At 64.9% G+C, this 114,278-nt stretch carries 104 protein-coding genes and 1 tRNA gene (2 of these 105 only partly in view); 59 read left to right on the forward strand and 46 right to left on the reverse strand.

The window, feature by feature from the left end:
* Window positions 1-1,027, reverse strand: the 5' portion of a protein-coding gene (locus BLW40_RS07690; protein ID WP_074767167.1) for a methyl-accepting chemotaxis protein. 644 nt of this gene lie to the left of the window's left edge; only the first 1,027 of its 1,671 coding nucleotides appear in the window; it begins with the start codon at window positions 1,025-1,027; the stop codon falls past the left edge of the window.
* 608 nt (window positions 1,028-1,635) lie between these two features.
* On the opposite strand from BLW40_RS07690, the gene BLW40_RS07695 reads away from it, so the two are divergent.
* The 3 genes from BLW40_RS07695 to BLW40_RS07705 all read left to right on the forward strand — a co-directional run bounded on the left by BLW40_RS07695 (window position 1,636) and on the right by BLW40_RS07705 (window position 7,364).
* On the forward strand, window positions 1,636-3,312 hold the full coding sequence (locus BLW40_RS07695; RefSeq protein WP_074767168.1) for a methyl-accepting chemotaxis protein: 1,677 nt from the start codon (window positions 1,636-1,638) through the stop codon (window positions 3,310-3,312).
* 198 nt (window positions 3,313-3,510) lie between these two features.
* Window positions 3,511-6,282, forward strand: a complete 2,772-nt coding sequence (locus BLW40_RS07700; RefSeq protein WP_074767169.1) for a hybrid sensor histidine kinase/response regulator — start codon at window positions 3,511-3,513, stop codon at window positions 6,280-6,282.
* A gap of 20 nt (window positions 6,283-6,302) precedes the next feature.
* Window positions 6,303-7,364 (forward strand): HD domain-containing phosphohydrolase, encoded by a 1,062-nt coding sequence (locus BLW40_RS07705; protein WP_074767170.1) that lies wholly within the window; start codon window positions 6,303-6,305, stop codon window positions 7,362-7,364.
* A gap of 5 nt (window positions 7,365-7,369) precedes the next feature.
* Here BLW40_RS07705 and BLW40_RS07710 read toward each other — a convergent pair whose 3' ends face one another.
* A complete protein-coding gene (locus BLW40_RS07710) occupies window positions 7,370-8,131 on the reverse strand; it encodes a substrate-binding periplasmic protein (protein ID WP_074767173.1) in 762 nt (253 codons plus the stop codon).
* A gap of 113 nt (window positions 8,132-8,244) precedes the next feature.
* On the opposite strand from BLW40_RS07710, the gene BLW40_RS07715 reads away from it, so the two are divergent.
* Window positions 8,245-10,851 carry a response regulator gene (locus tag BLW40_RS07715; protein ID WP_074767176.1) on the forward strand — a complete coding sequence of 869 codons (2,607 nt, stop codon included), beginning with the start codon at window positions 8,245-8,247 and terminating at the stop codon, window positions 10,849-10,851.
* A 7-nt stretch (window positions 10,852-10,858) separates the two neighbouring features.
* Here the strand turns inward: BLW40_RS07715 and BLW40_RS07720 are convergent, their stop codons facing one another.
* The gene (locus tag BLW40_RS07720; RefSeq protein WP_074767178.1) at window positions 10,859-12,622 is read right to left on the reverse strand and encodes a FecR family protein; all 1,764 of its coding nucleotides are present in this window, start codon (window positions 12,620-12,622) and stop codon (window positions 10,859-10,861) included.
* A 2-nt stretch (window positions 12,623-12,624) separates the two neighbouring features.
* Window positions 12,625-14,049 (reverse strand): surface lipoprotein assembly modifier, encoded by a 1,425-nt coding sequence (locus BLW40_RS07725; protein ID WP_139305534.1) that lies wholly within the window; start codon window positions 14,047-14,049, stop codon window positions 12,625-12,627.
* 610 nt (window positions 14,050-14,659) lie between these two features.
* On the opposite strand from BLW40_RS07725, the gene BLW40_RS07730 reads away from it, so the two are divergent.
* From BLW40_RS07730 to BLW40_RS07740, 3 genes are all read left to right on the forward strand, one after another.
* A complete protein-coding gene (locus BLW40_RS07730) occupies window positions 14,660-16,726 on the forward strand; it encodes a methyl-accepting chemotaxis protein (RefSeq protein WP_074767184.1) in 2,067 nt (688 codons plus the stop codon).
* Between the two features lie 184 nt (window positions 16,727-16,910).
* Entirely contained in the window at window positions 16,911-17,078 is a 168-nt protein-coding gene (rpmG, locus tag BLW40_RS07735; RefSeq protein WP_002725389.1) for a 50S ribosomal protein L33, read from the forward strand.
* A 204-nt stretch (window positions 17,079-17,282) separates the two neighbouring features.
* On the forward strand, window positions 17,283-19,013 hold the full coding sequence (locus tag BLW40_RS07740; protein ID WP_244511103.1) for a sensor histidine kinase: 1,731 nt from the start codon (window positions 17,283-17,285) through the stop codon (window positions 19,011-19,013).
* Here the strand turns inward: BLW40_RS07740 and BLW40_RS07745 are convergent.
* Both BLW40_RS07745 and BLW40_RS07750 read right to left on the reverse strand, forming a co-directional pair.
* Window positions 18,988-19,845 (reverse strand): LysR family transcriptional regulator, encoded by an 858-nt coding sequence (locus tag BLW40_RS07745; protein ID WP_074767189.1) that lies wholly within the window; start codon window positions 19,843-19,845, stop codon window positions 18,988-18,990. The two genes, BLW40_RS07740 and BLW40_RS07745, sit on opposite strands and share 26 nt — an antisense overlap.
* A gap of 181 nt (window positions 19,846-20,026) precedes the next feature.
* On the reverse strand, window positions 20,027-20,407 hold the full coding sequence (locus BLW40_RS07750; protein WP_074767473.1) for an HPF/RaiA family ribosome-associated protein: 381 nt from the start codon (window positions 20,405-20,407) through the stop codon (window positions 20,027-20,029).
* A 211-nt stretch (window positions 20,408-20,618) separates the two neighbouring features.
* On the opposite strand from BLW40_RS07750, the gene htpG reads away from it, so the two are divergent.
* Window positions 20,619-22,493 (forward strand): molecular chaperone HtpG, encoded by a 1,875-nt coding sequence (gene htpG, locus BLW40_RS07755; RefSeq protein ID WP_074767192.1) that lies wholly within the window; start codon window positions 20,619-20,621, stop codon window positions 22,491-22,493.
* Window positions 22,494-22,689: 196 nt separating this feature from the next.
* Complete coding sequence (locus BLW40_RS17370) at window positions 22,690-23,049, forward strand: hypothetical protein (RefSeq protein ID WP_139305536.1); 360 nt, start codon at window positions 22,690-22,692, stop codon at window positions 23,047-23,049.
* 69 nt (window positions 23,050-23,118) lie between these two features.
* On the opposite strand, the gene queC is transcribed toward BLW40_RS17370, so the two are convergent.
* Both queC and BLW40_RS07770 read right to left on the reverse strand, forming a co-directional pair.
* Entirely contained in the window at window positions 23,119-23,808 is a 690-nt protein-coding gene (gene queC, locus BLW40_RS07765) for a 7-cyano-7-deazaguanine synthase QueC (protein WP_074767197.1), read from the reverse strand.
* An 11-nt stretch (window positions 23,809-23,819) separates the two neighbouring features.
* On the reverse strand, window positions 23,820-24,362 hold the full coding sequence (locus tag BLW40_RS07770; RefSeq protein WP_074767200.1) for an aspartate 1-decarboxylase: 543 nt from the start codon (window positions 24,360-24,362) through the stop codon (window positions 23,820-23,822).
* A 164-nt stretch (window positions 24,363-24,526) separates the two neighbouring features.
* Here BLW40_RS07770 and BLW40_RS07775 point away from each other — a divergent pair, with 164 nt between their 5' ends.
* From BLW40_RS07775 to BLW40_RS07790, 4 genes are all read left to right on the forward strand, one after another.
* Window positions 24,527-25,894: a glutamate--cysteine ligase gene (locus tag BLW40_RS07775; RefSeq protein WP_074767202.1), complete on the forward strand. Its 1,368-nt coding sequence runs from the start codon at window positions 24,527-24,529 to the stop codon at window positions 25,892-25,894.
* A gap of 13 nt (window positions 25,895-25,907) precedes the next feature.
* Entirely contained in the window at window positions 25,908-26,207 is a 300-nt protein-coding gene (locus BLW40_RS07780) for a chorismate mutase (RefSeq protein ID WP_074767204.1), read from the forward strand.
* Window positions 26,208-26,323: 116 nt separating this feature from the next.
* Window positions 26,324-26,734: a chorismate mutase gene (locus BLW40_RS07785; RefSeq protein WP_083386690.1), complete on the forward strand. Its 411-nt coding sequence runs from the start codon at window positions 26,324-26,326 to the stop codon at window positions 26,732-26,734.
* 362 nt (window positions 26,735-27,096) lie between these two features.
* Window positions 27,097-28,344, forward strand: coding sequence for a dicarboxylate/amino acid:cation symporter (locus BLW40_RS07790; protein WP_074767207.1), 1,248 nt, complete (start codon window positions 27,097-27,099; stop codon window positions 28,342-28,344).
* A 175-nt stretch (window positions 28,345-28,519) separates the two neighbouring features.
* Here BLW40_RS07790 and ubiV read toward each other — a convergent pair whose 3' ends face one another.
* Genes ubiV through ubiT form a run of 3 tightly spaced genes read right to left on the reverse strand, consistent with a single transcriptional unit; the run spans window position 28,520 to window position 31,124 of the window.
* Window positions 28,520-29,419, reverse strand: coding sequence for a ubiquinone anaerobic biosynthesis protein UbiV (gene ubiV / locus BLW40_RS07795; RefSeq protein WP_074767477.1), 900 nt, complete (start codon window positions 29,417-29,419; stop codon window positions 28,520-28,522).
* Window positions 29,420-29,421: 2 nt separating this feature from the next.
* Window positions 29,422-30,441 carry a ubiquinone anaerobic biosynthesis protein UbiU gene (ubiU, locus tag BLW40_RS07800; protein ID WP_074767209.1) on the reverse strand — a complete coding sequence of 340 codons (1,020 nt, stop codon included), beginning with the start codon at window positions 30,439-30,441 and terminating at the stop codon, window positions 29,422-29,424.
* A gap of 2 nt (window positions 30,442-30,443) precedes the next feature.
* On the reverse strand, window positions 30,444-31,124 hold the full coding sequence (ubiT, locus tag BLW40_RS07805; protein ID WP_074767212.1) for a ubiquinone anaerobic biosynthesis accessory factor UbiT: 681 nt from the start codon (window positions 31,122-31,124) through the stop codon (window positions 30,444-30,446).
* 221 nt (window positions 31,125-31,345) lie between these two features.
* Here ubiT and secA point away from each other — a divergent pair, with 221 nt between their 5' ends.
* From secA to cbiB, 5 genes are all read left to right on the forward strand, one after another.
* Window positions 31,346-34,033 carry a preprotein translocase subunit SecA gene (gene secA / locus BLW40_RS07810; protein ID WP_074767215.1) on the forward strand — a complete coding sequence of 896 codons (2,688 nt, stop codon included), beginning with the start codon at window positions 31,346-31,348 and terminating at the stop codon, window positions 34,031-34,033.
* A gap of 10 nt (window positions 34,034-34,043) precedes the next feature.
* Window positions 34,044-34,376 (forward strand): DMT family transporter, encoded by a 333-nt coding sequence (locus BLW40_RS07815; protein ID WP_074767218.1) that lies wholly within the window; start codon window positions 34,044-34,046, stop codon window positions 34,374-34,376.
* Window positions 34,377-34,518: 142 nt separating this feature from the next.
* Window positions 34,519-34,833 (forward strand): thioredoxin, encoded by a 315-nt coding sequence (trxA, locus tag BLW40_RS07820; RefSeq protein WP_074767221.1) that lies wholly within the window; start codon window positions 34,519-34,521, stop codon window positions 34,831-34,833.
* A 108-nt stretch (window positions 34,834-34,941) separates the two neighbouring features.
* On the forward strand, window positions 34,942-35,319 hold the full coding sequence (locus BLW40_RS07825) for a c-type cytochrome domain-containing protein (protein WP_074767223.1): 378 nt from the start codon (window positions 34,942-34,944) through the stop codon (window positions 35,317-35,319).
* Between the two features lie 102 nt (window positions 35,320-35,421).
* Window positions 35,422-36,423, forward strand: coding sequence for an adenosylcobinamide-phosphate synthase CbiB (gene cbiB / locus BLW40_RS07830; protein WP_083386697.1), 1,002 nt, complete (start codon window positions 35,422-35,424; stop codon window positions 36,421-36,423).
* A 71-nt stretch (window positions 36,424-36,494) separates the two neighbouring features.
* Here the strand turns inward: cbiB and BLW40_RS07835 are convergent.
* Window positions 36,495-36,571: transfer RNA gene (locus BLW40_RS07835), tRNA-Met, on the reverse strand.
* A gap of 156 nt (window positions 36,572-36,727) precedes the next feature.
* Here BLW40_RS07835 and purE point away from each other — a divergent pair.
* The 3 genes from purE (at window position 36,728) to BLW40_RS07850 (ending at window position 39,080) form a co-directional block, all read left to right on the forward strand.
* Window positions 36,728-37,249 carry a 5-(carboxyamino)imidazole ribonucleotide mutase gene (gene purE / locus BLW40_RS07840; RefSeq protein ID WP_074767228.1) on the forward strand — a complete coding sequence of 174 codons (522 nt, stop codon included), beginning with the start codon at window positions 36,728-36,730 and terminating at the stop codon, window positions 37,247-37,249.
* Window positions 37,246-38,367, forward strand: coding sequence for a 5-(carboxyamino)imidazole ribonucleotide synthase (locus BLW40_RS07845; RefSeq protein WP_074767231.1), 1,122 nt, complete (start codon window positions 37,246-37,248; stop codon window positions 38,365-38,367). Before purE ends, BLW40_RS07845 begins: the two co-directional genes overlap by 4 nt.
* 98 nt (window positions 38,368-38,465) lie before the next feature.
* Complete coding sequence (locus BLW40_RS07850; protein WP_074767479.1) at window positions 38,466-39,080, forward strand: DedA family protein; 615 nt, start codon at window positions 38,466-38,468, stop codon at window positions 39,078-39,080.
* Between the two features lie 55 nt (window positions 39,081-39,135).
* On the opposite strand, the gene BLW40_RS07855 is transcribed toward BLW40_RS07850, so the two are convergent.
* Window positions 39,136-39,945, reverse strand: coding sequence for a lysozyme family protein (locus BLW40_RS07855; RefSeq protein WP_074767234.1), 810 nt, complete (start codon window positions 39,943-39,945; stop codon window positions 39,136-39,138).
* A gap of 214 nt (window positions 39,946-40,159) precedes the next feature.
* Here BLW40_RS07855 and nifA point away from each other — a divergent pair, with 214 nt between their 5' ends.
* The 13 genes from nifA (at window position 40,160) to ppdK (ending at window position 55,187) form a co-directional block, all read left to right on the forward strand.
* Window positions 40,160-41,863 carry a nif-specific transcriptional activator NifA gene (gene nifA / locus BLW40_RS07860; RefSeq protein WP_083386691.1) on the forward strand — a complete coding sequence of 568 codons (1,704 nt, stop codon included), beginning with the start codon at window positions 40,160-40,162 and terminating at the stop codon, window positions 41,861-41,863.
* A 77-nt stretch (window positions 41,864-41,940) separates the two neighbouring features.
* Entirely contained in the window at window positions 41,941-42,771 is an 831-nt protein-coding gene (locus BLW40_RS07865) for a hypothetical protein (protein ID WP_074767239.1), read from the forward strand.
* A 197-nt stretch (window positions 42,772-42,968) separates the two neighbouring features.
* Entirely contained in the window at window positions 42,969-44,399 is a 1,431-nt protein-coding gene (nifB, locus tag BLW40_RS07870) for a nitrogenase cofactor biosynthesis protein NifB (protein WP_244511095.1), read from the forward strand.
* 31 nt (window positions 44,400-44,430) lie between these two features.
* Window positions 44,431-44,616: a 4Fe-4S binding protein gene (locus tag BLW40_RS07875; RefSeq protein WP_074767244.1), complete on the forward strand. Its 186-nt coding sequence runs from the start codon at window positions 44,431-44,433 to the stop codon at window positions 44,614-44,616.
* Window positions 44,617-44,653: 37 nt separating this feature from the next.
* Window positions 44,654-44,938 carry a nitrogen fixation protein NifZ gene (locus tag BLW40_RS07880; RefSeq protein WP_074767247.1) on the forward strand — a complete coding sequence of 95 codons (285 nt, stop codon included), beginning with the start codon at window positions 44,654-44,656 and terminating at the stop codon, window positions 44,936-44,938.
* Between the two features lie 37 nt (window positions 44,939-44,975).
* Window positions 44,976-45,188 (forward strand): putative nitrogen fixation protein NifT, encoded by a 213-nt coding sequence (gene nifT, locus BLW40_RS07885; RefSeq protein WP_074767249.1) that lies wholly within the window; start codon window positions 44,976-44,978, stop codon window positions 45,186-45,188.
* Between the two features lie 25 nt (window positions 45,189-45,213).
* On the forward strand, window positions 45,214-46,083 hold the full coding sequence (locus tag BLW40_RS07890) for an SIR2 family NAD-dependent protein deacylase (protein ID WP_074767252.1): 870 nt from the start codon (window positions 45,214-45,216) through the stop codon (window positions 46,081-46,083).
* A 61-nt stretch (window positions 46,084-46,144) separates the two neighbouring features.
* Window positions 46,145-46,528, forward strand: coding sequence for a 2Fe-2S iron-sulfur cluster-binding protein (locus tag BLW40_RS07895; RefSeq protein WP_074767255.1), 384 nt, complete (start codon window positions 46,145-46,147; stop codon window positions 46,526-46,528).
* Window positions 46,529-46,789: 261 nt separating this feature from the next.
* A complete protein-coding gene (locus tag BLW40_RS07900; RefSeq protein WP_074767258.1) occupies window positions 46,790-48,166 on the forward strand; it encodes a ribulose-bisphosphate carboxylase in 1,377 nt (458 codons plus the stop codon).
* 78 nt (window positions 48,167-48,244) lie between these two features.
* Window positions 48,245-49,150, forward strand: a complete 906-nt coding sequence (locus BLW40_RS07905) for a phosphoribulokinase (protein ID WP_074767261.1) — start codon at window positions 48,245-48,247, stop codon at window positions 49,148-49,150.
* Between the two features lie 90 nt (window positions 49,151-49,240).
* On the forward strand, window positions 49,241-50,128 hold the full coding sequence (locus tag BLW40_RS07910) for a glycine--tRNA ligase subunit alpha (RefSeq protein ID WP_074767263.1): 888 nt from the start codon (window positions 49,241-49,243) through the stop codon (window positions 50,126-50,128).
* A gap of 5 nt (window positions 50,129-50,133) precedes the next feature.
* Window positions 50,134-52,359 (forward strand): glycine--tRNA ligase subunit beta, encoded by a 2,226-nt coding sequence (gene glyS / locus BLW40_RS07915; protein WP_074767266.1) that lies wholly within the window; start codon window positions 50,134-50,136, stop codon window positions 52,357-52,359.
* 143 nt (window positions 52,360-52,502) lie between these two features.
* Entirely contained in the window at window positions 52,503-55,187 is a 2,685-nt protein-coding gene (gene ppdK / locus BLW40_RS07920; RefSeq protein WP_074767268.1) for a pyruvate, phosphate dikinase, read from the forward strand.
* 354 nt (window positions 55,188-55,541) lie between these two features.
* Here ppdK and puhE read toward each other — a convergent pair whose 3' ends face one another.
* From puhE to bchF, 11 genes are all read right to left on the reverse strand, one after another.
* Window positions 55,542-56,402 carry a putative photosynthetic complex assembly protein PuhE gene (gene puhE / locus BLW40_RS07925; protein ID WP_074767270.1) on the reverse strand — a complete coding sequence of 287 codons (861 nt, stop codon included), beginning with the start codon at window positions 56,400-56,402 and terminating at the stop codon, window positions 55,542-55,544.
* A 65-nt stretch (window positions 56,403-56,467) separates the two neighbouring features.
* The gene (puhC, locus tag BLW40_RS07930; RefSeq protein WP_074767272.1) at window positions 56,468-56,929 is read right to left on the reverse strand and encodes a photosynthetic complex assembly protein PuhC; all 462 of its coding nucleotides are present in this window, start codon (window positions 56,927-56,929) and stop codon (window positions 56,468-56,470) included.
* Between the two features lie 13 nt (window positions 56,930-56,942).
* On the reverse strand, window positions 56,943-57,578 hold the full coding sequence (gene puhB / locus BLW40_RS07935; protein ID WP_083386692.1) for a photosynthetic complex putative assembly protein PuhB: 636 nt from the start codon (window positions 57,576-57,578) through the stop codon (window positions 56,943-56,945).
* Window positions 57,575-58,342, reverse strand: coding sequence for a photosynthetic reaction center subunit H (gene puhA / locus BLW40_RS07940; RefSeq protein WP_074767278.1), 768 nt, complete (start codon window positions 58,340-58,342; stop codon window positions 57,575-57,577). The genes puhB and puhA overlap by 4 nt, the downstream gene beginning before the upstream one ends.
* Before the next feature lie 55 nt (window positions 58,343-58,397).
* A complete protein-coding gene (locus tag BLW40_RS07945) occupies window positions 58,398-59,813 on the reverse strand; it encodes a BCD family MFS transporter (RefSeq protein WP_074767281.1) in 1,416 nt (471 codons plus the stop codon).
* The gene (bchM, locus tag BLW40_RS07950) at window positions 59,810-60,511 is read right to left on the reverse strand and encodes a magnesium protoporphyrin IX methyltransferase (protein ID WP_074767283.1); all 702 of its coding nucleotides are present in this window, start codon (window positions 60,509-60,511) and stop codon (window positions 59,810-59,812) included. The genes BLW40_RS07945 and bchM overlap by 4 nt, the downstream gene beginning before the upstream one ends.
* Window positions 60,511-61,422 (reverse strand): ferredoxin:protochlorophyllide reductase (ATP-dependent) iron-sulfur ATP-binding protein, encoded by a 912-nt coding sequence (bchL, locus tag BLW40_RS07955; RefSeq protein WP_074767286.1) that lies wholly within the window; start codon window positions 61,420-61,422, stop codon window positions 60,511-60,513. Before bchL ends, bchM begins: the two co-directional genes overlap by 1 nt.
* A complete protein-coding gene (locus tag BLW40_RS07960) occupies window positions 61,419-65,015 on the reverse strand; it encodes a magnesium chelatase subunit H (protein WP_425283701.1) in 3,597 nt (1,198 codons plus the stop codon). The genes bchL and BLW40_RS07960 overlap by 4 nt, the downstream gene beginning before the upstream one ends.
* Window positions 65,002-66,621 (reverse strand): ferredoxin:protochlorophyllide reductase (ATP-dependent) subunit B, encoded by a 1,620-nt coding sequence (gene bchB / locus BLW40_RS07965; protein WP_074767292.1) that lies wholly within the window; start codon window positions 66,619-66,621, stop codon window positions 65,002-65,004. The genes BLW40_RS07960 and bchB overlap by 14 nt, the downstream gene beginning before the upstream one ends.
* Window positions 66,612-67,922 carry a ferredoxin:protochlorophyllide reductase (ATP-dependent) subunit N gene (locus BLW40_RS07970; protein WP_425283702.1) on the reverse strand — a complete coding sequence of 437 codons (1,311 nt, stop codon included), beginning with the start codon at window positions 67,920-67,922 and terminating at the stop codon, window positions 66,612-66,614. Before BLW40_RS07970 ends, bchB begins: the two co-directional genes overlap by 10 nt.
* A complete protein-coding gene (bchF, locus tag BLW40_RS07975) occupies window positions 67,919-68,392 on the reverse strand; it encodes a 2-vinyl bacteriochlorophyllide hydratase (RefSeq protein ID WP_425283703.1) in 474 nt (157 codons plus the stop codon). The genes BLW40_RS07970 and bchF overlap by 4 nt, the downstream gene beginning before the upstream one ends.
* A 409-nt stretch (window positions 68,393-68,801) precedes the next feature.
* On the opposite strand from bchF, the gene chlG reads away from it, so the two are divergent.
* The 5 genes from chlG to BLW40_RS08000 are packed head-to-tail and all read left to right on the forward strand — an operon-like array spanning window position 68,802 to window position 74,834.
* Window positions 68,802-69,692: a chlorophyll synthase ChlG gene (gene chlG / locus BLW40_RS07980; protein ID WP_074767300.1), complete on the forward strand. Its 891-nt coding sequence runs from the start codon at window positions 68,802-68,804 to the stop codon at window positions 69,690-69,692.
* Window positions 69,689-71,020, forward strand: a complete 1,332-nt coding sequence (locus BLW40_RS07985; protein WP_074767303.1) for a BCD family MFS transporter — start codon at window positions 69,689-69,691, stop codon at window positions 71,018-71,020. The genes chlG and BLW40_RS07985 overlap by 4 nt, the downstream gene beginning before the upstream one ends.
* 28 nt (window positions 71,021-71,048) lie before the next feature.
* Complete coding sequence (locus BLW40_RS07990) at window positions 71,049-72,236, forward strand: geranylgeranyl diphosphate reductase (RefSeq protein ID WP_074767305.1); 1,188 nt, start codon at window positions 71,049-71,051, stop codon at window positions 72,234-72,236.
* A 20-nt stretch (window positions 72,237-72,256) separates the two neighbouring features.
* Window positions 72,257-73,783 carry a phytoene desaturase gene (locus BLW40_RS07995; RefSeq protein WP_074767308.1) on the forward strand — a complete coding sequence of 509 codons (1,527 nt, stop codon included), beginning with the start codon at window positions 72,257-72,259 and terminating at the stop codon, window positions 73,781-73,783.
* Window positions 73,764-74,834, forward strand: coding sequence for a phytoene/squalene synthase family protein (locus BLW40_RS08000; protein WP_074767311.1), 1,071 nt, complete (start codon window positions 73,764-73,766; stop codon window positions 74,832-74,834). Before BLW40_RS07995 ends, BLW40_RS08000 begins: the two co-directional genes overlap by 20 nt.
* 53 nt (window positions 74,835-74,887) lie before the next feature.
* On the opposite strand, the gene dctP is transcribed toward BLW40_RS08000, so the two are convergent.
* Both dctP and BLW40_RS08010 read right to left on the reverse strand, forming a co-directional pair.
* Window positions 74,888-75,862: a TRAP transporter substrate-binding protein DctP gene (dctP, locus tag BLW40_RS08005; RefSeq protein WP_083386693.1), complete on the reverse strand. Its 975-nt coding sequence runs from the start codon at window positions 75,860-75,862 to the stop codon at window positions 74,888-74,890.
* A 47-nt stretch (window positions 75,863-75,909) separates the two neighbouring features.
* A complete protein-coding gene (locus BLW40_RS08010) occupies window positions 75,910-76,191 on the reverse strand; it encodes a hypothetical protein (protein ID WP_074767316.1) in 282 nt (93 codons plus the stop codon).
* Between the two features lie 161 nt (window positions 76,192-76,352).
* On the opposite strand from BLW40_RS08010, the gene BLW40_RS17625 reads away from it, so the two are divergent.
* From BLW40_RS17625 to BLW40_RS08020, 3 genes are read left to right on the forward strand one after another with little or no spacing between them, the layout of a single operon-like run.
* Window positions 76,353-76,490: a hypothetical protein gene (locus BLW40_RS17625; RefSeq protein WP_170834546.1), complete on the forward strand. Its 138-nt coding sequence runs from the start codon at window positions 76,353-76,355 to the stop codon at window positions 76,488-76,490.
* A complete protein-coding gene (locus BLW40_RS08015) occupies window positions 76,487-77,233 on the forward strand; it encodes a metal ABC transporter ATP-binding protein (protein ID WP_074767481.1) in 747 nt (248 codons plus the stop codon). The genes BLW40_RS17625 and BLW40_RS08015 overlap by 4 nt, the downstream gene beginning before the upstream one ends.
* Window positions 77,223-78,092 carry a metal ABC transporter permease gene (locus BLW40_RS08020; protein WP_074767318.1) on the forward strand — a complete coding sequence of 290 codons (870 nt, stop codon included), beginning with the start codon at window positions 77,223-77,225 and terminating at the stop codon, window positions 78,090-78,092. The genes BLW40_RS08015 and BLW40_RS08020 overlap by 11 nt, the downstream gene beginning before the upstream one ends.
* A gap of 338 nt (window positions 78,093-78,430) precedes the next feature.
* On the opposite strand, the gene BLW40_RS08025 is transcribed toward BLW40_RS08020, so the two are convergent.
* Entirely contained in the window at window positions 78,431-80,458 is a 2,028-nt protein-coding gene (locus BLW40_RS08025; protein WP_244511099.1) for a methyl-accepting chemotaxis protein, read from the reverse strand.
* 329 nt (window positions 80,459-80,787) lie between these two features.
* On the opposite strand from BLW40_RS08025, the gene BLW40_RS08030 reads away from it, so the two are divergent.
* From BLW40_RS08030 to BLW40_RS08055, 6 genes are all read left to right on the forward strand, one after another.
* Window positions 80,788-81,918 (forward strand): Re/Si-specific NAD(P)(+) transhydrogenase subunit alpha, encoded by a 1,131-nt coding sequence (locus tag BLW40_RS08030; RefSeq protein ID WP_074767324.1) that lies wholly within the window; start codon window positions 80,788-80,790, stop codon window positions 81,916-81,918.
* Window positions 81,919-81,932: 14 nt separating this feature from the next.
* Window positions 81,933-82,334, forward strand: a complete 402-nt coding sequence (locus tag BLW40_RS08035; RefSeq protein ID WP_074767326.1) for a proton-translocating transhydrogenase family protein — start codon at window positions 81,933-81,935, stop codon at window positions 82,332-82,334.
* A gap of 67 nt (window positions 82,335-82,401) precedes the next feature.
* Window positions 82,402-83,754: an NAD(P)(+) transhydrogenase (Re/Si-specific) subunit beta gene (locus tag BLW40_RS08040; RefSeq protein ID WP_425283705.1), complete on the forward strand. Its 1,353-nt coding sequence runs from the start codon at window positions 82,402-82,404 to the stop codon at window positions 83,752-83,754.
* A 201-nt stretch (window positions 83,755-83,955) separates the two neighbouring features.
* A complete protein-coding gene (rd, locus tag BLW40_RS08045; protein ID WP_074767332.1) occupies window positions 83,956-84,120 on the forward strand; it encodes a rubredoxin in 165 nt (54 codons plus the stop codon).
* A gap of 4 nt (window positions 84,121-84,124) precedes the next feature.
* Window positions 84,125-85,294, forward strand: a complete 1,170-nt coding sequence (locus tag BLW40_RS08050) for an NAD(P)/FAD-dependent oxidoreductase (RefSeq protein WP_074767337.1) — start codon at window positions 84,125-84,127, stop codon at window positions 85,292-85,294.
* A gap of 559 nt (window positions 85,295-85,853) precedes the next feature.
* Window positions 85,854-86,984, forward strand: coding sequence for a type III PLP-dependent enzyme (locus BLW40_RS08055; protein WP_074767340.1), 1,131 nt, complete (start codon window positions 85,854-85,856; stop codon window positions 86,982-86,984).
* Between the two features lie 7 nt (window positions 86,985-86,991).
* Here the strand turns inward: BLW40_RS08055 and BLW40_RS08060 are convergent, their stop codons facing one another.
* The gene (locus BLW40_RS08060) at window positions 86,992-87,366 is read right to left on the reverse strand and encodes an Mth938-like domain-containing protein (protein ID WP_074767343.1); all 375 of its coding nucleotides are present in this window, start codon (window positions 87,364-87,366) and stop codon (window positions 86,992-86,994) included.
* 191 nt (window positions 87,367-87,557) lie between these two features.
* Between BLW40_RS08060 and BLW40_RS08065 the strand changes: the two genes are divergently transcribed.
* Window positions 87,558-88,025, forward strand: coding sequence for a methyltransferase family protein (locus BLW40_RS08065; RefSeq protein ID WP_074767345.1), 468 nt, complete (start codon window positions 87,558-87,560; stop codon window positions 88,023-88,025).
* Window positions 88,026-88,074: 49 nt separating this feature from the next.
* On the opposite strand, the gene BLW40_RS08070 is transcribed toward BLW40_RS08065, so the two are convergent.
* From BLW40_RS08070 to bluB, 6 genes are all read right to left on the reverse strand, one after another.
* Window positions 88,075-88,872, reverse strand: a complete 798-nt coding sequence (locus BLW40_RS08070) for an ABC transporter permease (RefSeq protein WP_074767348.1) — start codon at window positions 88,870-88,872, stop codon at window positions 88,075-88,077.
* Window positions 88,869-89,624, reverse strand: a complete 756-nt coding sequence (locus tag BLW40_RS08075; protein WP_074767351.1) for an ABC transporter ATP-binding protein — start codon at window positions 89,622-89,624, stop codon at window positions 88,869-88,871. Before BLW40_RS08075 ends, BLW40_RS08070 begins: the two co-directional genes overlap by 4 nt.
* Complete coding sequence (locus tag BLW40_RS08080; RefSeq protein ID WP_074767354.1) at window positions 89,621-90,880, reverse strand: hypothetical protein; 1,260 nt, start codon at window positions 90,878-90,880, stop codon at window positions 89,621-89,623. Before BLW40_RS08080 ends, BLW40_RS08075 begins: the two co-directional genes overlap by 4 nt.
* Before the next feature lie 17 nt (window positions 90,881-90,897).
* A complete protein-coding gene (locus tag BLW40_RS08085) occupies window positions 90,898-92,229 on the reverse strand; it encodes an EAL domain-containing protein (RefSeq protein WP_074767357.1) in 1,332 nt (443 codons plus the stop codon).
* Between the two features lie 179 nt (window positions 92,230-92,408).
* Complete coding sequence (purB, locus tag BLW40_RS08090; RefSeq protein ID WP_074767360.1) at window positions 92,409-93,722, reverse strand: adenylosuccinate lyase; 1,314 nt, start codon at window positions 93,720-93,722, stop codon at window positions 92,409-92,411.
* A 58-nt stretch (window positions 93,723-93,780) separates the two neighbouring features.
* Window positions 93,781-94,536 carry a 5,6-dimethylbenzimidazole synthase gene (bluB, locus tag BLW40_RS08095; RefSeq protein WP_074767362.1) on the reverse strand — a complete coding sequence of 252 codons (756 nt, stop codon included), beginning with the start codon at window positions 94,534-94,536 and terminating at the stop codon, window positions 93,781-93,783.
* A 460-nt stretch (window positions 94,537-94,996) separates the two neighbouring features.
* Here bluB and BLW40_RS08100 point away from each other — a divergent pair, with 460 nt between their 5' ends.
* Window positions 94,997-98,257 carry a hybrid sensor histidine kinase/response regulator gene (locus tag BLW40_RS08100; RefSeq protein WP_074767365.1) on the forward strand — a complete coding sequence of 1,087 codons (3,261 nt, stop codon included), beginning with the start codon at window positions 94,997-94,999 and terminating at the stop codon, window positions 98,255-98,257.
* A 22-nt stretch (window positions 98,258-98,279) separates the two neighbouring features.
* Here BLW40_RS08100 and BLW40_RS08105 read toward each other — a convergent pair whose 3' ends face one another.
* Window positions 98,280-98,870 carry a malonic semialdehyde reductase gene (locus BLW40_RS08105; protein ID WP_074767368.1) on the reverse strand — a complete coding sequence of 197 codons (591 nt, stop codon included), beginning with the start codon at window positions 98,868-98,870 and terminating at the stop codon, window positions 98,280-98,282.
* A gap of 98 nt (window positions 98,871-98,968) precedes the next feature.
* On the opposite strand from BLW40_RS08105, the gene BLW40_RS08110 reads away from it, so the two are divergent.
* Window positions 98,969-99,985, forward strand: coding sequence for a polysaccharide deacetylase family protein (locus BLW40_RS08110; protein ID WP_074767371.1), 1,017 nt, complete (start codon window positions 98,969-98,971; stop codon window positions 99,983-99,985).
* A 129-nt stretch (window positions 99,986-100,114) separates the two neighbouring features.
* On the opposite strand, the gene fliP is transcribed toward BLW40_RS08110, so the two are convergent.
* Genes fliP through BLW40_RS08130 form a run of 4 tightly spaced genes read right to left on the reverse strand, consistent with a single transcriptional unit; the run spans window position 100,115 to window position 101,803 of the window.
* Window positions 100,115-100,870, reverse strand: coding sequence for a flagellar type III secretion system pore protein FliP (gene fliP, locus BLW40_RS08115; RefSeq protein WP_244511101.1), 756 nt, complete (start codon window positions 100,868-100,870; stop codon window positions 100,115-100,117).
* Window positions 100,867-101,178 (reverse strand): flagellar biosynthetic protein FliO, encoded by a 312-nt coding sequence (locus tag BLW40_RS08120; RefSeq protein ID WP_074767374.1) that lies wholly within the window; start codon window positions 101,176-101,178, stop codon window positions 100,867-100,869. Before BLW40_RS08120 ends, fliP begins: the two co-directional genes overlap by 4 nt.
* Complete coding sequence (locus tag BLW40_RS08125; protein ID WP_074767377.1) at window positions 101,178-101,483, reverse strand: hypothetical protein; 306 nt, start codon at window positions 101,481-101,483, stop codon at window positions 101,178-101,180. Before BLW40_RS08125 ends, BLW40_RS08120 begins: the two co-directional genes overlap by 1 nt.
* The gene (locus BLW40_RS08130; protein WP_074767485.1) at window positions 101,480-101,803 is read right to left on the reverse strand and encodes an EscU/YscU/HrcU family type III secretion system export apparatus switch protein; all 324 of its coding nucleotides are present in this window, start codon (window positions 101,801-101,803) and stop codon (window positions 101,480-101,482) included. The genes BLW40_RS08125 and BLW40_RS08130 overlap by 4 nt, the downstream gene beginning before the upstream one ends.
* Window positions 101,804-101,981: 178 nt before the next feature.
* On the opposite strand from BLW40_RS08130, the gene BLW40_RS08135 reads away from it, so the two are divergent.
* Complete coding sequence (locus tag BLW40_RS08135; RefSeq protein ID WP_074767380.1) at window positions 101,982-102,179, forward strand: CCE_0567 family metalloprotein; 198 nt, start codon at window positions 101,982-101,984, stop codon at window positions 102,177-102,179.
* Here BLW40_RS08135 and lipB read toward each other — a convergent pair.
* A complete protein-coding gene (lipB, locus tag BLW40_RS08140) occupies window positions 102,160-102,807 on the reverse strand; it encodes a lipoyl(octanoyl) transferase LipB (protein ID WP_074767383.1) in 648 nt (215 codons plus the stop codon). The genes BLW40_RS08135 and lipB overlap by 20 nt on opposite strands.
* A 6-nt stretch (window positions 102,808-102,813) precedes the next feature.
* Window positions 102,814-103,467 carry an outer membrane protein gene (locus BLW40_RS08145; RefSeq protein ID WP_074767386.1) on the reverse strand — a complete coding sequence of 218 codons (654 nt, stop codon included), beginning with the start codon at window positions 103,465-103,467 and terminating at the stop codon, window positions 102,814-102,816.
* A gap of 111 nt (window positions 103,468-103,578) precedes the next feature.
* Here BLW40_RS08145 and queA point away from each other — a divergent pair, with 111 nt between their 5' ends.
* Window positions 103,579-104,622 carry a tRNA preQ1(34) S-adenosylmethionine ribosyltransferase-isomerase QueA gene (gene queA, locus BLW40_RS08150; protein WP_074767389.1) on the forward strand — a complete coding sequence of 348 codons (1,044 nt, stop codon included), beginning with the start codon at window positions 103,579-103,581 and terminating at the stop codon, window positions 104,620-104,622.
* The gene (tgt, locus tag BLW40_RS08155; protein WP_074767392.1) at window positions 104,609-105,736 is read left to right on the forward strand and encodes a tRNA guanosine(34) transglycosylase Tgt; all 1,128 of its coding nucleotides are present in this window, start codon (window positions 104,609-104,611) and stop codon (window positions 105,734-105,736) included. Before queA ends, tgt begins: the two co-directional genes overlap by 14 nt.
* Window positions 105,737-106,013: 277 nt before the next feature.
* On the opposite strand, the gene BLW40_RS08160 is transcribed toward tgt, so the two are convergent.
* Together BLW40_RS08160 and BLW40_RS08165 are read right to left on the reverse strand one after the other, a co-directional pair.
* Window positions 106,014-106,343: a PilZ domain-containing protein gene (locus tag BLW40_RS08160; RefSeq protein ID WP_074767395.1), complete on the reverse strand. Its 330-nt coding sequence runs from the start codon at window positions 106,341-106,343 to the stop codon at window positions 106,014-106,016.
* 227 nt (window positions 106,344-106,570) lie between these two features.
* Window positions 106,571-107,278, reverse strand: a complete 708-nt coding sequence (locus tag BLW40_RS08165) for an EF-hand domain-containing protein (RefSeq protein ID WP_074767398.1) — start codon at window positions 107,276-107,278, stop codon at window positions 106,571-106,573.
* 232 nt (window positions 107,279-107,510) lie between these two features.
* Between BLW40_RS08165 and BLW40_RS08170 the strand changes: the two genes are divergently transcribed.
* Complete coding sequence (locus BLW40_RS08170; protein ID WP_074767401.1) at window positions 107,511-107,861, forward strand: acyl carrier protein; 351 nt, start codon at window positions 107,511-107,513, stop codon at window positions 107,859-107,861.
* Between the two features lie 4 nt (window positions 107,862-107,865).
* On the opposite strand, the gene BLW40_RS08175 is transcribed toward BLW40_RS08170, so the two are convergent.
* On the reverse strand, window positions 107,866-108,168 hold the full coding sequence (locus BLW40_RS08175) for a flagellar basal body rod C-terminal domain-containing protein (RefSeq protein ID WP_074767404.1): 303 nt from the start codon (window positions 108,166-108,168) through the stop codon (window positions 107,866-107,868).
* A gap of 115 nt (window positions 108,169-108,283) precedes the next feature.
* Here BLW40_RS08175 and BLW40_RS08180 point away from each other — a divergent pair, with 115 nt between their 5' ends.
* The 4 genes from BLW40_RS08180 (at window position 108,284) to BLW40_RS08195 (ending at window position 113,442) form a co-directional block, all read left to right on the forward strand.
* Window positions 108,284-109,906: a tetratricopeptide repeat protein gene (locus BLW40_RS08180; protein WP_083386694.1), complete on the forward strand. Its 1,623-nt coding sequence runs from the start codon at window positions 108,284-108,286 to the stop codon at window positions 109,904-109,906.
* A gap of 28 nt (window positions 109,907-109,934) precedes the next feature.
* The gene (locus BLW40_RS08185) at window positions 109,935-111,368 is read left to right on the forward strand and encodes an alpha/beta hydrolase (RefSeq protein WP_074767410.1); all 1,434 of its coding nucleotides are present in this window, start codon (window positions 109,935-109,937) and stop codon (window positions 111,366-111,368) included.
* Window positions 111,369-111,927: 559 nt separating this feature from the next.
* Complete coding sequence (locus BLW40_RS08190) at window positions 111,928-112,440, forward strand: helix-turn-helix domain-containing protein (protein WP_074767413.1); 513 nt, start codon at window positions 111,928-111,930, stop codon at window positions 112,438-112,440.
* Between the two features lie 126 nt (window positions 112,441-112,566).
* Window positions 112,567-113,442 (forward strand): radical SAM protein, encoded by an 876-nt coding sequence (locus tag BLW40_RS08195; RefSeq protein WP_074767416.1) that lies wholly within the window; start codon window positions 112,567-112,569, stop codon window positions 113,440-113,442.
* A gap of 150 nt (window positions 113,443-113,592) precedes the next feature.
* Here BLW40_RS08195 and BLW40_RS08200 read toward each other — a convergent pair whose 3' ends face one another.
* Window positions 113,593-114,099: a disulfide bond formation protein B gene (locus BLW40_RS08200; RefSeq protein WP_074767419.1), complete on the reverse strand. Its 507-nt coding sequence runs from the start codon at window positions 114,097-114,099 to the stop codon at window positions 113,593-113,595.
* A gap of 70 nt (window positions 114,100-114,169) precedes the next feature.
* Window positions 114,170-114,278: the final stretch of a MetQ/NlpA family ABC transporter substrate-binding protein gene (locus BLW40_RS08205; protein ID WP_074767422.1), read on the reverse strand. It continues 677 nt past the right edge of the window; the window shows 109 of its 786 coding nt (coding positions 678-786); the start codon falls outside the window, past its right edge — the gene reads right to left on this strand; it ends in the stop codon at window positions 114,170-114,172.

Consider the following 114,278-nt stretch of genomic DNA (forward strand, 5'->3'; position numbering starts at 1 on the left):
AGGCCGCCACAGCCCCCACCGACACCGATGAATCCTCGGCCGCCTGGGCGACGTCGGCGGCGCGGCTGGCGCTTTTCTGCGCGGTGACCGCCAGCGCCTCGGCAGTGGTTTCCATCTCGCCGGCCTGACCGGATAGCCGCCCGATCACCCCCCCGACCGCAGATTCGAGATCGTCGGCGATGCCGAGCACGGCAGCACGGCGGGCGGATTGAGCATCGTGAGCCGCGCGGTCATTGTCGTCCCGCAACCGGCTCATTTCGGCCAGGGAATCGCGGAACGAGGCCAAAGCGCGGGCGAGATGGCCGATTTCGCTACGGTCGCGCTCGTGACCGATCACGATCTGATGGTCGCCCGCAGCAACACTCTCCATCCCGCTGGCCAAGTGGCGCAAGGGGCGGATGATGCCGCGGGCAACGACGATGGCCCCCAGCGCGATCAGCAGCACGACGCCCCCGACCAGCCCGCCGACGACCAGCGAGCGGGCGCGGAATTCCGCCTCGACATCGTCGATATAGATGCCGGTGCCGATCACCCAGCCCCACGGCTTGAAGGTCTGGACATAAGACAGCTTGGCGGCATTGATGTCGGTGCCGGGGCGGCGTCCGAGATATTCGACAAAGCCGCCGCCGTTGCGGCGGGCGACGTCAAGAAACGAGACATACATCAACTGCCCCGCCGCGTCCTTCAGCCCCAGCACCGAGGTGCCGATCGCCTTGGCCCGGTGCGGGTGCATCAACAGCACGCCGTCGAGATCGTTGATCCAAAAATAATTGTCCCCGGCATAGCGCATCTCGCGAATGCGGTCCAACGCCTGGGTCTTGGCCGCCTCGGCGGTCAGTTCGCCCGAACGAACCCGAGCCTCGGCGGCGGCGGCGATGCTTGTCGCCAGTTCGACCACCTCGCGGGTCTTGATCCGGCGCTCTTCCATCAGACTGTCGCGGGCATTGACCAGCCCCAGAGCGGCAATGACAACCATTCCGACCACCGTCGCGACAACGATCATCGTCAGACGGACACCAATTCCCATAATGCTCTCCCTTCCTGCCCGCCTTAGAGCAGGCTTCGGAGTGAAGCTTCTATGAAATGCATCTCGATATAATACTAAACTCGTGTCAAGCTTTGACGGATACCCCAGCGGTTGCATAAGGGGGATTATCCCGATTGTTGCCATAAGGTCAGGATTAATCGCGGCAGCGGACAGATCAGACCAGATAAATGGAATTTTATTGAAGTTTGTTCGCAAACAAACTGGCTGGAATAAATGAGGAATGGTGGACGCCCCCGGCCCCGCCCCAAACGCTTGGAGCGCGGATAACAACCGGCCCAAAGCCGCTCCCTCGCCGCCGCCGACCCAAACATCTATGTCTTTAGAGTTAAACACTTTGGCTAAAAAGTAAAGAGCATCATCCCCGCCCTTTGCCGCGATCCCCCGCTGCCTTTTGTTTATATTCTGTTTACAGCGCCCTCGCCCGACGCCACGCCATGGCAACGGCGTGGCGTCGCCTGTCCGTACTGCTTGCACTTATAGGCGATATTGCCTATACCTTTGGGGTGCGGCAATTGAACCTGGGCGCCCAACCAACAACAATACTGATGCGGCGCGCAACAGCGGTTTTTCTCTCGGGGAGACCTCACATGCTGGAGAACTTTCGGGTATTCCATAAGATACTCGTGATCGTCGCCGTTCTCGGCCTTGCCATCGTCGGGCTGTCGGCCTTCTCCATCCTCTCGTTCCGAAGCCTCGGCGACGAAATGGACCTCGTCGCCCAAAGCGGACAATCGACGTTGCTGGCCGCCCGTCTCAACACCAATGTCCAGGCGATGAACGCGATTCTGGCCCTGGCCGTGATCGACCCCACCCCGACCTCGATCCGGGATGCCGAGGCGGCGCTGAAGACCGAACGCGACCTGTTCCACCAGCGTCTGGCCAAGATCCGGGAAACCAACCGCGAGGCCGACAGTCGGGCTATGATCGACGCGATCGACGCCAAGGAAGAAGCGTTCGAACGCTCGGCCGCAACAGTGCTGACCGCTGCCCGTAGCGGCGCACCGAATCTGGCGGCGGTGGCCCAGGCCAGCGCCCGCGACGCCGCCGAGGCGCGCGAGGCGGTTCGCGTCGTCTTCCGCCGCGAGGAGGAACGACAGGCCCAGACGACCCGCCAGGCCGAGGAGATGGCCCAGGTCCGTACCGTTTTGCTGATGGGCTCGTCGGCGGTCGTCCTGATCCTCGGGATCGCCCTGTGCGCGCTGATCGCCCAACGCGGGGTGTCGCGGCCGTTGCGCCGCTGCGTCGATGAAGTCGATGCTCTGGCCCGGGGCGATCTCGACATTTCCATCGCCGGAACCGGGCGCAAGGACGAACTGGGCGAGGTCGCCGTCGCCCTGCTGACCCTGCGCGACCGGTTGCGGACCAATCGCGAGTTGGAGGCAGCCGCCGCGCGCGCGGCCGAGGAAAAAATTCGCCGCGCCGCGCTGATGGGCGATCTGGTCGCCGCGTTCGACCGCACCGCCAAGGCCACGCTTCAAGACGTGTCCTCCGCCTCGGGCGAACTGGGCCAGACCTCGACCGCGCTGGAACGCGACGCTCAGGACACCGGATCGCGGGCGGCAACCGTCGCCGCCGCCGCCAACGAAGCGGCAGTCAACGTCGATACCGTCGCCGCCGCCGTCGAGGAATTGTCCTCCTCGATCTCGGAAATCTCGCGCCAAGTCACCCATTCGATCGAATCCTCGGCCCAGGCGGTCCAGGCCGCCGACCGCGCCTCGGCGTCGGTGCGGGTGTTGTCGAAAGCCGCCACCGACATTTCGGCGGTTGTCGGCCTGATTACCGACATCGCCTCGCAAACCAACCTGCTGGCGCTGAACGCCACCATCGAAGCGGCCAGGGCCGGTGAGGCGGGCAAGGGCTTTGCCGTTGTCGCGGGCGAGGTCAAGACCCTGGCCAACCAGACCGGGCGCGCCACCGAGGACATCACCCGTCAGGTCGAGGCGGTCCAGTCCCAGACCGGCGACGTCGTCGCAGCGCTCGACGACGTCATCGCCAGCATTCGCGGCATGGAGCATGTCGCCAGCCAGATCGCCGCCGCCGTCGAGGAGCAGAACGCCGCGACCCACGAAATCGCCCGCAACATCGAACAGGCCGCCGTCGGCACCGGAGAAGTGTCGGCCAACATCAACGGAATCCAAGACGCCGCCAGCCGCAACGGGGCGGGCGCGACCCAGGTCCGCCAATCCTCCCAACGCCTGACCCAGGTGTCGGAATCCCTGGGCCACGCCGTCGAAGGCTTTCTCGCTTCGATTCAACGGGCATGAGCGAGGGTGGCGGACCCTGTCGGTCGGCGGGGAAGAGACGAGGAGACGGATTCGCAACCCGGCCGCCCCCCGTCGCTCCGGTCGGGTTCGCCTTAGAAGAGAAGTCCCCGCCGCGATTTCCATGGCTTGCGGCGAGGACGGGCCGTATCGTCATCGGATCGGTTCGGACCGAGGGGAAAACGGCGCGATGGGGATGACATGCACCCTGTTCTGCTGACACAAATGCAAACGGCGTTTGGGGTCGAGTCCGAAGCGGAAGCGCTGGCCGTTTTAGAGACGGCGCGCGCGGTCGATCCCGCGACCCTGCCTCCGGCGGTGGCAACCCTGCTGGGCGGGCTCGAACCGTTATTGGCCAGCACCCAGGAAACCTATCGCCATTCCGAGGCCGCCCTGGCCCGGCGCGACCGCGACGTCCGCAACGGCTGCGAAGACTTGGGGAGAGCCTCCGCGAAGCTTGCGGACGAATCCGCCGCCAAGCTGCGGGTGATCGCCCAATTGCGCCAAAGCGCGGGAGAAATCCTCGAATCGCAGGGGCAGCCTCGCTTTGCCGCCGAGAATCTCGACCTCGAAGAGATGAGCGCCCTGATCGCCCGGTTGGTGCGCGACCGTACCGCGGTCCAGCGCGAATTGGTCCAGCAGAAATTCGCGCTGGACCAGCACGCAATCGTCAGCATCACGGATTCGCGAGGCAACATCCTTTATGCCAACGACCGATTTTGCGAGATCAGCGGCTACACCTCCGACGAACTGATCGGACAGACTCACCGGGTCGTCAAATCCGGCCTGCACAGTTGCGACTTCTACGCCGAGATGTGGCGGACGATCAATGCGGGCCGGGTCTGGCACGGCGAATTCTGCAACCGCTCGAAAAGCGGCGCGGCTTATTGGGTGGCGGCGACGATCGTCCCGATCCTCGACGAAGGCGGCCGTCCGTTCCAGTTCATCGCGATCCGCACCGACATCACCCCCTTGAAACAGATGGAAAAGGCGATGGAGATGGCGGTCGAGCGGGCCGAGGCCGCCAACCGCGCCAAATCGGAATTCCTGGCGACGATGAGCCACGAAATCCGCACCCCGATGAACGGCATCATCGGGATGACCAGCCTGTTGCTCGACACCAACCTCACCCTCGATCAGCAGCATTTCGCCAACACCGTGCGGGCATCGGCCGAGGCGCTGCTCCACATCATCAACGATATCCTCGACGTTTCGAAGATGGAGGCCGGACGGCTGGAGCTGGAACAAAGCTCGTTCGAAATCCGCCCGCTGATCGAAGGGGTCGTCGATATCCTGTCGCCACGACTGCGCGGCCGCGACATCGAACTCAGCTATCTGGTGCCGGTCGAAACGCGCGGGGTGTTCCGAGGCGACACCGGACGATTGCGCCAGATCCTGCTGAACCTCGTCGGCAACGCGATCAAATTCACCGAACGCGGCACGGTGGCGATTCTGGTCGCCGTGACCGAGGACGGGCCGGACCGGGTGACCCTGCGCGTGTCGGTCCAAGATACCGGCATCGGCATCCCCGCCGCCGCCCGCGACCGCCTGTTCGAAATGTTCTCGCAGGCCGATGCCTCGACGGCGCGGCGCTTTGGCGGCAGCGGCCTGGGGCTGGCGATCTGCCACCGCCTGCTCGCCCTGATGGGCGGTCGAATCGGCTTTGACAGCATCGAAGGAAGCGGCAGCACCTTCTGGTTCACCCTCCCGCTCGACCGCACCGACGAAACCCCGTCCGAGGATTTTCCCGACAACCCGCTGCGCGACGCCCGCATCCTGGTGGTCGATGACAACCTCACCAACCGCGAGATCTTCACCCACCAATTGCGTGCCTGGGGCGCGGCGGTGACCCTGGCCGACAGCGCCGCCGCCGGGCTGACCGACATCCGTGCCGCGACGGCACGCGGCCAGCCGTTCCAGACCGTGATCCTCGACCATCAGATGCCGGGGATGACCGGGCTTGATCTGGCGGCGGTGCTCCGGGCCGATCCGACCACGGTTGGGCTGCCGATCATGCTGGCCTCGTCGGCCGATCTCGGCACGCTCCAAGACAAAGCCGCGCCGCTGGCCCTCGACCAGATTCTGGTGAAGCCGATCCGCCAAAGCGCGCTGCTCGACAGCCTGATGACTCTGCTGGGACGCGGCCGGGCCGGACCGGACCCGATCAGCGCCGCCGTGACCGAACCGCCCCGTCCGCTCCGCTCGCTCAAGGTGCTGGTGGCCGAGGATAACGCGATCAACCAGCAGGTTGCGGTCGGGCTGCTGGCCAAGCTGGGCCACCGTGCCGACGTCGCCGACGACGGGGGCGAAGCGATCGAGCGGGTGAGCCGGGGCGATTACGATCTGGTCTTGATGGACATGCAGATGCCCCAGGTCGATGGGTTGGAGGCGACCCGGCTGATCCGGGCGCTGCCCCCGCCGAAATCCGACATCGTCATCATCGCGATGACCGCCAATGCGATGAGCGGCGACCGCGATCTGTGCCTGACCGGGGGGATGGACGATTACATCTCAAAGCCGATCGACCGCCGTCGGCTGGAACAATGCCTCGACCGCTGGATGGCCCGGCTGGCGGGGGAGCGCGACCGTCGCCACACCCAGATCCCGCCCCAGTCCCTCCACTCCCGTTCCCACCCCGCCGCCGCCAATACCCCCCCGCTGATCGACAGCGCGGCCCAGGCCGATCTGGCCGAGGCGCTGGGGGCGGATTCGTTCGCCTCGCTGCTTGCCACGTTCCGGGCCGGGATCGAAGCCCGGCTGCACGATATCGACCTCGCCGTGGCGTCGGGTGACCGCGAGGCGATCGTCAACACCACCCATTCCCTGAAAGGGGCTGCTGCCAACCTGGGCTATCTCCGCCTTGCCGAGGCCTCGGGCCGTCTCGAACACGCCGCCCGCGACGATGGCGAAACCGGAGACCTGTTGGCGATGCTGGCCCGCGCGGCGACCGAAACCGTCCAACACGCCCCTTAAGAGCCTAGAAGGTCGCCGCAATGCTGGTCCATATCGTTGACGACAATGATACCAACCTGATGCTGTTCGAGCAGATCGTGCGCCGCGTCGATGCCGAGGTCACGATCGCCTGCTATCCCGATCCGCTGACGGCTCTGGTCGATTGTTCGCGGCAGATGGCCGACCTCGTCCTGCTCGATTACATGATGCCGGGAATCGACGGACACGAATATGTCCGGCGGATGCGGGCGATGCCGGGGGCGCGCGACGTGCCGATCGTGATGATCACCGCCGCCGCCGACCGCTTCGTCCGCCAGACCGCGCTGGAACTGGGGGTGACCGATTTCCTGACCAAGCCGGTCGATCCCAGCGAGATGCGGGTGAGGGTCACCAACCTGCTGGCGCTCCGCCGCAACCACCTGCGGCTGCGCGACCAGAACCGCTGGCTGGCCGAGGAGGTCCGCCACGCCACCCGCGCGGTACTGGAGCGCGAAGAGGAATTGATCGTCCGCCTTGCCAAAGCCGCCGAATTCCGCGATCCCGAGACCGGCAGCCACATCGTCCGGATGGCGCATTATTCCCGGCTGATCGCCTGCGGATTAGGGCTGCCCGACGATCTGTGCCAACTGATCTTCAAGGCCGCGCCGATGCACGATGTCGGCAAGCTGGGAACCCCCGACATGATCTTGCTGAAACCGGGGCGGCTTGACGATGCCGAAATGGAGGTGATGCGCCGCCACCCGGTGATCGGCCACGCCATCTTGTCGGGCAGTTCGTCGCACTTGATCCAATTGGGGGCCGAGATCGCGATCACCCATCACGAAAAGTACGATGGAACCGGCTATCCCTATGGCATCGCGGGGGAAAACATCCCGATTTCCGGCCGGATCGTCGCCGTCGCCGACGTGTTCGACGCCCTGACCTCGCGCCGCCCCTACAAACCGGCCTGGGAGATGGAGCGGGCCAGACTCTATGTCAGCGACAATATCGGACTCCATTTCGATCCGCGCTGTGTCGAGGTGTTCCTGGCGGCGTGGCCCGAGATCCTCGACATCAGAAGCCGCTTCGCCGATCCGGTCGAGCCGGAGCGATCCCTCGTTTGACCGTGTCAGCGCCCCCGGTCGCGCAGCCCGTACCACGCCAGAATTCGATCCAGTTCCCCCGTGGCGCGCAGGGTGCGGACCCCGGAATCGAACAGACGGGCCAAGTCCTTGCCCCGCCCGTTGCGCCGCGAGAAGGCGATATAGAGGGCACCGCTCTCGATTCGCCCCGCCACCCGGATTCGGTTGGCGTCGGGCCAGGTCTTCAGCCGGTACAGCAGCACGATTTCGTCCTCGATCACGGTATCGATCCGCCCCGCCACCAGCTTGCGCAGGTTGCGGTCGAGCGCGCTTTCCCCACCCAGCGCCTGAATCTGATCGCGATGAGTGGCCATCCAGGGATCGAGCGCGGGCGAGTAGCTGTAGCCCTGGACCGCGCCGATGGTCCGCTCTTCCAGCGAATCGAGCCCGCCCAGGGTCCACGGATCGTCGTGACGAACCGCAAAGGCATAATAATTGCGGCCAAATCCTTCCTGGGGCAGGTCCAACGCGGCGGCACGGCTGGCCAGAGTGCCGACGATTCCGTCGAGGCGGCCCTCAAGGGTGTCGGACATCGCCCGGGTCCACGACATCCCGCGATAGGTCACGGTCAGCCCCGACAGGGCAAAGGCGCGGCGGGCGACCTCGACCATATAGCCGGGATGCACTGGATCGCCGGGGCAGGTATGGGGGCACCAGGGATCGGAGGCCAGTTCGACCGTCCGGGATTCCGCCATCGTCTGGACGGGCAGCGACGCCAGGATCAGCGCGGCAAGCAGCAAGCCCTTCATGGCGGTTCCTCCCTGTCCCGGTCGGTGGCATTCTATCCTAAATCGGCTCCGATAATCGCCAGGCGAGTCACATGACGCAGTCACCGTCTTCCACTCCGCCAGACAGAACCGGGATGCGCCTTCTTCCGCTGGGCAGCATCGCGCTGCTTGCCGTTCTCGGCGGGGCCTTTCTGGCGATCACCGTCCTCGGCCTGACCGGGTTGTGGGAGATGCGCGAAGCCGGGTTGAAGACCCTGGCGACCGAGATCAACCGTACCGCTTTGTTCACCGCGCGCTCGCTGTCGCGGCCGATTTACGATTTCGATTACGATCTGGTGACGGCCCAGCTCGACGCCTTGCGCTCCGATCCCGAGATCGTCGCCGTCATTGTCTACGATACCGAAGGCGACCAGATCGGCTTTGTCGATAACGGCCGCCCCGTCGATCCCGAATTGGTGGTCAGCCTGCCGGTGATCCACCAATCCAGCGAAGGACCGATGCCGGTCGGGCGGATGAAGATCTTTTATTCGCGCGATACGCTCGACGCCACGATCCAGCAGGCCACGCTGGAGGGCGCCGTGGCGCTGTTCGGCGCATTCCTGTTCCTCGCCAGCTTCATCGTCATCACCTTCCGCAGCCTGACCTATCCGATCTGCGACGTCAGCACGGCGATGCTGCGGCTGGCACGGGGCGAGGATGTCGCCGAACTCCCCGCGCTGACCCGCAAGGACGAAATCGGCGACATGGCCCGCTCGCTCGACGTGTTCCGCCGCCACGCCCGCGAAATCCTTCGGCTTCAGGAAGAAAAAGCCGCCGAACAGATCGTCCGCGAAGGCGAACAACACCTGCGCCTGATCCTCGAATCGATGCCGGTGATGATCGTGCTGCTGTCGCGCCGCGACGGAACGGTGATCTATGCCAACCCGCTGATGCAGGACGCGGTGCTGGGAGCCGGGTCCGACCCGCGCGGCATTCCCGCCACCACCTTTCTCGACGCCGCCTCGTGGAACGAGGTCGAAGCCGTCGCGCTCGACCACGCGCTCGACCGCGAAATCCTGTTCCGCCGCCATGACGGCGCGACCTTCTGGGGGATGGTGTCGGGACGGACGATCGAGATCGGCGGAGACGAGGCACTGTTGCTCGGCATCAATGACGTCACCGACCTGCGCCGCGCCCGCGACGCCCTGATCGCCGCCAAGGACGAGGCGGAATCGGCAACCCGGGTCAAATCGGAATTCCTGGCGACGATGAGCCACGAAATCCGCACCCCGATGAACGGCATCGTCGGAATGACCGACCTGATACTCGACACCCCCCTGACCGAGACGCAGCGGCGGATGGCCGACACGATCTACGCCTCGGCGGAATCCCTGCTGACGATCATCAACGATATTCTCGATTACTCGAAGATCGAGGCCGGGCATTTCGACATCGACGAACAGCCGTTCCGCTTGCGCGCGATGGTCGAAGGTGCGATCGACATCGTCAGCCCGCGCCTGAAGGACAAGCCGGTCGATCTGCTGTTCTCGATCGCCCCCGAAGCCGACGCCACCTTTGTCGGCGATGAGGTCCGCATCCGCCAGATCGTGCTGAACCTGCTTGGTAACGCGGTCAAATTCACCGAGACCGGCACGGTGCGGCTGCACGCCGATTTCGTCGATGAGGCCCTTGTTCTCGCGATCGAGGATACCGGCATCGGCATCCCGGCGGCGGCGCAGGACCGGCTGTTCGACAAATTCATCCAGGCGGATTCCTCGACCTCGCGCCGGTTCGGCGGCACCGGCCTGGGGTTGGCGATCTCGCGCCGTCTGGTCGAGGCGATGGGGGGCGATGTCGGCTTTTCCAGCACCGAGGGCAAGGGGAGCACCTTCCGCATCCGTCTCCCCCTGGTGCGGTCGGAACCGCCCGCCCCGCTCGAACGGAAGCTGGCCGGGCTGTCCTTGCTGTTGGTCGATGACGGCATCCTGGCCGCCGCCCTGCTGGCCGACGAGCTGACCGCGCAAGGGGCCACCGTCTCCCGCGCCGCCTCGGCCCCCGAAGCCCTCGCCGCGGCACGGGCCGCCCATAGCGGAGGAAAGCCGTTCGATGCGCTGGTGGTCGATCACGACATGCCGTTCGTCACCGGAACCGATCTGCTGGTGATGCTGAAGGCCGACCCGGCCTTTGCCGCCACCCGCTGCGTTCTGTTGCTTCCCGTGTCGGATTCGCCGACCCGCGCCATCGCCGAAACGCTGGGCAATGTCGTCGTCACGGCAAAGCCGGTCCACGTCCAGCGGCTGGTCCGTGACCTGACCGCGACCACCGTGACGGCCGATGCGGGGCCAGCAACGACAGCGGCGGCACGCCCGGCGGCGGGGCCGTCCTTGCGGATTCTGCTGATCGAGGACAACCGGATCAATCAGGAGGTGGCGCGCGGCTTTCTCACCTCGCTCGGTCACCGCGTCGAGATCGCCGCGGACGCGGTCGAGGGAGTCGCGATGGTGGTCCGCGGCGGCTTCGATCTGGTGCTGATGGATGTCCAATTGCCCGACATGGACGGCTATCAGGCGACGAAACTGATTCGCTCGCTCGACGGCCCGCAGGCGCGGGTGCCGGTGATCGCGATGACCGCCAACGCGATGGAGGGCGACCGCGAGCGCTGCCTTGCCGCCGGGATGGACGATTACCTGTCCAAGCCGATCCGCCGCCCGGTGCTGGCCGCCACCCTGGCCCGGTGGAGCGGCAACGCGAAAGCGGTCTGAGTGCGGCCTATTTCTTCGCCCCGAACGATCCGACCAGACTGACCGGCATACTGCCATGGTACGAATCGGCTGAATTGTTCATCGCGTAAGTTCCGGCCACTTCGGCGGCATTGGCCCCGTTGAAGCCGCCGGCAAAGCTGCCGGTCGAGGTGGTGGTGACCGCCGACCGGGTGATCGACCCGGTCGCGGTGCCACCGCTGAACGCGGTGCCACTGATGCTGCCGTTACTCAGGCTGATATTGCCCATCGTGACGCCCGAAAGCGAGGTGGTCAGCCCGCTCAAGGTACCGCTGATCGAGCCCGCGGAGAAATTGGCGGTCAGGCTGGCGCTGCCTGCGAAGCTCCCCGCCACCGCACTCGTTCCAGTCCCGATCGCGACATAGCCGACGGTGCCGCCGGAATAGGTCGCCGATCCCGAACTCGGCATCTGCACCGACGGTGTCGGGATGCCCGTTCCGATCGCGGTATAGGCGTAGGTCGTATTGAAGTCAGAGCTGTGCGAATCGACGAAATACCCATAAGCGGAATAGATCAGACCGGCGACGCTGCGATAATCGTAAAATCTGCGATCTCCGCTGCCATAATACGTTCTGATATTCGTCCCGAAATCGTGAAAGACCGACGATAGAGAAACCGGATTTGAATCGAAGCTGGTCAAACGGACGCCCGAGCTCGTGTAGGCGAACGACTTGGCTCCGGGATCCGACGTGAGCAGGCTATAGCTATGAGCCGTATCCGTCCCCGTTGCGTAGGCGACGTCCCGCAGGGTCTGGTAATTGGTCCCGAACGTATAGGGCAACGCCGTCCCAACCGAGTCGTCCAGAGTCCGGGCCGCGACCTGGTTGACCTGGGCGACCGCCGAGGTTCCGACCAGATTCATCGTCATAAACGGGGCCAGGGAATTCTCGCTGCTGGAAACGACGTTGGCGAACAGCAAGCCCACCGCCCCCGCCTGCCCGCTGAGTTCCCCGGCCGAAAACTCCCCCCCTCCGGTCGTCAGCGGGGTCTCAGGCGTGCCCCAGACCACCGAACCACCGCCGGACGACGGGGGCGCGGGAGTGGGGGGCAGCGCCGTACTGAGCGCGGGCGGCGCGGTCAGCAGCTGAATCTGCGCGGGCGTCAGCACCGTCGGCGGCGACGGCGGCTGACCGAGAAGCAGAGTCGTCCCATAGCCGGTCCGGGTGATATCGACCGTCCCGAGCGGCGTGCTGACGGCGATCGCGCCGTGGGCGGAGGCGCTGTTGGTCTGACTGCCCGGCCCGAGCAGGGCGACCAGGATCGCCCCCGGGCTGACGATTCCGCCGACGATGGTGCCGCGAATGCCGATATTGCCCATCGGAACGCGGATATTGACGTTTTCAGGCCTAGCCTGGGCAACCTGCCCGCTGATGAAGCGGAACGCGCCCTGCTCGACGCCAACCGAAATTTTTCCATCCGCGGCGGTAGGGCCAAACGAAATTTCGTCCACCGTCATCCGGGCGTTTTCGCCCAGGGTGATGATGGTCTGGTCGAGCAGCATCAATTGGACCCGCCCGCCCGGGCCGGTCACGATCTGGTCGCCCTGATAGATCGGATCGCCGCTGCCGATCTGGCGGCCGACAGCCCGGCGATCGGGGGCGACCGCGGCGGAGGCCAGCAGCACCGAGCCGGTCAGCCCGCCCGCGTTGCCGATCAGGGCCCCCTCGCTCTCGGGCTCCGCCGCCGCGACCGGGCCGGACAGGGCCAGCACCGACGCCAGCGCCGCCGTGACACTGTAAGAGGCTTGGCGCATGCTCAGAACTCCCACCGCTTGGACACCAGCATCTGGCTCCGCAGATTGGCATAGGTATAGTTGGGCAGGTTCGACAGCGCGCGATAATACTCGCCGGTTACCGAGAAGACGACGTCGCGCATCTCTTCGGGGGCGTCGAAGCCGACCAACTCAGTCACCGTCCCCGCCGGGATGCCATAGGTCAGAGTGACGCGCCCGTCGCGGTCGCGCCTCGTCTGCGCGCTGAAGGTCGGATTGTTCTGGTCATAGACCGCGACGCCGACTTCGCCGATTGCGGAAACGAACTGCCCCCGGCCCAGCAGCCACGTATCGCCCAGCCGCGCCGCCCAGCGGTCGTTCGACATATAATTGGCGGCGGCGTTGCGATGGCCATAGCCCAGCGACATCGTCACGTTGTGGGCTTCGTGAGGACGCCACACCCCGCCCACCCACGAGGTGAAGAGAACGCCGCTGCTGTCGGTCGCGACCCGGTCGGACGAAATGTTGTGGAAGACCTGGCGGTCGAGCCGCAGCGTGGTGAACGCTTCCCACGCCGGGGCGAGCCGGTAGGTGAACCGCCCATCCAGCCCGTAATCGCTGAGATAATAATCGTCGGTCATCGCCATGCTGTTCCAGAACGCGCCGATCTGAGCCCCGACCGGCCCGTCGGCATAGCGCATCCCGGCATTCGCCCCACCGGCGACGGTGTCGTAGGTCTTCAGGGTCGATTGGCGGTCGCCCAGCAGGTTCAGCCCGCCGAACAGCGACAGGCGCGGATCGGTACCGAGATCGTAATCGAAGTCATAGCCCAATACCCCGACCCGGCCCCAATCGGCCCGCTTCTCGGCGCTCCCCTCCAGGGTGAAGGGCAGATCGTTGATCAGGATCATTCCCGAACTGGTCGAGGAATTGCGGTTGGAATCGAAATGGCTGCCCAACGCGACGGAAATCGACTGACGCAGCCGCTTGGTCCGTTGCTCGATCAGGGCCAGCACCTGATCGCGCTCGGCCCGCTGGGATGCCGTCAATTGGGCCGGGTCGGTCGCGTCCAGTTCCCGTTTCGCCGTCGTGGTGTCGTCAAGCCGGAACAGCACCAGACCCAGCACCAGCCGCGCCTCGGCCGCGTCGGGATAGCGCATCAAGATCCGTTCCAGCGTCGCCGAGGCCCCCAACAGATCGCCCCGCTTGATCTGGGTCCGTGCCCAGGCGGCGTTCAATCCGGGATCGTCGGGATTGCGCCGCACCTGGTCCCAGGTGACTTCGGGACCGGCGGTCAGGCCCTGCTCCATCGCGGCACGGGCGGCCGCGTCGGTTCCGCGCACGCTCTCGGACAGCCGACGCTGGTCGTCCAGGGCATGTTCCGAACTGGCCGGCTGTGCCCAGGCCGAAGAGGAAACCAGGGCCGTCACCGCCACCGGCACGGCCAACATCACGCTGCGCGCTATCACCTTAAGAGCCCCCTGCCCCAGCCAGACATCGAACACCTGATATCGTCAGTACCACAGACAATTAGAAGAAACGATTGACCTTAAATCAATTATTTCGCTTCCAACATGCCACTCCGCCCGACGAAAACAGCACCGCGACACAAAAGGGTAATGTGCGGCTCCCATACACCCCGAGTTTTATACCGACATCCAATCGGATCGAAAAGAGGAACAGTAGCCCCCGACCGCCCGGTCGCTTGCCAGAACTCGCTCGCCGCCCCGGGAGTGCCCCAGTTTCAAATCGGGAGGGTGCCGGTGATCATGCCCCGCCACCCCGATAGGCCGAGCCCCGTCCATCACTTTAGATATGGACAAAACCTAGCCACAAGTAATAAATTCATCGGGCGCGGACGTGTTTCGGCGACGGTCGCGCAGGGATTTGGCGTGACAGGGCTCATCGGAGTGAGACCCACGCCACAGCCGGCCCCGTGCCTGAATGGGCATTATCTGTATGCGCATTTTCGGGCTCGGACATAGAGCGGTACCATGCCCGATGTATGGGGAGCAGGCCTCCTGATAACCCGGGAAGATCTGCCGCATTTGGACGCAATCTGGGATCTGGGGGTTTCGAATGTCGATCAAGGGTTTTGTCTCTGCGTGTCTGACGGCGATCAGCGCCTTTCTGATTATCATGGCCGTCCTGTTGTTCATCGACAATTGGCGCGACTTGCGCTCCTCGGACGATGCGGCCGATCTGGTCAATCTGCTGCACGCGACGACCCAGGTTTCCGAAGCCCTCGCGCCCGAGCGCGGCGCGACCAGCGTCGCCCTGGACGGAGACGAGGCCACCCGCAAGACCCTGTCCGACAGCCGCGCCCGGGTCGACAAGGCCTTCGATCGCATCACTCAAATCGCCGACACCTCGTCGTCCGCAGACTATCGCGATGCCATCGCCAAGCTGAAGGCGATCCGCACCGATCTGGCCGCGTGGCGGACCAAGGCCGATGCCGAAATGGGCGGCGACCGCCAGAAGACCGAGGCGTTCCGCAAGGAATTCTTCACCGCGATGTTCGGGATGCTGAACACGGTCGGGCGGATCAACGCCAGGATCGAGCGGCGCCTGAGCAGTCTCGACGCCGAAGTCGCCTATCCGGCCGCGCTGGCCACCGCCACCTGGACCCTGCGCGATCAGGCCGGACGGCTTTCGACGATGCATATCAGCGCCATCACTTCGGGCAAGCCGTTCACTCCGGAGAACCTGCGCGAGATCGACACCACCCTGGGCCGCATCCGCCAATTGTGGGATCGCCTCCGCGAACAGGCCGACGGGGACGACAGTCCGGCGATCCTGCGCAATGGCATCGCCAAGGTCGAAGACGGGTTCTTCACCCCGTTCAAGCCGTTGCGCGAGCGGGTCGCCAAGGCGGGGATGAGCGACGGGGTCTATGACCTCGATCAGGTCGAATGGCGGCGTCTGAGCGGACCGATGCTGCAATCAATCATGCTGATGCGCGACGCCGCGATCGAAGAAGCCTCGCGAGTCGCGGCCGAGAACCACGCCCATGCTGGCCGCAACCTGCTGCTGATCGGGCTGCTGCTGGCGGCGGCGACGGCGACACTGGTGGCGGCGATCATCGGCATCAACCGCCGTGTCGTCCTTCCGCTGGCCCGCCTGACCGGGATCATCGACGAATTCGCCTCGGGCTCGCGCAGTTTCACCGTCCCCTATACCGACCGCAACGACGAAACCGGCCGGATGGCCAAGGCGATCGAGATCCTGCGCGACAAAGCGTTGGAAGCCGACGACCGGGCCAAGGCCGAAGCCGCCGCCGCCCGTGCCCGCGACGAACGCCGCTTGCGGGTCGAAACCGTCACCAACGGCTTTGTCGAATCGATCGACACCGTGGTCGGCGGGGTCTCGACCGCGATCGACGGACTTCGTACCGCGACCGAGACGCTGTCGGCGACCTCGGCCACCACCACCGAACAATCGAGCGTCGTCGCCGCCGCTGCCGACAATGCCAGCGCCAACGTCCAGACCGTCGCCGCCGCCGCCGAGGAATTGTCGAACAGCATCCAGGAAATCTCGCGCCGGGTCAGCGAAACCGCCTCGGCGATGAGCGGCGCGGTCAACGAGGCCGAAAGCACCAGCGCCACCGTCCGCGGTCTGGCCGAGGCGGCGCGTCGGATCGGCGACGTCGTCAGCCTGATCACCGACATTGCCGCCCAGACCAACCTGCTGGCGCTCAACGCCACCATCGAGGCGGCCCGTGCCGGCGATGCGGGCAAGGGGTTCGCCGTCGTCGCGGGCGAGGTCAAGACCCTGGCCAACCAGACCGCGCGGGCCACCGACGACATCCAGGCCCAGGTCGCCGCGATTCAGGCGGAAACCGACCGGGCGGTGACCGCAATCGTGGGCATCAGCAGCACGATCGCCACCGTCAACCAATACACCATCAGCATTGCCTCGGCGGTCGAGGAGCAGGGCGCGGCGACCCAGGAAATCGCCCGCAACGTCCAGCAGGCCGCCCAGGGCACCGCCGAGGTGTCGAACTCGATCGCCCGGGTGCTGGAGGCCGAGCGGGCCACCGTCAACGCCGCCGGGCAATTATCGACCCTGGCTGACCGGCTGAACGGTGAAAGCAGCCGGTTGCGCAGCAATGTCGGCGAGTTCGTCGCCGAGGTGAAACGGGGCTGATCGGCCCGCGGTCCCGCCGCACCGCCTTATCGACGGAGGCGACGGGACCGAAAAAGGCGAGGGGGCGCACGCCGACAGGGGGCGGATGCGCCGGTCAGGGCGGTTTATCCTTGACTCCCCGCCGATCATCAGTATTGTGCGCCCCCTGACGTCCAAATCGGTAACTTCGTTCGGGATTATCGCCATGGCTAAGCCTGCCACCATCCTCATCAAGCTGTTGAGCACCGCCGGGACGGGCTTCTTCTATGTGGCGAAGAAGAACCCGCGTAAGACGACCGAAAAGCTTGAATTCCGCAAGTACGACCCCGTCGTGCGCAAGCATGTCCAGTTCAAGGAAGCCAAGATTAAGTAGCTTCCGTCGAATTGGGACGCTTTCAGAAGGGCGCTGCGTAAGCGCCCTTTTTGCTGTCCGAACGACACACCCCGGAACCGAGCCGATTGAACCCCCTCAGAGGAAAGTGGTACCCTTTCCGAGACTTAACGGAATTGGGGGCGGACTTTCTTGCCGACACATAGGTCGTCATGGCATGTGGTCGTTGCAACCTCCTTGGCCGCAGTGACCCTGGTTTGGCTTGGCGGTGCGCTCTGGCTTTGGAACGACCGCGCCGCAACGGTGCGGGTGGCCCACGAAGAACTCGCCCGGATGAGCCTCAGCGCCGCCGAACACGCCCATCGCCTGCTCTCCCTGTGCGATCTGTTCCTCGCCTCGATCGAGCCGATCGCCACCCGGACCGAACCCGAACCGGGCGATCTCGATTTGATCGCCCGGCTCAACACTCTGGTCGGCCAGGATACCGCGCTGCTCGGCCTCGCGATGGTCGATCACCAGGGGATGTTGAACAACATCGACCCCAGCCGCTCCAACAAACCGGTCTTTGTCGGCGACCGGGCCTTCGTGACCGAGGCGCGGGTCGGCCGGATCATCGTCGCCCCCCCGGTCAAAAGCCGAATTTCCGGCCGCTGGGTGCTGCCCCTGGTCCGCCAGGTCGCCGACAGCCAAAGCCCGGTCGCCGTCCTGATGGCCGCCATCGACGTCGCCGCGCTCGAACGCCATTACGACACCATCCGCCACAGCGTCGGCGGCGCGATCACCTTGATGCGCGACGACGGGACCGTGCTGATCCGTTCGCCCTCCCCTCCGGACAGCGAGCGGGTTCGCACTCTGACCGACGCCCCTCTCTTCAGCAACGCCAACGCTCAAGGCGTGGACGAGGGTCAGTTCGACGGGCTTTCTCCCTTCGACGGAATCGACCGCCTGGGCTCTTTCAAACGGATCCGCTCCTTCAATATCGGCGTCTCGGTCTCGCTCACCCGCGATGCGGTGCTGGAACCGTGGTGGCGACGGGTCTGGCTGGTGCTGACCGGAGCGGTCCTGATCTCGCTGGCGATCGCCATCGCCGCCACTCTGATCCTGCGCCATCTGGCCTCGCTCCGGGCCGAAGCGGTCACCCTGGAGAACCGGGTCGAGGACCGCACCCGCGCCCTCAAACAATTGCTCGACCGGCGCCAACAGTTCCTGGCCGGGGTGTCGCATGAACTGCGCTCGCCCTTAAACGCGATCCTGGGTTTTTCCGACGCCCTGCTGCTGGGGATACGCGGTCCGGTCCCGCCCGAACAGACCGAGTATCTGAAGGACATCCACCGCTCGGGCCAGCATCTGCTGTCGCTGGTCAACGATCTGCTCGACAGCGCCGCGATTGATGCGGGCAGTCTGCAACTGGACCAAACCACCTTCCCCGCCACCGAGATCGTCGGCGAGACGACGCGGCTGATCGCGCACGCGGCCACCCAGCGCGGCATCGACATCGCCACTCGGATCGAACCGCCCGATCTGACGCTGTTTGGCGACCGCCGACGCCTGCTTCAGGCCGTGCTCAATCTATCGGTCAACGCGGTCAAATACGGCCGCGAGGGGGGAAAGGTCGAGATCAGCGTCGCCCTCGACCCGACGGGAGGGTGTCTGATCGGTATCGCCGATGACGGGGCCGGGATCAGTGCCGAGAATTTGCGCCTTGCCCTCGCCCCTTATGGCCGGGTCGCCCCCCACGGCGCAAGTGGGGCCGGATACCCAAACGAAGGGACCGGGCTTGGCCTGCCCCTCTCGATCGGCATTGTCGAATTGCATGGCGGCGCGCTGACCCTGCACAGCGAACCGGGTCGCGGCACCCGCGCCACGATCCGTCTCCCGCCGAACCGAGTGCGGACGGGGCCGTCCCGCGCGGGCGGCATGGCGGACGCGGGTCCGTCCATCCCAGCCGGGATCAATCTTCCTGTTCAAGCGAGGTGACGTAGCGCAGCCCGTCCAACGCGGTCGAAAACCAATCTTCGCGGGTTTCGTCCTCGGCGCAGACCAGATAGGCCGGGCGGCGGAATTCCGGCACGCCGCCGACTTCGAACAGCCGACCGGCAGCGAGATGGGGCCGGGCCACCCGCATCGGGAAATAGCCGGTGCCGCCATGGGCCAGGATGTGCTGCAACCCCATCGCCCCCAGCCCGACCGAAACGGCGGGAGTCTTGAGATCGGGGAAGGCCTGACTGTGGGCGGCGCGGAAATCCGGCCCCCAATCGACCAGGACGTAATCGTCATCCCATTCCTGGGCGGTGCGCCGCCGGGTCGAGACCAGCACTAGCCGCTCATCGACCAGTTTTTCGATATGCAGACCGGGGCGGCTGGTCGGCGAATACATCACGCAGACGTCGAGCAGGCCTTCGATCAGCTTGCGCATCAGCCCGTCGGACAGCCCGACCTCGACCCGGAGCGCGACATCGGGCATCGCGGTCCGCATCCAGGGAATCCACTGCACCAGCAGCCGGTCCCACAGCGACACCTCGCCTCCCACCGTCAGCACGGTGCGGAAGCCGGGCGGCAGCGCCAATTCCTGGCGCGCCTGCTCCCACACCCGGACCATAGTGGTGGCATAGCGGCGGAACTGCATTCCGGCGGCGGTGAGCTGGGTTCCCGATTTCGAGCGGACGAACAGCGGACGCCCCAACTCATCCTCCAGCGCCTTGATCCGCATGCTGACGGTCGATTGAGTCACCGACAGACGCTCGGCCGCCCGGTTGAAATTCCCGGTATCGACGATTTCAAGAAAGGTGCGGGCGAGATCGATATTCATGGCGGTTCCGTTCGGCGACGGCGGATGCCGCGCTGCAAAATCGCCTGTGTTCTACCTGAAGCGGCGGGCGGCATCAACCGCCCTACCGTGTCACATCAATTTTCTTGATGGATGGGCCGAACTCCCATCCGCCCTCCTCCCCGCCGGGGCGGACAGGGGGGCGGAGCATCGGCTGGATTGGTCAGACTTCGGCGATAGCGCCAGAGTTGGCGCGCGTCTTGACGTCGCCACGCTGGCGAGCGGCGTAATCCTTCAGCTGACGTTCGATCGAATCGAACGCCTCGCGCAGGGCGACGAAGATGTCCTCGTTCTCGTGAATGTCCTTGGGGTCGCGCTTGACCACCAGATCGGCACCGGGCACCGCCAGACTGACGCGAATATGGAAGGGCTCTCCCTTGCGGTGGAGATTCGACGTATTGCGATGGTGAACCTCAATCACCACCCGACACGAGGTGATCCGGTCAAAAATGACCTGCAACTTGCTTATCTTCTCGCGGATACGGGTCTCGACGGCGTCGGAATGATCAATACCGTGGAAGGTGATCTGGAGGGGAATCTGCATCAACGTCTCCATTCTAATCGGTAACATACCCGTCTTACCGCAATCGGCTCGCGGACCCGTGAGCGGGAACGGGAGCCCCCCGGTACGGAACGTCGGAACGTCCTCTCGGGTGGAACCATTGTTTCGGAGAATCGATACACTTGCAACCTTCGCCCGCTCGCCGCATATCAGGTCGCCTCGAGTTTCATCACTTTTACGGAGACGTTCCCCCATGGCCGAAGAGACGCGGCAATTTCAGGCGGAAGTCGGCAAGCTGCTCGACATCGTCGTTCACTCGCTTTATTCGAACAAAGAGATTTTCCTGCGCGAATTAATCTCAAACGCTTCGGATTCCTGCGACCGGCTGCGCTATGCCGCGCTGACGCGCCCCGAGCTGCTGGGCGACGACGGAACCGGCTTTCGCATCCGTCTGATCCCCGATACCGAGGCGGGCACCCTGACCATCGCCGATAACGGCCTGGGCATGGATCATGACGAGCTGATCGCCAATCTGGGCACCATCGCCAAGTCGGGCACCTCGGAATTCCTCAACCGCCTGACCGGCGACGCCCGCAACGATGTCAGCCTGATCGGCCAGTTCGGCGTCGGCTTCTATTCCGCCTTCATGGTCGCCGACCGCGTCACCGTCACCTCGCGCAAGGCGGGCGACGCCAGCGGCTGGTGCTGGAGTTCGGACGGCAAGGGCGAGTTCACCGTCGCCCCCGCGCCCGAGGCCGAGCGCGGCGCCGCGATCACCTTGCATCTGCGCGAGGATTCCCGCGAATTCCTCGAAGCGTTCCGGCTGAAAGCGGTGGTAAAGCGCTATTCCGACCACATCGCGATCCCGGTTCTGCTGAAAGAGGCCGACAAGGACGAGGAGCCGATCAACTCGGCCAGCGCCCTGTGGACCCGGCCGAAATCCGAGATCACGCCCGAGCAGTACAAGGAATTCTATCACCACGTCGCGCACGCCTTCGACGAGCCGTGGGCGACGCTGCATTACAAGGCGGAAGGCGCGATCGAATATACCGGTCTTTTGTTCCTGCCTTCGACCAAGCCGTTCGACATCTTCAACCCCGAGCGCAAGCAGCATGTGAAGCTCTATGTCCGCCGGGTGTTCATCACCGACGATTGCGAAGAGCTGCTGCCGCCTTACTTGCGTTTCGTCCGTGGCATCGTCGATAGCCAGGATCTGCCGCTGAACGTCAGCCGCGAGATGCTCCAGCACAACCCGATCCTGGCCAAGATCCGCACCGGTCTGGTCAAGCGCATCCTGGGCGAACTGAAGCGCAAGGCCGAAGCCGAAGACGGCGATTACCTCACCTTCTGGGACACCTTCGGCGCGGTGCTGAAGGAAGGTCTGTACGAGGATTTCGAGCGCCGCGACGACATCCTCGACCTCTGCCGCTTCCGCTCCACCGCCTCTGACGGCTGGGTGTCGCTGGCCGACTATCTCGGCCGGATGAAAGAGGGGCAGGAGGCGATCTACACCATCGCCGGTGACGACCTCGCCGCCCTCAAGAAAAGCCCGCAATTGGAAGGCTTCGCCGCCAAGGGCGTCGAGGTGCTGCTGCTGACCGACCCGATCGACGAATTCTGGGTCTCCTCGGTCGGCGAGTATAAGGACAAGCAATTCCGCTCGGTCGCCGCCGCCGGGGGCGATCTGTCGAAGGTCAAGGCCGACGAAAACGCCGAGACCCCCAAGGAAGACGAGGCTCCCAGCGACGAAATCGCCACCCTGATCGAAGCGGTCAAGCTGGCGCTGGGCGATAAGGTCAAGGACGTCCGCGCCTCGGAACGTCTGACCGAATCCGCCGTCTGCCTCGTCGCCGCCGAGGGCGAGATGAGCATGCATCTCGAAAAGCTGCTGCGGGCGCACCGTCAGGTCGAGGCCGAGCGGCCCCGCATCCTCGAACTCAACCCCCGCCATGCCCTGATCAAGGGGCTGGCCCACCGGGTCAAGACCGGCGGCACCGGGCCTTTGGTCGAGGATATCGCCGCTCTGCTGTTCGATCAGGCCCGCATCGTCGAGGGCGAGCCCCCGGCCGACCCCGCCGCCTTTGCCCGCCGTCTCGTCGCGGTGATGGAAAAGGGCCTGGGTGCCTGACCATAAAAAAGGGGCGGAGGAAACTCCGCCCTTTCTCCTTTTAGATCGCCTCCCCCTGCCCACCAGAGCGACACAACATCGCGCTACCCCTGCGAAAGGGTTTGATTTATCGTGATAAAATCACGGTCGTGCAAGGCTCTGGGGTAATAGCCGGAATCGAAAAAGCCTGGCAGGGTTAATTTGGGAGGGGTATTTAATGAAGCTAATAGCTGCTGCTGCGCTCACCATAGGATTGGCATTGGCTGGGTGCTCTCCTCCCAGCACCGGCGTTCAGATCAGAGCAGAACAACTGTCTGATTTTCAGAAGGGGAAGACGACATACCAGGAAGTCATTTCCCGACTTGGGCCGCCATCCAACACGATGATTTCAAGCGACGGAAAGAAAACTATTAGTTACTTTTACAGTAAGACAAATGTCGATCCGAAGGCTTTTATCCCGATCGTCGGAACGCTGATGGCTGGCGGAGAAACGCATTCTAATTCGGTCGAACTTGAATTCTCGAAGGAGGGAATTCTGACCGATTACACGGCCAGCGAAGGCCATCAGAAATTCTAAAGTCCAGCCTGATATCTGCTCGGGTTTGTCACCCTTTCCCCTCTGACCTCGTCAGAGGGGAAAGGCCACCTACACGTAAGGGGCCGGGTCGGACAGACCGGCATCGGCGAAGCCCTTCAGCCGCAGCCGACAGGAATCGCACTGACCGCAGGCGCGGCCCTGGGGATCGGGGTCGTAGCAGGTCGAGGTGATCGCGTAATCGACCCCCAATTCGAGCCCCCGGCGGATGATGTCGGCCTTGGTCAGGTCGATCAGCGGGGTGTGCAGGGTCAGCCGCCGCCCCTCGACCGCCGCCTTGGTCGCCAGATTGGCCATCGTCTCGAACGCCTGGATGTAATCCGGACGGCAATCGGGATAGCCGGAATAATCGACGGCATTGACACCGACGAAGATGTCGGCGGCGTCAATCACCTCGGCAAAGGCCAGGGCGAACGACAGCATGATGGTGTTGCGGGCCGGGACATAGGTGACCGGGATATGGCCGTCGGCCATCTCGGCCTCGGCCCGGCCCTTGGGCACGGCAATATCGGCGGTCAGGGCCGAGCCGCCGAACACCCGCAGATCAATATCGGCGATGCGGTGGTCGGCAACCCCCTGGGCGGCGGCGACGCGGCGGGCGGCCTCGATCTCGACGGCGTGGCGCTGACCATAGCGGAAGGTCAGCGCCGCCGGACGAAAGCCCTGGGCGCGGGCGATGGCAAGCACCGTGGAGGAATCGAGCCCGCCGGACAGCAGGACGATGGCGGGACGCTCGCTCAAGCGCGGTCTCCTTACAAAATGAAATGCTGGGAGAGGAAGGTCTCGATCTCGTCCTCGGGCCAGCCTTTGCCCGCGAGCGCCTGACGCACCCCGGAGATATCGACATTGGGCCAGGTGTGGCAGCTTTCAACGGTCTGACGCCCGGCATCGACGATGCGGAAATCATAGGGCCGCTGCTCGCTCTGGAACACGTCGTAGGCCAGCACCTGATCGATCTGATTGTCGGGCAGGAAGGTGAGGATGCGCGGCTTGATCTCGTACAGCCGCTCGGGGCGGTCGATCAGTTCGGCCCCGGCGATGATCAGTTCATCGCCCTTCTGGCAGGTGCGGGCGGCAGCGCCGTTCAGCACGCAGCAGCGCGACCCCGGCTCGCCATAAATGACGTAGGTCGAAATCCGGGCGGCCGAGTTCTTGTTCCAGATCTCGACGAATTCCATCGGATAAAGGCCGGCCAGTTCGCACTGTTCGGGGTCCAGGGTGATTGAACCATGGTAGTTCAAATCGGCATTGGTGACGCGAATGCCGTGCAGCTTCGCGCGGATGACCTTCATCATGGGACACCATGGATAACGGGGAATGACAAAGCGCAGACGTAAACGCACACGCTCGGGTTTCGCAACATCTTAATTACGCTCGGGGGCGGATCGATTCGCCGCTTGACGCCCCCGCCACCGCTGTCGTTTGCTACCCACATCATTTCCTGGCAGGAGCCCGCCTTATGTCCGCCCCAGCCGTGCCCAGCGCGGAGCCGGTGACCGGAACGCGCCAATTGGTAGAGGCCCTGGAAGCTGGATGCAAGCCTAAGGATGCTTGGCGCATCGGCACAGAGCATGAAAAGTTTGGATTCACCCTCGAAGACCTCAAACCGTTGTCCTACGACGGACCGCGCGGCATCAAGACGATGCTGAACGGACTGGCCGCTTTGGGCTGGCAACCGATCATCGAGGACGGCAACGTCATCGCACTCACCGATACGCAGGGCGCGTCGGTGACGCTGGAACCGGGCGGGCAGTTGGAACTGTCGGGCGGGCTGATGGAAACGCTGCACCAGACCGCAGCGGAGGTCACCACCCATCTGGAGCAGGTCAAGTCAGTGGCCGAGCCGCTGGGAATCGGCTTCCTCGGCGTCGGCTTCCAGCCCAAATGGCGACAAGACGAGATCCCGTGGATGCCCAAGGGCCGCTACGACATCATGGGACGCCACATGCCCCGGGTCGGCTCGAAGGGGCTCGACATGATGCTGCGGACCTGCACCGTCCAGGTCAATCTCGACTTCTCCTCCGAAGCCGACATGGTGCACAAGCTTCGGGTTTCGCTGGCGTTGCAGCCGGTCGCCACCGCGTTGTTCTCCAGTTCGCCCTTTATCGAAGGCCAGCCCTGCGGCCTGCTGTCGGCCCGGGCCGACGTCTGGACCGACACCGATCCGGCCCGCACCGGCGGGCTGCCCTTCGCGTTCGAGGCGGGGATGGGGTTCGAACGCTACGTCGATTGGATGCTCGACGTGCCGATGTACTTCGTCTATCGCAACGGCCGCTACATCGACGCCGCCGGGCAGAGCTTCCGCGACTTCATGGCGGGCAAGCTCCCCGCTCTACCGGGCGAACGGCCGACCCAGGGCGATTGGGCCGACCATCTCACCACCGCCTTCCCCGATGTCCGGCTCAAGAAGTTCCTCGAGATGCGCGGTGCCGACGGCGGGCCGTGGCGGCGTCTGGTCGCGCTGCCCGCGCTGTGGACCGGCCTGTTGTACGATCAGGTCGCGCTGGACGGGGCGTGGGAGTTGGTCAAGGACTGGACCGCCCAGGACCGCGAGGGCCTGCGTCTGGCCGTCGCCCGCCAGGGCCTCGACACCCCGATTGCCGGACGCACCGTCCGCGACGTCGCCATCGACATGCTGGTTCTGGCTGCGGACGGGTTGCATCGCCGCGACCGCCGCACCGAATCCGGTCGGGACGAAAGCATTTATCTCGCGCCGCTTGAAACCATCGCCCGGACCGGCTGTACTGCCGCCGAGGAAATGTTGGAAGCCTTCGCCGACCGGTGGGGCGGCAGCGTCGATCCGCTCTTTTCCGAATACGCCTACTAATAAGGACCGCGTCATGACCGTTTCCTGCGGCTCGCTCGCCGAGGTGCGCGCCAATATCGACCGTCTCGACCGCCTGATCGTGCCGCTGCTGGCCGAACGGGCGCGCTATGTCTCGCAGGCTGCCGGGTTCAAGCCCGACCGCGACGCGGTGGTCGATGTCCCCCGCATCGAGGATATCATCATCAAGGTCCGCGCCCTGGCCACGGAGAACGGCACCGCCCCGGACCTGATCGAGCGGATCTACCGGGCGATGATCGAGTCCTACATCGCCTTCGAGGACGGGGTCTGGGCCAGCACCCACCCGACGCCCTAGAGTTTGACCGGGTTAAGGGGAAACACCCGCCCCGTCTTGGCCGGGCTTGACCCGGCCATCCATCCCCATGGCCCCCCGGGTCAAGCCCGGGGGTGACGGTCCCAAGGAGTAATCCGATGATCCGACACGGCCGCAGATACTGTCTTGCTCTCGTCCTGAGCGGGATTCTCCTGGGCACCGGCAGCCTTGCGGCGCAAGCCGATGCCCGGCCGGACGGCGGCAAGCCCCCGGCGGTTTCCTGTGCCTCGTTGGACGAGGTCCGCAGCAACATCGACCGCATCGACAAGACGATCGTCCCGCTGCTGGCCGAACGGGCCGCCTATGTCGCCGAGGCGGCGAAGTTCAAGTCGAGCCAGAGCACGGTGGTCGATGTCTCGCGGGTCGAACGCATCATCGCCCGCGTCCGCGCGATGGCCGAAGAGAACGGAGCCGACCCGGACCTGATCGAGCGGCTCTATCGCGGGATGATCGAGACCTATACCGCCTTTGAAAAGGGGGTGTGGACCCCGCCTCGCCCCGCGCCCTGACCCTGGTCCGCAGGGGGAAACCGCCACCGGTTGCCTTCAGCCGTCACGAAATATTATTACAAGGATGGGCCGGACCAGAATGTCCGGCCCATTATTTTTTGCCGTCCCGGATAAGTTTTTTTCCTACCCGAAACCTACCCTCTCGGTTGGGAATTCATTCCAATTAATTCTATATGTCATTACAACACGATGATTTTATTGGTCTAATCGGTATATACTCAGCCATCTAAAATCCTGCCTTCTCATGGACGCTCAATTGTGGCGGAATCATGTCGGAAAACCGCAATCGACAGCGAATACGACAATTCCGTATTGCATCCTCGGTTGGGTTCAAAATGCCATCGGGCAGGAAGGGCATTCGAATGAAACGGATGATGAGTTATCTTTATTTCTGGGTTCTCGTTGCTATTATATGTGGCGGCACCCTTGGCTATTTTGAACCGGAAATAGGTGTCAGTTTAAAGCCGCTTGGTGACGGTTTTATCGCGCTTATTAAGATGCTGATTAGCCCGGTTATCTTCTGTACGGTTGTTCTCGGCATCGCCGGGGCGGGCGACATGAAGAAGGTCGGTCGAGTCGGCGGCAAGGCTCTGATCTATTTCGAAGTGGTCTCCACCCTGGCCCTGATCATCGGCCTGGTGGTGATGAACTTCATTCGTCCCGGCGACGGCTTCCACGCCGATCCCAGCCAGCTCGACGCCAAGGCGGTGGCGAAATACGCCAAGCTGGCCGGCGAACAATCCACCGTCGATTTCATCTTGCACATCATCCCGAAAACGATGTTCGACGCCTTCACCGCCGGGGGCGATCTGTTGCAGGTCCTGCTGGTGGCGATTCTGTTCGGCTATGCGATGAGCAAGATGGGCGCGGCGGGCCAGGGCGTGCACCGCTTCATCGAAGAATGCTCGCACATCTTCTTCGCGATGATGAACAGCATCATGAAGCTGGCTCCGATCGGTGCCGGTGGCGCGATGGCCTTCACCATCGGCAAGTACGGCATCGCCGCGCTGAAGCCGCTGGCGGCGCTGATGGGCAGCTTCTACCTGACCTGCTTCCTGTTCGTGGTGATCGTGCTGGGGCTGATCGCGAAGTTTACCGGGTTCAGCATCTTCAAGTTCATCGCCTACATCAAGGAAGAGCTGCTGACCGTTCTCGGCACCTCGTCGTCGGAATCCGCGCTGGTTCCGCTGATGGCCAAGCTGGAAAAGCTGGGCTGTTCGAAGTCGGTGGTCGGTCTGGTCGTGCCCTCGGGCTATTCGTTCAATCTCGACGGCACCAACATCTACCTGACCATGGCCGCTTTGTTCGTCGCCCAGGCGCTCGACATCGAGCTGACGCTGGGACAGGAGCTGACCCTGCTGGGTGTCGCCATCCTGACCTCCAAGGGCGCTTCCGGCGTCACTGGGGCGGGCTTCATCACCCTGGCCGCGACGCTGGCGGTGGTACCCTCGGTGCCGGTCGCCGGTCTGGCCCTGATCCTCGGCATCGACCGCTTCATGTCCGAGGCCCGTGCCCTGACCAACTTCATCGGCAACGGCGTCGCCACCGTCGTCGTGTCGAAGTGGGAAAAGGAACTGGACGAAAAGCAGATGAGAGCCACCCTCGGCTAACATCTTATCCCGGTGATCGGAGCGATCACCAGGAACCCCAACGCAAGCCGGGGAGGCAATCGCCTCCCCGGTTTTTGTTTGGCCGAACCGCAGCGGGCACCGCGACGCGGGCAAAGAAAAAGGGAGGCGAAACCGCCTCCCCGTCTCTTCATCCGATCCCTGGCCGGATCACAGTCTATTCGTCGTCCTCGACGAACAGGTGACCGGCGCGACCGTGAACATAGCCGTTAGCGAACTGGACGCCGGGACAGAGACCGGCCAGCCGGTCCTCGGCCTCGGCGACCGCCATCCGCCCGTCCAGCACGGCGCGGAACAGAGCGGAGACCGCGACCATATCGACGTTCTGGGGCCACAGGCGGAAGCGCGACACGCCGCGCGCCCGCAGCGACACCAGATCGGGCAGCAGGTCCATATAGTGCGACGACATCGTCTGGGTGCCGTTGACGGCCAGGAACGGGATTTCGTCGAGGGTCTCGACCTCCATCCCGTCGGGATCGTCGGCGCAGACATACTGACAGGCGTCCTTCGTCAACTGACGGGCACGGGCGGCATAACACCGCGCCGAAATCGCCAGCGGCAGACGGCCGAACGCCTGAATTTCGATCTCGGACTTGGCAGCGGTGGCCAAGGCGGCGATCGCGTCACCCGACAGTTCGGCGGGCAGACAGACCCGGATCGCGCCCATCGATTCGAGGGTGGCCAGGGTGCCTTCGTTATAGACGTTGAGCAGGGCACCGGCGACGAACGGCCGCCCGGCGGTGATCGCCGCGACCGAGATATCGTTGGCCTCGACCAGCAGGTCGGCATCGGAGGCGAGATCGCGCGCGGCAGCCATCTCGCGCTCGCTCATGATCAGAGCCAGCGAGGACAGCACCACTTCCTTGCCCGCGGCATGCAGCCGCTCGACAACGGAGGCGATATAAGGCTCGAAGAACGGAGTGCGCTTGGAACAAACGACCTCGCCGACATGCACCGTATCGACCGGGGCTTCGTCAGCAATCCGAAAGTAGAAGTCGCGCAGGGTCTCGGGCTTCCAGTTGAACAGGACTGGCCCCAGGGTCAGCTTTGCCGTCATAATCAGCGCCACGCCTTTTCATACGCTCCGGTGGTCTGTTTGCCACCTTCGGTGATACGGTCAAGGTCGATGTCGGGCAGGCTTTTGCCCGCCAGCACCGCATCGACGCCCTGACGGAACGCTCCCACCACCGCCGCGACATAGGCGCGGCCGCGCTGACGGCCTTCGATCTTGAAGGCAGTGACACCGGCGCGGATCAGGTCGGGCAGGATCGCCAGGGTATTAAGCGAGGTCGGTTCCTCGAACAGGTAGCTCGCTTTGTCGTTGGCGATGAAACGCCCCTTGCACAGGGTCGGATAGCCCGCCGGTTCGGTGTGAGCGAACTTGTTGATGGTAAAGCCGCCCAGTTCCGAGGTGATTCCCTCGTTGGTCTCGGTATAGCGGACGTCGCTGGCCGGAGAGCAGGCACCGTTGATGTTGGGCGACTGGCCGGTGGCATAGGATGACAGGGCGCAGCGGCCTTCGGCCATCACGCACAGGCCGCCGAACACGAACACTTCGGTTTCGATCGGGGCGATCCGGGCGTTGACCTCGGCGATTTCCTGCACCGTCAGCACGCGCGGCAGCACCACCCGCTTGATGCCATAGCGGTCGGCATAGAAGCGGATCGCGTCGGGATTCGACGCCGCCGCCTGCACCGACAGATGCAGCCGCAGATTGGGGTGATGGCGGGCGGCATGGTCGATCAGACCGATATCGGCCAGGATCACCGCGTCGGCCTTCAACTCGTCGCAATCGGCCACGGCACGGTGCCAGATTTCAGGCTGACCGGCGCGGGGGAAGGTGTTGACCGCGACCAGAACCTTGGCGCCCTTGCCGTGGGCATACTCGATCCCCTCGGCCAGTTCGCGGCGATTGAAGTTGAGGCCGGGGAAATTACGCGCGTTGGTCTCGTCGCGAAATCCGACATAGACGCAATCGGCACCGGCGTCGATCGCGCTTTTCAGCGCCGCCGGGGTTCCGGCGGGACAGACCAGTTCGGGGCGCGTCAGCGGCGCGGGAGCGGGCTGTGCGGTTGTCATGCTTAGGCAACTCCTCCACGACGGGCGGCCTTGCGCAGGGTCTTCAACTCGGCTTCCAGCTGGGTGATCCGAGCGTTCTGCGCATTGGAATCCTTGACCGCGGGGGCGATCAAAGCGGTCCGCAGGGTTTCGATATCGTCTTGAATCCGGCCCAGCAGATCGACCGCGGCCGAAGCGCAGGACCGGAACGGGCGGGCCAGCGGGCCCAGTTCGGCGCTGATGTCGTTGATCAGGTCGATCCCGGCCCCGTCGATGGCGTTGCGAAGCGCGACCACCACTTCGGTATCGCCCTCGATCACCAGCCGCCGTGTAAAGAACAGCGCGTCGCCATCGACCTTGCCCTCGGCCAGCGCCAGCAGCACTTCGAGCGGGCCATGGATGGTGGCGGCAACTTCCTGCGGGTCGATCTCGCGCCGCACCGTCAGCCGGGGATCGTCGGGATTGGGATCGAGCAGGATCACGAACGGCAGATCGACCGGGTTGATGCAGACCGGCTTCGACGCATAATCGGCCATGCGGTCGAGGATGTCGGGATGGCGACGCCGCAGCATCTTCAACACCCCGTCGAACACCGGCTGCAACAGCGCGGGACGAACCGGCTTCAGCGCCATCCCCAGCAGCAACACCGGAGAAAACGGCGGCTGGACCGGTTTGACGTTGGCGCGGACTTGCCCTGGCCTCATGGTTTTGACCTCTCCCGACTGTAAGCGACAGCGACGCTATAGTGCGGGTCATATTCCCCCTGATCGGCGGAAGTCAAGCGACGCCCGCTTTTCCACGGGCCGATTACCCCTTTGCGACCGGGCGTCGGCGTTGACAGACGCCGGGTCGGCCTCTATCTCTTGCCGGTCGCGACCGGCCTTCAGATGTTGGGGGCAGGGGCCACTGGTTTCGGGGAATCACTATGTTCGGCGCCATTGCCCGGCGGATTTTCGGCTCCGCCAACGACCGTATTCTGAAGCCCCTCTACAAAGAGGTCGCCGCCGTCAATGCCCTTGAGCCGGAAATGACTCGGCTCTCCGACGATGAATTGCGTGGCCGGACCGATCTGTTCCGCCAGCGTCTGGCGGCGGGCGAGACCGTCGACGATCTGATGGTCGAAGCCTTTGCCACCGTCCGCGAAGCGGCCAAACGCACCCTGGGCCAGCGCCATTTCGATGTGCAGCTGCTGGGCGGCATGGTTCTCCACCAGGGCCGCATCGCCGAGATGCGGACCGGCGAAGGCAAGACCCTGGTGGCAACGCTGCCGGTCTATCTCAACGCGCTGGCGGGCAAGGGCGTCCACGTCGTCACCGTCAACGATTATCTGGCCGCGCGCGATTCCGAATGGATGGGTCAGGTCTATAAGTTCCTTGGCCTCAGCGTCGGGGTGATCGTGCACGGGCTGGACGATCTGGAGCGGCAGCAGGCCTATGCCTGCGACGTCACCTACGGCACCAACAACGAAATCGGCTTCGATTACCTGCGCGACAACATGAAGTTCCGGCTGGAAGAGATGGTCCACCGGCCCTTCCATTACGCGATCATCGACGAGGTCGATTCGATCCTGATCGACGAGGCGCGGACGCCGCTGGTGATCTCCGGCCCGACCGAGGACAATTCCGAATTGTACCGGCTGGTCGATAAGGTGATGCCGCGGCTGGTCGAGCTTGATTACGAAAAAGACGAGAAGATCAAGGCGGTGACGCTGACCGAGCGCGGCACCGAGCGGGTCGAGGAATTGCTGCGCGGCGACGGGCTGCTGAAGGGTGGCTTGTACGATGTCGGCAATGTCAGCCTGGTCCACCACGTCAATCAGGCCCTGCGCGCCCATTTCCTGTTCTCGCGCGACGTCGATTACATCGTCAAGGACGACAAGATCATCCTGATCGACGAGTTCACCGGCCGCATGATGGACGGACGCCGCTTCTCCGAGGGCCTGCATCAGGCGTTGGAGGCGAAGGAATCCGTCACCATCCAGAACGAATATCAGACGCTGGCCTCGATCACCTTCCAGAACCTGTTCCGCCTCTATCCCAAGATGGGCGGCATGACCGGAACCGCGCTGACCGAAGCGGGTGAGTTCGCCGAAATCTACGGGCTGGAAGTCGTCGATATCCCCACCAATGTTCCGGTATCGCGCGAGGATCACGACGACGAGGTCTATCGCACCCAGAACGAAAAGCTGGAAGCGATCGTCACCCTGATCGAGGATTGCCGCAAGCGCGGCCAGCCCGCCCTGGTCGGGACCACCTCGATCGAGAAGTCCGAACAGCTCGCCACCTTGCTGCGTGAACGCGAGATCAAGCATCAGGTGCTGAACGCCCGCTATCACGAGCAGGAAGCCTATATCATCGCCCAGGCCGGCGTGCCCGGCGCCGTCACCATCGCCACCAACATGGCCGGTCGCGGCACCGACATCCAGTTGGGCGGCAATATCGACATGCGGATCCGGCTCGAACTGTCCGAGATCACCGACGAGGCGGAACGGCAGCGCCGGATCGCCCAGATCCGCGCCGAGGTCGAAACCAAGAAGCAGACCGCGCTGGCGGCGGGCGGACTGTACGTCGTCGGCACCGAACGCCACGAATCGCGCCGCATCGACAACCAGTTGCGCGGCCGCTCCGGCCGTCAGGGCGATCCCGGCGCGTCGAAGTTCTTCCTGTCGCTCGAAGACGATCTGATGCGGATCTTCGGCTCCGACCGGATGGACGGAATGCTGCAAAAGCTCGGCATGAAGGGCGGCGAGGCGATCGTTCACCCCTGGATCAACAAGGCGCTGGAAAAGGCCCAGCAGAAGGTCGAGGCCCGCAACTTCGACGTCCGCAAAAACCTGCTGAAGTTCGACGACGTAATGAACGATCAGCGCAAGGTGATCTATGAGCAGCGCAAGGAGCTGATGGCCGCCGACAGCGTCGCCGAGGAAATCGAATCCTTCCGCGCCGACGTCATCTCGGAAATGGTCTCGCGCTGCATCCCCGAGCGCGCTTATGCCGATCAGTGGGACGTCGCCGCCCTGCACGAAGAGGTCCGCCGCATTCTCAACCTCGACCTGCCGATCGTCGATTGGGCCAAGGAAGAGGGGATCGCCGACCAGGAAATCCGCCACCGCATCACCGAGGCCTCCGACGCCAAGATGGCTCAGAAGGCCGAATCCTGTGGCGCCGAAACGATGCGGATGGTCGAAAAGAGCCTGCTGCTCCAATTGCTCGATCAGGTGTGGAAGGATCACCTGCTCCAGCTCGACCATTTGCGCCAGGGCATCAGCTTGCGCGCCTATGCCCAGCGCGACCCCTTGAACGAGTACAAGCGCGAGGCGTTCAACCTGTTCGAAGCGGCTCTCGACGATTTGCGCGAGAAGGTGACGTCGGTGCTGGCCCATGTCGAATTGCGGGTCGGCGATCCCGATCTCGATCAGGCGCTCGAGCCGCGCGGCTCCGCCAAGGCCCAGGAAAGCCGCCAGGATCCCGCCGAAATCCTGGCCGGAGCCTCGCCGGGCGCCGTCGGCTTCGATTCCAACAACCCGGCCAGTTGGAACGCTGTTTCGCGCAATGCGCCGTGCCCGTGCGGGTCGGGGCGCAAGTTCAAGCATTGCCACGGCGGGGCGGTCTGACCCCCTGCCGATGGCCTGGCTCTGGTTGGGGCTCGCCATCCTGGCCGAGGTCGTCGCGACCTCGGCGCTGACGGCAACCGACGGCTTCACCCGCTTGGGGCCGTCGGTCATTGTCGTCTTCGGCTATGGTCTGGCGTTTTATTTCCTTTCCCTCGTGTTGCAGGTCCTTCCCGTCGGCATCACCTATGCGGTGTGGTCGGGTCTGGGACTCGTCCTGGTATCGCTGATCGGGTGGCTGTGGTACGGCCAGTCCCTGCCGCCCCTCGCCCTGGTTGGAATCGGACTGATCCTGGCCGGGACGATTGTGTTGAACCTGTCCTCGGGGTCGGGATCGCAGGGGTGAGTTCCGCCTCAGCCCGTCGTGACAGACCCGCTCATTGCGGCTAGAGTTCCTCTCCGCCCGGCGTTGCCCGGTCGCCCGAGGGTCTTTTCCCGCGTTTCCCCAGGAACCGCCCGGCGGTTCGACAGTTACAAGGAACGTGCCTATGAAGATCGTGACGGATGCCTCATTCGAGGCCGAGGTTCTGCAAGCCTCCGGCCCGGTTCTGGTTGATTTCTGGGCCGAATGGTGTGGTCCCTGCCGCCAGATCGCCCCGGCCCTGGAAGAATTATCGACCCAACTCGAAGGCAAGATCACTGTAGCCAAGATCAACATCGACGAGAATCCGGCGACCCCCGGCAAGTTCGGCGTCCGTGGCATTCCCACCCTGATGATCTTCAAGGGTGGTGCCGTCGCCTCAACCAAAGTCGGCGCGATGCCCAAGAGCAAACTGGTCGAATGGGTTGAGGGAAGCCTATAAGGCATACGGGGCGGAGATATCCGCCCCGTCCGCATCGCCATTGCATTCGGCCCGACTTATGACAAACTGGGTATGAGGTTCATAATTCTCCCAGGGAGGGAGGGCAGAATGAAACGATCTCTTGCCTTAGTTGCTATCGCGATCGTTCTTGGAGCCGCAGGATCAGCGTCCGCCAAGGAAGACGCCGTCAGTTATTCCGAGGATATCCGCCCCATCATCGTCGGCCGATGCATCGAGTGTCATCAGAAGGGGGGACTGGGAACCGAAGCCAGCGGCCTCGACCTCAGTTCCTACGAAGGGCTGATGAAGGGCACCAAGTTCGGCCCGATGATCACCCCCGGCGAACCCGAGACCAGCAGCCTGATGCGTCTGATCGACCACAAGGTCGATCCCTCGATCCGGATGCCGCACGGGAAAAAGAAATTGTCGCAATGCGACCGCGACACCTTCCGGCTCTGGATCAAGCAAGGCGCCAAAAACAATTAAGACAGTTCGGTTCCGCCACCCCGGACCTCGAGCCGTTCCGGCATCGGGGCCGGGGTTTGGTGTGCCCCCTCCCCTCCTTCACAACGCCGTTTGGCCGGTTCCGTGACGCCCACCGCCCTCGCCCCCGATCCACTGCTGATTTTGTTCCTGGCCATCGGTCTCGACGCCTTGCTGGGCGACATGCCCTGGCTGTTCCGGCGGGTTCCCCATCCGGTTGCGCTGATCGGTCAGGCGATCGAAATCCTCGAACGCAGACTGAACCGTCCCGAACGCTCGGACCGGGCGCGGCGCTGGCGCGGCGGACTGATGGCGGTCGGGCTGATCGCCCTCGGCGCGGCGGCGGGGGGCTTAATTTCGGCCCTCGCCCATACGCTGCCATACGTCTGGCTGGCCGAACTGTTCCTGGTCGCGACCCTGCTGGCCCAGCGCTCGCTGTTCGAGCACGTCCACGATGTCGCCGTCGCCCTCCAGAAGAACGGGCTTGAGGCCGGGCGCTATGCCGTGTCTCGGCTGGTCGGACGCGACCCCAACGCGCTCGATGGCCATGGAATCGCCCGCGCCGCGATTGAATCCCTGGCCGAGAATTTCTCCGATGCCGTCGTCGCCCCGGTGTTCTGGTATCTGGTGCTGGGCCTGCCCGGCCTGATCGCCTACAAGACCGTCAACACGCTGGATTCGATGGTGGGCTACCGTACCGAGCGCTATCGCGCCTTCGGGATGGTCTCGGCCCGTCTCGACGACGCGATGAACCTGATCCCGGCCCGGCTGGCCGGTCTGTTGCTGGTCCTGGCTGCGCCATTCGTGCCAAAGGGCCGCCCGATCAATGCCCTGGTCACGATGGTCCGCGACGCCCGCCACCACCGCTCGCCCAATTCGGGCTGGCCCGAATCCGCCTGCGCCGGGGCGCTCGACCTCGCCCTGGGCGGTCCGCGCCGCTATCCCGGCCTCGTCGTCGAGGAAAAATGGATGGGACGGGGCCGCACCAAGGCCGATCTCGCCGACATCCACCGCGCCCTCCACCTTTTTTCCGTCGCCTGCGTGCTTGATGCCGGGTTGGTGGTGCTGGCGCTGTGGCTGAAAAGTACCGCGCTGATCTGGGGATAGCGCGGGAGCCCCCCGATCGCCGTCAGCCAACAAAAAGCCCGCCAAGTGCTTGACTTGACGGGCTTTTCTAATGGTAGCGGAGGAGGGACTCGAACCCCCGACACGCGGATTATGATTCCGCTGCTCTAACCAGCTGAGCTACTCCGCCCCAACGGGAAGGCGGACGATATAACTTTGACCGATACCCTCTGTCAAGCGTTGCGTCATCGCCTCCGGAAAGCCCGCCCGGCAATACGGGCTTGCGCCGCGCCCTCCGATCCCTATAATCCCGGCCTTTCCTTCCCCTTTCGGCGAGGCAGCCGCAATGGACGACGCTTCGAGGCCCGTGGTCGGCATCATCATGGGCAGCCAGTCCGACTGGGAGACCATGCGGCACGCCGCCGCAACGCTGGCCGACCTGGGAATCTCTTTCGAGACCCGGGTGGTTTCCGCGCACCGGACTCCGGCCCGGTTGGTCGAGTACGCCACCACCGCACGCTCGCGCGGGCTGAAAGTCGTTATCGCCGGAGCGGGCGGCGCCGCCCATCTGCCCGGCATGACCGCGTCGATGACCCCGCTGCCGGTGTTCGGCGTGCCGGTCGAAAGCCGCGCCTTCAAGGGCCTCGATTCCCTGCTGTCGATTGTCCAGATGCCGGGCGGCATTCCGGTCGGCACCGTCGCGATCGGCAAGGCTGGGGCGATCAACGCCGCGCTGCTGTCCGCGTCGGTCCTGGCCCTGCTCGATCCCGCCGTCGCGACGGCGCTGGATGCGTGGCGCGCCCGCCAGACCGAGGCCGTCGCAATCGCCCCGGTCGATCTCGAGTCTCCGCATCTGATCCGGCCGTGAGTACCGTCGACCCGCGCTTTCCGCTGCCGCCGGGCAGCACCGTCGGCATCATCGGCGGCGGCCAGTTGGGCCGGATGGCTGCGCTGGCGGCCGCCCGGCTGGGCTATCGCGTCCACATCTTCACCCCCGAGCAAGACAGTCCCGCCGCCCAGGTCTCGGCCGCCGCCACCGTCGCGGCATACGGCGACGAGACGGCGATCGCCGCCTTTGCCCGCGCCGTCGATGTCGTCACCTTCGAGTTCGAGAACATCCCCGCCGACAGCGTCCGGCTGATGGCCTCGCTGGTGCCGGTACGGCCGGGCTGGAACGTGCTGGAGACCGCCCAGGACCGGATCGACGAGAAGCGCTTCTTCAACGGTCTGGGCATCGCCACCGCGCCGTGGCGGGCCGTCACCTCCGCCGCCGAGCTTGCCGCCGCGTTGGACGAGATCGGCCGCCCGGCGGTGCTGAAGACCGCGCGAATGGGCTATGACGGCAAGGGACAGGTGCGGATCGACGAGAGCACCGACCCGGCCGAAGCCTGGGCCGCGCTGGGAACCGGGCTGGACGGCAGCGGCCAAGGCATCCTCGAAGGCTTCATCGACTTCCAAGGCGAGATTTCGGTGATCGTCGCCCGCGGGGCCGACGGGGCCTGGGCTGCGTTCGACCCGGCCTGGAACGTCCACCGCCACCATATCCTCGACACCTCGACCGTTCCCGCCCCGATTTCGCCCGCCACCGCCGCCCAGGCGATCGACATCGCGCGGCGCGCCGCCCTGGCGCTGGACGTGGTCGGGCTGCTGGCGGTCGAGATGTTCGTCACCCCCACCGGCCTGCTGGTCAACGAAATGGCGCCCCGCCCGCACAATTCCGGGCATTGGACGATGGATGCCTGCCTGACCGACCAGTTCGAGCAATTCATCCGCGCGGTCTGCGGTCTGCCGCTGGGCTCGGCGGCGCGACATTCCGACGCCGAAATGACCAATCTGATCGGGGCCGACGTTGATCGCTGGCAAGAAATACTGGCGGACCCCGACGCCCGCCTCCATCTCTATGGCAAGGCCGAGGCCCGTCCCGGCCGCAAGATGGGCCATGTCAACCGGTTGCGCCCGCTCGGTTCGGCTGCTCCGGTGCAGTGACGATTTCGTAACGTCTGAAATTGGGCGTTGACGCCCCGGCTTTGTTGCCGGATTTTTGCAAACGCGTGTTCGGTCTGGCCCTTTACCCGGGAGCCGCTTTGGAAGATCTTATCATCCATATCCTCAAGGAATACGGCTTCCTTCTTTACCTGTTCATCGCTGCGTGGACTTTTGTGGAAGGTGAAACCGTCGTCCTCGTGACCGGTATTCTTGCTTCCGAGGGCCGGTTTCCGATCAATGTCGAGTTGCTTGCCGCCGCCGCTTGGTGCGGTAGCTTTCTCGGCGATCAGCTCTATTTTTATATTGGCAGACGCTATGGAGCGCCGCTGCTGCATCGATGGCCCCGTCTGACCGGGCGGATCGATTGGGCCTTCCAGGCGCTGAAACGCTCGCCCGCGCTGTTCATCCTCTCCTTCCGCTGGATTTACGGCGTCCGCAACATCGCCCCCTTCATCGTCGGCATCGCCGGGGTCGCCCGGGTCAAGTATCTGGTTCTGAACCTGATCGCCGCCGGTCTGTGGGCGCACTGTTTCGCCTGGGGCGGCTATTTCATGGGGCGCAAGCTGGAGGAATGGCTGGGCGACAGCAAATGGTACGTGCTGTTCGGCTTCATCTTGTGCCTGTTCGGCTTCGCCATCTACAGCGCCTATAACGGCCACCGCAAAGCGACGGCGGCCCGCGCCGAAGACGACGCGGCAGCCCCGAAAGAGTGAGCGGGGTCCGGGGGCGACACGCCCCCGCGCCTGCGGCCGATCCCGACCGGGACAATCAGCGCCGGGCCAGCAACATCGCGGCGCGGACTTCCTGATAGCGGGCCCGGCGCAATTGGTACTCGGCGACACGGGCCATCCGATAGGCCTCGGCGATCTGGACCTCCTCGGCCCGACCGGCATCGACCTTGGCGCGGGCGGCCCGGCGGTCCTGTTCGGCGCGAGCCAACGCGGTCGGAGCCGGGACGGGCCGCGATTGCGGCGGCGTGATCCGCCGCACCGAGGCCAGACGGGGGGTATCGTCCTCGCCGCCGATCCGATCCCAGATTCGCATCAGCTTCTCGCGATAGGCAGCGGCCAGGCTGGGCGTCTGGGAATGGTAATAGGACGCCGCCGTCGGCCAGTGGCCGGTCGCGTCGTGCAGGCCGGTGAGGAAGCGGGCGGCATAGGCGACGTTGGCGGCGGGATCGAACGCTTCGTCCAGATCGGCAAAGGCGGTGGGATGGTAGCGCAGATTGACCTGCATGCAGCCGACGTCGATATTTTGCACGCCGCGGGCTTTCAGTCGGCGGACTTCGGCGATCGCCTCGGCCTTGGTGGGAAGATATCGCCCCTGCCCCTCGGCCATCACCGTCCACGGCCAGGCAATTGTTGCCCGGCGGCCGGAATCGTACCGGCCGGATTCGAGGATCGAGATTGATTGGAGCAGACCCGACGGGATGCCGTAGCTGCGCTCCGCCGTGGTCACTTCGGCGGAGCAAAGAGCGTCAAGCGGCAGCGGGGGCACGGCGCGGGCGGGGGACACGGCCACCAGGACGCCCAACAGCGCCAGCCCGCCCCCTCCCCATTTCGATAAGCCCCAGCGCATCGCTCTGCTCCGTTTCCGGTATCGCCTGCGAAATGGATATGCATCGACTATGCCAGATCGGAGCACGGCGGTCACGGAGAGTTGAGGGTGGACGCATCGACTGGATTTGCTTAACAATGTGCCCCACATCATACGAGGGGGGACAAATGCGGCGGTCCGGATAACACTTTGTCCGGAGAGGTGGTTTATCGTGATGGCAGACAGGACTTCGGATATGCGCTCGACGCGGGAACGGATTGATGACAGCGCCCTGCCGCTGATCGGCATTTATGAGATCAGCAAGATTCTGGGCGCGACGCTTGATCTCGATCAGGCCCTGCGCGAAGTGCTGAACGTGCTGTCGTCGTACCTCAACATGAGGCACGGCGCGGTGGTGCTGAGCGATGAGCAAAACAAGCCGGTCCTGGCCGCCGTCACCGGGATGTCGCTTCAGGCGGCCCGGGCGGGGGCGCTGAAATATCCCTATGCCGCCGCCGCTCAGGTGATTTCGACCAGCATCCCGATGGTGGTGCCCGACATCGCCGACGAGCCCTTGCTGGAATCCTGTGCCGGCAACAACGAGGCGCTGGAGGACGAGCGGATCGCTTTCTATTGCGTCCCGATCAAGACCACCGAAAAAACCATCGGTGCGCTGTCGGTCGAGCGCGCCCAGGACGGACAATCCTTCGTCGTCTACGAACACGATTTGCGCTTCCTCACCATGGTCGCGACCCTGATCGCCCAGACCGTCCGGCTGCACCGCAAGGTTCTGGCCGACCGCGAAATGCTGATGGACGACGCCAAGCGGCTGCAAAAAAAGATTACCGAGGTCGCCCAGGCCCAGCCGGTGCGCGGACTCGACGACGTTGTCGGCACCTCCGAGGCGATGGCCAACGTCTTCGCCCAGGTCCAGCAGGCGGCGCCGACCAAGGCGACGATCCTGCTGCGCGGCGAATCCGGCACCGGCAAGGAACTGGTCGCCCGCGCCGTCCACGGCCTGTCGCAGCGGGCGCGCAAGCCCTTCATCAAGGTCAATTGCGCTGCCCTGTCGGAAACCGTGCTGGAATCCGAATTGTTCGGCCATGAAAAGGGCGCGTTCACCGGCGCGGTGGCGGAACGCAAGGGCCGGTTCGAACTGGCCAATGGCGGCTCGCTGTTCCTCGACGAAATCGGCGAGATTTCCGCAGGCTTCCAGGCCAAGCTGCTCCGCGTGTTGCAGGAAGGCGAGTTCGAGCGGGTCGGCGGGGCACGCACCATCAAGGTCGATGTCCGCCTGATCGCCGCGACCAACCGCGACCTGGAAGCCGGGGTCGCCGACGGCAGCTTCCGCGCCGATTTGTATTACCGTCTTAACGTCGTGCCGATCTTCCTGCCGCCACTGCGCGAGCGGACCGGCGATATCCCCCTGCTGGCCTCGTTCTTCCTCGACCAGTTCAACCGCGAGAACGGGCGCAGCCTGTCCTTCTCGGGCGAGGCGCTTGACGTGCTGAAGCGCTGTTATTTCCCCGGCAATGTCCGCGAACTGGAAAATTGCGTCTATCGCACCGCGACGATGACCAAGGGCGATCAGATCGACGAACTGAACCTGCTCTGTCAGCACGATATCTGTCTGTCCTCGACCCTGTGGCACCACAAGCGTCCGGGAGCCGAGGGACCGCAGGCCGCGATCCCGTCACCCGGCCCGACTCCGGGAACCGGTCGGGTCTCCGCCCCGATTCCGGTGCCGACCGGACCGCTTACCGCCCCGCCCTGTCCCGCCGCCCCGTTGGGCGAGGCGGGCGTGGACGACGAATCCGACCTGTCCGAGCGCGAACGGCTGGTCCAGGCGATGGAGAAGTGCGGCTGGGTCCAGGCCAAGGCGGCGCGAATGCTGGGACTGACCCCCCGCCAGATCGGCTATGCCCTGAAGAAGCATAATATCGAGGTCCGCCAGCTCTGACCGGCGAAGAGGCCACCGCCGTCGGTGGCGGGGCATTCTCCTTGCCGATGGCTAGGTCCTGTGGCTCAATGCCACCGATGGCACCCGAACCGACCCCCTTTGTCCGCGCCACCCCTGGCGCGCCTGCCGACATGGCGGCGCACTTCATGGAATGTGGCGCGCTCGACACCAATCTCAGCCTCGCCCCCGGCTCCCGTCTGGTGATTACCGACGATCTGCTGGACGGCACCGTGATCGACGCCGCCGCCTTGTCGATGGCGGCGATCGTCGCCCGCGATGGGCAGGTCGCCCGCGCCGCGCTGATCCCGCTGGGGGTTGCCGCCAGCAAGATGTCGGGCCGCGACCGCGACCGCTACGAACAGCTTTTCGCGCTGATCGAGGAATCCGCTTTTGCTCCCCAGGTGCGGGATTCGGCCGAGGCGCTGATCCGCGCCGGGTTCCGCGAGGCGCGGATTCGCGATCTGGCCGCCGAACTGGGCGGCACGGTCGGCCCGGCCCGCGAACGCTATCGCGCCTTTCTCGACGTGATCCGGCTGTTGACCGAGGGGCGGATTTCCGATGGCGCGTTCCTGGACGAGTTCCTCGACTTCACCCGTCAGGTCGCGGGCAAGCTCGATTTCGGCATCTATGCGATGTGCGTCGATCGGCTGTTCGTCAGCGAACGGATTCCGCTGGGGGTCAAGGCGGCGCTGCTGCGCGAGGTGCTGGGCTACCCGCCGCTGATCCGGCGCGAACTGGTCACCACCTTGTTGGCTTCGCCCCGGGTCGTGCCCGAATTGATCCAGTTGGCCCGAAGCGAGCTTTCCACCCGGCTCGATTCCCGCCAGCAGACCGAAATCCGACTCTATACCCTGCTCAAGCGAAGCTGGCAGGCGCGGCGCCCGACGTCGGACACCGCCGCCTCCTGAGCTTCGGCTTTGTCGTATCCGCGACGGTTTGTCACCCTGTGTCGCGGATACGACAGCCGACAATCCCGCTAAAACCATAGCATTTCCGCCATTTTTGCAGTTGGCATCCTCCTTGCTTAGATAGGCTTATTCGAGCCCTGACGAGGAGGCCGCCGGTGTCTGGCAATGTCGTTCCCCTAAGCAGCATCACCCGGTCCATGCCGGTTCCCCCGGCTGGCGGATGCGCCTCGTCCTCCTGCGGCGCGCCGTCCGATCGTGGCGACGTCCCCGAACAGGTCTGGGAGCGGATCAAGGACCATCCCTGCTTCAGCGAAGAAGCCCACCATTACTTCGCCCGGATGCATGTCGCGGTTGCTCCCGCCTGCAACATCCAGTGCAATTACTGCAACCGTAAGTACGATTGCGCCAACGAGTCCCGCCCCGGCGTCACCAGCGAACGACTGACCCCCGAACAGGCGGCGCGCAAGGTGATGGCCGTGGCGGCCAAGGTGCCGCAACTGAGCGTGCTGGGCATCGCCGGACCGGGCGATTCGCTGTTCGACTGGCGACGGACCTTCGAGACCTTCCGTCTTGTCGCCGCGCAGATGCCCGACCTCAAATTCTGTATCTCGACCAACGGTCTGGCCCTGCCCGACCACGTCGATGAACTGGCCCAGTACAATATCGACCACGTCACCATCACCATCAACGCGGTCGATCCCGAGATCGCGACCAAGATCTATCCCTGGATCTACTTCAACGGTCGCCGCTACACCGGGATCGAGGCGGCGCGGATCCTGCTCGACCGCCAGATGGAAGGGCTGGAGCGCCTGACCGCCAAGGGCGTGCTGGTCAAGATCAATTCGGTCTTGATCCCCGGCATCAACGACCGCCATCTGATCGAGGTCAATAAGGCGATCAAGGCGCGTGGCGCGTTTCTGCACAATGTGATGCCGCTGATTTCCGATCCGTCGCACGGCACCCGCTTCGGCCTCGACGGCCAGCGCGGCCCGACCGCCGCCGAAGTCAAGGCGGTCCAGGACAGTCTGGGCGGCGGAGCCCATCTGATGCGCCATTGCCGCCAGTGTCGCGCCGATGCCGTCGGCATGCTGGGCGAGGATTTGTCGCGCGACTTCACCTTGGACAAGATTCCCGAGGCCCCGGTGGTCGATCCCGAACCCCGCCGGGTTTACCGCGAAGTGGTGGCGCGCGAACGGGCCGACCGCGCCCGCGCCGTCGCCGCCGCAACCGCCGGTCTGGCCCAGACCGCCCCCACGGCGGCTCCGGCCCGACTGGTCGCGGTCTGCACCAAGGGCGGCGGGCGGATCAACCAGCATTTCGGCCATGCCCGCGAATTCCACGTCTTTGAGGTCGATTCCTCGGGTGTACGCTTTTCCGGGCTGCGCAAGGCTGATAATTATTGCCTGGGCGGAGAGGGGGACGACGAGCGGATGCCGACGATCCTGGCCGCCCTGGAAGGGATTGAGACCGTCTTCGTGTCCAAGATCGGGCGCTGTCCGCGCGACGATCTCGCCAAAGCCGGAATCGAAGCGGTCGATACCCATCCGTTCGAGTATATAGAGAGCGCTGTGGCGGCCTGGTACGCCGAACGGTTCGGCGTCCAAATCGAGGCCGCCAGCATCGCCTGAACCATAGCCTGACTAAAATAAGGAGAGTGTCATGGCCCTTACGATTAATGCTGACGAGTGCACGTCCTGCGGCGCCTGCGAATTCGAGTGCCCGAACGGCGCGATCAGCCTGAAGAGCGACGTCTATGTGATCAAGGCGTCGGCCTGCACCGAATGTGATGGCGAAGCGCCGAAGTGCCAGGCGGTGTGCCCGGCCGACGCCATCGTCAAAGCCTGACCGACCGTCTAGGCGCGCCGGGAAAAGGAGAACCGTCATGGTCGAGCAAGCCCCCGTCGAAGTGTGGGGACCGCCCGTCTTCGAAAAAGGCGACAAGGTGGTTGCGCTCCGCGACGTCCGCAATGACGGCACCTTTCCCGGCGCCAAGATGGGCGAAGTGCTGATCCGCAAGGATGAGATCGGGTACGTCCATTCGGTCGGATCCTATCTCAACCGTTATTACATCTATGCGATCGACTTCATCGAAACCGCGCGTCTGGTCGGGATGCGCGCCGCCGAGTTGAAGCTGCTCGAAAAGGCTCCGGACGCACCGCCGTCCTGATCCCGCCTCCATCCTCTTCCCTGCCAAGGAACCCGTCATGAAGGTCATGCTGCGCAAGATCGGCGAGAAGTACGAAATCTACGTTCCGAAGAAGGATCTGGAGGAAAAAATCGTCGAGATGGAAAACGGCACGCCGTGGGGCGGCAAGGTCAAGCTGGCCAACGGCTGGAGCTTCGCCATGCCCGACATGCCCGCCGACACCAAGCTGCCGATCACCGTCGAAGCCCGCAAAATCGGCGACGAGGATTGACGCGGCCGCCCCGGAGCCTCGCGTCATGACACACCCCCCCGCCCCCTCCTCCTCTCCCGCCGCGCTGGCCGCCGAAATCGGGGCCGGAATCGCCGCCGGACGGCTGATTCCCTTTCTGGGACCGGAGGTTCTGGCCCTGGATGCCGAACCGCCGGTGCCGATCGGAGCCCGGCCGCTGGCCCATCTGCTCGGCTCGCGCGTCGCGGTGCCGGGGCGCTTTCGCAACAATCTGTGGCACGCCAGCCAATATATCGAGACCAGCCGTCACCGCGTCACCCTCGACCGGCTGATGGCGGAAATCTTCCAGCCGATCCCGCCGCCCAACGCCCTGCATCTGTGGCTGGCCGGGCAAGACGCGCTGCCGATGATTGTCGACACTTGGTATGATGGCGCGATGCGGGCAGCCTTCGCCGCCCGGGGCCGCACCGATTGGGGCCAGATCCAGGGCGCATCGAAGGCACGTCGGCTTGACGGCGGGGTATGGTCACGCACCGTCGATCACGACGGCGCGATTCTGCCCGATGATGCCGCCACCGCCTGGACCACCCTTCTCTACAAACCACACGGCGCCGCCCAGCCCACCGGGGACGTCCTGGTCTCGGATTCCGATTACGTCGAGGTATTGACCGAGATCGATATCCAGACCCCCATTCCCGACGCGGTCAAACAGCGACGCGCCGGGCGTGGATTCGTCTTTCTGGGATGCCGTTTCTACGACCAGATCCTCCGCACCTTCGCCCGCCAGATCGCCAAACATTCCGGCGGTCCGCGCTATGCCGTGGTGCCCGAGGATCTGACCCGCAACGAAATCCGGTTCCTGGAAGTCGAGGGCATCACGCCGCTGACACTGTCACTGGCCGAAGCTGTCGGGATCATCATCAAAACGGAACCGTGATGACGTCCGCCGGAAGGGGGCGGCGGCCCGATCTCCCCGATTCATGCAGAGAGGGAAAAGCATGGCGAACGTGACCTTCAGCTCGCCCATCCTGGATAAGGATGTCACCGTTTACGCGGTGGCGGGCGATACCAAGACCCTTCTGGCCCTGGCCAAGAAGAACGACATTCCGATTCCCTGCCAGTGCCAGGATGGAGAATGCGGTTCCTGTCTTATCAAAGTATCGGTTTTGGGTGATAATCCGCCGCTGGCGAGCCACCTGACCGAAAAAGAAAAGCTGACCTTGTCTGTCAACGGCAAGCTCAACAAGGCTCTGCTGGAAAAGATTGAGACGAAGGACTCTCCGCCGAGCTATCGTCTTGCCTGTCAGTATATCGTCCGCGACGAGGATATCCTGGTCGAATTCTCGGGCGAGGCGGGCGTCGAGATCGATCTGCGGCGTTAAATCGCGGAAGCACGTAGATCGACGGAGGGGCGCCCCCTTGGGGGCGCCCCTTCTCCTGTGTCGGGATGGGCGCACCGCCCCACCGCCCGAAACCGCCCGTTTCCCCTCCGTTCGGGTGGAAAAATCCCTGCCCATCTAATTGCCCCTACTCCCCCTCCGGGTGTTCTCGCCCCGGCTCGAAGCGGTCACAGTAGCGTCCAGCCCGATCGCCCCGCCTTTAAGGTGGGGATGGACCCGACGCCCTCTTGGAGACCGACGCCGATGGACCAGTCCAGCCGCTATGCCAATCTTTCCCTGACCGAGGAAGGCCTGATCGCGGGGGGCCGCCACGTCTTGTGCGCCTACCGGATGAAGCCGAGATCGGGCCACGGCTATCTGGCCACCGCCGCCCATTTCGCCGCCGAATCCTCGACCGGGACCAATGTCGAGGTCTGTACCACCGACGATTTCACCCGCGGCGTCGATGCGCTGGTCTATGAGATCGACGAAACCCGCGAGGTGATGAAGATCGCCTATCCGGTCGAGTTGTTCGACCGCAACATCATCGACGGGCGGGCGATGATCGCCTCGTTCCTGACCCTGACCATCGGCAACAATCAGGGCATGTCGGACGTCGAATACGCCAAGATGCACGATTTCTACGTGCCGCCCGCTTATCTGCAATTGTTCGATGGTCCCGCCTGCAACATCGCCGACATGTGGCGGGTGCTGGGGCGGCCCCAGGTCAATGGCGGGATGGTGGTCGGCACCATCATCAAGCCGAAGCTGGGCCTGCGTCCCCAGCCGTTCGCCGACGCCTGCCACCAATTCTGGCTGGGCGGCGATTTCATCAAGAACGACGAGCCGCAGGGCAATCAGGTGTTCGCTCCGTTGAAGGAGACGATCCGGCTGGTCGCCGACGCGATGAAGCGGGCGCAGGACACCACCGGTCAGGCCAAGCTGTTCTCGGCCAACATCACCGCCGACGATCCGGCCGAGATGATCGCGCGCGGCCATTACATCCTGGAGACCTTTGCCGAGAACGCCAACCACGTCGCCTTCCTGGTCGATGGCTATGTCGCCGGGCCGACCGCAGTGACGACCTGCCGCCGCAACTTCCCCGGCCAGTTCCTCCATTACCATCGTGCCGGACACGGCGCGGTGACCAGCAGCCAGTCGATGCGCGGCTATTCCGTGCTGGTCCATATGAAGATGGCCCGGCTGATCGGGGCCAGCGGCATTCACACCGGCACGATGGGCTTTGGCAAGATGGAGGGCGATTCCACCGAGAAGGCGGTCGCCTACATGCTGGAGCGCGAAGTAGCCGACGGGCCGTTCTACCGTCAGTTCTGGTACGGGATGAAGGCGTGCACCCCGATCATTTCCGGGGGAATGAACGCGCTTCGGCTGCCGGGCTTCTTCGCCAATCTGGGTCACTCGAACGTGATCCAGACCTCGGGCGGCGGCGCGTTCGGCCACAAGGCCGGCGCGGTGGCAGGCGCGCTGTCGCTGCGTCAGGCCCATCAAGCCTGGGTCGAAGGCGTCGATCTGGTCGATTACGCCAAGGCCCATCCTGAATTGAAGGGAGCCTTCGAATCCTTCCCCGACGATGCCGACCGGTTCTATCCCGGCTGGCGTGCCCGGCTGGGACTCGGCTGAACCTTGGGGGGTGGCACGGATCGGGTCCGGTTCGTGCCACCTGGGGGGAACCCATTCCGTTTCGAAGGGGCGTAGAGAATGTCCAAGCAGCATCCGATCATCGCCGTCACCGGGTCATCCGGGGCGGGGACCAGCACCGTCAAGGAATCCTTCGAGCACATGTTCCGCCGCGAAGGGATCAAGGCGGCGATCGTCGAGGGCGACAGCTTTCATCGCTATAACCGCGCCGATATGAAGCGGGCGATGATCGAGGCCGAGAAAAGCAACCACCGCACCTTCAGCCATTTCGGCCCCGAGGCGAATCTGTTCGCCGAGATGGAACAATTGTTCGCCACCTATGGCGCGACCGGCGGCGGGCGGCGGCGGCTCTATATCCACAACGAGGACGAAGCGGCACCGTTCGTCGATCAGGGCATCGGCCCCGGCCAGTTCACTCCCTGGGACGAGATTCCGCAGGACACCGATTGTCTGTTCTATGAAGGGCTGCACGGCTGCATCGTCACCCAAGACAGCAATTGCGCCCGCCATGTCGATCTGAAGATCGGGGTGGTGCCGGTGATCAACCTGGAATGGATTCAGAAGATCCACCGCGACACCCGCCATCGCGGCTATTCCGAGGAAGCGGTGACCGAAACGATCCTGCGGCGGATGCACGATTACATCCATTATATCCTGCCGCAATTCAAGCTGACCGATATCAACTTCCAGCGGGTGCCGGTGGTCGATACCTCGAACCCGTTCATCGCCCGCGACATCCCCACCGCCGACGAAAGCCTGGTGGTGATCCGCTTCCGCAAGCCCGACCGCTTCGAGGTCGATTTTCCCTATCTACTCCAAATGCTGAAGGATTCGTGGATGAGCCGCCGCAACACCATCGTCGTCCCCGGCGGCAAGATGGGTCTGGCGATGGAACTGGTGCTGACTCCGATCCTGCGCCGCATCAACGAAGAGCGGCAGGAGGCGCGGCGCTCGCGAACGTCCTGATTTCGCGGGCTCCTACGCTTGACCCGTCCAGGCCCCGTGGTTAGGGTTGCGGCCGTCTGATCGTCCCCCCCTTTGCCACGGCGGTTCCCCATGGCCAGCACCGGCACCCAAGCGCCCAGTTTCCAAAGTCTGATCCTGACCCTGCAAGCCTTTTGGGCCGAGCGGGGCTGCGTCATCCTCCAGCCCTACGACATGGAAGTGGGCGCGGGCACCTTTCACCCCGCCACCACGCTGCGCGCGCTGGGGCCGGACCGGTGGAAGTGCGCCTATGTCCAGCCGTCGCGGCGGCCCAAGGACGGCCGCTATGGCGAGAACCCCAACCGCCTCCAGCATTATTACCAGTTCCAGGTGCTGTTGAAGCCCAGTCCCGAAGACCCGCAGGCGCTGTATCTCGACAGCTTGCGGAGGCTCGGGATCGTCCCGATGGAACACGACATCCGCTTTGTCGAAGACGATTGGGAAAGCCCGACGCTCGGGGCCTGGGGCCTGGGCTGGGAAGTGTGGTGCGACGGGATGGAGGTGACCCAGTTCACCTATTTCCAGCAGGTCGGCGGCATCGAATGCGACCCGGTCGCGGTCGAGCTGACCTATGGTCTGGAACGTCTGGCGATGTACATCCAGGGGGTCGAGAACGTCTACGACCTTCGCTACAACGATGACGGCGTCAAATACGGCGATATTTTCCTTCAGGCGGAGCAGGAATATTCCGCCCACAATTTCGAACACGCCGACACGGACATGCTGCTGCGTCATTTCGAGGATGCGGAGACCGAATGCCGCGCCCTGCTGGCGAAGGGAATCGCCCTGCCCGCCTATGACCAATGCATCAAGGCCAGCCACCGCTTCAACCTACTCGACGCGCGCGGCGTGATCTCGGTGGCGGAACGTCAGGCGTATATCGGCCGGGTCCGTGCCCTGGCCAAGGCATGTTGCGAAGGCTGGCTGGCCAGCCGCCCCGCCAGCACCCAGGAGGCGTGAGGATCATGGCCGAGTTTCTGCTGGAAATCCTCTCCGAAGAGATCCCCGCCCGGATGCAGGCCCGCGCCGCCGACGATCTGCGCCGCCTCGTCACCGACGGCCTGACCGCCGGGGGCATCGCGTTCGAGTCTGCCCGCGCGTTGGTGACGCCGCGCCGTCTGGTGCTGGCGCTCGACGGGCTGCCGCTGGCCGGTCCCGATCTGTCCGAGGAAAAGCGCGGCCCCCGCGTCGGTGCCCCGGCCCAGGCGATGGACGGGTTCCTGAAATCGACCGGGCTTGCCGTCGAGCAGTTGGAACAGCGCGACACCGGCAAGGGCGTGTTCTGGTTCGCGGTGATCGAGCGCAAGGGCCGCGCCACCGTCGATCTGCTGAAAGAGGTGGTCGAGGCGACGATGGCCGCCTTCCCCTGGCCGAAATCGCAGCGCTGGGGCACCCATTCCGTGCGCTGGGTCCGTCCGGTCCAGTCGATCCTGGCCCTGTTCGACGGTGCGGTGATCCCGGTCCAGTTCGGCCCGGTTACGGCCGGTAACGTCACCCGGGGCCACCGCTTCCTCGCGCCCGCGACTTTCGCCGTCACCGGCTTTGCCGATTATGCCGAGCGTCTGCGCGCCGCCAAGGTGATCCTCGATCCCGCCGAACGGCGCGACACGATCCTGACCGGCGCGCTGGCGCTGGCGCGGGCCGAGGGGCTGACGCTGAAGGACGATGAGGGCCTGCTCGCCGAGGTCGCCGGGCTGGTCGAATGGCCGGTGCCGCTGATCGGCAGCATCGACGATGCCTTCATGGACGTCCCCGCCGAGGTGCTGATTACCTCGATGCGCGCCCACCAGAAATATTTCAGCTTGTTGAAGGCCGATGGCAGCCTGGCCCCTCGCTTCATCGTCGTCTCGAACATGGCGGCGACCGATGGCGGCGCGGCCATCGTCTCGGGCAATCAGCGGGTGCTGCGCGCCCGTCTGTCCGATGCGAAATTCTTCTGGGACACCGACCGCCGCCGCCGCCTCGACTCGCGCCTGCCCAAGCTGATGGAACGGACCTTCTATGCCGGTCTCGGCTCGATGTTTGACAAGGCTAGTCGCATCGACAGGCTAGCGGGCAAGATAGCCTCCCGCACCGGTGCCGACGTCACCCAAGCTAAACGCGCAGGTCGGCTTGCCAAGGCCGATCTGTCGTCGGAAATGGTCGGCGAGTTCCCCGAACTTCAGGGCGTGATGGGGCGCTATTACGCCCGCAATGACGGCGAGGCGGCCGAGGTCGCCGAAGCCATCGCCGCCCATTACTCGCCGGCGGGACCGTCGGATTCCTGCCCGACCGCGCCGGTCGCGGTGGCCGTCGCGCTGGCCGACAAGATTGACACGCTGGTCGGCTTCTTTGCCATCGATGAAAAGCCGACCGGTTCGAAAGACCCGTTCGCGCTGCGCCGCGCCGCGCTCGGCGTGATCCGCCTGATCGTCGAGAATGATCTTCGGGTAAAATTGGGCGATTTGCTCAAAGAATCCTGGAGGGAATACACTTCCCATTTTGCGGGAGAACGCTTTCTTTTCAAGAAAGACGGGTCTTCTGCCTTGCGTGTCGGCGTGACCGACGTAAACTACGACACTGATTACATCGTAATTAGCGGCGGAGAACACTGCTCAGAAGAAGAAATTCTAGAGAATGTCATTCTCTCCCAATATATGAACATTCCATCTGGAGAGAAAACAGCGAATGACCTGCTCTCCTTCTTTGCCGACCGGCTGGCCGTCGCCTGGAAGGAACAGGGCATCCGCCACGATCTGATCAGCGCAGTGTTCGCGCTGGGTGGTCAGGACGATCTGGTCCTGCTGCGCAAGCGGGTCGAGGCGCTGGCCTCGTTCGTCGCCTCCGATGACGGCTCCAACCTGCTGGTGGCCTATCGCCGCGCCGCCAACATCGTCCGGATCGAGGAAAAGAAGGACGGCACCAGCTTCGCCGCCCCAGTCGATCCGGCCCGGCTGGTTCAGGCCGAGGAGCAGGCCCTGGCTGCGGCGCTCGATCGCGTCGGACCGATGGTCGAGGCGGCGTTGCAGGCCGAGGATTTCGCCGCCGCGATGGCGGCGCTGGCCACCCTGCGCCGCCCGCTCGATTCCTTCTTCGAACAGGTGACGGTCAACGCCGACCAGCCCGATCTGCGACTCGCCCGGCTGGGTCTGCTGGCCGCGATCGGAACGGCGATGGGCCGGGTCGCCGATTTCGGCAAGATCGAAGGATAGGAAACTCCCCCAAACGACACCTTTGCGTCACACTCCCGACTGGTCATTCGTTCCGCGAAAGAGCATGATCGTGGCGCAAAGTTCCGTCCGGGGCGGGCGTGGACGCAATTTTCGTTCAGACACTGAAGGGCGCGAGATTGACCATGACGAAATGGGTCTATAGCTTTGGCGGTGGTAGAGCCGAAGGACGAGCGGATATGAAGAATCTGCTCGGCGGCAAGGGGGCCAATCTGGCCGAAATGAGCAATCTCGGCATTCCAGTCCCCCCCGGCTTCACCATCAGCACCGAGGTCTGCACCTATTATTACGATAATGGTGAAGTCTACCCCGATACCCTGAAGACCGACGTGATCGAGGCCCTGGCCAAGGTCGAGGAAACCCTGGGCCGCACCTTCGGCTCGATCGACGACCCGCTGCTGGTCTCGGTCCGCTCGGGCGCGCGCGCCTCGATGCCGGGGATGATGGACACCATCCTCAATCTCGGCCTCAACGACCTGTCGGTCGAGGGGCTGGCCAAATGTTCGAACGATCCGCGCTTTGCCTATGACAGCTATCGCCGCTTCATCCAGATGTACTCGAACGTGGTGCTGGGGATCGACCACCACAATTTCGAGGAAATTCTGGAAGAGGCGAAGGACGACAAGGGCGTTCATCTCGACACCGACCTCGCCGCCGAGGATTGGAAGAAGGTCATCGTCCGCTATAAGAGCAAGGTGCAGGACGTTCTCGGCCGTCCCTTCCCGCAGGATGTCCACGAGCAGTTGTGGGGCGCCATCGGTGCCGTGTTCGGCTCGTGGATGAACCAGCGCGCCATTACCTATCGCCGCCTCCACGACATCCCCGGAAGCTGGGGCACCGCCGTCAATGTCCAGGCGATGGTGTTCGGCAACATGGGCGACGATTGCTCGACCGGCGTCTGCTTCACCCGCAATCCCTCGACCGGCGACAACGAATTCTATGGCGAATTCCTCGTCAACGCCCAGGGCGAGGACGTCGTTGCCGGGATCCGCACCCCGCAGCAGATCACCATCGAGGGCAAGGACGCACAGAACTCGACCCTGCCCGCGATGGAAGAATGCCAGCAGGAGGTGTTCAAGGAGCTGAACGCAATCCGCCACAAGCTCGAAGCCCATTACCGCGATATGCAGGACATGGAATTCACGGTGCAGCAGGGGCGGCTGTGGATGCTCCAGACCCGCACCGGCAAGCGCACCACCAAGGCGGCGCTGAAGATCGCCGTCGATATGGCGCGCGAGGGGCTGATCACCCGCAAGGAAGCGATCCGCCGCATCGACCCCGCCTCGCTTGACCAGTTGCTGCACCCGACCCTTGATCCCAAGGCGCCCCGCACCGTGCTGGCTCGCGGCCTGCCCGCCTCGCCGGGTGCGGCGTCGGGCCGGGTGGTGTTCTCGGCCGAGGACGCCGAAAACTGGGTCAACATCCGCAAGGAAAAGGTGATCCTGGTCCGGGTCGAGACCAGCCCCGAGGATATCGGCGGCATGCATGTCTCGGAAGGCATCCTGACCACCCGTGGCGGCATGACCAGCCACGCCGCCGTCGTCGCCCGTGGCATGGGGACTCCCTGCGTCGCCGGTGCCGGTGAAATCCGGGTCGATCACGCCGCCCGCCAGATGAAGGTTGCCGGCCAGGTGCTGTCCGAGGGCGACGTCATCACCCTCGACGGTTCGACCGGCGAAGTCTTCCTGGGCGCGGTGCCGACGATTCAGCCCGAGATGACCGGCGATTTCGCGACGCTGATGGAGTGGGTCGATACCATCCGCACCCTGAAAATCCGCGCCAACGCGGAAACGCCGCAGGACGCCGCCACCGCCCGCAAGTTCGGGGCCGAGGGTATCGGCCTGTGCCGGACCGAGCACATGTTCTTTGATCCGCGCCGCATCATCGCGATGCGCGAAATGATCCTGGCCGAAACCGAAGAGGGCCGCCGCGCCGCTTTGGCCAAGCTGCTGCCCTATCAGCGCCAGGATTTCATCGAGCTGTTCGAGATCATGCGCGGCCTGCCGGTGACGATCCGTCTGCTCGATCCGCCGCTGCACGAATTCCTGCCCCACACCGACGCCGAAATCGCCGAGGTGGCCAAGGAAGCCGGGGTTGATCCCGCCTTGATCCGCGCCCGCAATATCACCCTGCACGAATCCAATCCGATGCTGGGCCATCGCGGGTGCCGTCTTGGCATCACCTATCCCGAAATCTACGAGATGCAGGCCCGGGCGATCTTCGAGGCGGCGGTCCATGTCTCGCGCGAGACCGGCCGCAGCGTTGTGCCCGAGGTGATGATCCCGCTGGTCGGCGCCCGCAAGGAACTCGACCTGTTGAAGGACGCGATCGACAAGGAAGCCCAGGCGGTTTTCGCCGAGCAGAATTACGCGGTGAAGTACCTCGTCGGCACCATGATCGAACTGCCGCGCGCCGCCCTGATGGCGGGCGAGATCGCCGAAACCGCGGCGTTCTTCTCGTTTGGCACCAACGACCTGACCCAGACCACCTTTGGGATGAGCCGCGACGATTCCGGCCCGTTCCTCGAAGTCTATCGGGCGCGGGGCATCTATGAACGCGATCCCTTCGCCAGCCTCGATCAGGCCGGTGTCGGCGAACTGATCCGCATCGCCGCCGAACGCGGCCGCGCCACCCGGCCCGGCCTCAAGCTCGGCATTTGCGGCGAGCATGGCGGCGATCCCGCCTCGATCTCGTTCTGCCAGAGTGCCGGTCTCGATTACGTGTCGTGCTCGCCCTTCCGGGTGCCGATTGCCCGCCTCGCGGCGGCGCAGGCCGCTCTGGGCGAAGGCAACTCGTCCGGTACCGCTTAGAGCGCATTCCACTCAAACGAAGTCAGAGTGAAATGCGCGACAAGCCCGAGCGGCGCTTGAGCCACGCCAGCCCCGGAGGGGCTGCGGCCTTAGGCAAAATCCTAGAGCCGATTCCATTTGAATGGAAAAGGCTCTAGGTTCTTTTCGGCCCGTGGCACCCCCCTCTCCGGTCTAAACAGCCGGAGAGGGGGGTGTTTCTTTGTGGGGCCTCTGTGGACAATAAACGGGGCTCTGCCCCGTACTCCCCGCACAGGGCCAAAGGCCCTGCGAACCCAATCCATGAAGAGAATGATGCCGGTCCAGGGGGCGCGGCCCCCTGGCGGGTGTGGGCAGCGCCCACGAAGCCTGCTGAGATCAGGGCTTGGCGGCGGGGGGAGAAACCGGAACGATCGGCGTCACCGGAGCGACCACCGACTGAAGCGTGGTGTCGCTGCCCGCACCCTTGTCGTGATGGGAGGCATGGGTCTTCAGCCCCCACTCCCACAGAGCCGAGGTCGGCAGCGGCAGCACCAGGAACCAATGTTCCAACACGCCGACAACCAACAGGGTCGAGAGGAAGGTGTAGGCGGCTAGGTTATAGCTGCCCGGTTCGGCGTCGGCGGCCAGCCCGATCACCCAGGCGGCGGCGACGGTGGTGACGGTGACCGACAGCGGGAACAGCATGTTCATCGGCCGCCGGGTCAGGAAGCTGCGCAAAAAGCTCAGATGGTCGGGAAGGAAATCTTCGCTGAGATTGGGCACGCCGAGGAAGACGTTGAGCTTGGCGCTCTGATGCATGCTCCACAGGATCACGAAGCACCAGAAAGCCAGTTGGTTGGGCGAGTCCCAGGTCAACCACCACATCACCGCCCCGGTCACGACGATCTTGATCTCGTGATACAGCGTCACCTGAATGCCGTGGCCCAGATGGACCCAGCCTCGGCACCCCTCGGGGCAGGCATGACGGCGCGGCCCGGTGACATAGCCGAGATAGAAGCTGATTTCCTGCCACGCCCAGGCGAAGAAGGCGAAGGTGAAGGCGGCATAGGCCCCGGCGACGCTGGCCTCGCCCGCTGTCGCGGCCAGCCCCAGCATCGAGGCGGCAAACACCGCCGTCGCCACCACCATCGTCTTGCGGAAGGTTATTGAGGGCAGGCCATCGAGAAACAACACGGCCCCGGTTCCGAACCACCACAGGAACAGAGCGTAGGCGGCGGGGAGGACATAATCGAGCATGCCCCGCTACTCCTGCGGCCGGTGGTCTCGGGGGAAGCGGGGCAAATCCGGGAACGCCCGGCCCGTCATGACGCCGGTTTTCCGATGGTCAGCAACCGGGCAAAGGCGTCGGCATTGGTCGGGCCATAGGCTTTCAGCTCGATCCGGGCCTGGGTGGTGAGATCGTCGAGGGTAACCCGCCCATCGTTCCAGGCGGTCAGACGGAACGGCGCGTCTTCGCCCCGTTCCAGGCCGCGATGTTCGCGGGCCAGCGCCCGCATCGCTCCCCGGACAAAGCCGTAGGCACCGGGGGCCAGAACGTCGATCTTCTCGCGACTCCCGGCTTCGAGAACCAGAACGCCGCCATCGGGCTGGTCGATAAAAATGACATCGCGGCTGTCAATCGCGACGGCGTCGGCCGGGGGAAGCCCCAGCTTGTAGCCGCTCACCTTGGCAACCCCGACCAGACCGATCACCAGAGCCAGCATGACGCCGACGCTGATCAACAGGGGGCGAGGAATGGGTTTGTCGCCGAACGGACCGCTCATGATAACTCCCGATTCAGGCTTCGGCGTTTTCGCGCGCAACCGGATCGGCAGCGGCGGGGTGCGCCGGAGCGGCTTCGACCAGGGCGGCCCCCAGGATACGGGCGATCGCTACCGCACCAGGAACGGCACGCAGCGTCGGCTCGACCTTGGAAAACCGCCAGGGACGGGCATGTGGCCACAATACCAGATAGGCCAGATGCTGATCCCCGTTCAATGAGAGGGAAATATCCCCGGTCCCATCGGAATAGGTTTTAAGCTCGGCGGACTCGATCATCCCGAACGGCAGGTTGACCGACAGCGGAAGAGCGACGCCGTGGGAAATGACCACGCGGCGATTGGTAATGGAATAGGTCGTTGCCCGAGCGCTGGACCATCCAATCATGATCAGAACCCAGGCCGCAGCCAAACCACCCACCACCATCAGACCACCGGCGAAGGTGGCGTCAAGGGCGCCCCCCCCGTCGGCGATGGTGCTGGCGACCCGCCACGCGGCGAGGACACCGAAGTAAGCGGCCAACCACCCGAAATGGAACGCACGGGAGGTTAGCTGCCACCAGGACGGGGAGCCCTGCCAAAGCAGGCGCTCCCCCTGAGGAAGAGGCCCGGGCAAGCCCGGGACCATTTCAAAATGATGGTCGTGATCACTCACAGCCAGGATTCCGACCGATCAGCCGTCGCATACAGATAGCCGCCGCCGAAATAGGCGCTGACGCGGTCTTCTTCACGGAAGGTGATACGGTCGGGGTTCGCCAGGGTCGGAGCACCGGCGAACAGAGCGGCCGGAACCGCACCGGTGGAGACCTGCTGATCGTCACCGTTGACCTTGACCAGCGGAGCCGGAATCAGGACGGTGCGGCTCGCCGAGGTGGCGATTTCGTAGTAGCGGATCAGCAGATCGCCACGATCGACCCAGACGTCGCTGACGGTACCGGCAACCTTGCCGTCGGCACCGATGGCCTTGAAGCCGCGCGGATCGGGATCTTCGGAAGCGATCGACAGATCGGTCGCGACCCGCAGCGGGACGAGACGGTTGTGACCCTCGGCATCGATGTCGGGCAGGTCGGAACGCTCGGCCCACGAGGCCGGGCCGACGCCGGACAGCAGAGCATTGCCGGTCGGGATCAGCGGGGCGCCGTCGAACTTGTACGCCGGAACCGCGTTGGTCACCGGAACCAGAGCCTCGGCCCGCGGAGCGGTACGGGTCGAACCGTCACGCAGCACGAAGGTCTTGGGCTCGGGCAGCGGCGGGAAGCCGATCAGTCGCTCGGGGTTCGGTCCATCCGTCACCAGCGGATAGCCCTCGCGCTTGTCTTCCGAGCGGAGATAGTAGACCAGTACGGCGAAGAACGCCCAGAACGCATACAGCGTAAGCTGAGCCGCGTCTACGTAAGGAGTGAAAGCGCCGATGTCCATGGTATGACCTCAATCGTAGAGATTAACTAGGAAGCCCGGCGAGGCCGGACATTGACTAACGCTGACCAGCTTTGTTGCCCTCGGCCCGCAACAGGGGCCCAAGGGCGATCAGCGCGGCGAGCAGCATCAGGATTTCGATAATATAAACTACAGCGTAGCCGGTGGCCGGGTCATTGAGGGCCGCGCCCAGCGTGCCAGAGGCCGCCAGACTGGACACCCCATCCCGGGTCACCCCCCCCAGAGCAATCGCGATCCCGGCCGCAGAAGCCTGAACCGCTCCCCAGGCGCCCAGTGCCAGCCCACTGTCGCCCTTCTTTGCCAGCCCCATCGAAGCCGACAGGGTCGAGGCGACAAACTGACCGGTTCCGAACCCGATCAGCACTGTTCCGAGAGCGAACAGCGCCACCGAATGAGTCGGAGCGGAAACGATCAGGCTGATCAATGCCGCCAGGCCCGAGAACACCCCGAACTGGGCCAGGCGGTGGACGTTCAAACCGGCGGCAAGCCCTCGCGCCACGGCGAGATACCCACACAACCCGCCGATGGCGAGCAGGGCGGTCAACGCCGTCGTGGCGGCCACCGGAAGATGCAGAACCTGACCGCCGAACGGTTCCAGCAGGACGTCCTGCATGCTGAAACCGACGGTCCCAACCCCGATGGCAACCAGCCGACGGGTAGCGTTGGGGTCCTGCATGAAATCGTTCCACGCGTCGCGGAAGCGGGGCTCGGGCGTCGCGACCTTCGCCGCGGCGGTCTTGGCGCGATTGGGGTCGCGCGGCTCCTGCTTCCACAGAGCGATGGAATTCAACAGCATCGTGACGAAAGCGGCCCCCTGGACCACCTCGATCAGACGCTGCGGCGAGAAATCGGACAACAGAATGCCGAACACCACCGCGCTCAGCACCATGCCGACCAGCAGCATCGAGCACATCATCGCGACGACGCGGGGACGGCTTTCCTCGGGCGCCATGTCGGCGGCAAGCGCCAGCCCGACGGTCTGGGCGGTGTGCATCCCAGCCCCGACCAGCAGGAAGGCGGCGGCGGCCCCGATCTGACCGACGATGTTCGGCCCCACCGAGGGCTCGGACAGCAGCAGCAGGGCGAACGGCATGATCGACAACCCGCCGAACTGGAGCATCGTTCCCATCCAGATATAGGGAACGCGGCGCCAGCCAAGGGCGGAGCGGTGATGGTCCGACTTGAAGCCGATGAAGGTGCGGAACGGAGCCAGGATCAGCGGCAACGCCACCATCAGCGCCACCAGCCAGGCCGGAACGCCGAGTTCGACGATCATCACCCGGTTCAGGGTGCCGATGACCAACACCACCGCCATGCCGACGGTCAGCTGGAACAGCGACAGACGGAACAGACGGCCCAGCGGAAGATCGGGCGTGGCAATATCGGCGAAGGGCAGGAATCGCGTGTCGATTCCCACCAACGAGCGCGCAATGCTGTTGGTAAGCCTCTTCATGACCGCCGCAGCTCCAGCGCCTGGGATTTATAAAACCCGGTCAGAATACGCCGGGTCCGCCCCGGACTCCAGCCTGCCAATTCGGATGTGGTGGCAATCTTCGCCAACAGAGCACTCTCCTCGACCGGAACGATCGACGGGCCGCGATCTCCGCGCGGGAAGAACTTGCCGGCGTGATGCATCAGCATCAGCATCGGCGTGCGCGGAGCAAAGGTGAACAGCACGGCACGACGGGTCATCGCCGCCAGCGCGGCGACAACCTTGACCTTGTCCGGTGTATCGTAATGGATGATCGAGTCCATCGCCACGGCATAGTCGAAAGTGCCGAGCGCGGGATCGAGCATATCACCCGAGCGGAAATCAATGCTGCCGGGGGCGAGGTCGTCGGGCATCCGTTCCTTGGCCACGCCGATCAGGGTCGGCGACAGGTCGATCGCCACCACCTCGGCCCCGCGCCGCGCCGCCTCGACGGCGAGCAGGCCGGTGCCGCACCCGGCATCGAGCAGCCGCATCCCGGTCATATCGGCGGGCAGCCAGCTCATCAGGGTGCCGCGCATTTCCTCGCGCCCGGCCCGGACGGTCTCGCGAATCCGGCTGACCGGGCTGTCCGACGTCAATTTGGCCCAGGCGTCGGCGGCGGTCCGGTCAAAGTAAGTGGCGAGCCAGCCCTTACGGTGTTGGTAATTGGCGGTGGGCATCAATTAAATCCCAACAAATCGAAGATTTCACGATCCTTCAGAGACCGTGCGGCCTCCAACGGCTCGACCCCGGCCCACAATTGCGTGGCCAAACGCAGATACTCGGTCTGCGCCGTCGCGACGTCGGGGTTGGACGGATCCAACTCGAACAAAGTCGCCTTTTGCAGACGGCTTTTGCGGATCACGTCGAGTTCGGGCATGTGGGCCAGACGCTTCATCCCGGCCAGATCGTTGAATTTGTCGATCTGGTCGGTGGCGGCGCTGCGGTTGGCGATCATGCCGCCCACCCGCACCGGATAATCGCGCGCCTTGGCCTGGATCGCCGCGATGATCCGGTTCATCGCGAAGATCGAATCGAAATCGTTGGCGGCGACGATCAAGGCGCGGTCGGCGTAATGGAGCGGCGCGGCAAAGCCGCCGCAGACGACGTCGCCCAGAACGTCAAACACGACGACGTCGGTCTCGTCGAGCAGGTGATGTTCCTTCAGCAGCTTGACGGTCTGACCGACGACATAGCCGCCGCAGCCGGTCCCGGCGGGCGGCCCGCCCGCCTCGACGCACATCACGCCGTTATAGCCCTCGAACACGAAATCTTCGGTCCGCAACTCTTCCGGGTGGTAATCGACCTCTTCCAGCACGTCGATCACCGTGGTGGTCAGACGCTTGGTCAGGGTGAAGGTCGAATCGTGCTTGGGATCACAGCCGATCAGCAGAACCCGCTTGCCCAGCTTCGAGAAGGCGACCGCCAGATTGGACGAGGTGGTCGACTTGCCGATGCCGCCCTTGCCATAGATCGTGAAGACCTTGGCCGAGCCGATCTTGACACGGGGATCGGGCTTCACCTGGACGCTGCCGTCATCGTCGGGACAGTGGCTCGGGCTGTCGCAATCGGCACCGATATCGTTTCTCATGCGGCGACCCCGACGTTAACGCCCTCAAGACGGTCTTCCAACTCGCGACCAGCTTCCTGCAACACCTTCAACATGTCCTCATCCGGTGACCAGTAATTGCGTTCGTGCGCTTCGATCAGACGGTTGGCGATCTTGGCCGACGCGGTCGGATTGAGCTTGGCCAGACGCTCGCGCATCTCGGGATCGAGCATGTAGGTTTCGGTCAGCTGGCGATAGACCCAGGGAGCCACTTCGCCGGTGGTCGCCGACCAGCCCAGGGTATTGGTGACCTGAGCCTCGATCTCGCGCACGCCTTCATAGCCGTGGGCCAGCAGCGCCTCGTACCATTTCGGATTGAGGGTGCGGGTGCGGGTTTCGAGCGAGACCTGTTCGGCCAGGGTCCGCACGGTGCCTTCGCCGTGGGTCTGATCGCCGATATAGGTCGCCGCCGAGGTGCCGCCACGCGCCCGCTTCACCGCGCGGGTGATGCCGCCCAGCGAGTCGAAATAGTGATCGACGGTGGTGACGCCGACTTCGACCGAATCGACGTTCTGATAGGTGACATCGACGCTGGCCAGCAGCTTGTTCAGCACCGCATCGTTGCGGGCGGGCTTGCCATTGACGCCAAAGGCAAAGCCCTTGCGCTTCTGGTAGGCGTCGGCCAGTTCGTCCTCGTCGTCCCAGGCCCCGGCTTCGACCAACTGGTTGACGTTGGCGCCATAGGCCCCGTCTTCGTTGCCGAACACCCGGAGCGCCGCCTCGGCCATCTCGCAGCCGGTCGATTCGATGATCGACAGAGCGTGCTTACGGACGAAATTCTGCTCGGGCGTCTCGTCGGCACTGGCGGCGAGCAACGCCGCCTCGGCCAGCATCCGGGTCTGCAACGGCAGCAGATCGCGGAAGATGCCCGACAGGGTCAGCACGACGTCGATGCGGGGACGACCCAGCGTTTCCAGCGGGATCAATTGCGCGCCGCACAGACGGCCATAGGAATCGTGGCGCGGTTCGGCTCCCATCAACCACAGCGCCTGAGCGATCGGGCCGCCCTCGGTCTTCAGGTTGTCGGTGCCCCACAGCACGATCGCCACCGTCTCAGGCACGCCATGCCCGTCGGCCTGATGCCGCTCGAGAATGCGCCCGGCCTGACGCGCCCCGTCCTTGACCGCGAACGCGCTCGGGATACGGAACGGATCGAAGCCGTGCAGATTGCGGCCGGTCGGCAGAACGTCGGTGGTCCGCAGCAGATCGCCGCCCGGCGCGGGACGGATATAGCGGCCGTCGAGCGCGTTGAGGATCGCCGGGATTTCGTAATCGCGCGACAACAGATCATCGACCCGCGCCCGGTTTTCCGGATCGGTGATCCCGGCGGCATCGAGCATGTCGGAGCGCTCTTCCGGGGTTTCCGGCTCGCCGACGACATGCAGGCCGTTCGGAATCAGGGTCAGTTCGAGTTCGAGCAACTCGTTGTTGAGCGTCTCGATCGCCTTCTGCCGCTCGTCCGGCCCCCAGGCCGGTTCGAGCTGGGCCAGATCAACCGCCGCTGCCTGGGCCTGGATCAGATCGGCCAGCGAGGCCCGCTGTTCGGGATCGGAGTCCGGCTCAAGCTGACGCCAGCGATCAATCGAGGTCTTCAGATCCTGCAAGCCACGATAGAGGCCGGAATGGGTGATCGGCGGGGTCAGATAGCTGATCAACTGCGCCGCCGCCCGACGCTTGGCGATGGTGCCTTCCGACGGGTTGTTCGAGGCATAGAGATAGAAGTTGGGCAGATCGGAAATCAGCCGGTCCGGCCAGCAGGCTCCGGACAGACCCGATTGCTTGCCCGGCATGAATTCGAGCGCGCCATGGGTGCCAAAATGCAGCACGGCATGCGCCCCAAAGGAATCGCGAATCCAGCGATAGAACGCCGAGAAGGCGTGCGTCGGCGAGAAGCCCTTTTCGAACAGCAGGCGCATCGGATCGCCCTCGTAACCGAAGGCGGGCTGGACACCGACGAAGACGTTACCGAATTGCTGGCCCAACACGAAGATGCTGGCCCCGTCGCTCTGCTGACGACCGGGAGCCGGACCCCACTGCCCCTCAATCTCGGGCAGATAGCGTTCGTGGCGGACATGATCCTCGGCCGAAATCTTCGCCGCGACATTGGCGGGAGTCCCGTACAGCGAGGAATTGCCTTGCAGCAGCGAGTCCCGCAGCGCGTCGGCAGATTCGGGTACCTCGACCTGATAGCCCGCCGCCTTCATCGCCGTCAGCGTGTTGAAGATCGATGGGAACACCGCAAGGAACGCGGCGGTGCCGACCTTGCCCGCGTTGGGCGGGAAGTTGAACAGGATTACCGCGACCTTGCGGTTGGCCCGCTCGGTCCGGCGCAGCATCACCAGCTTGGCGACGCGGGCGGCCAGGGTCTCGGCCCGCTCCTCATCGACCACCATCTCGCGACGCTTGTGGCCGTCGCTGGAAGCGGGTCGGCCGCCGAAGGTCATCGGGCAGATCGCGCCGTCCAATTCCGGCAGCGCGACCATCATCGTCGCTTCGATCGGCATCAGGCCGCGCGAATCCGCCCGCCACTGGTCCAGCGTCTGGAACTCGACCGCATGGGCGGCGATGTAGGGCACGTCGAGCTTCGACAGCACCGTCTCGGCCGAATGGGCGTCGTTATAAGCCGGGCCGCCGACCAGCGAGAAGCCAGTCAAGGACAGCATCAGGTCGATGGTCGGGACGCCGTCCTTGAAGAAGTATTGGTCGATCGCCTCGCGCGGGTCGAGCCCGCTGGCGAAGGCGACGATCACCCGCAGCCCCTTGGCTTCGAGCGCGGCGATCACCCCGTCATAATGGGCGGAATTCCCGGCCAGGACATAGGAGCGCAGCACCAGAACGCCAACGGTTCCGGTCTCGCCACCAACCTTGGGCAGGTCGCTCAGATGCTCGACGATCCGGTTCTTGGCCTTGGGGTGATAGAGGCCGACATCGGGATATTCGATCGGGTCGGAGACCTTGACCGAATGGGCGAGGCCCTTGCGCGGACCGGCGGCATAGCGCTCGATCAGCAGGCGGACCATGTTGGCGACGTTTTCGTCCGACCCGGCCAGCCAATATTGCAGGCAGAGGAAATAGGCGCGGACGTCCTGGGCGGTGCCGGGAATGAAGCGCATCAGCTTGGGCAGCTGGCGCAGCATCTTCATCTGGCCCTGGCCGCTGGTGCCCTTGTTGCCGCTGTCGCCCTTCAGCTTCTTCAGCAGCGCCATCATGCCCTTGGCTTCACCGCTCATGGTGAACTTGCCAAGCTTGGTCAGCTTCATCACTTCGCTGGCCGACAGGCAGCACAGCATTGCGTCGCAGCCGTCGCGTCGCGCCGTCAGCGCCGGCAGAACGGCACGGATGTGCTCGTCCAGGAACAGCATGCAGGAAATGACGATATCAGCGGTCTCGATATCGGCGATGCAGCTCGCGAGGGCCCCGGCATCGTTGCAATATTCGTCGGCCGAGTGCATCACCAACTCAAGGGTGGGCACTTCCTGCCGCAACACCGCACCAGCCCGATCCACGGCAGCCGCAAGATGGCTGTCCATCGTCACGATGACGACGCGGATCGGCGTCGACTCAGCGCCCGACATTCGCTTTTGCATCATAAAGCGCCTCAACGGTAATTTGGGCCAAACCACGCTCGCGAGCGAACCGTTCGGTGTTGCGGCGAGCCTTGCCGCGGACAAAGAACGGCACCTTGAGCAACTCTTTTTCCGCGTCCGCCGTCCACACCGGGACGACGTCTCCGGTAGCAACGGGGGCGGCGACGGGACCGGACGAGTCGGTGGCGACCGCCGGAGCGGCCGCGACGGCGACGACATCGGCGGGACGCTCGGCCGCCTGGGCGGCTCCCCGTCCGAGATGCGACGGCGCCGCCTCCTCGTGGAATTCGAAATCGTGCCGGAACATCGTCAGCAGATGTTCCTCCAGCCCCATCATCAGCGGATGAATCCAGGTGTCGAACAGCACGTTGGCGCCTTCGAACCCAAGCTGGGGGGCATAGCGCGCCGGGAAATCCTGGACATGGACCGGGGCCGAGATCACCGCGCAGGGAACCCCCAGCCGCTTGGCGACGTGACGTTCCATCTGGGTGCCCAACACCAGATCGGGCTGAGCCTCGGCCACCTTGGCCTCGACCTCCAGATAATCGTCGGTGATCAGCGCCTCGATCCCGTACAGCTTCGCCGCCTCGCGGACGTCGCGGGCCTGTTCGCGCGAATAGGTGCCGAGCCCGACCACGGTAAAGCCCAGTTCCTTGACCGCGACGCGGGCCGCACCGATCGCGTGGGTGGCGTCGCCGAACACGAACACCCGCTTGCCGGTCAGATAGTTCGAATCGACCGAGCGCGAGTACCACGGCAGCCGCGACGGCACATGGGCCAAAGCCTGGGCCGGATCAATCCCGGCCAGGGTCGCGACCTCGCGGATGAAGTCGAGCGTGGCCCCGATCCCGAGCGGAACGGTGGTGACGGCGGGCTGTCCGAACGAGCGCTTCAACCATTCCGCCGCCGCTCCGGCGACTTCGGGATAGAGCACGACGTTGAACTCGGCATCGCCCAGACGGGCGAGATCGGCCGGGCTGGCGCCTAAGGGCGCGGCGACGTTGACGTCGATCCCGATCCGGTCGAGCAGACGGGCAATCTCGGTGACGTCGTCGCGATGGCGGAAGCCCAGCGAGGTCGCCCCCAGCAGATTGCAGCGCGGCCGCTGTCCCGGCGCGCGGGGCGGACGCGGCGTACCGGGCGGGGGAACATGCGGCCCGGCCAGGGCACGGACCAACTGGTAGAAGGTCTCGTTCGCACCCCAGTTTTCCTTGCGCATGAAGGCCGACAATTCGACCGGCACCACCGGGATCGGCAGGTTCATCGCCCGGGCCAGACCGCCGGTATCGTCCTGGATCAGTTCGGCGGTGCAACTGGAGCCGACCAACAGCGCCTGCGGCTTATAGCGTTCGATCGCGTCGCGGGCGGCGGTCTTGAACAGTTCGCTGGTGTTGGAGGCGAGTTCACGACCCTGGAAGCTGGTATAGGTGACCGGCGGGCGCTTCTGGCCGCGCTCGATCATCGTGAACAGCAGGTCGGCATAGGAATCGCCCTGCGGCGCGTGCAGGACGAAATGGACGCCGGTCATCGCGGCGGCGACACGAATCGCGCCGATGTGGGACGGCCCCTCATAGGTCCAGAGGGTCAATTGCATGGCGCAAGCTCCACCAGCCGTGACCGACGCAACAACGGCCTGGCGAACAATTCCGCCAGATCGCCTGCCTGATCATAGCCTTGGATTGGCGTAAAAAGAAGCTCGATCGACCATTTGGTGGCGATGCCCTCGGCCTCGAACGGGTTGGCGAGGCCCAGTCCGCACACCACCAGATCGGGACGATCGGCGCGACAGCGGTCAAGCTGACGTTCGAGATCCTGGCCTTCCGACAACCGGGTTCCACTCGGCAGCAGGGCCAGTTCCGGGGCGATCATCTGGCGGTTGAGGTAGGGCGTACCGACCTCGGCCAACTCCATCCCCAGTTCCCGCGACAGGAAGCGGGCCAGCGGAATCTCGATCTGCGAATCCGGGAAGAAGAAGATCTTCTTGCCGCTCAGCTCCTCGCGATAGCGGTCGAGCGCCATCTTGGCCCGCGCCGCCGCCGGGGCGGTGACCGCCTCGAACCGCTCGGGCGCGACGCCGAACGCATCGGCCGCCGCCTTCAGCCACAGGGTGGTCCCCTCCGCTCCCAGCGGGAACGGGGCCGACACCCGGGTTGCGCCGCGGGCTTCGAGCGCGCGGGCGGTGGTTGCGAGGAACGGATGGGCCAGCAGAACCACGGTGTCGGGACCGACCGGGGGAAGGTCGTCCGAACTGCGCGGCGGGAAGAAGCGGACCCGCTCGATCCCCAGACCTTCGAGCAGACGCTGAAGCTGTCCTTCGACCACTTCGGCCAGCGACCCGACCACCAGCAGCGAGCGCCCTGCCCCCGCCTCGGCGGCGGGGAGGTGCGGCACCAGGGCGGTCAGACAGGCATCTTCGCCCTGCGAGAAGGTGGTTTCCAGACCGCTGCCGGAGAAATGAACGATCCGCACCCCGGTGCCGACGGTCCGCATCAGGCGGTCGGCGGCGAGATCAAGATCGAGCTTGATCACCTCGGACGGGCACGAGCCGACCAGGAACAGCATCTTGATGTCGGGACGGCGTTCGAGCAGACGGGTCACGATCCGGTCGAGTTCGGCATTGACGTCGGCACGACCGGCCAGATCGCGTTCCTCGATGATCGCGGTGGCGAAGCGGGGCTCGGCGAAGATCATCACGCCGGCCGCCGATTGAATCAGGTGAGCACAGGTGCGCGATCCGACGACCAGAAAAAAGGCGTCCTGAATCTTGCGATGCAGCCAGACGATCGGCGCGAGGCCACAGAAGACCTCGCGCTGACCGCGTTCGCGCAGCACGGTGCTGTCGTCACACCCCATAGATTTGATCTCCACGGACGTCGCTTCTGGTGGAACGGTCATTGCGCGGACCCGCCCGTGCCGACAGCTTCGGCCGCGGCCTGGAGCCGGGCAGCGCGAAGCTTCAGCAGGAACTGGCCCGCATTGACGACGTAGGTGGCATAGGCGGCAAGCGCCACGTACATCTGCTGCTGGATGCTGAGCGATCCGGTCAGCAGCCCCCACAGATAGATTGTATGCAGGGCCAGGACCAGGAAGCTGAACACATCCTCCCAGAAGAACGGACGGGCGAACAGATAGCAGCCGAACACCACCTTTTCCCAGATCGCTCCGGTAATCATGATGGTGTAGAGAATCAAGGTCTTAGCGACGATCGACACGGTCGCGGCGGTCTCGCCCGATCCGGTGACCAGATAGTGGATCACCAGCCCGAGGCTGACCAGAAAGACGACGAATTGAATGGGAGCCAGAATCCCTTGAACCAGGGTCCAGGGAGTCTGATCGCGCCGAAGACGCTCTTCGGGCGTGTACAAGGGCGCGGGCGGTGCGGGTGGCGGTGACTCGTGGTGGACGTTGCTCCGCCCTGCCACAGTTCCCCAAGGGCATCTGTCCATTGAATCGACCAGGTTGTAGACGAAATTAAGTCCTGACATCTTACCGACGTTCCCCCCAGCCGGAAGCATGACCCGGGATGCTATACGGTCGGTCTGGGGGTGTCAACCTAGCGTTCCTGTCGGCCATTTCCGCCAGAGTCGGGCTATGCGCGGCCCTTTCGAACCGTTGCAATTCGCCTTGCCAGCGAGCGATCTCCCCCCTTAAATTGGCCGCCCAGACGGCGCCGGGGGAGGTGCTGTCCGGATCGGAGAGTAAATTCCAAGGAACGGGCGGTCTGGCCCGCGTCTAATGGCGGCGCTTTGCCGGTGTCGAGGGAGACAAAGGGTCATGGATTTGGTGAAAGCTCGCGCGATCATCGCGCCCTCGGTGGAACTGCTCAAGCCCATCACGTGGTTCCCGCCGATGTGGGCGTTCGCGTGTGGCGTGGTCTCGTCGGGTCAGTCGGTGATCGACCATTTCGGCTTCGTCGTCGCTGGGGTTGCCCTGGCCGGTCCGCTGGTCTGCGGCACCAGCCAGGCTGTCAACGACTGGTTCGACCGCCATGTCGATGCCATCAACGAGCCCAACCGCCCGATCCCGTCGGGCCGCCTGCCCGGCCAGACCGGACTTTATATAGCGATCGGATGGACCGCTTTGTCGGCCTGGGTCGCGTTCTATCTCGGCGCGGTGGTGTTCGTCGCCGCCCTGCTCGGCCTCGCGCTGGCCTGGGCCTACAGTGCGCCGCCGTGGCGGCTGAAGGAAAACGGCTGGCACGGCAACCTCGCCTGCGCCGCCTGTTACGAGGGTCTGCCCTGGATCACCGGTGCCGCCGTGATGACCGGCGGCCTGCCCGACTGGAAGGTGTTCGCCCTGGCCGCGCTCTATAGCGCCGGGGCGCACGGCATCATGACCCTGAACGATTTCAAGTCGGTCGAGGGCGACCGTCAGATGGGCGTCAACTCGCTGCCGGTGCTGCTCGGGCCGGAGAAGGCCGGGGTGCTGGCCTGCAAGGTGATGGCCATCCCGCAGGCAGTGGTGATCTTGCTGCTGCTGCTGTGGGGCCACACCACCGGAGCCGCGATCGTCACCCTGCTGCTGGCGATTCAGGGCGTGCTGATGGTCAAGCTGCTGAAGCGTCCGGCCGAACTGGCGCCCTGGTATAATGCCACCGGCATCACTCTTTATGTCCTCGGCATGATGGTCAGCGCGGTCGCGTTGAATGCCGGGGTGACCCAGTGAGTTCCGGCGCCCCTCTCGGCTGGCTTGGTATTGTCCGGCTCGGGCTGATCCAGGCCTCCCTGGGGGCCATCGTCGTTCTCGCCACCTCGACCGTCAACCGCGTGATGGCGGTCGAACTGGCCCTGCCCGCCTTGGTTCCCGGCGTTCTGGTGGCGTGGCATTACGCCGTCCAGATCCTGCGTCCCCGGATGGGCTATGGCTCCGATCAGGGCGGGCGGCGAGCCCCCTGGATCATGGGCGGCCAAGTGATCCTCGCCACCGGCGGGATCTCCGCCGCGCTGGCGATCCCGCTGATCGAGACCTCGCTGCCGCTGGGTCTGGCGGTTTCCTTCATCGGCTTCACCCTGGTCGGCATCGGCGCGGGCACTTCGGGCACCACCCTGTTGGTGCTGATGGCGAAACGGGTCGCCCCCGCGCTGCGTCCCGCCGCCGCGACGATCGTCTGGGTGATGATGATCGCCGGAATGGCGGTCACCGCCGGAACCGTCAGCAAGCTGCTCGCTCCGTTCTCGGCCGAGCGTTTGATCGAGGTTACCGTCGGTGTCGCCGTGTTTGCCCTGGTGTTGACCGGCGGCGCGCTGTGGGGGGTCGAAGGCCCGCTTTCGCACGAATCCGCGCCGCCGCCCGAGAAACGGCAGCAGCCGTTCATGCAGGCGCTGGCCGAAGTGTGGTCCGAGCCGCAGGCCCGCAGCCTGACCCTGTTCATCTTCGTCTCGATGCTGGCCTATAACGCCCAGGAACTGATCCTGGAGCCGTTCGCCGGTCACGTCTATGGCCGCACCGTCGGCGAGACGGCGCGGATCACCGGGATGCAACATGGCGGTGCCCTGCTGGGAATGATCCTGGCCGGGACGCTGTGCACCATTTTGTCCCGCCGCTGGGCCGGGACGATGCGCGCCTCGACGATGATCGGCTGCGTCGGGTCGGGTTTGATCCTGCTGGTCCTGGCCGGATCGGGCTTTGTCGCGCCCGACTGGCCGCTCGACCTCACCGTGTTCATCTTGGGGATCGCCAACGGTGCCTTCGCGGTGTCGGCGATCAGTTCGATGATGACGATGGTCGGCCACGGCACCAAATCGCGCGAGGGAACCCGGATGGGAATTTGGGGCGCGGCCCAGGCGGTCGCCTTTGCCGTGGGCGGTCTGGTTGCGACCGCGTCGAGCGATCTGGCCCGCTGGCTGCTGGGCTCGCCCGCCGCCGCCTATGCCGCCGTGTTCGCGATGGAAGCCCTGTTGTTCGTTGTCGCCGCCTGGTTGGCGGTGAGTGTGTTCCAGTCAAGTGGGTCCGGGTCTCGCCAGAGCGAGGCAGAGGGGCCGGTCGGCGGTTGAGCCGAAACACCAATCGGGGGGAAAGACGATGACCGAACTTAACACTTTCGACGCCGTCGTGGTTGGCGGCGGTCCGGCCGGAGCGACAGCGGCGACCCATCTGGCCCGGCGTGGCTTCTCGGTTCTGCTGCTCGACCGCGCCGGTCGAATCAAGCCCTGTGGTGGCGCGGTGCCGCCCCGGTTGATGGCCGAGTTCGAGATTCCCGACAGCCTGCTGGTGGCGCGGATCACCAAGGCGCGGATGATCGCTCCCTCGAACCAGTATGTCGATATTCCGATCGAGGGCGGCTATGTCGGCATGGTCAACCGCTCGACCTTCGACGAATGGCTGCGCGAGCGGGCCCGTGCCGCCGGAGCCGAACGTCGCACCGGCACCTTCGAGACCTTCGAGCGCGACGAGAACGGCGTCGCGGTGATCCACTACAAGGATTCCGACGGCAATCCGGCGGCGGTCAAGGCCCGCGCCGTGATCGGCGCCGACGGTGCCCAGTCCGCGATCGGCCGTCAGGCGGTGCCCGGTGCCGACAAGCTGAAATACGTCTTCGCCTATCATGAATTCGTCCGCACCCCCGACCAGCCCCCGGCGGGCTATGAGGCCGACCGCTGCGACGTCTATTACCAAGGCCCGCTGTCGCCGGACTTTTATGCCTGGGTGTTCCCGCACGGCGACACCGTCAGCATCGGCACCGGCACCGCGCTGAAGGGCTTCTCGATGCGTCAGGCGGTCACCGACCTGCGCAAGACGATCGGGTTGGACAGCGCCGAGACCCTGCGCCAGGAAGGCGCGCCGATCCCGATGGAGCCGCTCAAGGTGTGGGATAACGGCCGCGACGTGCTGCTGGCCGGTGACGCCGCTGGCGTCGTCGCCCCGGCCTCGGGCGAAGGCATCTATTACGCGATGGTCGGCGGCCGTCTCGCCGGCGAAGCGGTCGCCGACTTCCTGATCAGCGGCAAGCCCAAGGCCCTGGCCAGTGCCCGTCGCCGCTTCATGAAGGCGCACGGCAACGTGTTCCGCGTCCTCGGCGTGATGCAGAGCTTCTGGTACAGCAACGACAACCGCCGCGAACGCTTCGTCAGCATCTGCCGCGACAAGGACGTTCAGCAGCTGACCTTCGACGCCTACATGAACAAGGAACTGGTCAAGGCCAAGCCGCTGGCCCATGTCCGCATTTTCCTGAAGAACATCGCCCACCTTACCGGCCTGATCAAAGCCTAAACCAGATCGGAGACCCGTCAGTGACCCTTGCGCACAGTCAGAATACGATCCGGGACGGAGCCACCCGCCCCCATGCCGTCGTCATCGGCAGCGGCTACGGCGGCCTTGCCGCCGCCATCCGCCTGGGAGCCCGCGGCTATCGCGTCACCGTTCTGGAGCGTCTCGACGCGGCAGGGGGACGCGGTTACGTCTTCCGTCAGGACGGGTTCACCTTCGATGCCGGTCCGACCATCATCACCGCGCCGTTCCTGTTCGAAGAGCTGTGGAAATTGTGCGGCAAGACGATGTCGGACGACATCGACCTCCGCCTGATGGACCCGTTCTACCGCATCCGGTTCGACGATGGCCGCACCTTCGATTATTGCGGCGATCGCGACCGGCTGCGGGCCGAGGTGGCGAAGTTCTGCCCGGGCGACCTGCCCGGCTATGACCGCTTCATGAAGGCGAGCGAGGGGGTGTTCCGGGTCGGCTTCGAGAAGCTGTCCTCGATGCCGTTCTCGTCGATCACCGACATGCTGAAGGTGGCTCCGGCGATGGCGATCCATCGCTCGTACCGCAGCGTGTACCAGTTCGCCGCCGAATATCTGTCCGACGACGCGCTGCGGATCGTCTTTAGCTTCCATCCGCTGTTGATCGGCGGCAATCCCTATTCGGTGACGTCGGTCTACAGCCTGATCTCGTATCTGGAACAGCGCTGGGGCGTCCATTTCGCGATGGGCGGCACCGGCGCGCTGGTCCAGGGGCTGGTCGGGCTGATCGAGGGCCAGGGCAACAAGATCCGTTACAAGTCTCCGGTTGCCCGCATCCTGGCCGAGCAGGGCCGCGCCGTCGGCGTCCGTCTTGAATCGGGCGAGGTGATCGACGCCGACATCGTCGTCTCCAACGCCGATGCCGCCACCACCTATAACACCCTGCTCGCCGACGAACCGCGCTTCCGCTGGTCGGATTCGCGGATCGAGAAAAGTGTCAGTTCGATGAGCGCCTTCGTGTGGTACTTTGGCACCCGGAAGCGTTATGAGGATGTCCCTCACCACACCATCCTCCTCGGCCCGCGCTACCGTGGTCTGCTGCACGACATCTTCGACAAGAAAACCCTGGCCGAGGATTTCAGCCTGTATCTCTATCGCCCCACCGCGACGGACCCGTCGATGGCCCCCAAGGGCTGCGACTCGTTCTATGTGCTGTCGCCGGTTCCCAATCTGGAAGGCGATACCGACTGGACGACCGAGGCAGAAATCTACCGCAAGCGGATCGCCGCCTATCTCAGCCGTACCGTGCTGCCCGATCTGGAAGCCAACGTCGTCTCCTCGCGGATGACGACGCCGCTCGACTTCCAGAACCGGCTGCAATCGTTCCGTGGCGCCGCGTTCGGCATGCAGCCGATCCTGCTTCAAAGCGCGTGGTTCCGTCCCAACAACCGCAGCGAGGAACTCGACCGCCTGTATCTGGTCGGTGCCGGAACCCATCCCGGCGCCGGACTTCCGGGCGTGCTGTCCTCCGCGCAGGTCATTGACAGGCTGGTGCCCGATGCCAACGCCCTCATCTAACCGCCCCGCCTCGTCGGCGGCCGATTTCGCCGAATGCCGCGCTCTGATGAAAGGCGGGTCGAAATCGTTCTTCGCCGCCTCGCTGCTGCTGCCCAGTTCGGTCTGCAAGCCCGCGACCGCGCTGTATGCCTTTTGCCGATTGGCCGACGACGCCGTCGATGAAGGCGGCGGGATCGACGCGCTCGAAGGATTGCTCGACCGGCTCGACGGAATCTATGCGGGCAATCCGGCACCGATCGCCGCCGACCGCGAATTCGCTCAGGTCGTCGCCTTTTACGGCATCCCCAAGACCCTGCCCGCCGCCCTGATCGAGGGGTTCGAGTGGGACGGGCTGGGCCGTCGTTATGAAACCCTGTCCGACCTCAACGCCTATGCCACCCGCGTCGCGGGCACGGTCGGGGCGATGATGACGATGCTGATGGGGGTGCGCGATCCCGACGCGGTGGCGCGGGCCTGCGATCTGGGCATCGCGATGCAATTCACCAACATCGCCCGCGATGTCGGCGAGGACGCCCGCAGGGGCCGCATCTATCTGCCGCTGACCTGGATGCGCGAGGAAGGGATCGACCCCGACGCCTGGTTAAAAGACCCCAAGTTCGACAAGGCGCTGGGCCGGGTGGTCAAGCGGCTGCTGAAGGCCGCCGACGAACTGTATCTCCGCTCGGAAGCGGGCGTCGCCGCCCTGCCCCCCGCCTGCCGGGGTGCCATCCACGCCGCCCGCTTCCTCTATGCCGAAATCGGTCACAAGGTCCGGCGGCGCGGCTACGATTCCGTCACCGGCCGCGCCGTGGTGCCGCTGTACCACAAGCTGTGGCTGCTGGTGACCAAGATCGTTCTGAGCGACTTCATTCCCACCCACCGGATTGTCGCGCCGCCGGTCGAGGAAGCCCGCTTCCTGGTCGATGCCGTCGCCGCGATCCCCGACTGGCCCGAAGCGTCGCGCGGCAAGATCCGCCCGCCGATCCGCTGGTGGAGCTTCACCGACCGCGCCATCTGGGTGCTCGATCTGTTCGAGCAACTGGAACGGCGCGATCAGCTTCAGCGGCGGTAACAGCCTGACCTCCCCCCCATCCTCTCGGACGAAAGAGAGGATGGGGCGGAGCGTCACTCCACCGCCAGGACGCGGTCGATCATCTCGGCCCCGCCCGCCACCTGCTCGCGGAACATCTTCCACGACGTCCGCCGCGCCAGCCGCTGCCATGCCGTCAGCGCTTCCGGATCGAGTGTCCGAACCTCGATCCCGGCGGCGAGATAATCCCCGGCCAATTGCCGTTCGAAGCGTGACGCGTTGGCGGTCAACGCGCTCCCGGCCCGGCTGCCCGCATCCAGCACCGCCTGACGGCGTTCCGTATCCAATTCCTCCCATGCCCGCCGCGACAGCAAGATCGGTTCGTAGAAATACCAGATCGCGCCTGCGGCCCCCGGCAGGGTCAGGCAGGCGAAGCGGGTCCGCAGCCGGGCGCTCAACAGGGTGGTGACGCTGGTGCTGGCGATGTCGATCAGGCCGTGATCGAGCAAGGTGGCCAGCATTTCCGAGGTCGGCACCGGCACCGGCACCGCTCCGGTTGCCCCCCACAATTCAGCGTAATACGGCCCGATGATGCGGGCGCGCAGACCGGCGGCGTCGGTGGGAGCGACGATGCAATGTCGCCGCCCGGCGATCGTGCCTGCGGCCCAGCTTTGCCCGATCACCACCGCGCCCGCCGCTTCGATCCGGCGATGCAGATCGCGCATCGGCCCCGAGGCGTTGAGGCGGCGGGCATGATCCAGACCCCGCACGACACCGGGCAGCGACAGCACCGCGATCTGCGGAATGCGGTCGATCATGTAATCGGCGGGGATCAAGGCGAGGTCGAGAGTGCCATTGTTCAGCCCGCTCAACTGGTCGCGCGGCGACAGCAGCGTCGCCTGAGGAAAGATGCGGATGGCGATGCCCAGACCGGCCAGATCGTCGGCGAGACGGCGCAGCGCCTGATCGCGCGGGTCGCCCACCGGGAATTGATGCGAGGCGGTCCAGGATTGCGCCGCCAGGGGAAGCGGCAGGATCGCGGCCAAAGCGGCCAGCCCCGCCGCCGCCAAGCGGTGGCGACAGGCGGAGGCCGAACGCCGCAGGAGAGCCTCGCCGCTCAGAACGCCCCGGTCGCCGACGGCGTCAGCGGCAACCCGCAGACCGGACAGGTGGCGGCGGCCAGCAGCGCCTGACGCTGGGCCGGATCGGTGACGCCCTTTTCGGCCAACATCCGATCCATATCGCGCAAAAAGCCTTCATGCTCGGCGAGCCGTTTGCAGGCGGACTCGGTGCTGTCGTCGCCGCACTCGATCCGCTTCAATGCCGCCGCCTCACGCCCGCCGACGGCGATGCCCAGACCGGCCAAGGCGGAGACCCGAAGAAAATGACGGCGATCCATGGCCGGGGGCTCCCTTATCCAAACGTATGATTTGAAGTGTAGCGATGGCGGACCGGCCTTTGTCAAGCCTCGCCGCCCCGGCCCCATTCACCGACGAGACGGGACTTGCGGGAGTGGCGGAATTGATATGTTATAACAATCGCAATTGTCCCGGACCCCCCATGTCATCCCCCACCCGCCCCCTCCCCTCGCTGCTGGCCTGGAGCGCCCCGGCCCGTCTGGCCTCAGCGATCCTGTGCCTTGTCCCGCTGTGGGCGGCGGTCGGCTGGGCGCTGGGCTGGTGGGGAGACACGCCGTGATTCTTCGCCTCGACGATCTGACCCTCGGCTACCAGCGTCATCCGGCCGTGCATCACCTGAGCGGCACCTTCGCCCCCGGTCGGCTGACCGCGGTGATCGGCCCCAACGGTGCGGGCAAGAGCACGCTGCTGAAAGGGATCAAGGGGCTGTTGCCGACGTTGAGCGGCCGGGTCGCCTTGTCCAAGGCCGAGCGCGGTCGCATCGCCTATCTGCCGCAGCAAGCCGACCTGGAACCCGGTTTTCCGATCTCGGTTCTTGATGTCGTCCTGCTCGGCCACTGGCGGCAAAGCGGCGCCTTCGGCGCGATCGGCCGCGACGGCCGCGCGGCGGCGGCGGCGGCCCTGGCGGCGGTGGGACTGCCCGGTTTAGAGGCGCGGACGATTGGCTCGCTCAGCCTGGGCCAGCGCCAGCGGGTGCTGTTCGCCCGCCTGATGCTGGAAGACGGCGCGGCGATCCTGCTCGACGAGCCGTTCGCCGCGATCGATTCCCGCACCGTCGATGATCTGATGGCGGTGATCCAGCGTTGGGGCGACGAAGGGCGGACGGTGATCGCGGTGCTGCACGATCTCGATCTGGTCCGCCGCGCTTTTCCCTTCACCCTGGCCCTGGCGCGGGAAGCGGTGGCGTGGGGACCAACCGAAACGGTGCTGACGCCTGCGACGTTGGACCGGATGCGCCAAAGCAGCGCGGCCTGGGACGACAACGCGGACCTGTGTCACCGGGGGCAGTCCGATGCTTTATGATCTGCTGGTGGCGCCCTTCGCCGATTTCGCCTTCATGCGCCGCGCCCTGATCGCCTGTCTGGCGCTGTCGCTCGGCTGCGCCCCGGTCGGCATGTTCCTGCTGTTGCGGCGGATGAGCCTGTTAGGCGACGCGCTCAGCCATTCCGTTCTGCCCGGTGCCGCCATCGGCTTTCTACTGGGCGGCCTGTCGCTGCCCGCGATGGGGCTGGGCGGTTTCGTCGCCGGATTGACGGTGGCGCTGCTGTCGGGGCTGGCGACCCGCTTCACCGCCCTGCGCGAAGACGCCAACTTCGCCGCCTTCTACCTGATCTCGCTGGCATCGGGGGTGATGATCGTTTCAGCCCACGGCAGCAACGTCGATCTGATGCATGTGCTGTTCGGCTCGGTGCTGGCGGTCGATGATCTGTCGCTGCTGCTGGTGGCGTCGATCGCCTCGGTCACCCTCTGCGGATTCGCCCTGCTCTATCGCCCGCTGGTCGCCGAATGTTTCGATCCCGGCTTCCTCCGCGCCGTTGGCGGCGGCGGCGGCTGGGTCCATCTTGCCTTTCTGGTGCTGGTGGTGCTGAACCTCGTCGCCGGATTCCAGGCGCTGGGAACCCTGATGGCGGTCGGGCTGATGATGCTCCCGGCAGCGGCGGCGCGGATGTGGGTGCGCCGCCTGTGGGCATTGGTCGCGGTGGCGGCGCTGATCGCGTTTGCCTCGGGCTATGCCGGGCTGGTGCTGTCGTTCCGCTTCGACCTCCCTTCCGGCCCGGCGATCGTATTGGTTGCCGGAGCAGTCTATCTGCTGTCGCTGCTGCTGGGCCGGGTCGAGGGCGTGCTGCCCCGGATGATCCGCCGCCCCCATTTCGAGGCCTGAGCCAGCCCAAGCCCGCCAGTCGGAACGGATCAGTCAGTCGTGAAAAAGTCCTTCGGCCTTTGGCCTCAGTGTACTTTTCCCCGGTTCAAAAAGAATCCCCGTGCTCAATCAAGCTTTCCGCGCGGGGATGGATTTGGTTCCCTCCGAGGCCGATGGGCGACGCCCACGGCTTCGGAGGCGGGATTTCACCAGCTTTGCGCACTTAAGCGGCGCAAAGCTGGTGAAACATACAACACGAAAAATGGGCGATGGGCCGCCCCGAGCCCATTTTTCTCCTTTTAATCCAACGGGAAAAAGTACACCGAGCGACAGCGAGGGACTTTTTCACGGGAGACGGATCAGTGCAACTTGGCCTCCTCGGCGGCGGAGAGGGCATCGGCCAGAGTGTTTAGCCGGGACACCACCGCCTCGGAGGCGGCATCCATCTTCTCGACCTCGCTAAGGGCATCGTCGAACCGACCCTCGGCGACGAAAGCCAGCGCGGCCTTGGCGGCGGCGTGGACCTGGGCGTGGGGCTCGACGAGCGCGATATAAGCGGGGGAACCGCGCAGCGCGACGTCGGAAACGCCATCGTACCATTTGCCCAGGCGACACCCGTGATGATCGGCGATGTCCCCGACCCGCAATTGGGACCGCCCCAGCACGCCGTCGAGCACCGAGCGTTTGAAGGCGAGGTGGTCGTTCTTGGCAATCTCGACCAGCAGCGAGGCCGAGCCGATCCCGGCATAGGAATCGACCTGCGAATCGAGATGGCGGCTCATCCGCCCCATTGAATCGAGCACCTGAGCCAGCCGCTGGTCGTTGGTGCGGGCCAGGGTGACGATATTGGCGGTGCCGTCGGCAAGATGGGTCGCGGTGCGCGACTGACCGTCGAGGACGTCGGAGATCGCCATCATGCTGGATCGAACCGTCTCGACTTCGGTGGCGATCAGATGCAACCGCTCCCCCAGGGCATCGACCAGGGTGCGGCCCTGATCGACCGCCTGGGTGCTTTCGTCAATTGCGCCCACGATCATCGACATCTCGGTTTGCAGCGCCTCGATCCGCGAGCGGATATCGACGGTGGCCTTGGCGGTCTGGTTGGCGAGGTTCTTGACCTCGTTGGCGACGACGGCAAAGCCCTTGCCCGCCTCGCCCGCTCGCGCCGCCTCGATGGTGGCGTTCAGCGCCAACAGGTTGGTCTGACCGGCCACCGCCTCGATCGCGGTGACGATCTGGCCGATCTGATTGGACGCCTCGACCAGCCCTTCGACCTTGGCCCCCGCCCCGCCGACGGCGGCGACGATCCGGCCGAACGCCGAGGCCGCCTCGCGGCTGGCCCCCAATCCGCCGCTGGCCGCCTCGCCCGCGCTGCCCGCGCCTTGGGCCGCCCCGGCGCTGTCGGTCGAGATCGCCGCGATCGAATCGCGCATCTGTTCGATTGAGTTGGCCATCCGATCGACCTCGCGGGTCGACAGGTCGATTTCGTGCTTCATCCGCGCCAGCGTCATCATCGCCTCGTTGCCGAGGCCCGCCGCCTGCACCAGCGAGCGCAGCACGGTGCGCTGAGTCTGGTGGCGCTCGATCTCGGCTTGCCGCAGGGCGACGGCGCGGTCGGCCTCCATCTCGATCAGCTTGCGGCGGTTCTCGGCGATTTCGCCCAGAACACCTGCGACCGGGCCGAATTCGTCGCCGCGATCGGGCGACAGCAGCAGAGCGCTGCCGTTCACGCTGTCATGAACGACGTCGATGTCGTGGCGCAGGGCGGTGAAGCCCGAGGAAACCGTGCGGATGATGGCGATGCCAAAGCCGCCGAACACCAGCAGTACCCCAGCCAGCACCAGCCCGCGCTGGAACAAGGCGGCCCGGAACTCGGCCTCGATATCATCGACATAGGCGCCCGAGCCGACGATCCAGCCCCACGGCGCGAAGGCCTTCAGATAGGAGGTTTTGGCATAATTTTCGGCGGTGGCCCCACCGCCCGGCTTCGGCTTGGGCCATTCATAGCCGACATAGCCCTGGCCGCCGCGTTCGGCCACCATCACAAAGGCGGCGAACAGATTGACATGGTCCAAAGCCTCACGCACGCCGCCGACGCCATCGGGACGCAGCCAGGTGGCCTTGTCGAACTTCGCCCCCTGAAGGGTGGTGCCGTCGAGTGCGGGAGAGACCGGGTGCATCACCATCCGCGGCAACGGCTTGCCCATATCGTTGATCCACAGATATTCGGTGCCGTCATAGCGCATCGCCTTCAGCACGGCGATCACCCGGGCCTTGGCCTCGGCCTCGGTCATACGGCCCTGGCTCGCCTCGGCGGCATAGTGGGTCAGCACGCCGGTCGCGGTCTCGACCACCCGGCGCAGGCTGGTTTCGCGCGCTTCGATCATGTCGGAGCGGGTTTTGACGGTGTCGGCGACGAAGACAAGCGCTAATCCGCAAAGAGGGAGAAACACCAAAAGCCACAGACGAGCGGTAATCCGCATACGGGTAAAAACGCTTGAGAACCCCATCGGATTACCCCTAGCTCGTCATTGCCGAATGAATAGTATCCTAATTGCTGCCCAAAGCGGGCACAAGCTCGCGGAGAGATCGGGGTTGAGCCGCCCCCTCGCAGAAAACCACATACGCGAACCCGCTTGGCAAAGCCTTCCCGGAAAGGCATTGTCTGCTGCGTAAAGCGGGGGAAACGCCCGCAGCACCTAGGGATGAGGTTTACATGAAGATCGCCATACCGAAAGAGCGGCGCGCTGGAGAAGCGCGGGTCGCAGCGTCTCCCGATACGGTCAAGAAGTTCAAGGGGATGGGATTCGACGTGGTGGTCGAGACCGGCGCCGGTGCCGGGGCCTCGATCCTTGACGACCATTTCCGCGACGCCGGGGCCACCATCGCCGCCGATGAGGCCGCCGCCCTGGCCGGGGCCGACATCGTCTTGAAGGTGCAACGCCCCGAAGACGACGAAGTCGCCCTGATTCCCGAAGGCGCGGTGCTGATCGCCGGTCTGGCCGCGCTGGCCAACCGCGATCTGGTCAAGGCCTTGGCCGCGCGCAAGATCACCGCCTTTGCGATGGAATTGCTGCCGCGCATCACCCGCGCCCAAAGCATGGACATCTTGTCGTCGCAGGCCAGCCTGGCCGGCTACAAGGCGGTGCTGGACGCCACCGAGCATTTCGGCCGCGCCATCCCGATGATGATGACCGCCGCCGGAACCGTCGCCCCGGCCCGCTTCCTGATCCTGGGCGCCGGTGTCGCCGGGCTTCAGGCCATCGCCACCGCCAAGCGGCTGGGCGGCGTGGTCTATGCCTTCGACGTCCGCCCCGCGGTCAAGGAACAGGTCGAGAGCCTGGGCGGCAAGTTCGTCGAAGTCGATCCCGACGCGGGCAAGAACGCCGAGACCAAGGGCGGCTATGCCAAGGAAATGGACGACGAGTATAAGAAAAAGCAGGCGGCGAAGATCGCCGAGGTGCTGAAAAAGACCGACATCGCGATTTCCACCGCCCTGATCCCGGGCAAGCCCGCTCCGGTGCTGATCACCGAAGAGATGGTCAAGGACATGCGCGAAGGCTCGGTGATCGTCGATATGGCGGTCGAGGCCGGGGGCAATTGCCCGCTGTCCGAGTTCGACAAGGTGGTGGTCAAGCACGGCGTCACCCTGGTCGGCCACGGCAATATCCCGGCCCGGATCGCGGTCGATGCCTCGGCGCTCTATTCCCGCAACCTGCTGAACTTCCTGACCCCGCTGGTCGAGAAGGACAGCAGCACGCTGAAATTCAACTGGGACGACGAGATCCTGACGGGCACCTGCGTGACCCGCGACGGACGCGTCGTCCATCCCGCGTTGGCCGGCTAAGGAGGCAAGCAGCCATGGATACCGCAGAAATCGTCCGTGCCGCCGCCAAGCTCGCCCAGGACTCCGAAGCGCTCTCGCTGAAGGCCAACGAAGTCCTGGCCCAGTCGGCGCATCTTCAGGCCTTAAGCGAGCACGGCATCGGCTTCGTCTCGCTGCTGACCGTGTTCGTTCTGGCCTGCTTCGTCGGCTATTACGTGGTCTGGCGGGTCACCCCGGCACTGCACTCGCCGCTGATGGCGGTGACCAATGCCGTGTCGTCGGTGATCATCGTCGGCGCGCTGGTCGCCACCGCGACCGACACGCCCGCGTCGCGCCTGTTGGGCTTCCTCGCCGTGATCCTGGCCTCCGTCAACATCTTCGGCGGGTTCCTGGTCACGCAACGCATGCTCGGCATGTTCAAGAAGAAGCAGAAATAGGGAGGACGCGATCGTGGCAAGCAATCTTACTCAATTCGCCTATCTCGTCGCCGCAGTCTGCTTCATCATGGCGCTGCGCGGGCTGTCCAGCCCCGAAACGTCGCAGAACGGCAATCGGTGGGGCATGGCCGGTATGGCCATCGCCATCGTCACCACCATCATCACCCCCGATTTCGCCTGGGTTCTGGTGCCGCTCGGCATCCTGATCGGCGGCGGCATCGGCACCATCGTCGCCAAGAAGATCGAGATGACCGCCCTGCCCCAATTGGTGGCGGCGTTCCACTCCCTGGTCGGTCTGGCCGCGGTGTTCGTCGCTGGCGCGGCGCTGTCGGCCCCGGCCGCCTTCTCGATCCTGGCCGAGAGCGGCGGGATCAAGGCCGCCTCGCTGATCGAGATGAGCCTCGGCACCGCGATCGGTGCCGTCACCTTCACCGGCTCGCTGGTCGCCTTCGCCAAGCTTCAGGGTCTGGTCAGCGGTCGGCCGCTGGTGTTCAAGGGCCAACATCCGCTGAATGCCGGGCTCGGCATCCTGCTGCTGGCGCTGGTGGTGCTGTTCGCCTTCTCGGGCGGCTCGATCACCCTGTTCGTCGCGATCACCGTGGTGGCGCTGGCGCTGGGCTTCCTGCTGATCCTGCCGATCGGCGGCGCCGATATGCCGGTGGTCGTCTCGATGCTCAATTCCTATTCGGGCTGGGCGGCGGCCGGTATCGGCTTCACGCTGGGCAACCCGCTGCTGATCGTCACCGGCGCGTTGGTCGGTTCCAGCGGCGCGATCCTCTCCTACATCATGTGCAAGGGGATGAACCGCTCGATCATCAACGTCATTCTGGGCGGCTTTGGCGGCGAGGTGGCGGGTCCGGGCGGGGCGGCGGCGGGCGGCGGCGGTGCCGACCGCGCGGTCAAGTCCGGCTCGGCCGACGATGCCGCTTTCATCATGAAGAACGCCTCGAAGGTCATCATCGTCCCCGGCTACGGGATGGCGGTGGCGCAGGCCCAGCACGCTTTGCGCGAAATGGCCGACCTGCTGAAAAAGGAAGGCGTCGACGTCCGCTACGCGATCCATCCGGTGGCGGGCCGCATGCCCGGCCATATGAACGTCCTGCTCGCCGAAGCCAACGTCCCCTATGACGAAGTGTTCGAGCTGGAAGAGATCAACCACGAATTCGGCACCGCCGACGTCGCCTTCGTGATCGGGGCCAACGACGTCACCAATCCGGCGGCGAAGACAGATCCGAAAAGCCCGATTTTCGGGATGCCGATCCTCGACGTCGAGAAGGCCAAGACGGTGCTGTTCATCAAGCGCTCGATGGCGTCGGGCTATGCCGGTGTCGATAACGACCTGTTCTTCCGTCCCAACACGATGATGCTGTTCGGCGACGCCAAGAAGGTCACCGAGCAGGTGGTCAAGGCGCTGGACTGATCCTTCGCCGCGATCGGCTGTCTTTGCCGGACAAGCCCGCGTCCCTTGGACGCGGGCTTGTTTCGTTTCCGGCCCCGAAATTGATCGCCATCGCCACGCCCGGTTGCATCCTGTATCTTGAAGAAACAGGGGGGAACACCGACTTTCAATCAAGGGAAACCGCGCCGTCGCTACGATGGCGCCAGGGGAGGAGAGTGCGGGATGAAGCGATATATCTGTTCCGTCTGCGGTTTTGTTTACGACCCGGCGCTTGGTTTGCCCGACGAAGACATCCCCCCCGGCACGCCGTTCGACTCTTTGCCCGACGACTGGATTTGCCCCGAATGCGGGGTGACCAAGGCCGATTTCTCTGAATTGGAGGATTGAGGCGATGGCCGAGCCCTCCTCCCCTCCGGACGGAATCGTGATCGTCGGCAGCGGGTTGGGGGGCTATACCCTCGCCCGCGAGGTGCGGCGGCGTGACGACGCGGTTCCGATCACCCTGATCACCGCCGATGGCGGCGAATCCTACAGCAAGCCAATGCTGTCGGCTGCCTTTGCCCAGGGCAAGAGCCCGGCCGATCTGGTCCAGAAAACCGCCGCCCTGATTGCCTCGGACCTGTCGATCCGGGTGATGACCCGCCATCAGGTCGAAGCGATCCATCGTGACCGCCAGCGCCTGGCCCTGCGCCGTCCCGACGGGACCGGCACCGAAATCGGCTATGGACGACTGGTGCTGGCGATCGGGGCCGATCCCCGTCCCTATCGGGTCGAGGGCAGCGCTGCCGCCGGTCTGTTCACCGTCAACGATCTCGACGATTACATCGTCTGGCGCGAAGCGCTGGCCCCGGCCAGCCGGGTTCTGCTGATCGGGGCCGGGCTGATCGGCTGCGAGTTCGCCAACGACCTGCTCACCGGCGGTCATGGCGTCACCCTGGTCGATCCCGCCCCCTGGCCGCTGGGGCGCTTGCTGCCGGAAGAATTGGGCACGGCGATGAGTACGGCGCTCGGCGGGGCCGGAGCCACCCTCCATCTCGGCCGCTCGGTCACCGCCTTCGCCCCCGGTCTGGCGACGCTCGACGATGGCAGCCAGATCCGGTTCGACCGGGCGCTGACCGCGATCGGGCTGGTGCCGCGCACCGCGATGGCGGCAGCGGCGGGATTGGCGGTGGCGCGGGGGATCGTCGTCGATCGTCTGCTGCGCTCGTCGGACCCGGCGATCTTCGCCTTGGGCGATTGCGTCGAGACCGCGTCCGGTCCCCTGCCCTATATCGCCCCGCTGCTGGCCGAGGCCAAGGCCCTGGCCGCGACCCTGACCGGGACCGAAACGCCCCTGGTCCTGCCCGCACTGCCGATCGTGGTCAAGACCCCGGCCCTGCCGACGACGGTCTGCCCGCCGCCCCCCGGCGCCGAAGGGCATTGGCGGGTCGAGGGCGAGGGCGGCGACCTGAAGGCACTGTTCGTTGCCCCCGACGGCGGTCCACTCGGCTTTGCGCTGTGCGGCAAGCGGGCGGGTGAGGCCCGCGCCTTGGCCGCCCTGATGCCGCCGCTGCTGCCCTGATCGGCGATCGGCGGGACAACCCCCCAGGAATGGGCGGTTGTCCCGCCCCGCCCCCACCATTGATGGGGTGGCGTGATTCGGGGGGCTTGAGCCAAGCCATTGAAAACAAACCCTTCCCCGCCGACTTTTGTGAAATTTTGACGCAGCGGTATTTTTTAGTCTTTTCCTGGGGCAAAAACAGCGTATATAGCGGCTTCAGGTGAGACGTACAGCGCACGTGCCTCTGGCTGCGGTATGGCCAGGCAACGACGTCAAAGGCGTCTTCTGGGTGCAAGCGGGCTAAACCCCCGGGTGCTTGGAGGAAATCTTATGATCGCGATTGCCCGGCACGCTTTGGCGTCGTCCGTGACCACTATTCCCAAATCACAGGAATTCAAGCCTCGGCAGGCCTGGGCTCTGCTCTGGGTTGATGTCCGAAGTACGTCCAAGCGGGACTGACGGCACCCCTTTTTCCGTGCCGTCAAACCGTCGTCTCCGACTCTGCCTGCGTGGCGGAGGATGGGGTTTCGTCGCCATCTGTCCTGTTCAAGGACCCGATGGGTCCGTTTGGAGCTTTGCCATGACCGCCAAGATCACCCGCTTCCTCGAAGAAGTTCGCCCCGTCACTCCCTGCGTCGTGGTTGATCTCGATGTTGTCCGAGACAATTACCTGGGGCTGCGCCGCTGGCTCCCGCTCGCGGACGTCTATTACGCTGTCAAGGCCAACCCGGCTCCCGAGATCGTGCGGATGCTGGCCGCGCTGGGATCGAATTTCGACGTCGCCTCGCGCGGCGAGATTGATCTGTGCCTCGCCAACGGCGTCTTCGCCGAGAACATCTCGTTCGGCAACACCATCAAGAAGCAGCGCGACATCGCCTACGCCTACGAAAAGGGTGTCCGCCTCTATGCCTTCGATTGCGAGGCCGAGTTGGAGAAGCTGGCCGAATCCGCCCCCGGCGCTCGGGTGTTCTGCCGCATCCTGATGACCTGCGACGGCGCGGAATGGCCGCTGTCGCGCAAGTTCGGCTGCGAAATCGACATGGCCCGCGACCTGTTGGTGCGCGCCCGCGATCTCGGCCTCGACCCCTATGGCGTGTCGTTCCATGTCGGCAGCCAGCAGACCGACCTCAACCAGTGGGACATCGCGGTCGGCAAGGCGGCGATGCTGTTCACCGCGCTGGATTCGGCTGGAATCGACCTGCGGATGGTCAATCTCGGCGGCGGCTTCCCCGCCCGCTATCGCAGCGACATCCCGGCGGTCGAGCGCTATGCCGACGCGGTGATGAGCGCGATGACCAACCATTTCGGCAACAACATCCCGGCGATGATCATCGAGCCGGGCCGCTCGCTGGTCGGCGATGCCGGTATCCTCGAAACCGAAGTCGTGCTGATCAGCCGCAAGGGCTATGACGACGACACCCGCTGGGTCTATCTCGACGTCGGCAAGTTCGGCGGTCTGGCCGAGACGATGGACGAGGCGATCAAGTACCGTATCCAGACCAGCCGCGACGGCGACGATACCGCCCCGGTCGTGCTGGCCGGTCCGACCTGCGATTCCGCCGACATCCTCTATGAAAAGTCGAACTACGAAATGCCGGTCAGCCTCAAGGTCGGCGACAAGGTCCGCATCCTCTCGACCGGGGCCTACACCACCTCGTACTCGGCGGTCAATTTCAACGGCTTCGACCCGCTGAAGGCCTATTTCATCTAAAGCAACTCTAGACGGCGAGGAGCGCCGCCGCGACGCGGCGCTCCTCGGTCAGCAGCACGTTAAAGGTCCGACAGGCCGCACCGGTATCCATCGTTTCAACCCGGATCCCGGCGGCGGCCAGGGTCGCCCGCAAGGTCGGCGGCAGCGGCCGCAACAGCGACCCACACCCCACCAGCAGCAATTCGGGAATCGGCGCGGCGGCAATGATCGGGGCCAGCGAATCGAGCCCCAGCGAATCGATGTCGGCGCAGCCCCACGCCTGGGTGGTTTCGGGAAACACCAGAACCGAACCCAGCCAGCGTTGTCCGGCGATGACGAACCCGCCATCGCCATAGGCCTGGATCAGTTGGCGCCCCGGGGCAAGACGGGGATTGAGATCCATGTCCTTATCCTTCGCGTTCGAGCTCCTCTTGCCGATGCCAAGAGGATGTCCCGTTCCTCGCCATTCCGGTTTATTCTATCCCAAGCTGCCGGTTCCGTCCGCGTTCCCCGTAACGGGCGCGAGGGATGGCCCCGCTTTGTGTCTTCTCTGAGATTGCGTCGCCCGCGATCTTGCACCGAAAGGATGGCATTATGGACGATATTCCGGATCGGGCTGATATCAAGGTGACTCCGCCGGTCATCTTTTCTTTCTACCTTGCCATTGGGTTCCTGTTCGCCTGGGGCTCGTCGCTCCACGTTCTGCCCGGCGTACTGGCGCGCGGGCTGGGGATTTCGCTGCTGCTGGCGGCGGGAGCGGTCGCCGCCACCGCGATTCTGGCGATGAACCGTCAGGGAACCCCGATCCATCCCCGCCACGGCACCACCGCCCTGGTCGGCGAGGGGCCGTACCGTTTCACCCGCAATCCGCTGTATCTGTCGCTGGTGACGATCTATTTCGGGCTGGCGCTGCTGCTGAATTCGTTCTGGATGATCCTGTTCGGGATCGCGCTGGCCGTCACCCTCCATAAGATGGTGATCCTGGCCGAGGAACGCTATCTCGAAGACAAGTTCGGCGAGGCCTATCTCGCCTACAAGGCCAAGGTCAACCGCTGGCTGTAATATCCGTGTCGGCCCTCATGCGGCGAGCGGGGGGAGGCCGTCCCTCCCCCTATTCCCCGACGTTGAGCAGAGCGCCCCGCACCCGCGCGGTATGCCAGGCATAGAGGAACAGCCCGATCCCCAGGGCGAGATAGACCAGATCGAGCGCCAGCGCCGACAGCATCAGATCGGTGCGGACCACCCCCTCGGTCATCACCGCTCGCATTCCCTCGAACACATGGGCAGGCGGCAGCGCCCAGGCCACGGCCTGCAACCAGTCGGGCAGGACCGAGATCGGATAATAGACCCCGGCCAGCGGGCCGATGGCGAAGATCATCACCCAGGCGAGGCTTTCCGCCCCCAGCCCAAAGCGCAGCACCATCGCCGACACCGCCAGACCGGTGGCCCAGCCCATCATCGTCAGCAGGGTCCAGAACACCAGCAACGGCAAGCCGAGCGAGAACAGCGAGAAATGGTAGAGCGGAATCGCCAGCAGGACGGCGGGCATCACCCCGATCATGGTGCGGATGAAGCTCATCACCAGGATCGTCGCCACCATCTCGCCGGGGCGGAGCGGACTGACCGAAAGATAGCCGAGATTGCGCGACCACATCTCTTCGAGGAAGGACAGCGCCACCCCCAGATTGCCGCGGAACATCACGTCCCACAGCAGCGCGCCCGCGATCAGCACGCCGCCGGCCTGGGCGAACCAGGACGAATTGTGCGACAGGAACTGGCTGGTAAAGCCCCACATCACGACGTTGATCAGCGGCCAATAGGCCATTTCGAGCATCCGCAGCCACGACCCGCGCAGGATGTAAAGGTGGCGCAGGCACAGCCCGGCCACGCGCCGGATCGACAGAATCATGGCTCTCCCCGCTCGGGTTCGTCGGGTCGGCGGCGGTCGCGGGCGATGTCGAGGAACACCTCCTCCATCGTGTCGCGGCCATAACGGGCGAACAGATCGGCAGGCGTGCCGCGATCGACGATCCGCCCGCTTTTCATGATCAGCACCCGGTCGCACATCCGTTCGACCTCGGTCATGTTGTGGGAGGCCAGCAGCACGGTCGCCCCGGTGCGGCCGCGGTATTCCTGGAAATAGCCGCGCAGCCAGTCGGCGGTGTCGGGATCGAGCGAAGCGGTCGGCTCGTCCAGCAGCAGCAATTCGGGCTGGTTGAGCAGCGCGCGCGCCACCGACACCCGGGTCTTCTGCCCGGCCGACAGCTTCCCCACCGGGCGGTCGAGCAGGGTGACCAGATCGAGGTCGCGGCACAAATCAGCCATCCGCGTCTTCAGCCCCTTCACCCCGTAAAGATGGCCATAGACGGTCAGGTTCTCCCGCACCGTCAGCCGGTGGGGCAGATCGACATAGGGGCTGGAGAAATTGACCCGTGGCAGCACCCGATAACGGTGGCGGATCATGTCCTGGCCCAGCAGCGAGATCGCGCCCGAACTCGGCAGCAGCAGACCGAGCAGCATCGACAAGGTGGTGGTCTTGCCCGCGCCGTTGCCGCCCAACAGCGCGGTGACCGTGCCGGGTTCGACGGTAAAGCTGATCTTATCGACTGCCACCACCGAACCGAACGATTTGGTGACGTCTATAACCTCGATCGCGTTCACGGCCGCGGCCGCGAGCGGAGCCGCTTGCGCGGGTCGCCCTGGAGCAGGGACTCGATATGGTGGCCCTGGAACAACGTGATGCCGACCGAGTGACCGAACTCGACCGAGGCCGGATTATCGCAGCGGCACAAAATGATGCGGGTGACCCCGATCCGGCGCAGCGCGTCGGTGCGGTTGTCCTTCTCCTCGGTCAAAGCCGGATCCCACACCAGCTTGATCAGATCGGCCCCCAGCCGTTCGCGATCGACGACAGACAATTGGGCGTAGCTCAACCCATCGACACAGATGCGATAACCGCGGTCGTGGGCGAAATCGCGGGCGAACAGATAGGCGCCGAGATCGGCGAAGATATCGACCTTTTGCAGTTCAAGCACGATGGTGCCGCGCATCCCGGCCTTGATGTTGTCGTCAAACACCAGGAATTCCGGCCCAAGGATCGTCGAGACGTTGAGATTGATGCTGATATCGCCTTCGAGGGTGCGGTCGTCATGCTTGTTCAGCATGCTGAGAACCCGGCGGTCGAGCGTCTCGGTCAGTTGCTGGAACAGCCAGGGGCTGGAATTGAGATTGACCGAGGGGAACAGGGTCTGGCGCAGATCGGCGATCGAGACGAACAATTCGTGGAATACCGGCTGCGGCGCCGTTTTGCCGACCATCGCGCACACCGCCTGACGGCGCAGCAGATTGGCAAGGTCGGCCTGTCCCAGCGCCGCCTCGACCCGGATCAACAATTCCGGGGTGAACGGCGTGCCGTGCGATTTCTGCATCCGGGCGCGCTCGGTGGCGGCCGCTTCGACCGAGACGCTGCGCCGTGCCGATTCCGCCTGCACCATCTTCTGGGCCAGGGTCAGCAGCAGATCGTACTCGCGGTCGAGGCTGTACCAAGTGTTGAACACCGCCTGGGGGGACAGGTGCTCCTCGCTGATCAGCGGATCGTCCGAGAACAAAAAGCGCAGCTTCGACACCGAAGCTTCGATCTCGTCCTGGGCCTGGGCCTTGTAGATCACCATCAGATCGGCATTGGCCAGCACGAACACCTGGGCCTGCATCAGCTTGACCAGCGGATCGAAGGTGGTGGTGGCGATCCGCAGATGGTGGTCGCGCCGGTTCTGGGCCAACAGACCCGAGAGATGGATGTGCACCGCCTTGCGGTCCTGGCGGTGGCGCTCCAGCCGCCGCACGTAATCCAGCATCAGAGTTTCCTGGCTGGCGGAACGGGCCCCGTCGGCAGAGGCGGGAGGCGGGGGGGATCGCATCGGTTTGACCCTTCCTCTTACCGCAGGACCCGCAGCGGCGGGAACAGGTCGAGCATGTCGTTATTGCCGCATTCGCTGCGCATCGGGCCGGTGAGGAGTCCGTGGCGGGCGGTGCATTGCGCTTGCGAGCAGGCGGCGGATTGCTCGCAGACGGCCATCGTGGTGGCGGCGACCATCGAATCGAGGAAGCGGCCCTGGAACATCCGGATACCGAGCGACAGCCCCCACGAGATCGCCAGTTCGGTCTCGCAACGGGCCAGGATCACCCGGTCGAATCCGACCGGGGCCAAAGCGTGCTGGATTTCGGCGGTGCGGATATCGTCCTGCATGTCCGAACTCCAGCTCAGCTTGACGTAATCGGTGTCGAACAGTTCGCAATCCATGAATTGAAGGCCGACCGAGGTCATCCCGTCCAGGACCGATTTGTGCCCATGCGCTCGCAGCCGGTCGCGGGCGCGGAAAAAGCCTTCGAGATTATTGAAAATGTCGAGGAGTTGGAACTCGACCACCAGCCCGGCGCGGCCGCGCACCTGCGCCTCAAAGGTCTGAAAGGCCGGGGTCTCGATCGTGCTCATATTGAGGTTGAGCGAGAACGCCTTGGGCGGGGCGCGCAGACCGGACTCGCCCAGCGCGGCCAGCACCTGCTTGTCCAGTTCCTGCGATAAATGCTGGAACAGCCAGCGGTTCGACAGAATGTCGATATCGGGCGCCAGTACCTTTTGCAGGTCGGCGATCGACATATAGAATTCCTGGAACTCGACCTCGGCGGAATCGTGATCGAGGATGCGGATGCAGGCCTGACGACGGACCACTCCGGCGATATCGGTACTGCCGATCCCGTCGAGCACCTGGACCAGAGTGGTCGCTTCGAGCGGCAGTCGCTTCGCCGGGGGGGCCGGATCGGCCTTGATCTTGCGGACCGCGTCCCGCATCTCGCCGCACAAGTCGAAGAAGGCGTCGAAATCGCATTCGAGATCGTAGAGCGACACGAAGCGGTCGGCCCCGTCGGCGGCTTCGGCATAGGTCAACGGATCGGTCGAGAACAGCGCGCGCAGTTTGTAGACGATCGCATCGAGATCGGACAGTTGGGCGTCCTTGCAGATCAGCATGATGTCGGAATTGGACAGCAGGAAGATCTGGCCGCGATAGACGCTGACCATCGATTCGAACATACGGAAGGCAATGCGGATCCGGCCTTCCTCGCGGTTGGCGGGCAGCAGGCGGGACAGGTGCAGATGCAGGGCCATCCGCCCTTCGCGCAACCGGCCGATACGTTCGGCGGCGTCGAAGAGCAGGCTTTCCGGCGTCACGACTTCCTGTGGTTTGCCTCCGAACGCCCCGGCGTTCATCCAGCCCTCTTTGCTCCGGCTCCGATGGCGGGAGCCTCAGTTGCGCGCCGGCCGGATCGTTCCCAGGCCGATCCATAGAGATACCATCGGCCTTGGCGGGGTTCCTAGGGCAATTTCAGAACAGCCCCCCGACCGGACGGGGCATCGCGGCCGCCCGCATCCGGTCGGGGGAGAACCGGTCAGGCCCGGCCGAACACCCGGCCGAAGATGGTATCGACATGCTTGGTGTGGTAGCCGAGGTCGAACAGCGAGTCCAATACCGGAGCGGACAGAAGGGCGGTAACCTGATCGTCGGCCTTCAGCAGGTCGAGGAAGTTCGCCCCTTCCTGCCACACCCGCATCGCGTTGCGCTGCACCGCCTTATAGCTGTCCTCGCGGCTCATCCCGGCCTGGGTCAGCGCCAGCAGCACCCGCTGCGAGAACACCAGCCCGCCCAGTTGGTTCAGATTGCGGGCGACGGCGTCGGGATAGATCACCAGCGTCTCGACCACTCCGGCCAGCCGGTTGAGGGCGAAATCGAGGGTGATCGTGGCGTCGGGACCGATCATCCGCTCGACCGAGGAATGCGAGATGTCGCGCTCGTGCCACAGGGCGACATTCTCCAACGCCGGGGTGACCATCCCGCGCACCAGCCGCGACAGGCCGGTCAGATTCTCGGTCAGCACCGGGTTGCGCTTGTGCGGCATCGCCGAGCTGCCCTTCTGACCCGGCGAGAAATATTCCTCGGCCTCGCGCACTTCGGTGCGCTGAAGATGGCGGATTTCGGTGGCGAGATGCTCGACCGACCCGGCGATGACGCCCAGGGTGGCGAAGAACAGAGCGTGACGGTCGCGCGGGATCACCTGGGTCGAGACCGGCTCGGGCGTCAGGCCCAGCTTCGCCGCGACATGAACCTCGACGCGGGGGTCGATGTTGGCGAAGGTGCCGACCGCGCCGGAAATGGCGCAGGTGGCGATGTCGGCCCGCGCCGCCAGCAGCCGGACGCGGGCGCGCTGGAAGGCGGCGTGGAAGCTGGCGAACTTAAGGCCGATCGTCACCGGCTCGGCATGGATGCCGTGAGAGCGGCCCATGCAGGCCAGATCCTTGAACTCGAAGGCGCGCTTTTCCAGCGCCGCCAGCACCCGGTCGATGTCGGCCAGCAACAGGTCGGCGGCCTGGGTCATCTGCACCGCGAGACAGGTGTCGAGCACGTCCGACGAGGTCATCCCCTGGTGGACGAAGCGGGAGTCGGCCCCGACATGCTCGGCCAGCTCGGTCAGGAAGGCGATGACGTCGTGCTTGGTCTCGCGCTCGATCGCGTCGATCCGCTCGATCCGCTCGGGCGTGTAGGGCAGATTGCCCCGCGCCCACACCGCGCGGGCGGCGTCGGCCGGAATCACCCCGATCTCGGCCAGGGCGTCGCAGGCGTGGGCCTCGATTTCGAACCAGATGCGGAAGCGGTTCGCGGGCTCCCAGATGCGGGTCATCTCGGGGCGGCTGTAGCGGGGAATCATCTCGAAGAACCTCGGACTAGATAGCTATGACGAAAAATCAGATGGAGAGAGCGCCGCCCTAAGGCAAGCGCTCGTCGATGAAGCGGCCCTCGGCCACCGCGCGCTGATCCTCGCGCAACAGCGCGGACAGGGCACTGTCAGGACGGGCTTCGCCCCAATGATCGTAATGGACCAGTTCGTCGAGCGGCAGGCGCGGGCGCCACCCGGCGGCCTGAAGCTCGGGGGTGGAATGATAGCCCCGCACCTTGCCGACGCACAGATAGGCGATCGGCAGGATGTTGGGGGGAATCCCCAGCGCCTCGCGGACGGTGTCGTTGTCGAAGATGCTGACCCAGCCGACGCCCAGCCCTTCGGCGCGCGCCGCCAGCCACAGATTCTCGACGGCACAGACCGAGCTGAACAGATCCATCGTCGGGATATGGGTCCGCCCGATCACCACCGGACCGGCGCGATCACGGTCGCAGGTGACGCAGATATTGACCGGGGAGTCCAAAATGCCTTCCAGCTTCAGCGAGCGATAGATGTCGCGCTTGTCCTCGGAAAACATCATCGCCGCTTCGGCGTGGGCCTTGACGAAGGCGTCGTGCACCTTGGTCCGCACCGCGACATCGCGCACCACGACAAAGCTCCACGGCTGCATATAGCCGACCGAAGGGGCATGGTGGGCGGCGATCAGCAGACGGCTCAACACCTCGTCGGCAACCGGATCGGGGAGGAACTCGCCCCGCGTGTCACGCCGGGTCAGAATGGCGCGATAAACGCCGTCGCGCTCGGCTTCGGGCAGCGGAACGGCAGGCAACAGGGCATCGGTCATCGGCGGGCTCCCGGTGACGCCGCAAGGACGCGGCGGACCGTCCGGGTTATAGCCGATCCCTCCCGCCGCCGTCACCCCCGACGCTCCGTTCGGGCGGAGGAGTGCGCTTTCTTTTGAATCATTACAAAATAATCACCCGGCCGAAATACTGCGGTAATCCGTCCTGTGGCACAGTGTGATCATCGAATTTGGATCAATCAGCCAACCCACGAAAGGTCGTCGTCTGTTTCGGTTCATGGCGGATTTGCTCCCGCCCCTGTCGCGCCCTGCCTCCCCCCGGCTTCCGGCGCGACTCTCTGGTCCGGACCCGTCCCCCCCTTCGGTTCCGGCTCCAAAAATGCCCCCGCACACCCCCCCGGTGCGGGGGTTTTTCTTATTGGGAGATCCCGGCCAGGACTCGACGTTCGTCGAAGGATGCCCATATCGTCCGTATTATCCACATCATCCCGTAGGTACTCGCGTGACCCGGTTCCTCAAGCCGCACCAGCCGATCGAAAACCGCCACTGGCTCCGTTACGCGACCTATGCTGCCGCGCTTCTGATGCTGGCCGGGTTCGGGTCTCTACTGTCGGTCGATCTGATCGAATCGCGCCAGAACGAATACAAGACCGTGCAGCGGGATTCCGACAATCTGTCCCGCGTGCTGGAACGCCAGATTCTGACTGCGGTCGAGAAGATCGGCATCTTGCTGGGAGAAACGGCCTTTCATTTCGCCCCGGTTCTGAATGGAACCCAACATCGCGACCGTCTCCAGGCCAATCTCGACCTTAACCGTCTGCTGGCCTTTGCCCCCGAGGCAATGACCGACAGCCTGCGGGTGATCGACGCCCAGGGCCGGGTCGCGTTCAATGCCGGTCATTCGGCGTCTCTGCCCGACCTCGACGTCAGTGATCGGGCCTATTTCCAACGACAGAAATCCGATCCCCGCGCCGGTCTGGTATTATCCGAACCGTTGCGGTCACACCTGACCGGCGTCTGGCTGGTCACCCTCAGCCTGCGGGTGAACGCTCCGGACGGACGTTTTCTCGGGCTGGTCCAGGCCGCCTTGCCGACGGACTATTTCCAGAGCCTGTTCGCCGGTCTCGACATCGGCAAGAGCGGTTCCGTCACCCTGATCGACACCGATATGCACCTGCTCGCCCGCTACCCGGCCCAGCCCCAGTTGACCGGCACCACCCTCGAGGGTGGGCCGATCCCCCCCAGTCTGGCCAAGGGAGAAATCACCGGTAGCCTTGAGGTCAACTCGCCGATCGACGACGTCCTGCGCCTGTTCACCTATCGCAAGCTCGACCAGCTTCCCTATGTCGTCGTGATCGGGCGGGCGCACTCAGAAATCATCGAAGGCTGGCGGCGCAAAGCGATCTTCTACACTGTCGCCTTTGTCGGGCTGGGGCTGGCCCTGCTGTCGTTCCTCTATCTGCTCCAGCGCCACACCGAGGAAAACCGCCGCCTGATTAATCAGGTGTTCGATGCCACGCGCGAAGGAATCGTCGTCACCGACATATCGGGCAAGATCGTCGCCGCCAATGCCGGATTCACCGCGATTTCCGGCTATTCCCGGCAGGAGGCGATCGGACAAAGCACCGCGATCCTGCGCTCGGGACGGCATGGGACGGACTTCTACGAAGCGCTGTGGGACAAGCTGCGGCGCGATGGCACCTGGCGCGGCGAGATCTGGAACCGCCGCAAGTCGGGCGAAATCTACCCGCAATTGCTGTCGATCAGCGCGATACGCAACCGAAATGGCGTCGTCACCAATTATATCGGCGTCTCCAGCGATATCACCGAGTTGCAGCAGGCCCGCCAGCAGGCCGAGGCAGGCAATCTGGCCAAATCGGAATTCCTGGCAACGATGAGTCACGAAATCCGCACCCCGATGAACGGGGTGATCGGGATGACCGGTCTGTTGCTCGACACCCGACTGAGCGAAGAGCAGCGGATTTTCGCCCAGACAATCCGCGAATCGAGCGAATCCCTGCTGTCGGTGATCAACGACATCCTCGATTTCTCGAAAATGGAGGCGGGCAAGCTTGATTTCGAGGAAACCTCGTTCGAGATCCGCCCGCTGGTCGAAGGCGTCATCGACATCCTGTCGCCCCGCGTCCGCGGTCGCGACATCGACCTGACTTGCCTGATCCCCGCCGGAGCCTGCGGGGTGTTCCGGGGCGACCCCGGACGGCTGCGTCAAATCCTGCTCAATCTGGTCGGCAACGCGGTCAAATTCACCGAACGCGGCACGATCTCGATCCTGGTGGCGATTGCCGATGCTCCGGACGGACGGGCGATGCTGACCGCGACCGTCGCCGACACCGGGATCGGCATTCCCGAGGCGGCGAAGGCACGGCTGTTCGGCACCTTCACCCAGGCCGACGCTTCGATGGCGCGGCGCTATGGCGGCAGCGGGCTGGGGCTGGCGATCTGCAAGCGGATCGTCGATTGGCTGGGGGGCGAGATCGGCTTCGACAGCCGCGAGGGCGAAGGCAGCACCTTCTGGTTCAAGGTGCCGCTGCTGCGCTCGGACGAGGTGCCGTCGGAAACCGAAAGCGGGGCCGAACTGGACGGGGCGACGATCCTGGTCGTCGATGACACGTCCACCAACCGCGACATCCTGCGCCAGCAATTGGAAGGATGGGGCGCGGCCGTCGTCGCGCTGGATTCCGCCCCCGCCGCGATCGAGACGGTCCGCCGCGCCAAGGCCGCCGGTCAGCCGTTCGACGCGGTGATCCTTGACCATCTGATGCCCGAGATGAGCGGCCTTGATCTCGCCGTGCTGCTGCGCCGCGATCCCGCCACCGCCGCTTTGCCATTGGTGATGGCGACCTCGGCCGATCTGACCGCGCTGCGGCCCCGGCTCGACCAGTTGCGGATCAATGAGATCCTGGTCAAGCCGGTGCGGCAAAGCGCCCTGCTCAACGCAATACGGCGCAGCCTGGGACGGCTTCCCCCCGACACGGCCCAGACAATCGTCCCCGCCGAGGATTGCCCCGTCGCGACCAATCCGCTGCGGATTCTGGTCGCCGAGGACAATGCGATCAACCAGCAGGTCGCGGTTGGTCTGCTGACCAAGTTGGGCCACCGCGCCGACATCGCCGACGACGGTGCCGAGGCGATCGAGCGGGTGGCGGCGGGCGAATACGATCTGGTGATGATGGATATGCAAATGCCCCTGGTCGATGGGCTGGAGGCCACCCGGATGATCCGCGCGCTGCCTTTCGCCAAGGGCAAGGTGACGATCATCGCGATGACCGCCAACGCGATGGAAGGCGACCGCGACGCCTGTCTCGCCGCCGGGATGGACGATTACATCTCGAAGCCGATCGACCTCAACCGTCTCACCGACATGCTGGCCAAGTGGGGGGATTGGCTGCGGGCGGCGCGGGACAAGAACGCGGATTCGCCGGTCGATCATCGCGCCATCGACGAATTGCGCAACGCGCTCGGCGCCGAAGCGTTCCAGACCCTGCTCGACCGCTTCTGGGCCACTCTGCCCGCCGCCTTGGCCGAAATGCGCCGGGCGGCAGAAAGCGGCGACACCGCCGCGCTGAAAGCCATCGCCCACGCCCAGGCCGGAGCGGCGGGCAATCTGGGGCTGGTCCGGCTGTCGCGCCGCCTGCTCACCTTGGAGCGGCGCGACACCGACCCCGGCACGGCCGAAATCGAGGAGATCGTCGCCCTGGCCGACCTCTCCCGCCGCGCCGCGCCGCCGACCGGAGCGGGATGAGCGCCGGGCTGCTCTCGTCCCCTTACAGCAGCGTGCAGCCGTCTTCGAACGACAGGCGCGGGCCGCGCGGGTACAGCGAGGCGACGTCGCCATAGCCGATATTGATCAGCAGGTTCGAGCGCAGCCGGGTTCCGGCGAAGAATTCCCCATCGACCTTGGCATTGTCGAACCCGCTCATCGGTCCGACATCGAGCCCGACCGCCCGGAGCGCCAGGATGAAATATCCGGCCTGAAGGCTGCCGTTGCGAAAGGCGGTTTCGTCGGCCAGGGGGGCGTTCCCGGCATACCAGGAGCGGGCGTCGGCATGGGGATACAGCACCGGCAGGCGCTCGAAGAAATCGAGATCGTAAGCCAGGATCGCGGTGACCGGAGCGGCAATGCTTTTTTCGACATTGTTGGGAGCCAGCGCGGTCAACAGACGTTCGCGTGCCTTCGCCGACCGGAGAAAAACCACCCGCGTCGGCTGACTGTTGGCGGCCGTCGGCCCCATCCGGGCCAGATCCCAGGCCTTGCGCAAGGTTTCCTCGGTAACCGGTTTGTCGAGGAAGCGGCTATAGGTACGGCCTTGATAGAACAGCACATCCTGTCCCACTTGGTCGATTTCATGGCTCATGATCAAGTGCCCTTTCCCGCTTTTTCTTGTACTCTGCCGCCCGGATGCGGCAAACATCCCCCTATATTGGGGCGCGACGCCGAGGAGACCAGGGGGCGATGACGACGGGTAAGGTTGCCTCGGCAGCGATGATGTGGGTTATGGCCTTGCTCTCGGCCGCCCCGGAACCGGCGCAGGCGGCCGAGTCTGCCGTGGTGCTGATGTATCACCGTTTCGACGACGACCGCGTCGCGGCGCTCAACACCACCTCGGACCAGTTGACCACACATATCGACGCGTTGAAAAGTGGAGGGTTCTCCGTTTTGCCGCTGCCCGAGATCGCCCGGGCGATGCGGAGCGGCGCGGCCCTGCCCGACAAGGCGGTGGCAATCACCGTCGATGATTCCTCGACCGGATTTTACACACGGGCGTGGCCGCTCCTGCGCCGGGCCGGGTTCCCGGTCACCCTGTTTGTCGCCACCGACGAAATCGACCGCGGCGGCGAATCGATGAATTGGGAGCAATTGCGCGAGTTGCGCGCCGCCGGGGTCACCATCGCCAGCCAGGGAGCGGCACGGCTGCGCTTTCCCCGCGTGGGCGCCGAGGTTGCCCTTGCCGATCTCGCCCGCGCCCGCGCCCGCTTCGAGCGCGAGTTGGGTCAGATCCCCGATTTGTTCGCCTGGCCGGGCGGCGAGGCGGATTCCGCCTCGATCCCCCTGCTGCGCCAAGCGGGCTTCGTCGCCGCGTTCGGCCAGCATTCCGGGGCGTTGTGGACGAGGTCCGAACCGTTCTTCCTGCCCCGCTTCGCCCTGACCGGCCCGCATGGCGACCCCGATCGCTTCCGGCTGGCTGTCCGTTCGCTGCCGCTGCCCGCGATCGACATCACCCCCGACGATCCGGTGATCCGCACCAATCCGCCGTCATTCGGCTTTACGTTGGCGGAGGACGTCGCGGGAATCGCCGCGTTGTCCTGTTTCGCCTCGCATGAGGGGCAGGTCCGGGTCGAACAGCTTGGCCCCCGGATCGAGGTGCGGATGTCCCGCCCGATCCCGCCGGGCCGCGCCCGGCTGAACTGTACCGTGCCGACCCTGGACGGGCGCTGGCGCTGGTTCGGCTGGCAGTTCGCGACGCCTTAATCAGGTGGGCCAAAAACTTGGCCCACCTGTTGCCCCTCTGCCGGAGCCGCGGGCATCCGCCCGCTTGGCCGCCGCCGCAATGGCGGCTGAATGCTAGTGAACCGCTCATTTCAACGGTTCGCCCTTGCTCTACCCGTAGCTCTGCACCAGCGAGCCCACCACCAGATACCAGCCATCGACCATCACGAAAAAGATCAGCTTGAACGGCAGCGAGATCATCGCGGGCGGGATCATCATCATGCCCATGCTCATCAGCACCGAGGCGATCACCATGTCGATGATCAGGAAGGGCAGGAACACCAGGAAGCCGATTTCAAAGGCGCGGCGCAATTCGCTGATCATGAAGGCGGGGATCAGCGCCTTCAACGGCACGTCCTCGGGATTGACCACTTCCTTTGCCCGCGACAGATCCATGAACAGCTTGAGATCCTGGGGGCGGACATGCTGGCTCATGAAGGCGTGGAACGGCTTGACGGTGCGCTCGAACCCCTCGATCTCGTCGATATGGCCGTCCATCATCGGCTGAATGCCGGTATCCCACGCCTTGTCGAAGGTCGGTGCCATCACGAAGGCGGTCAGGAACAGCGCCAGACTGACCATCACCATGTTGGGCGGGCTCTGCTGGGTCCCCAGCGCCTGACGCAGGAAGCTCAACACCACGACGAAGCGGGTGAACGAGGTCACCATCACCACGATCGAGGGCGCCAGCGACAAGATCGTGGTCAGCCCGATCAGCTGAATGATCCGGCTGGTGGCGCTGCCGCCCGAGCCGCCGAGATCGATGTTCAGCGATTGAGCCAGCACCGGCCCGGCCACCAGCGCCGTCGTCACCCCCGCCAGCAGGGCGAGGATCAGGCGCGGACGCGACAGGGTCGGGACTCTCATCGGGGACTCTCCGGCTTCGGAACGATGGGCACGAATTCGGGGGCCGGGCAATCGCGCTCGACCACCAGGCTGTCGCCATGGCCCAGCAGCAGCAGGTGCTCGCGATCGTCGCGGCGGATCAGCAGCAGCCGGTGACGGGCGTCGAGTTGCAGCACCTCCTGCACGGCGAGACGGCGGCGCTGCCGTCCGCTTGCTCGCGGCGACATCAGCCCCAGGCCCCAGCGCCGCGCCGCCCATAACAGGCCGAAGATCATCGCCAGCACCGCCAGCAACGACATCACGAACCGCAGATAGGAAACGGTGTCCATCAGCCCCCGGCCTTTTCTTCGCTTTCCCGGCTCCAACGGCCGTCGGCATAGGGTCCGGCATCGCGCAAAGCGAGGTCGAGCCGGTCGATTTCGGCGATCAGCGCCTCGATCCCGGGGCGGAACTGGCGTCCGTCCTCGGGGGTCAGTCCGGCGACACCGTCGCAGATCAGCCGCACCCGTCCCTCCAGCGCGGCCAGATCGACCATCGTCCCGGTGCCGAGCAGACGCCGCGCCGCGCCGACCAGCGACCGCGCTTTTTCAAGCTCGGCGCTAAGGCGGGCGGATTCTGGGCAATCGGCGGTCATGACGGCATCTCGCGCCCGTTGGCGCGGTAGACATAGGCCAAAATCTCGGCGACGGCGACAAAAGCCTCGACCGGGATCACGCTATCGACATCGACGGCAGCCAGCACTTCGGCCAGATCGGGATCGGTGCGGACCTTGACCCCGTTGGCGAAGGCCAGATTGAGAATCTGTTCGGCGACCGAGCCCTGGCCCGAGGCGACCACTGTCGGCGCGCCCTCCTGGTCGGGATCGTAACGCAACGCCACCGCGACCTGACGCCGCGCGGGCGGGGCCGGTTCGGGATGTTCGTTCTGCTCGTCGAAAAGATCGGTGCCGCTCATGCCTTCCCCCGGCGGTTCGGCCAAGGGTCAACAGTGGCTCCGGCCCTTTTAAGAAACGCTTAATTCCGGCGCATCCAACCAATTTGTCTTAAATACAAGCAAAAGGGGATGTTGCCTAATTGATGGGCTGAAGTTAGACTCATTCCATCCTGCCGCCACCCCCGACAAAGGGCGAACCATGAGCGATGTCGAAACCCTGAAGGCCGAGATCAAGAAGCTGTCCACCCAGGCGGTGCAGGCCAAGATGGACCTGCACGACCTGTCCGAGGAACTGCCCGCCCAGTGGGAGACGATCCCGGCGGTGGCGCAGAAATGCCACGAGGCCTATGCCCGGCTGACCGAGGCGCGGGCGCGGCTCAAGGCGGCGGAGGGGTGAATATTTCGGCAAAGCTGGCGATCAGGGCGGAATCGACCTCCTCCATCGTCGGGGTCAGGCCGAGGTCCCACAGCGAGGTGACCCCGTGCCCGGCCAGACCGCAGGGCACGATGCCGCGAAAATGATCGAGGTCGGGATCGACGTTGAGCGCCACGCCATGGAAGGTGACCCAGTGGCGGACGCGAATGCCGATCGCCGCGATCTTGTCTTCCCGGCCCGCGCCGCGATCGACCCACACGCCCACCCGTCCCTCGCGCACTTCGCCTTTGACCGCGAAATGGTCGAGGGTGCGGATCAGCCATTCTTCCAGCGCGACGACAAAGCGGCGCAAATCGGGTCCGCGCCGCGACAGGTCCAGCATCACATAGACCACCCGCTGGCCGGGGCCGTGATAGGTGAACTGGCCGCCGCGTCCGCTGGGAAACACCGGAAAGCGGTCGGGATCGAGCAGATCGGCCGGGTTGGCGCTGGTTCCGGCGGTGTAAAGCGGCGGATGTTCCAGCAGCCACACCAGTTCCGGCGCGGTCCCGGCGCGGATCGCGGCGACGCGCTCCTCCATCGCCGCGACCGCGTCGGGATAGCTGACCGGGCGGTCGGACATCCGCCACTCGACAGGATCGGAGGTCATCGCCGATCAGCGGAAGGGGAAGCGCAGCCCGACCTTGACCTGATGCAGGTTGGTGTCGTCACGCTCGCCCACGCTGTCGAAGAGATGGACGAAGCGATAGGACGGCCCGACGCTGACCTCGCGGCCAAGGTCGTAATGCAGCCCGACTTCGCCATGCATTTCGAAGGCGTCGCTGCTGCCCTTGCCGAGGGTACCTTCGGTTCCGTCCGCATCGTTCAGGGTTTCGTGGACGCCGCCGAGTCCGCCACCGAAATAGGGCAGGAAACGGGTGCCGGTGCTGATGTCGTGATAGGCATTGATCGAATAGAACAGATACTGCATGTCGCTCGACATGCTTCCCCGTTCGCCGCCGAGACTAACTTTGTTCAGATTGTTGGCCTGATACGACACCTCGAATTCGGTGCGCAGGTATTTCGGCCATTTGTAGCCGAGCGCAGCGGCAAAGACATAGCCACCTTCGACGCTGATCCGACCTTTGTCGCCATCCAGGTTTTTGTAGTGGATGTCATCGGCCATCGCATAGCCGCCGCTGATCGAGCCATACCACGGTCCGTGCGGGCGGCCGGCCGACGGCGCAGTGTTCAGCAAATCCTTGGCGAAGCCGTCGGTCGAGGCCAGGGCAAGCACGGCCAGAACGGTCGACAGAACGGTTTTGTTCATCGTTTACTCCCATTGCAACCAGACCGATCATGTCGTGAAATCATTTCGGGTGCAATATGCGGTGGGTACGGGGCTTGACGCCGCGCGGTCCGGCAGCCTACATCCCCGACGATGAAAGTGGATATATTCGATTTCGATCTTCCGCGTGAGCTGATCGCCGAACGGCCCGCCCGGCCGCGCGATTCCGCCCGGATGTTGCGGGTTGGCGCCGACGGGATCGCCGATGGTGGCGTGCGCGATCTTCCCGCGCTGCTTTGTCCCGGCGACGTGATGGTGTTCAACGACACAAGGGTGATTCCGGCGCGGCTGGATGGCAAGCGCGGCACCGCCTCGGTCGAGCTGACCCTGCATCTGCGCAAGGACGAGTCTTGCTGGCGCGCCTTTGCCCGCCCGGCCAAGAAGCTGCGCCCCGGCGACCGGATCGACTTTGCCGCCGACTTCTCCGCCACCGTCGAGACGAAAGGCGAAGCGGGCGAGGTCACCCTGCGCTTTGACCGCGGCGGGCCTGCGCTGATGGCGGCGCTGGAAGCGCACGGCCGTCTGCCGCTGCCGCCCTATATCCGCCACGGCGAGGCCGACGCGACCGACCGCGCCGATTACCAGACCACCTTCGCCCGCGCCGACGGAGCCGTCGCCGCCCCCACCGCCGGGTTGCACTTCACCCCCGAACTGTTGGCGGCGCTGGACCAGCGCGGCGTGGTGCGGACGACGGTGACGCTCCATGTCGGGGCCGGAACCTTCCTGCCGGTCAAGGTTGACGATACCGACGATCACAAGATGCATGCCGAAATCGGGATCGTGACAGAGGACAGTGCCCGCACCATCAACGCCGCCCGCGCCGCCGGGGGGCGGGTGATCGCGGTCGGCACCACCGCGCTGCGCCTGCTCGAAAGCGCTGCGGGCGAAGACGGACAGGTCCGCCCCTTTGCCGCCGCGACCGACATCTTCATCGTGCCGGGCTATCGCTTCCGCGCCGTCGATCGGCTGATGACCAATTTCCACCTGCCCCGCTCGACCCTGTTCATGCTGGTCTCGGCCTTTGCCGGGCTGGAGCGAATGCGGGCGGCCTATGCCCATGCGATGGCGTCGGGCTATCGCTTCTATTCCTATGGCGATTCCTGCCTGCTCGATCGGAATGACGATGACCAGCTTTAGATACGAGCGTTTCGCCAGCGACGGCGCCGCCCGCCTCGGCCGCCTCCACACCGCGCACGGGGCGATCGACACCCCCGCCTTCATGCCGGTGGGCACCGCCGCCACCGTCAAGGCGATGCAGCCGGAATCGGTTGCCGCTACGGGAGCGCAGATCGTTCTGGGCAATACCTATCATCTGATGCTGCGGCCGGGGGCAGAGCGGATCGACCGGCTGGGCGGGCTGCACCGCTTCATGAACTGGTCGGGGCCGATCCTGACCGATTCCGGCGGGTTCCAGGTGATGAGCCTCGCCAAGCTCAGGAAGCTCGACGAGAACGGCGTCACCTTCCAGTCGCACCATGACGGGTCGAGCCATCATCTCAGCCCGGAACGCTCGATGGAGATCCAGCGTCTGCTGGGCGCCGACATCACGATGGCGTTCGACGAATGCACCCCCTTTCCCGCCACGCCCGCCCAGGCCGCCGAGAGCATGCGGCTGTCGATGCGCTGGGCGGTGCGGTCGAAGACGGCCTTTGTCGAACGGCCCGGCCACGGCCTGTTCGGGATCGTCCAGGGCGGCATCTATCCCGATTTGCGCGCCGAATCCGCCCAGGCCCTGATCGAGATCGGCTTTGACGGCTATGCCGTCGGTGGGCTGGCGGTCGGCGAAGGACAGGAGGCGATGTTCGCGACGCTGGATTCCACCGTGCCGCTGCTGCCCGAAGACCGCCCCCGTTATCTGATGGGAGTCGGCCGTCCCTCCGACATCGTCGGCGCGGTGCTGCGCGGCATCGACATGTTCGATTGCGTGATGCCGACCCGCTCGGGCCGCACCGCCCAGGCCTTTACCCGGCGCGGCACCGTCAATCTGCGCAACGCCCGCCACCAGGACGACCCGCGTCCGCTGGAAGAAGGCTGCGGCTGCCCGGCCTGCCGCTCCTATTCGCGGGCCTATCTTCACCATCTGATCCGCTCGGAAGAGATTTTGGGGCCGATGCTGCTGACCTGGCACAACATTCAGGCCTATCAGGATCTGATGCGCGACCTGCGCGCCGCGATCGGCGAAGGCCGGGTCGCCGCGTTTGCCGCCGAGGCGGCGGCGCGGGAAGCCCTGGGCGATATCCCGCCGCTATAAGGCGTCTCCCGTGAAAAAGTCCCTCGCTGTCGCTCGGTGTACTTTTTCCCGTTGGATTAAAAGGAGAAAAATGGGCTAGGGGCGGCCCAGCGCCCATTTTTCGTGTTGTCTGTTTCACCAGCCTCCGAAGCCGTGGGCGTCGCCCATCGGCCTCGGAGGGAACCAAATCCATCCCCGCGCGGAAAGCTTGATTGAGCACGGGGATTCGTTTTGAACCGGGGAAAAGTACACTGAGGCCAAAGGCCGAAGGACTTTTTCACGACCGACTAAGGCGGCGCTATTTGCGGAAATAAGCGGGTTCGACCCCGGTGACCTCGCCGATATGGTCGATGATGTAGTGCAACAGCGCCATCGTCGGCTGGAACTCGCCGCGCGTGATGGTTTCCTCGGCCGAAATGACCGTGATCGTCGCCTCGACACTGGCGTTGAGATCGAGCATCTTGGCGATTCTCAGCGTGACGTGATCGCCGACCTTGTAGCCGGTGGCCTGGAAGACCAGCCCGGCCGTCGTGATGCTGACAAGGGGGAAAATCCGGCGTTCGATCACCACGACCAAACCCTGGCCGATCTTGCGGATCGGGCCGCGTCGATTTTCGGTCTCATCCATCTCGAAGGCATTCCCTGTTCCAGCCGCACGCACGGAACAGGATCATATCGCAATGGCGCGCGGGCGTGTCAGCGTTCTGAGCCTCGGGGAGATTTCGTTACAAAATCTCCCCCGGACCTGGGGCGTGTGGTCATTCACCACATAATCGCGACGCGGTGAATGGGCCACACACCCCCAACATCCGGGGAAACGATGCGTCTCTGCCGGTCGGCACGGGCCTAAAAAAGTTACACCGCGACCGAATTGGCACCGCCGGCTCCGCCCGCGCCGCTTCTGGCGTAGGATTCGATCGCCCGCACCATCTCCTGAGCCAATTGGCTGGCGAAGGTCTGGGAGGTCGCGGTGGCCGTCGTCGTGGTATCGGTCTCCGACGACGAACTGTCCGACGTGCTGGACGTGCTGGACGTGCTGGACGAGGTGGACGCGGTCGATGCGGTCAGATCGGCCAGGATCTTTTCCAGATCGGCGGTCAGAGTCGCGATATCGTCCGAGATGGTGGTCGAGCTATCGGTGTCGGTGTCGCTCGACGCGGCCGCTGACGACGGGGGTGGCGGCGGAGCGCTGGCGGTCACCGAACTGGTGTCGTCGTCGTCGTCTTCGCTGGTGGTCGAATATTCGTCGCTCTGAGCGTCGATCAGCGCCGACTGCATCTGCTGGCTCATCAACTGGAACGCGCTGGCCAGATCGCTTTCGCTGAGAGCCGAGGTCGAATCCGACGTGGTCGTCGATGAGGACGAGGAATCCGAGGTTGAGGAAGACGAGGAAAGCGTTTCCGTCAGGGCATCGAACAAGCTCGTAGCCTGATCGGACGAAACGTCGGACGGACGACCACTGACGAATTCGGATTTGGTGACCGAACCGTCGCTGTTCGTGTCCAGCTTGCCGAACAGCGCTTGCAGGTTCGTTGCACCTCCGCTGATGGATGTGATGCTCATGACCGGATCTCCTGTTAGCGCGGCGCACCTGCACGATGTCCGCTCTCCTTGATACGGTCGAAGCGGGCCGATCCGGTCGCGACTTTCTTAATTTCGCCAAATCAGGAGGATCACGGCGCCACACCAACAAAATGTAAACAAACCTAAATAAAAGCGGCTCTGGACCTGAAAGACTTGCCGATCGCCACGAAGCAGGTAGTATCGTTGCGTCGATTTCCCCGGCGGAGCGATCATGTCCTTTGACCGAGACACGTCAGACGTCAAGAACTGGATGAATATGTTCCGGTGGGTGGTCAAGCTGATCCGGGATGATTACGGTGTCGCAGAAGAAAAACTGACCCGACACGCCCATATCGAAACCGATATCGGCCTTGACGTCGAACAGGTCGAAGAAGTTCTGGAGATCATCTCGACCGCGTTCTCGATCCGCTTCCCGCCCGGCACCCTGGATGAAGTGGTCAAGTTCGAGGAAGTGTGCATGCTGGCGGCATGGCTGCATGGGCTCTACAAGCGGCCGGAATTCCTGGGTGCAGAGTTCGTGGCCAAGGCGGCGTCGCTCAACCCCCGCGCCCAAGCGGAATAAATGCTCAGGTCAGCGAGTCGAGCGCGGTCTTCTCGGTCTCGGCCAGAGTGGAATAGGCCCGCGCCATCGTCTCGAAGCTGGTCTTGGCCACCATCATCGTCACCATTTCCTGCGCCGGATCGACCGCGCCCTCGGACGGGAGCGGGACATAGGCCGCGCCTTGCAACGGACGCGACACCAGCGCTCCCCGTTCCGCCTGATAATCGTCGCTGGCGACATTGACGATATTCGTCGCCGCCGTTTCGACGATTCGAGACTGGGCGGTAAGGCCGCTGACAAGGCTGGTGGACGCGACCGGGGAAATCATGGGCCTATGCCTTTTTAGAATTATTCCTAATTAATATAGCCCCGAAGCGGCCAGGGCTTCAAGGGGTGCGCGCCGTTTGTGTCGCGGACGAGGCTGTTTTAGGATAGCGGCTACGATGCCACAGCCGCCACACCCCGATCCCCTCGCCCCGCTCTTGTCCGAAGCCCTGGCCCACGAACAAGCGGGCCGCTTCGCCGAGATGGAGGGCTGTCTGCGGACCGCGCTCCGCACCGTGCCCGATCATCCCGGCGCGCTGTTCGCGCTGGCGCGGCTGGGCTTGCGCTTTGGCCATCACGACGATGCGTTGACCCTGGCCGGTCGAGGGCTGGTTCGCGCCCCTCACTCTCCCGAACTGCACCATCTGCGCGGCGTGGCCCTGGCCAATCTCGGCCATCCGGACGAGGCGATCGCCGCATTCGAGCAAGCGCTGGCGCTGGCGCCGGAATGGGCCGACGCCCGGCTTGATCTGGCCCGATTGTTGTTCCAGGCCGAACGCTACGAAGCCCTGCTGGAGCGTCTGGAGCGGCTCGACGGACCTGCGCCGGTTCATGCCGAGGCCCATGCCCTGCGCGGCCGCACCCTGTCGGTGCTGGGGCGACAGGACGAAGCGCGGACGGCGTTCGAACGCGCCCACGCGATCTCCCCCGCGCACGCCGACATCGCGGCCGATCTGGCCGCGCTGCATATCGAAGCGGGGCGGGCCGAACCGGCGCTGGAGCTGATCGAACCGCTGTTGGCCGCATCCGATCCGCCGCCGCCACGCCCGCTGTATCTGCACGGAATTGCCCTGGGAATGCTGGGGCGCGCGGCCGAATCCGAGGCCGATATCGCCAAGCTGCGCGCGATGATGCTGGACGGGCTGGCCCGGCGCGGCGGGTTGCCGACCGAGGTCTACGTCCAACTCAGCCGACGCTGTAACCTGCGCTGCGCGATGTGCGGCCATGGGGTGTGGAAAGAAAACGACGGCTTCATGTCCGAGGCGGTGTTCGCCCGCGTGCTCGATCGCTGCGACGAGGCCGGTATCCGCCGCCTGACCGTCCTCGCCGCTCAGGGCGAGCCGTTCCTGCATCCCCAGGTGTTCGACCTGCTGGAAAGCGCGGTGGTACGCGGCTTTGCCGTCTCGGTGGTCACCAACGCCACTCCGTTTACCCCCGAGCGGATCGCCCGGCTGGCCCGGCTGGGGCTGGAGAGTGTCCAGGTGTCTTTCGCCGGCTGGGACGCGGCCAGCTACGAATCCGTTTATGTCGGAGCCAAGTTCGACCGCACCGTCGGCACCCTGACCGCGCTCAACCGGGCATTGGCCCCGACCCCGACCCGGCTGATGGTCAAGGCGGTCGCGCCCGATAATTCGCCCGATTATGTCGGCCGCACCCGCGCCTTTCTGGCCGGACTGGGGATCGCCGCGATCACCACCGTCGCCCCCAACAATTTCGCCGGGACCGTCGAGACCGGGCGGTATTGGGAAGCGTCCGGGCTGTGGTCCTATCGCAATCTCGACCGCCACCGCCGCACCGTTTGCCGCCTGCTGATGCGAGCGGTGGGGGTCTATGTCGATGGGACGGTGACCGCCTGCGGCTGTTATGACGCCAACGCCGCCCTGGCGATCGGCGATCTGATGCAGGACAGTCTGAAGGACATCCGGAGCGGAGCGCGCTTTACCGCGATCCTCGACGCCTTTCGCTCGGGCGACCTGTCGGGGGTGGCTTTGTGCGGCAAATGCGACGACGCCTTCGGCTGAACAGGCCGGAATCGGGGGGAGAAAAATCATGCGCTTCGTCTTCGCGATGATGATGGTTCTGGTGTTGCTGGCCCCCGTTTCGGGCCGCGCGGCCGAGAGCGGCGCGGCCTGGTCGGCGGTGCGGCACGGACTCTCGGCGATGCCGCTCGAACCGTGGCGGGACGGCACCAGCGACAAATCGTTCGCCGCCTATGTCGCCGATACCCGGGCCGGGCTGGATGCCGCCCGCACGGCGGTCGAGCCCGACGCCGCGAAACGCGCCGCCCAGGTCGAACTGGTCGCGCCCCGGCAATGGCCGTTGGCCGAGGAATGCGGCGGCACCGCGAAAGACGGAGTTCTGCTGATCCACGGTCTTAGCGATTCGCCGTTCCTGATGAAGGATCTCGGCGACGCCCTGGCCCGGCTGCCGGGTAAGTGTCTGCTGGTGCGCTCGATCCTGCTGCCGGGACACGGCACCCTGCCGGGCGATCTGGTCCGCCCCACCGCCGCACAATGGAAGGCCGCCGTCCGCTATGGCACCGACAGCTTTGCCGGTCAGGTCGGGCGGGTCCATCTCGTCGGCTTTTCGACCGGGGCGACGCTGGCGCTCGACCTTGTCCTCAACGGCGCACCGACCGCGCCGCCGGTCGCCTCGCTGATCTTGCTGTCACCGTCGATCGGGCTGACCAACCGCTTTCCGCTCCACCGCATTCCGTTCGGGTTCGAGTTGTTCCAGGCGATCATGACCGCCGCCTCGGGCTTTGGCCCCGAAGGCCATTGGCTGCGGATCGACGAGGACCAGGATTTCGCCAAGGCCGAATCTTTTCCGGTGATGGCGCCGCGCCCGCTGATGGAGGTGATGACCGAGGTCGAGACCTCGACTCGTCCGCTGACCCTGCCGGTGCTGATGGCCTTCGCCGCCGAGGATGTCACCGTCGATTCGCTGGCCTCGCTCGATTTCTTCCACGCTCGCGTCAGCAATCCCGACAGCCGCGTCCTGCTTTATGTCGCCCCCGCCACCCTGGCGGCCCAGCCCGATCTTTACGCGGCGCGGGAGAGGCGGGATCACCGGATCGTCTGTCTTCATGGCTTGGGCGGAGACGATGTCGGCTGTGCCCCCGCCCGCAGCCCCGCCGCCGTGACATGCCCCTTTGGCGACCAGGCGGGCACCTGCATCACCGCGCTGAGCCATATCGGCATCCCGATTTCCCCGACCAATCCGCATTACGGGGCGACGGGCGATTACCGCAATTGTCTGGCTTATTCGAGCCGGAAGGACTGGCCCCGCTTCTGCGGCTGCGTGACGGCGGAGCAGCGCGCCGGGTCGGCGCTGTGCCGGGGCGTCCTGCCCGCATCCGGTCCGGTGCGGCTGGGCGAGCCGACCAAGGACGACATCGCGACAAACGGCCCGTTGACCGCGCGGTTAGGCTATAATCCGCTGTTCGACCGGCTGGTGGACAAGGTCGCCGATTTCCTGAAGTGATCGGGTCGGCGCGGCGGCCAAACAAAAACCCCCGCACAGGGGGGATGTGCGGGGGCCTTTTGATCTCTCTCCGGACGGGGGGGCATCCGAAGAGCGGAGGGTCGCGGCCCGGGAGGGGGAAGGCCGCACCATGGACAAGGCGGGGAGTTCAAATCCGCCGAGGATCGAGACGCTTGTTCCGGATCGGGGTGACCGTTTGACCGAAACCTTATGGTGAGAGTATGCCTCCGCCGAGGTTACCGGGACATTTCGCTCAGATGATCTTTCTGTAATGAGTCAAAAGCCGAGCGGACGGAAGCGGCTGAGCGGGCAGAGCGTTCCGTTGCGTCCACGTCAACAGAGTCGCTTGACATTGCTCGCATTTCACGGCACTTCCCCGCGCTCGTCATCATCTTAGCGCGGGTCGGCCCGGCCCAGCCACAACCCTAAGATCATTCCGGCTATCTAAAAAAACAGCCTTCGAGGGATCATTTCACCGATGAGCCCTTGATATCCGCGCCACACGTAGTTAATTCGCACTATGCTAATAGTATGCAACCCTGTTCGGGTAGGACCCATCATGATCGCAAAAGAAAAAGTTGCTTCGACGACGGGAGACGTGGCGCCCGCTCCCTCGCGCCGGAAATCGACCCGCGGCCGCCTCGACGACGGCAGCGCCAATCCCGTTGACATCCATGTCGGATCCCGCGTCCGCCTGCGCCGCACGCTGCTGGGAATGAGCCAGGAAAAGCTGGGCGAGGCGATTGGCCTGACCTTCCAACAGGTCCAGAAGTACGAACGCGGGGCCAACCGCATCGGTTCCAGCCGCCTGTTCGATCTCGCCCGCATTCTCGACGTGCCGATCTCGTTCTTCTATGACGACATGCCCGAGGAAGTGAAGGCGCTGTCGCCGGTCTCGATCGTCAAGGGCGAGGCGTCGCATTCGGCGGCCGCGCATCAGGAAAAAGACGTATTGGCCCGGCGCGAGACCCTGGAACTGGTCCGTGCTTTCTACAAGATCGCCGATCCCAAGGTGCGGGCGCAGGTCTATTCCCTGGCGAAGTCGCTGGCGAAGGCGTCCGAGGAGGAATAGTCCCGTCCTCCGGTCTCCCACCCCTTCGTCGCCGCTCCTCGGCGGCGAAGGGGTTGAACCCGGCCTCCGCCCCGCCGTCCGTGCTATCTTGGCGCAACGAGAATCGGCAAGGCGGGAGAGGTTCGGATGATCGAGTATGATTTTCCGTTGTGGCGGCCGCCGTCGGAAGGCGACAACCTGATCATTCAGGCGACGCTGGGATGCCGCTTTAACGCCTGCACCTTCTGTTCGATGTACAAGGCGAAAACCTTCCGCGCCCGGCCATCGGCCGAGGTGATCGCCGACATCGACCGCGCCGCCGCCCTGTGGCCCGACGCCCGTCGGGTCTTTCTTGCCGACGGCGACGCCTATTGCCTGCCGACCGACGATCTGACCCAATTGTGCGACCATCTCGCCGCCCGTCTGCCCGATCTGCAACGGATTTCGGCCTACGCCACCCCATTCGACATCCTGCGCAAAGGGGCCGACGACATCGCCCGCCTCAAGGCGCGGCGGCTGGGGCTGGTCTATCTCGGCATCGAAACCGGCTGGGACGATCTGTTGAAGCGGGTGGCCAAAGGCTCGGCGGCGCAGATGGAGGCGGCGCTGGCCCTGGCGCGCGCCAGCGGGCTGAAAGTCTCGGCGACGCTGATCCTCGGTCTCGGCGGACAAGGGGGCTGGCAGGAGCATATCGATTCCAGCGCCGATCTGATCAACCGCGCCCCCCCGGTCTATCTCTCCACCCTCCAACTCGGGCTAGAGGAGAGCGTCGCCCCCCGCTTTCTCGATCGGATCGGCCCCGGCTTCGTGCCCCAGGACGATCGCGGCGTGCTGGCCGAACTGCGCCGTCTGGTCGAACGCCTCGCCCCTCCCGCCCCGGTGATCTTCCGCTCCAACCATGCCAGCAACGCGCTGGCCCTGGCCGGAACCCTGCCGCGCGACCGCGACCGCCTGCTGGGCGAAATCGACGCCGCCCTCGACGGACGCGCCAGGGTCAGGCCGCGCTGGCTGCGCGGATTCTAAAAAGGGAGGGAGCCTAGAGCGCATTCCACTCAAACGAAGTCAGCGTGGAATGCGCGACAAGCCCGAGCGGCGCTTGAGCCACGCCAGCCCCGGAGGGGCTGCGGCCTTAGGCAAAATCCTAGAGCCGATTCCATTTGAATGGAAAAGGCTCTAGCGGCGACGACGGAGCGACAGAACCACCAGCAACGCCAACAGGCTGGAATAGGCGATGTTGAGGCTGGCCATCGTCATGCCGTGAAAGGACCAGGCGGGCTGGTCGCAAGGAGCATCCTCGATCGGGCGGCTCATCGCGTCGGCAAGATCGAAGGTCTGATCGGCCACGGTCTGCGGCGGGGCGCTGGCGGCACAGACCGCCGATTCCCACCAGAATTGCTCGACCCCGACATGGTAGAACGCGATCAGAGCGTTGAGACCCAACGTCACCGCCGCCAGCCACATCAAGGCGCGGCGGGTGGCGACCATCCGTGCCGTCCCCAGCGCCAACGCGGCCAGCAGAGCGGCGACGGCAAAGGGAAAGCGTTCGGCGACGCACAGAACGCAGGGACGCATCCCCAGTCCGTACTGGGCATACAAGGCCGAGGCCAGGGCCGCCAGACAGGCCACAAGCAGAAAAACGGCCGTGAACGCAGGGAAGGGCTGACGGGGAAATCGGCTCATCCCTCGGACTATAGTCCCCTTTCCAATCGGGCGGAAGCGAACTTCCGCCCGACCGGGATGAGGAAAAGTCCTACCACGTCGGGATAATGGTGCCGTCGAAACGCTTTGCGATGAAGGACTTGACCTCGGGCGAGCGATAGGTGGCGATGAAGGCTTGGATCGCCGGATCATCCTTGCGC

Origin of the sequence: Magnetospirillum fulvum (assembly GCF_900108475.1) — a bacterium.
Lineage (GTDB): Bacteria > Pseudomonadota > Alphaproteobacteria > Rhodospirillales > Magnetospirillaceae > Phaeospirillum > Phaeospirillum fulvum_A.

Bases quoted from the DNA above. Each gene is read 5' to 3' on its own strand.
- tgt (WP_074767392.1), top strand. From the start codon at position 104,609: ATGACCAGCTTTAGATACGAGCGTTTCGCCAGCGACGGCGCCGCCCGC.
- ubiT (WP_074767212.1), bottom strand. From the start codon at position 31,124: ATGAGGCCAGGGCAAGTCCGCGCCAACGTCAAACCGGTCCAGCCGCCG.
- BLW40_RS08175 (WP_074767404.1), bottom strand. From the start codon at position 108,168: ATGATTTCCCCGGTCGCGTCCACCAGCCTTGTCAGCGGCCTTACCGCC.
- BLW40_RS08135 (WP_074767380.1), top strand. From the start codon at position 101,982: ATGAGCGATGTCGAAACCCTGAAGGCCGAGATCAAGAAGCTGTCCACC.
- htpG (WP_074767192.1), top strand. From the start codon at position 20,619: ATGGCCGAAGAGACGCGGCAATTTCAGGCGGAAGTCGGCAAGCTGCTC.
- BLW40_RS07705 (WP_074767170.1), top strand. From the start codon at position 6,303: ATGCTGGTCCATATCGTTGACGACAATGATACCAACCTGATGCTGTTC.
- BLW40_RS07990 (WP_074767305.1), top strand. From the start codon at position 71,049: ATGACCGAACTTAACACTTTCGACGCCGTCGTGGTTGGCGGCGGTCCG.
- BLW40_RS08020 (WP_074767318.1), top strand. From the start codon at position 77,223: ATGCTTTATGATCTGCTGGTGGCGCCCTTCGCCGATTTCGCCTTCATG.
- BLW40_RS07695 (WP_074767168.1), top strand. From the start codon at position 1,636: ATGCTGGAGAACTTTCGGGTATTCCATAAGATACTCGTGATCGTCGCC.
- BLW40_RS07750 (WP_074767473.1), bottom strand. From the start codon at position 20,407: ATGCAGATTCCCCTCCAGATCACCTTCCACGGTATTGATCATTCCGAC.
- BLW40_RS07780 (WP_074767204.1), top strand. From the start codon at position 25,908: ATGACCGTTTCCTGCGGCTCGCTCGCCGAGGTGCGCGCCAATATCGAC.
- ubiV (WP_074767477.1), bottom strand. From the start codon at position 29,419: ATGACGGCAAAGCTGACCCTGGGGCCAGTCCTGTTCAACTGGAAGCCC.
- BLW40_RS07890 (WP_074767252.1), top strand. From the start codon at position 45,214: ATGACACACCCCCCCGCCCCCTCCTCCTCTCCCGCCGCGCTGGCCGCC.
- BLW40_RS07730 (WP_074767184.1), top strand. From the start codon at position 14,660: ATGTCGATCAAGGGTTTTGTCTCTGCGTGTCTGACGGCGATCAGCGCC.
- BLW40_RS07855 (WP_074767234.1), bottom strand. From the start codon at position 39,945: ATGCGCTGGGGCTTATCGAAATGGGGAGGGGGCGGGCTGGCGCTGTTG.
- BLW40_RS08125 (WP_074767377.1), bottom strand. From the start codon at position 101,483: ATGACCGCCGATTGCCCAGAATCCGCCCGCCTTAGCGCCGAGCTTGAA.
- rd (WP_074767332.1), top strand. From the start codon at position 83,956: ATGAAGCGATATATCTGTTCCGTCTGCGGTTTTGTTTACGACCCGGCG.
- BLW40_RS08130 (WP_074767485.1), bottom strand. From the start codon at position 101,803: ATGAGCGGCACCGATCTTTTCGACGAGCAGAACGAACATCCCGAACCG.
- BLW40_RS08200 (WP_074767419.1), bottom strand. From the start codon at position 114,099: ATGAGCCGATTTCCCCGTCAGCCCTTCCCTGCGTTCACGGCCGTTTTT.
- purB (WP_074767360.1), bottom strand. From the start codon at position 93,722: ATGATTCCCCGCTACAGCCGCCCCGAGATGACCCGCATCTGGGAGCCC.
- BLW40_RS07700 (WP_074767169.1), top strand. From the start codon at position 3,511: ATGCACCCTGTTCTGCTGACACAAATGCAAACGGCGTTTGGGGTCGAG.
- lipB (WP_074767383.1), bottom strand. From the start codon at position 102,807: ATGACCTCCGATCCTGTCGAGTGGCGGATGTCCGACCGCCCGGTCAGC.
- ubiU (WP_074767209.1), bottom strand. From the start codon at position 30,441: ATGACAACCGCACAGCCCGCTCCCGCGCCGCTGACGCGCCCCGAACTG.
- BLW40_RS07710 (WP_074767173.1), bottom strand. From the start codon at position 8,131: ATGAAGGGCTTGCTGCTTGCCGCGCTGATCCTGGCGTCGCTGCCCGTC.
- BLW40_RS08025 (WP_244511099.1), bottom strand. From the start codon at position 80,458: ATGATCGAAGCGCGCGAAACCAGCCTGCGCCGGGTGGTCGAGACCGCG.
- nifB (WP_244511095.1), top strand. From the start codon at position 42,969: ATGCCGGTTCCCCCGGCTGGCGGATGCGCCTCGTCCTCCTGCGGCGCG.
- BLW40_RS08170 (WP_074767401.1), top strand. From the start codon at position 107,511: ATGTCCTTTGACCGAGACACGTCAGACGTCAAGAACTGGATGAATATG.
- BLW40_RS07720 (WP_074767178.1), bottom strand. From the start codon at position 12,622: ATGCGCCAAGCCTCTTACAGTGTCACGGCGGCGCTGGCGTCGGTGCTG.
- BLW40_RS08080 (WP_074767354.1), bottom strand. From the start codon at position 90,880: ATGCGATCCCCCCCGCCTCCCGCCTCTGCCGACGGGGCCCGTTCCGCC.
- BLW40_RS08185 (WP_074767410.1), top strand. From the start codon at position 109,935: ATGCGCTTCGTCTTCGCGATGATGATGGTTCTGGTGTTGCTGGCCCCC.
- BLW40_RS07905 (WP_074767261.1), top strand. From the start codon at position 48,245: ATGTCCAAGCAGCATCCGATCATCGCCGTCACCGGGTCATCCGGGGCG.
- BLW40_RS07900 (WP_074767258.1), top strand. From the start codon at position 46,790: ATGGACCAGTCCAGCCGCTATGCCAATCTTTCCCTGACCGAGGAAGGC.
- BLW40_RS08050 (WP_074767337.1), top strand. From the start codon at position 84,125: ATGGCCGAGCCCTCCTCCCCTCCGGACGGAATCGTGATCGTCGGCAGC.
- BLW40_RS08165 (WP_074767398.1), bottom strand. From the start codon at position 107,278: ATGAGCATCACATCCATCAGCGGAGGTGCAACGAACCTGCAAGCGCTG.
- BLW40_RS07715 (WP_074767176.1), top strand. From the start codon at position 8,245: ATGCGCCTTCTTCCGCTGGGCAGCATCGCGCTGCTTGCCGTTCTCGGC.
- BLW40_RS07865 (WP_074767239.1), top strand. From the start codon at position 41,941: ATGGCACCCGAACCGACCCCCTTTGTCCGCGCCACCCCTGGCGCGCCT.
- puhA (WP_074767278.1), bottom strand. From the start codon at position 58,342: ATGGACATCGGCGCTTTCACTCCTTACGTAGACGCGGCTCAGCTTACG.
- BLW40_RS07895 (WP_074767255.1), top strand. From the start codon at position 46,145: ATGGCGAACGTGACCTTCAGCTCGCCCATCCTGGATAAGGATGTCACC.
- BLW40_RS17625 (WP_170834546.1), top strand. From the start codon at position 76,353: ATGTCATCCCCCACCCGCCCCCTCCCCTCGCTGCTGGCCTGGAGCGCC.
- bchM (WP_074767283.1), bottom strand. From the start codon at position 60,511: ATGCCCACCGCCAATTACCAACACCGTAAGGGCTGGCTCGCCACTTAC.
- bluB (WP_074767362.1), bottom strand. From the start codon at position 94,536: ATGACCGATGCCCTGTTGCCTGCCGTTCCGCTGCCCGAAGCCGAGCGC.
- BLW40_RS07910 (WP_074767263.1), top strand. From the start codon at position 49,241: ATGGCCAGCACCGGCACCCAAGCGCCCAGTTTCCAAAGTCTGATCCTG.
- bchB (WP_074767292.1), bottom strand. From the start codon at position 66,621: ATGCAATTGACCCTCTGGACCTATGAGGGGCCGTCCCACATCGGCGCG.
- BLW40_RS08065 (WP_074767345.1), top strand. From the start codon at position 87,558: ATGGACGATATTCCGGATCGGGCTGATATCAAGGTGACTCCGCCGGTC.
- BLW40_RS08040 (WP_425283705.1), top strand. From the start codon at position 82,402: ATGGCGCTGCGCGGGCTGTCCAGCCCCGAAACGTCGCAGAACGGCAAT.
- BLW40_RS08180 (WP_083386694.1), top strand. From the start codon at position 108,284: ATGCCACAGCCGCCACACCCCGATCCCCTCGCCCCGCTCTTGTCCGAA.
- trxA (WP_074767221.1), top strand. From the start codon at position 34,519: ATGAAGATCGTGACGGATGCCTCATTCGAGGCCGAGGTTCTGCAAGCC.
- BLW40_RS07880 (WP_074767247.1), top strand. From the start codon at position 44,654: ATGGTCGAGCAAGCCCCCGTCGAAGTGTGGGGACCGCCCGTCTTCGAA.
- BLW40_RS07770 (WP_074767200.1), bottom strand. From the start codon at position 24,362: ATGATGAAGGTCATCCGCGCGAAGCTGCACGGCATTCGCGTCACCAAT.
- BLW40_RS07945 (WP_074767281.1), bottom strand. From the start codon at position 59,813: ATGAAGAGGCTTACCAACAGCATTGCGCGCTCGTTGGTGGGAATCGAC.
- puhE (WP_074767270.1), bottom strand. From the start codon at position 56,402: ATGCTCGATTATGTCCTCCCCGCCGCCTACGCTCTGTTCCTGTGGTGG.
- BLW40_RS07790 (WP_074767207.1), top strand. From the start codon at position 27,097: ATGAAACGGATGATGAGTTATCTTTATTTCTGGGTTCTCGTTGCTATT.
- BLW40_RS07815 (WP_074767218.1), top strand. From the start codon at position 34,044: ATGGCCTGGCTCTGGTTGGGGCTCGCCATCCTGGCCGAGGTCGTCGCG.
- rpmG (WP_002725389.1), top strand. From the start codon at position 16,911: ATGGCTAAGCCTGCCACCATCCTCATCAAGCTGTTGAGCACCGCCGGG.
- secA (WP_074767215.1), top strand. From the start codon at position 31,346: ATGTTCGGCGCCATTGCCCGGCGGATTTTCGGCTCCGCCAACGACCGT.
- BLW40_RS07960 (WP_425283701.1), bottom strand. From the start codon at position 65,015: ATGTCGGGCGCTGAGTCGACGCCGATCCGCGTCGTCATCGTGACGATG.
- BLW40_RS07970 (WP_425283702.1), bottom strand. From the start codon at position 67,922: ATGACCGTTCCACCAGAAGCGACGTCCGTGGAGATCAAATCTATGGGG.
- BLW40_RS08010 (WP_074767316.1), bottom strand. From the start codon at position 76,191: ATGGATCGCCGTCATTTTCTTCGGGTCTCCGCCTTGGCCGGTCTGGGC.
- BLW40_RS08030 (WP_074767324.1), top strand. From the start codon at position 80,788: ATGAAGATCGCCATACCGAAAGAGCGGCGCGCTGGAGAAGCGCGGGTC.
- BLW40_RS07745 (WP_074767189.1), bottom strand. From the start codon at position 19,845: ATGAATATCGATCTCGCCCGCACCTTTCTTGAAATCGTCGATACCGGG.
- BLW40_RS07775 (WP_074767202.1), top strand. From the start codon at position 24,527: ATGTCCGCCCCAGCCGTGCCCAGCGCGGAGCCGGTGACCGGAACGCGC.
- nifT (WP_074767249.1), top strand. From the start codon at position 44,976: ATGAAGGTCATGCTGCGCAAGATCGGCGAGAAGTACGAAATCTACGTT.
- BLW40_RS08160 (WP_074767395.1), bottom strand. From the start codon at position 106,343: ATGGATGAGACCGAAAATCGACGCGGCCCGATCCGCAAGATCGGCCAG.
- BLW40_RS08110 (WP_074767371.1), top strand. From the start codon at position 98,969: ATGACGACGGGTAAGGTTGCCTCGGCAGCGATGATGTGGGTTATGGCC.
- BLW40_RS07875 (WP_074767244.1), top strand. From the start codon at position 44,431: ATGGCCCTTACGATTAATGCTGACGAGTGCACGTCCTGCGGCGCCTGC.
- BLW40_RS08195 (WP_074767416.1), top strand. From the start codon at position 112,567: ATGATCGAGTATGATTTTCCGTTGTGGCGGCCGCCGTCGGAAGGCGAC.
- BLW40_RS08120 (WP_074767374.1), bottom strand. From the start codon at position 101,178: ATGGACACCGTTTCCTATCTGCGGTTCGTGATGTCGTTGCTGGCGGTG.
- BLW40_RS17370 (WP_139305536.1), top strand. From the start codon at position 22,690: ATGAAGCTAATAGCTGCTGCTGCGCTCACCATAGGATTGGCATTGGCT.
- BLW40_RS07825 (WP_074767223.1), top strand. From the start codon at position 34,942: ATGAAACGATCTCTTGCCTTAGTTGCTATCGCGATCGTTCTTGGAGCC.
- BLW40_RS08000 (WP_074767311.1), top strand. From the start codon at position 73,764: ATGCCAACGCCCTCATCTAACCGCCCCGCCTCGTCGGCGGCCGATTTC.
- puhC (WP_074767272.1), bottom strand. From the start codon at position 56,929: ATGAGCGGTCCGTTCGGCGACAAACCCATTCCTCGCCCCCTGTTGATC.
- purE (WP_074767228.1), top strand. From the start codon at position 36,728: ATGGACGACGCTTCGAGGCCCGTGGTCGGCATCATCATGGGCAGCCAG.
- fliP (WP_244511101.1), bottom strand. From the start codon at position 100,870: ATGAGAGTCCCGACCCTGTCGCGTCCGCGCCTGATCCTCGCCCTGCTG.
- BLW40_RS08035 (WP_074767326.1), top strand. From the start codon at position 81,933: ATGGATACCGCAGAAATCGTCCGTGCCGCCGCCAAGCTCGCCCAGGAC.
- glyS (WP_074767266.1), top strand. From the start codon at position 50,134: ATGGCCGAGTTTCTGCTGGAAATCCTCTCCGAAGAGATCCCCGCCCGG.
- BLW40_RS08105 (WP_074767368.1), bottom strand. From the start codon at position 98,870: ATGAGCCATGAAATCGACCAAGTGGGACAGGATGTGCTGTTCTATCAA.
- BLW40_RS08055 (WP_074767340.1), top strand. From the start codon at position 85,854: ATGACCGCCAAGATCACCCGCTTCCTCGAAGAAGTTCGCCCCGTCACT.
- queA (WP_074767389.1), top strand. From the start codon at position 103,579: ATGAAAGTGGATATATTCGATTTCGATCTTCCGCGTGAGCTGATCGCC.
- ppdK (WP_074767268.1), top strand. From the start codon at position 52,503: ATGACGAAATGGGTCTATAGCTTTGGCGGTGGTAGAGCCGAAGGACGA.
- nifA (WP_083386691.1), top strand. From the start codon at position 40,160: ATGCGCTCGACGCGGGAACGGATTGATGACAGCGCCCTGCCGCTGATC.
- BLW40_RS08085 (WP_074767357.1), bottom strand. From the start codon at position 92,229: ATGAACGCCGGGGCGTTCGGAGGCAAACCACAGGAAGTCGTGACGCCG.
- BLW40_RS08145 (WP_074767386.1), bottom strand. From the start codon at position 103,467: ATGAACAAAACCGTTCTGTCGACCGTTCTGGCCGTGCTTGCCCTGGCC.
- BLW40_RS07785 (WP_083386690.1), top strand. From the start codon at position 26,324: ATGATCCGACACGGCCGCAGATACTGTCTTGCTCTCGTCCTGAGCGGG.
- BLW40_RS08070 (WP_074767348.1), bottom strand. From the start codon at position 88,872: ATGATTCTGTCGATCCGGCGCGTGGCCGGGCTGTGCCTGCGCCACCTT.
- BLW40_RS08060 (WP_074767343.1), bottom strand. From the start codon at position 87,366: ATGGATCTCAATCCCCGTCTTGCCCCGGGGCGCCAACTGATCCAGGCC.
- bchL (WP_074767286.1), bottom strand. From the start codon at position 61,422: ATGAGAAACGATATCGGTGCCGATTGCGACAGCCCGAGCCACTGTCCC.
- chlG (WP_074767300.1), top strand. From the start codon at position 68,802: ATGGATTTGGTGAAAGCTCGCGCGATCATCGCGCCCTCGGTGGAACTG.
- BLW40_RS08190 (WP_074767413.1), top strand. From the start codon at position 111,928: ATGATCGCAAAAGAAAAAGTTGCTTCGACGACGGGAGACGTGGCGCCC.